102 protein-coding genes and 1 other RNA gene (2 of these 103 only partly in view) are annotated in these 115,343 nt (G+C 58.1%); 50 read left to right on the top strand and 53 right to left on the bottom strand.

What is annotated here, in order from left to right:
- Positions 1-427: the 5' portion of a type IV pilus twitching motility protein PilT gene (locus CC94_RS0105520; protein ID WP_031430077.1), read on the bottom strand. The gene continues 611 nt to the left of window position 1, outside the view; only the first 427 of its 1,038 coding nucleotides appear in the window; its start codon is at positions 425-427; its stop codon lies beyond the left edge, outside the window.
- Positions 428-555: 128 nt separating this feature from the next.
- On the opposite strand from CC94_RS0105520, the gene CC94_RS0105515 reads away from it, so the two are divergent.
- A complete protein-coding gene (locus CC94_RS0105515) occupies positions 556-1,239 on the top strand; it encodes a YggS family pyridoxal phosphate-dependent enzyme (protein ID WP_031430075.1) in 684 nt (227 codons plus the stop codon).
- A gap of 2 nt (positions 1,240-1,241) precedes the next feature.
- Here CC94_RS0105515 and CC94_RS0105510 read toward each other — a convergent pair whose 3' ends face one another.
- The 3 genes from CC94_RS0105510 to tusD form a co-directional block, all read right to left on the bottom strand.
- On the bottom strand, positions 1,242-1,928 hold the full coding sequence (locus CC94_RS0105510) for a hypothetical protein (RefSeq protein ID WP_031430073.1): 687 nt from the start codon (positions 1,926-1,928) through the stop codon (positions 1,242-1,244).
- A gap of 403 nt (positions 1,929-2,331) precedes the next feature.
- Entirely contained in the window at positions 2,332-2,688 is a 357-nt protein-coding gene (gene tusC / locus CC94_RS0105505) for a sulfurtransferase complex subunit TusC (RefSeq protein ID WP_031430071.1), read from the bottom strand.
- Between the two features lie 5 nt (positions 2,689-2,693).
- Complete coding sequence (tusD, locus tag CC94_RS0105500) at positions 2,694-3,083, bottom strand: sulfurtransferase complex subunit TusD (RefSeq protein ID WP_031430069.1); 390 nt, start codon at positions 3,081-3,083, stop codon at positions 2,694-2,696.
- Between the two features lie 601 nt (positions 3,084-3,684).
- Here tusD and CC94_RS0105495 point away from each other — a divergent pair.
- From CC94_RS0105495 to rluB, 9 genes are all read left to right on the top strand, one after another.
- Entirely contained in the window at positions 3,685-5,346 is a 1,662-nt protein-coding gene (locus tag CC94_RS0105495; protein WP_031430067.1) for a multicopper oxidase domain-containing protein, read from the top strand.
- Positions 5,343-6,011, top strand: a complete 669-nt coding sequence (locus CC94_RS0105490; RefSeq protein ID WP_031430066.1) for a multicopper oxidase — start codon at positions 5,343-5,345, stop codon at positions 6,009-6,011. Before CC94_RS0105495 ends, CC94_RS0105490 begins: the two co-directional genes overlap by 4 nt.
- A 125-nt stretch (positions 6,012-6,136) precedes the next feature.
- Positions 6,137-6,412, top strand: coding sequence for a hypothetical protein (locus CC94_RS0105485; RefSeq protein ID WP_157203378.1), 276 nt, complete (start codon positions 6,137-6,139; stop codon positions 6,410-6,412).
- Positions 6,409-7,098: a tRNA (adenosine(37)-N6)-threonylcarbamoyltransferase complex dimerization subunit type 1 TsaB gene (gene tsaB / locus CC94_RS0105480; RefSeq protein ID WP_031430063.1), complete on the top strand. Its 690-nt coding sequence runs from the start codon at positions 6,409-6,411 to the stop codon at positions 7,096-7,098. The genes CC94_RS0105485 and tsaB overlap by 4 nt, the downstream gene beginning before the upstream one ends.
- 74 nt (positions 7,099-7,172) lie before the next feature.
- Positions 7,173-7,793: an L-threonylcarbamoyladenylate synthase gene (locus CC94_RS0105475; RefSeq protein ID WP_031430062.1), complete on the top strand. Its 621-nt coding sequence runs from the start codon at positions 7,173-7,175 to the stop codon at positions 7,791-7,793.
- Positions 7,794-7,808: 15 nt separating this feature from the next.
- Positions 7,809-8,462 carry a site-2 protease family protein gene (locus CC94_RS0105470; protein ID WP_031430061.1) on the top strand — a complete coding sequence of 218 codons (654 nt, stop codon included), beginning with the start codon at positions 7,809-7,811 and terminating at the stop codon, positions 8,460-8,462.
- Positions 8,463-8,494: 32 nt separating this feature from the next.
- Positions 8,495-9,316: a segregation and condensation protein A gene (locus CC94_RS0105465; RefSeq protein ID WP_031430060.1), complete on the top strand. Its 822-nt coding sequence runs from the start codon at positions 8,495-8,497 to the stop codon at positions 9,314-9,316.
- A gap of 14 nt (positions 9,317-9,330) precedes the next feature.
- Complete coding sequence (gene scpB, locus CC94_RS0105460) at positions 9,331-10,011, top strand: SMC-Scp complex subunit ScpB (RefSeq protein ID WP_031430059.1); 681 nt, start codon at positions 9,331-9,333, stop codon at positions 10,009-10,011.
- Positions 9,956-10,849 (top strand): 23S rRNA pseudouridine(2605) synthase RluB, encoded by an 894-nt coding sequence (rluB, locus tag CC94_RS0105455; protein WP_031430058.1) that lies wholly within the window; start codon positions 9,956-9,958, stop codon positions 10,847-10,849. Before scpB ends, rluB begins: the two co-directional genes overlap by 56 nt.
- A gap of 202 nt (positions 10,850-11,051) precedes the next feature.
- On the opposite strand, the gene CC94_RS0105450 is transcribed toward rluB, so the two are convergent.
- The gene (locus CC94_RS0105450; protein ID WP_245619703.1) at positions 11,052-12,467 is read right to left on the bottom strand and encodes a L,D-transpeptidase family protein; all 1,416 of its coding nucleotides are present in this window, start codon (positions 12,465-12,467) and stop codon (positions 11,052-11,054) included.
- 426 nt (positions 12,468-12,893) lie between these two features.
- On the opposite strand from CC94_RS0105450, the gene CC94_RS0105440 reads away from it, so the two are divergent.
- Positions 12,894-14,507 (top strand): protein adenylyltransferase SelO, encoded by a 1,614-nt coding sequence (locus CC94_RS0105440; protein WP_031430054.1) that lies wholly within the window; start codon positions 12,894-12,896, stop codon positions 14,505-14,507.
- 138 nt (positions 14,508-14,645) lie between these two features.
- Here the strand turns inward: CC94_RS0105440 and CC94_RS0105435 are convergent, their stop codons facing one another.
- The 8 genes from CC94_RS0105435 to recQ form a co-directional block, all read right to left on the bottom strand.
- Positions 14,646-15,221, bottom strand: coding sequence for a CAP domain-containing protein (locus CC94_RS0105435; protein ID WP_031430052.1), 576 nt, complete (start codon positions 15,219-15,221; stop codon positions 14,646-14,648).
- A gap of 148 nt (positions 15,222-15,369) precedes the next feature.
- Positions 15,370-15,648 carry a hypothetical protein gene (locus CC94_RS0105430; protein ID WP_005374641.1) on the bottom strand — a complete coding sequence of 93 codons (279 nt, stop codon included), beginning with the start codon at positions 15,646-15,648 and terminating at the stop codon, positions 15,370-15,372.
- A gap of 607 nt (positions 15,649-16,255) precedes the next feature.
- Positions 16,256-16,525, bottom strand: a complete 270-nt coding sequence (locus tag CC94_RS0105420) for a DUF2442 domain-containing protein (protein WP_031430051.1) — start codon at positions 16,523-16,525, stop codon at positions 16,256-16,258.
- Positions 16,485-16,658 (bottom strand): DUF4160 domain-containing protein, encoded by a 174-nt coding sequence (locus CC94_RS25440; RefSeq protein WP_425357676.1) that lies wholly within the window; start codon positions 16,656-16,658, stop codon positions 16,485-16,487. The genes CC94_RS0105420 and CC94_RS25440 overlap by 41 nt, the downstream gene beginning before the upstream one ends.
- A 1,225-nt stretch (positions 16,659-17,883) precedes the next feature.
- Positions 17,884-19,581, bottom strand: coding sequence for an ATP-binding protein (locus tag CC94_RS0105410; RefSeq protein ID WP_005374638.1), 1,698 nt, complete (start codon positions 19,579-19,581; stop codon positions 17,884-17,886).
- 1,008 nt (positions 19,582-20,589) lie between these two features.
- Positions 20,590-21,000, bottom strand: coding sequence for a hypothetical protein (locus tag CC94_RS23585; RefSeq protein WP_157203377.1), 411 nt, complete (start codon positions 20,998-21,000; stop codon positions 20,590-20,592).
- Between the two features lie 243 nt (positions 21,001-21,243).
- A complete protein-coding gene (locus CC94_RS23580) occupies positions 21,244-22,110 on the bottom strand; it encodes a hypothetical protein (RefSeq protein ID WP_005374635.1) in 867 nt (288 codons plus the stop codon).
- Positions 22,111-22,282: 172 nt separating this feature from the next.
- A complete protein-coding gene (recQ, locus tag CC94_RS0105400) occupies positions 22,283-24,406 on the bottom strand; it encodes a DNA helicase RecQ (protein ID WP_005374634.1) in 2,124 nt (707 codons plus the stop codon).
- 98 nt (positions 24,407-24,504) lie between these two features.
- Here recQ and gshA point away from each other — a divergent pair, with 98 nt between their 5' ends.
- Positions 24,505-26,112, top strand: coding sequence for a glutamate--cysteine ligase (gene gshA / locus CC94_RS0105395; protein WP_005374633.1), 1,608 nt, complete (start codon positions 24,505-24,507; stop codon positions 26,110-26,112).
- Positions 26,109-26,834, top strand: a complete 726-nt coding sequence (locus tag CC94_RS0105390; RefSeq protein ID WP_005374631.1) for a phosphoadenylyl-sulfate reductase — start codon at positions 26,109-26,111, stop codon at positions 26,832-26,834. The genes gshA and CC94_RS0105390 overlap by 4 nt, the downstream gene beginning before the upstream one ends.
- A 369-nt stretch (positions 26,835-27,203) precedes the next feature.
- On the opposite strand, the gene mfd is transcribed toward CC94_RS0105390, so the two are convergent.
- Positions 27,204-30,665: a transcription-repair coupling factor gene (gene mfd / locus CC94_RS0105385; protein ID WP_005374630.1), complete on the bottom strand. Its 3,462-nt coding sequence runs from the start codon at positions 30,663-30,665 to the stop codon at positions 27,204-27,206.
- A 387-nt stretch (positions 30,666-31,052) separates the two neighbouring features.
- On the opposite strand from mfd, the gene CC94_RS24050 reads away from it, so the two are divergent.
- The gene (locus tag CC94_RS24050) at positions 31,053-31,208 is read left to right on the top strand and encodes a hypothetical protein (RefSeq protein ID WP_005374629.1); all 156 of its coding nucleotides are present in this window, start codon (positions 31,053-31,055) and stop codon (positions 31,206-31,208) included.
- Positions 31,209-31,315: 107 nt separating this feature from the next.
- Here the strand turns inward: CC94_RS24050 and CC94_RS0105375 are convergent, their stop codons facing one another.
- From CC94_RS0105375 to CC94_RS0105365, 3 genes are all read right to left on the bottom strand, one after another.
- Positions 31,316-32,449, bottom strand: a complete 1,134-nt coding sequence (locus tag CC94_RS0105375) for a methyltransferase (protein ID WP_031430047.1) — start codon at positions 32,447-32,449, stop codon at positions 31,316-31,318.
- A 14-nt stretch (positions 32,450-32,463) separates the two neighbouring features.
- Positions 32,464-33,030 (bottom strand): elongation factor P-like protein EfpL, encoded by a 567-nt coding sequence (efpL, locus tag CC94_RS0105370; RefSeq protein WP_005374627.1) that lies wholly within the window; start codon positions 33,028-33,030, stop codon positions 32,464-32,466.
- A gap of 78 nt (positions 33,031-33,108) precedes the next feature.
- Positions 33,109-33,561 carry a universal stress protein gene (locus tag CC94_RS0105365; RefSeq protein WP_005374626.1) on the bottom strand — a complete coding sequence of 151 codons (453 nt, stop codon included), beginning with the start codon at positions 33,559-33,561 and terminating at the stop codon, positions 33,109-33,111.
- Positions 33,562-33,719: 158 nt separating this feature from the next.
- Between CC94_RS0105365 and CC94_RS0105360 the strand changes: the two genes are divergently transcribed.
- Positions 33,720-37,823, top strand: a complete 4,104-nt coding sequence (locus CC94_RS0105360; RefSeq protein WP_031430046.1) for a hypothetical protein — start codon at positions 33,720-33,722, stop codon at positions 37,821-37,823.
- A 38-nt stretch (positions 37,824-37,861) separates the two neighbouring features.
- Entirely contained in the window at positions 37,862-38,599 is a 738-nt protein-coding gene (locus tag CC94_RS0105355) for a tRNA1(Val) (adenine(37)-N6)-methyltransferase (RefSeq protein WP_005374624.1), read from the top strand.
- Positions 38,600-38,649: 50 nt separating this feature from the next.
- On the opposite strand, the gene CC94_RS0105350 is transcribed toward CC94_RS0105355, so the two are convergent.
- From CC94_RS0105350 to CC94_RS0105340, 3 genes are all read right to left on the bottom strand, one after another.
- A complete protein-coding gene (locus CC94_RS0105350) occupies positions 38,650-39,045 on the bottom strand; it encodes a glycine zipper family protein (protein ID WP_005374623.1) in 396 nt (131 codons plus the stop codon).
- A 90-nt stretch (positions 39,046-39,135) separates the two neighbouring features.
- Positions 39,136-41,622: an ABC transporter permease gene (locus CC94_RS0105345; RefSeq protein ID WP_005374622.1), complete on the bottom strand. Its 2,487-nt coding sequence runs from the start codon at positions 41,620-41,622 to the stop codon at positions 39,136-39,138.
- A complete protein-coding gene (locus CC94_RS0105340) occupies positions 41,619-42,284 on the bottom strand; it encodes an ABC transporter ATP-binding protein (protein ID WP_005374621.1) in 666 nt (221 codons plus the stop codon). The genes CC94_RS0105345 and CC94_RS0105340 overlap by 4 nt, the downstream gene beginning before the upstream one ends.
- Before the next feature lie 27 nt (positions 42,285-42,311).
- Here CC94_RS0105340 and CC94_RS0105335 point away from each other — a divergent pair, with 27 nt between their 5' ends.
- Both CC94_RS0105335 and CC94_RS0105330 read left to right on the top strand, forming a co-directional pair.
- Positions 42,312-42,938, top strand: a complete 627-nt coding sequence (locus CC94_RS0105335) for an arylesterase (protein ID WP_005374620.1) — start codon at positions 42,312-42,314, stop codon at positions 42,936-42,938.
- Between the two features lie 3 nt (positions 42,939-42,941).
- Positions 42,942-43,373: a GlcG/HbpS family heme-binding protein gene (locus CC94_RS0105330; RefSeq protein WP_005374619.1), complete on the top strand. Its 432-nt coding sequence runs from the start codon at positions 42,942-42,944 to the stop codon at positions 43,371-43,373.
- Between the two features lie 229 nt (positions 43,374-43,602).
- On the opposite strand, the gene ssrS is transcribed toward CC94_RS0105330, so the two are convergent.
- The 3 genes from ssrS to CC94_RS0105320 all read right to left on the bottom strand — a co-directional run bounded on the left by ssrS (position 43,603) and on the right by CC94_RS0105320 (position 44,327).
- A non-coding RNA gene (ssrS, locus tag CC94_RS22840) (6S RNA) lies at positions 43,603-43,782 on the bottom strand.
- A gap of 21 nt (positions 43,783-43,803) precedes the next feature.
- On the bottom strand, positions 43,804-44,106 hold the full coding sequence (locus CC94_RS0105325; protein ID WP_005374618.1) for a cell division protein ZapA: 303 nt from the start codon (positions 44,104-44,106) through the stop codon (positions 43,804-43,806).
- Positions 44,103-44,327 (bottom strand): TIGR02449 family protein, encoded by a 225-nt coding sequence (locus CC94_RS0105320; RefSeq protein ID WP_005374616.1) that lies wholly within the window; start codon positions 44,325-44,327, stop codon positions 44,103-44,105. Before CC94_RS0105320 ends, CC94_RS0105325 begins: the two co-directional genes overlap by 4 nt.
- A 279-nt stretch (positions 44,328-44,606) precedes the next feature.
- On the opposite strand from CC94_RS0105320, the gene CC94_RS0105315 reads away from it, so the two are divergent.
- The 5 genes from CC94_RS0105315 (at position 44,607) to CC94_RS0105295 (ending at position 49,515) form a co-directional block, all read left to right on the top strand.
- Positions 44,607-45,128: a UPF0149 family protein gene (locus CC94_RS0105315; protein ID WP_005374611.1), complete on the top strand. Its 522-nt coding sequence runs from the start codon at positions 44,607-44,609 to the stop codon at positions 45,126-45,128.
- Between the two features lie 15 nt (positions 45,129-45,143).
- Positions 45,144-46,454 (top strand): Xaa-Pro aminopeptidase, encoded by a 1,311-nt coding sequence (gene pepP, locus CC94_RS0105310; protein ID WP_005374609.1) that lies wholly within the window; start codon positions 45,144-45,146, stop codon positions 46,452-46,454.
- Positions 46,454-47,665 (top strand): 2-octaprenyl-6-methoxyphenyl hydroxylase, encoded by a 1,212-nt coding sequence (gene ubiH, locus CC94_RS0105305; RefSeq protein ID WP_005374608.1) that lies wholly within the window; start codon positions 46,454-46,456, stop codon positions 47,663-47,665. The genes pepP and ubiH overlap by 1 nt, the downstream gene beginning before the upstream one ends.
- A 3-nt stretch (positions 47,666-47,668) precedes the next feature.
- The gene (locus CC94_RS0105300) at positions 47,669-48,889 is read left to right on the top strand and encodes a UbiH/UbiF/VisC/COQ6 family ubiquinone biosynthesis hydroxylase (protein ID WP_005374606.1); all 1,221 of its coding nucleotides are present in this window, start codon (positions 47,669-47,671) and stop codon (positions 48,887-48,889) included.
- 173 nt (positions 48,890-49,062) lie between these two features.
- Positions 49,063-49,515 carry a hypothetical protein gene (locus tag CC94_RS0105295; protein WP_005374604.1) on the top strand — a complete coding sequence of 151 codons (453 nt, stop codon included), beginning with the start codon at positions 49,063-49,065 and terminating at the stop codon, positions 49,513-49,515.
- A 548-nt stretch (positions 49,516-50,063) separates the two neighbouring features.
- Here CC94_RS0105295 and CC94_RS0105290 read toward each other — a convergent pair.
- On the bottom strand, positions 50,064-51,413 hold the full coding sequence (locus CC94_RS0105290; protein ID WP_031430044.1) for a sigma-54-dependent transcriptional regulator: 1,350 nt from the start codon (positions 51,411-51,413) through the stop codon (positions 50,064-50,066).
- 4 nt (positions 51,414-51,417) lie between these two features.
- Entirely contained in the window at positions 51,418-53,043 is a 1,626-nt protein-coding gene (locus tag CC94_RS0105285) for a two-component system sensor histidine kinase NtrB (RefSeq protein ID WP_031430042.1), read from the bottom strand.
- 125 nt (positions 53,044-53,168) lie between these two features.
- Here CC94_RS0105285 and sucC point away from each other — a divergent pair, with 125 nt between their 5' ends.
- The 3 genes from sucC to CC94_RS0105270 all read left to right on the top strand — a co-directional run bounded on the left by sucC (position 53,169) and on the right by CC94_RS0105270 (position 56,948).
- Positions 53,169-54,338: an ADP-forming succinate--CoA ligase subunit beta gene (gene sucC / locus CC94_RS0105280; RefSeq protein WP_031430041.1), complete on the top strand. Its 1,170-nt coding sequence runs from the start codon at positions 53,169-53,171 to the stop codon at positions 54,336-54,338.
- Positions 54,335-55,207 (top strand): succinate--CoA ligase subunit alpha, encoded by an 873-nt coding sequence (sucD, locus tag CC94_RS0105275; RefSeq protein ID WP_005374590.1) that lies wholly within the window; start codon positions 54,335-54,337, stop codon positions 55,205-55,207. Before sucC ends, sucD begins: the two co-directional genes overlap by 4 nt.
- Positions 55,208-55,328: 121 nt before the next feature.
- Complete coding sequence (locus CC94_RS0105270; RefSeq protein ID WP_005374588.1) at positions 55,329-56,948, top strand: NAD+ synthase; 1,620 nt, start codon at positions 55,329-55,331, stop codon at positions 56,946-56,948.
- 15 nt (positions 56,949-56,963) lie between these two features.
- On the opposite strand, the gene mgtE is transcribed toward CC94_RS0105270, so the two are convergent.
- Positions 56,964-58,406, bottom strand: coding sequence for a magnesium transporter (gene mgtE / locus CC94_RS0105265; protein WP_005374586.1), 1,443 nt, complete (start codon positions 58,404-58,406; stop codon positions 56,964-56,966).
- 257 nt (positions 58,407-58,663) lie between these two features.
- On the opposite strand from mgtE, the gene CC94_RS0105260 reads away from it, so the two are divergent.
- The 5 genes from CC94_RS0105260 to rdgB all read left to right on the top strand — a co-directional run bounded on the left by CC94_RS0105260 (position 58,664) and on the right by rdgB (position 63,741).
- Positions 58,664-59,668, top strand: coding sequence for a DUF475 domain-containing protein (locus tag CC94_RS0105260; protein ID WP_005374584.1), 1,005 nt, complete (start codon positions 58,664-58,666; stop codon positions 59,666-59,668).
- 71 nt (positions 59,669-59,739) lie between these two features.
- Complete coding sequence (locus CC94_RS0105255; protein WP_005374583.1) at positions 59,740-60,945, top strand: ABC transporter permease; 1,206 nt, start codon at positions 59,740-59,742, stop codon at positions 60,943-60,945.
- Between the two features lie 2 nt (positions 60,946-60,947).
- Complete coding sequence (locus CC94_RS0105250; RefSeq protein ID WP_005374580.1) at positions 60,948-62,144, top strand: ABC transporter permease; 1,197 nt, start codon at positions 60,948-60,950, stop codon at positions 62,142-62,144.
- A 114-nt stretch (positions 62,145-62,258) separates the two neighbouring features.
- Positions 62,259-62,981 (top strand): ribonuclease PH, encoded by a 723-nt coding sequence (gene rph / locus CC94_RS0105245; protein WP_005374579.1) that lies wholly within the window; start codon positions 62,259-62,261, stop codon positions 62,979-62,981.
- Between the two features lie 148 nt (positions 62,982-63,129).
- The gene (rdgB, locus tag CC94_RS0105240) at positions 63,130-63,741 is read left to right on the top strand and encodes an RdgB/HAM1 family non-canonical purine NTP pyrophosphatase (protein ID WP_005374578.1); all 612 of its coding nucleotides are present in this window, start codon (positions 63,130-63,132) and stop codon (positions 63,739-63,741) included.
- Between the two features lie 66 nt (positions 63,742-63,807).
- Here the strand turns inward: rdgB and CC94_RS0105235 are convergent, their stop codons facing one another.
- Both CC94_RS0105235 and CC94_RS0105230 read right to left on the bottom strand, forming a co-directional pair.
- Positions 63,808-64,122, bottom strand: a complete 315-nt coding sequence (locus CC94_RS0105235; protein ID WP_005374577.1) for a BON domain-containing protein — start codon at positions 64,120-64,122, stop codon at positions 63,808-63,810.
- Between the two features lie 62 nt (positions 64,123-64,184).
- Positions 64,185-64,505, bottom strand: coding sequence for a BON domain-containing protein (locus CC94_RS0105230; protein ID WP_005374575.1), 321 nt, complete (start codon positions 64,503-64,505; stop codon positions 64,185-64,187).
- A gap of 343 nt (positions 64,506-64,848) precedes the next feature.
- On the opposite strand from CC94_RS0105230, the gene CC94_RS22835 reads away from it, so the two are divergent.
- The 10 genes from CC94_RS22835 (at position 64,849) to CC94_RS0105180 (ending at position 76,235) form a co-directional block, all read left to right on the top strand.
- On the top strand, positions 64,849-65,025 hold the full coding sequence (locus CC94_RS22835; RefSeq protein ID WP_005374574.1) for a YezD family protein: 177 nt from the start codon (positions 64,849-64,851) through the stop codon (positions 65,023-65,025).
- A gap of 97 nt (positions 65,026-65,122) precedes the next feature.
- Positions 65,123-66,739, top strand: coding sequence for an alginate export family protein (locus CC94_RS0105220; RefSeq protein WP_005374571.1), 1,617 nt, complete (start codon positions 65,123-65,125; stop codon positions 66,737-66,739).
- Positions 66,740-66,856: 117 nt separating this feature from the next.
- Positions 66,857-67,861: a sulfate ABC transporter substrate-binding protein gene (locus CC94_RS0105215; RefSeq protein ID WP_005374569.1), complete on the top strand. Its 1,005-nt coding sequence runs from the start codon at positions 66,857-66,859 to the stop codon at positions 67,859-67,861.
- A gap of 329 nt (positions 67,862-68,190) precedes the next feature.
- Positions 68,191-69,018 (top strand): sulfate ABC transporter permease subunit CysT, encoded by an 828-nt coding sequence (gene cysT, locus CC94_RS0105210; protein ID WP_005374568.1) that lies wholly within the window; start codon positions 68,191-68,193, stop codon positions 69,016-69,018.
- 12 nt (positions 69,019-69,030) lie between these two features.
- Positions 69,031-69,888, top strand: a complete 858-nt coding sequence (gene cysW / locus CC94_RS0105205; protein WP_005374567.1) for a sulfate ABC transporter permease subunit CysW — start codon at positions 69,031-69,033, stop codon at positions 69,886-69,888.
- Positions 69,889-69,998: 110 nt separating this feature from the next.
- Positions 69,999-71,048: a sulfate/molybdate ABC transporter ATP-binding protein gene (locus CC94_RS0105200; protein WP_005374566.1), complete on the top strand. Its 1,050-nt coding sequence runs from the start codon at positions 69,999-70,001 to the stop codon at positions 71,046-71,048.
- Positions 71,049-71,329: 281 nt separating this feature from the next.
- Positions 71,330-72,229 (top strand): LysR substrate-binding domain-containing protein, encoded by a 900-nt coding sequence (locus CC94_RS0105195; RefSeq protein WP_005374565.1) that lies wholly within the window; start codon positions 71,330-71,332, stop codon positions 72,227-72,229.
- Positions 72,230-72,551: 322 nt separating this feature from the next.
- On the top strand, positions 72,552-73,481 hold the full coding sequence (gene epsC / locus CC94_RS0105190; RefSeq protein ID WP_245549411.1) for a serine O-acetyltransferase EpsC: 930 nt from the start codon (positions 72,552-72,554) through the stop codon (positions 73,479-73,481).
- A gap of 47 nt (positions 73,482-73,528) precedes the next feature.
- Positions 73,529-74,461, top strand: a complete 933-nt coding sequence (locus CC94_RS0105185; RefSeq protein ID WP_005374558.1) for a family 2A encapsulin nanocompartment shell protein — start codon at positions 73,529-73,531, stop codon at positions 74,459-74,461.
- Complete coding sequence (locus tag CC94_RS0105180) at positions 74,445-76,235, top strand: family 2A encapsulin nanocompartment cargo protein cysteine desulfurase (protein WP_031430038.1); 1,791 nt, start codon at positions 74,445-74,447, stop codon at positions 76,233-76,235. The genes CC94_RS0105185 and CC94_RS0105180 overlap by 17 nt, the downstream gene beginning before the upstream one ends.
- 278 nt (positions 76,236-76,513) lie before the next feature.
- On the opposite strand, the gene CC94_RS0105175 is transcribed toward CC94_RS0105180, so the two are convergent.
- From CC94_RS0105175 to CC94_RS0105105, 15 genes are all read right to left on the bottom strand, one after another.
- Entirely contained in the window at positions 76,514-76,981 is a 468-nt protein-coding gene (locus CC94_RS0105175) for a cytochrome c (RefSeq protein ID WP_005374555.1), read from the bottom strand.
- Between the two features lie 94 nt (positions 76,982-77,075).
- Positions 77,076-77,792, bottom strand: coding sequence for a cytochrome b/b6 domain-containing protein (locus CC94_RS0105170; RefSeq protein WP_005374554.1), 717 nt, complete (start codon positions 77,790-77,792; stop codon positions 77,076-77,078).
- 16 nt (positions 77,793-77,808) lie between these two features.
- Entirely contained in the window at positions 77,809-78,702 is an 894-nt protein-coding gene (locus tag CC94_RS0105165; RefSeq protein WP_005374553.1) for a dienelactone hydrolase family protein, read from the bottom strand.
- Between the two features lie 47 nt (positions 78,703-78,749).
- On the bottom strand, positions 78,750-79,157 hold the full coding sequence (locus tag CC94_RS0105160) for an ExbD/TolR family protein (protein WP_005374552.1): 408 nt from the start codon (positions 79,155-79,157) through the stop codon (positions 78,750-78,752).
- Complete coding sequence (locus CC94_RS0105155) at positions 79,157-79,930, bottom strand: MotA/TolQ/ExbB proton channel family protein (RefSeq protein WP_005374551.1); 774 nt, start codon at positions 79,928-79,930, stop codon at positions 79,157-79,159. Before CC94_RS0105155 ends, CC94_RS0105160 begins: the two co-directional genes overlap by 1 nt.
- Before the next feature lie 10 nt (positions 79,931-79,940).
- The gene (locus tag CC94_RS0105150; RefSeq protein ID WP_005374550.1) at positions 79,941-80,771 is read right to left on the bottom strand and encodes an energy transducer TonB; all 831 of its coding nucleotides are present in this window, start codon (positions 80,769-80,771) and stop codon (positions 79,941-79,943) included.
- 634 nt (positions 80,772-81,405) lie between these two features.
- Positions 81,406-82,980 (bottom strand): cation:proton antiporter family protein, encoded by a 1,575-nt coding sequence (locus CC94_RS0105145; RefSeq protein WP_005374549.1) that lies wholly within the window; start codon positions 82,978-82,980, stop codon positions 81,406-81,408.
- Between the two features lie 463 nt (positions 82,981-83,443).
- The gene (locus tag CC94_RS0105140) at positions 83,444-84,151 is read right to left on the bottom strand and encodes a response regulator (protein WP_005374547.1); all 708 of its coding nucleotides are present in this window, start codon (positions 84,149-84,151) and stop codon (positions 83,444-83,446) included.
- Positions 84,148-86,859: a sensor histidine kinase gene (locus tag CC94_RS0105135; protein ID WP_005374546.1), complete on the bottom strand. Its 2,712-nt coding sequence runs from the start codon at positions 86,857-86,859 to the stop codon at positions 84,148-84,150. The genes CC94_RS0105140 and CC94_RS0105135 overlap by 4 nt, the downstream gene beginning before the upstream one ends.
- A gap of 1 nt (position 86,860) precedes the next feature.
- Positions 86,861-87,037, bottom strand: coding sequence for a hypothetical protein (locus CC94_RS0105130; RefSeq protein WP_157203376.1), 177 nt, complete (start codon positions 87,035-87,037; stop codon positions 86,861-86,863).
- A 38-nt stretch (positions 87,038-87,075) separates the two neighbouring features.
- Entirely contained in the window at positions 87,076-88,197 is a 1,122-nt protein-coding gene (locus CC94_RS0105125; RefSeq protein WP_245549410.1) for a porin, read from the bottom strand.
- Between the two features lie 50 nt (positions 88,198-88,247).
- The gene (gene nhaD, locus CC94_RS0105120; protein ID WP_245619702.1) at positions 88,248-89,600 is read right to left on the bottom strand and encodes a sodium:proton antiporter NhaD; all 1,353 of its coding nucleotides are present in this window, start codon (positions 89,598-89,600) and stop codon (positions 88,248-88,250) included.
- A 679-nt stretch (positions 89,601-90,279) separates the two neighbouring features.
- A complete protein-coding gene (locus CC94_RS0105115; RefSeq protein ID WP_342633120.1) occupies positions 90,280-91,734 on the bottom strand; it encodes an efflux transporter outer membrane subunit in 1,455 nt (484 codons plus the stop codon).
- A gap of 320 nt (positions 91,735-92,054) precedes the next feature.
- Positions 92,055-92,696, bottom strand: coding sequence for a TetR/AcrR family transcriptional regulator (locus CC94_RS0105110; protein WP_005374538.1), 642 nt, complete (start codon positions 92,694-92,696; stop codon positions 92,055-92,057).
- Positions 92,697-93,103: 407 nt separating this feature from the next.
- Complete coding sequence (locus tag CC94_RS0105105; RefSeq protein WP_005374536.1) at positions 93,104-94,375, bottom strand: MBL fold metallo-hydrolase; 1,272 nt, start codon at positions 94,373-94,375, stop codon at positions 93,104-93,106.
- 116 nt (positions 94,376-94,491) lie between these two features.
- On the opposite strand from CC94_RS0105105, the gene CC94_RS0105095 reads away from it, so the two are divergent.
- Complete coding sequence (locus CC94_RS0105095; protein WP_031430032.1) at positions 94,492-94,740, top strand: hypothetical protein; 249 nt, start codon at positions 94,492-94,494, stop codon at positions 94,738-94,740.
- 93 nt (positions 94,741-94,833) lie between these two features.
- On the opposite strand, the gene CC94_RS0105090 is transcribed toward CC94_RS0105095, so the two are convergent.
- From CC94_RS0105090 to CC94_RS0105075, 3 genes are all read right to left on the bottom strand, one after another.
- The gene (locus tag CC94_RS0105090) at positions 94,834-96,162 is read right to left on the bottom strand and encodes an efflux RND transporter periplasmic adaptor subunit (protein ID WP_005374534.1); all 1,329 of its coding nucleotides are present in this window, start codon (positions 96,160-96,162) and stop codon (positions 94,834-94,836) included.
- 138 nt (positions 96,163-96,300) lie between these two features.
- On the bottom strand, positions 96,301-99,465 hold the full coding sequence (locus CC94_RS0105085) for an efflux RND transporter permease subunit (protein ID WP_031430028.1): 3,165 nt from the start codon (positions 99,463-99,465) through the stop codon (positions 96,301-96,303).
- A gap of 340 nt (positions 99,466-99,805) precedes the next feature.
- Complete coding sequence (locus CC94_RS0105075) at positions 99,806-100,237, bottom strand: hypothetical protein (RefSeq protein WP_005374532.1); 432 nt, start codon at positions 100,235-100,237, stop codon at positions 99,806-99,808.
- Positions 100,238-100,736: 499 nt separating this feature from the next.
- Here CC94_RS0105075 and CC94_RS0105070 point away from each other — a divergent pair, with 499 nt between their 5' ends.
- Positions 100,737-102,152: an FAD/NAD(P)-binding protein gene (locus tag CC94_RS0105070; protein ID WP_005374531.1), complete on the top strand. Its 1,416-nt coding sequence runs from the start codon at positions 100,737-100,739 to the stop codon at positions 102,150-102,152.
- A 114-nt stretch (positions 102,153-102,266) separates the two neighbouring features.
- On the opposite strand, the gene CC94_RS0105065 is transcribed toward CC94_RS0105070, so the two are convergent.
- A complete protein-coding gene (locus CC94_RS0105065) occupies positions 102,267-102,710 on the bottom strand; it encodes a CopD family protein (RefSeq protein ID WP_005374530.1) in 444 nt (147 codons plus the stop codon).
- Between the two features lie 64 nt (positions 102,711-102,774).
- A complete protein-coding gene (locus tag CC94_RS0105060; protein ID WP_036303747.1) occupies positions 102,775-104,367 on the bottom strand; it encodes an ABC-F family ATPase in 1,593 nt (530 codons plus the stop codon).
- A 314-nt stretch (positions 104,368-104,681) separates the two neighbouring features.
- Between CC94_RS0105060 and CC94_RS0105055 the strand changes: the two genes are divergently transcribed.
- The gene (locus tag CC94_RS0105055) at positions 104,682-105,077 is read left to right on the top strand and encodes a hypothetical protein (protein ID WP_005374528.1); all 396 of its coding nucleotides are present in this window, start codon (positions 104,682-104,684) and stop codon (positions 105,075-105,077) included.
- Positions 105,078-105,453: 376 nt separating this feature from the next.
- Here CC94_RS0105055 and CC94_RS0105050 read toward each other — a convergent pair whose 3' ends face one another.
- Positions 105,454-105,957, bottom strand: coding sequence for a hypothetical protein (locus CC94_RS0105050; protein ID WP_005374522.1), 504 nt, complete (start codon positions 105,955-105,957; stop codon positions 105,454-105,456).
- A gap of 245 nt (positions 105,958-106,202) precedes the next feature.
- Here CC94_RS0105050 and CC94_RS0105045 point away from each other — a divergent pair, with 245 nt between their 5' ends.
- Positions 106,203-106,778 carry a DUF2780 domain-containing protein gene (locus CC94_RS0105045; protein WP_005374521.1) on the top strand — a complete coding sequence of 192 codons (576 nt, stop codon included), beginning with the start codon at positions 106,203-106,205 and terminating at the stop codon, positions 106,776-106,778.
- Between the two features lie 322 nt (positions 106,779-107,100).
- On the opposite strand, the gene CC94_RS24045 is transcribed toward CC94_RS0105045, so the two are convergent.
- Positions 107,101-107,463, bottom strand: a complete 363-nt coding sequence (locus CC94_RS24045; protein ID WP_169740929.1) for a hypothetical protein — start codon at positions 107,461-107,463, stop codon at positions 107,101-107,103.
- Between CC94_RS24045 and minC the strand changes: the two genes are divergently transcribed.
- From minC to CC94_RS0105020, 5 genes are all read left to right on the top strand, one after another.
- The gene (gene minC, locus CC94_RS0105040) at positions 107,372-108,109 is read left to right on the top strand and encodes a septum site-determining protein MinC (RefSeq protein WP_005374520.1); all 738 of its coding nucleotides are present in this window, start codon (positions 107,372-107,374) and stop codon (positions 108,107-108,109) included. The genes CC94_RS24045 and minC overlap by 92 nt on opposite strands.
- Positions 108,110-108,138: 29 nt before the next feature.
- Positions 108,139-108,948 carry a septum site-determining protein MinD gene (gene minD, locus CC94_RS0105035; protein ID WP_005374519.1) on the top strand — a complete coding sequence of 270 codons (810 nt, stop codon included), beginning with the start codon at positions 108,139-108,141 and terminating at the stop codon, positions 108,946-108,948.
- Entirely contained in the window at positions 108,948-109,214 is a 267-nt protein-coding gene (gene minE / locus CC94_RS0105030; RefSeq protein WP_005374518.1) for a cell division topological specificity factor MinE, read from the top strand. The genes minD and minE overlap by 1 nt, the downstream gene beginning before the upstream one ends.
- A gap of 30 nt (positions 109,215-109,244) precedes the next feature.
- On the top strand, positions 109,245-109,442 hold the full coding sequence (locus CC94_RS0105025; RefSeq protein WP_005374516.1) for a winged helix-turn-helix domain-containing protein: 198 nt from the start codon (positions 109,245-109,247) through the stop codon (positions 109,440-109,442).
- 480 nt (positions 109,443-109,922) lie between these two features.
- Positions 109,923-110,519, top strand: a complete 597-nt coding sequence (locus tag CC94_RS0105020) for a metal-dependent hydrolase (protein ID WP_005374515.1) — start codon at positions 109,923-109,925, stop codon at positions 110,517-110,519.
- Between the two features lie 442 nt (positions 110,520-110,961).
- Here the strand turns inward: CC94_RS0105020 and CC94_RS0105015 are convergent, their stop codons facing one another.
- The 3 genes in view from CC94_RS0105015 to CC94_RS0105005 are tightly spaced (at most 26 nt apart) and all read right to left on the bottom strand, a layout consistent with a single transcriptional unit that may run on beyond the window.
- A complete protein-coding gene (locus CC94_RS0105015; RefSeq protein ID WP_005374514.1) occupies positions 110,962-112,161 on the bottom strand; it encodes an HlyD family secretion protein in 1,200 nt (399 codons plus the stop codon).
- 26 nt (positions 112,162-112,187) lie between these two features.
- Positions 112,188-113,765 (bottom strand): efflux transporter outer membrane subunit, encoded by a 1,578-nt coding sequence (locus CC94_RS0105010; protein ID WP_005374513.1) that lies wholly within the window; start codon positions 113,763-113,765, stop codon positions 112,188-112,190.
- Positions 113,762-115,343, bottom strand: the 3' portion of a protein-coding gene (locus CC94_RS0105005; protein ID WP_005374512.1) for an MFS transporter. The gene runs 14 nt beyond the window's last position; the window shows 1,582 of its 1,596 coding nt (coding positions 15-1,596); its start codon lies off the right edge, out of view — the gene reads right to left on this strand; its stop codon occupies positions 113,762-113,764. Before CC94_RS0105005 ends, CC94_RS0105010 begins: the two co-directional genes overlap by 4 nt.

Genomic DNA, 115,343 nt, shown 5'->3' with positions numbered 1-115,343 from the left:
TCGCCGCCAGCGTGGTCGATTTGCCGGAGCCGGTCGGGCCGGTGACCAAGATCAGGCCGCGTGGTTTGCGGGTGACTTCTTCGAAAAATTTCGGCGCCTTCAAGTCTTCGAGACTGAGAACTTTGGAAGGAATTGTCCGGAAAACGCCTGCCGCGCCGCGTTCCTGGTTGAACGCATTGACCCGGAACCGCGCTACGCCGGGCAGCGCGAACGAGAAGTCGGTTTCGAGAAATTCCTCGTAATCACGGCGCTGTTTGTCGTTCATGATGTCGTACATCAGCGCGTGCACCTGTTTGTGGTCGAGAGGCGGCACATTGATTCGGCGTATGTCCCCGTCGACCCGGATCATTGGCGGCAGCCCTGCCGATAAATGTAAATCGGATGCATTGTTTTTGACCGAAAAAGCGAGCAGCTCGGCAATATCCATACTTTCCTCTGAATTCAAGCGGGTAAAATTGGTTGACCTGTCCCTAAAAGTAGTTCAACTCTTTGTTTTTTTAAAGGCGTGGTGTTTAATACTTGGCTCTCCCTGTTTTACTTCGACGCCAAAACATCATGATCAGCCGGAATCTGAACCTCGTCCGCCAGCAAATTCGGGAATATTGCCGCATCGCCAAGCGCCCGGAAGATTCGGTGCTGCTGCTCGCGGTCGGCAAAACCAAGCCCGCCGAGGACATTGCCGAAGCCTACCTGGCGGGGCAGCGCCATTTCGGCGAAAGTTACTGCCAGGAAGCGCTGAAAAAACAGGCCGAGCTTGGCGCCTACGACATTACTTGGCATTTTATCGGTCCGATCCAGTCGAACAAGACCAAGCTGTTGGCGGCGCATTTCGATTGGGTGCACAGCGTCGATTCGTTCAAAAACGCCAAACGGCTGAACGACCAGCGGCCGGCGCACTTGCCGCCGTTGAATGTGTGTTTGCAGGTGAATATCAGCGGCGAACAATCCAAATCGGGCGTCGAACTCGAAGAACTGCCGGCGCTGTGCCAACAGGTGGCGGATATGCCGCGTTTGAGGCTGCGCGGGGTGATGGCGATTCCGGCGCCCGAAAGCGATTTCGAACGGCAGCGCTTGCCTTACCGAACGCTGGGTGACGCGGTAAAACGGCTGGGAAGGGCGGATCTCGATACGTTTTCGTTCGGAATGTCGGACGATTTAAAGGCCGCGATTCTGGAAGGCGCGACGATCGTCAGGATCGGGACGGCGCTGTTCGGCGCGCGCGAAGCGCGTTCCGCCTGATTTCAGGCCCAGCCTGCCTGCGCGTCGAGTACGCCGATGATTTCCTCGCAGGCGATCGTTTTCTTGCCGGCGTTCAGAATGAAATCGGCCAGCGCCGTAATGGCCTGCCAGTGCGGGCGCTGGCTGATGAAATGATGGGCCGCCAGGAACAGTTCGCCGAGCTTTTGTTCTTTTTCCAGGGTTTCCAGGGAAAGGCAGTCCATGTATTCCTTCGTCAGCGCGACATCCGCCGCGCCGCCGTAAAAATGCAGCGCGTCGAGATTCACCAGGCGCGGATTGAAGATTTCGCCGTCGCATAACGCCACGTATCTGGCTTCGGCGAGCGGGCCGGCCAGAAAATTGACGATATCGGCCTCGAACGCGGCCCGGTAAGCATCCCGTTCGGAAGGCGGCAGGCGCCGTGCGGCGTCCGTCAGCGAGGGCGGCAGCGTATGAATCAGCCGGCCGCCTTCGACCTTGGCGAAACAAGCCATCGTATCGGGAGCGGCATGGCGTGTCCGGCAGGGCCATTGTCCCACGTGCACCACGTCTTTGATGATGATTTGGAAAAAAACCGGCGGCAGTTGCTTTTGTTTGTTGCCCAGATAAATCGCGGCCGCGTGTCCCGCTTCGTGAATCGCGGTTTGTTTTCTCAGCATCTCGGGATGCGTCGGAATCTTGTTTGATTTAAGCGTGTCGTAGCGTTTCATGTCGGCTCCTTTCAAAAAAAGCGCGGACCGGAAACCGGTCCGCGCCGAGTGAGGAAGGATGATAGCTTATGCTGTCTTACAGGCCTTGCAAAAGCTGGAGAAGAGTGTATCGGCATGATATGTGTTAGGAAATGCGGCGAATTGACGCGCGGTAAAATGTCGCGGTTTTTGGCAAGGTTTTTGCTTTAATTTGGGGTTTGTCTGGAAAAAATAGGCCATTATCAATGGGTTATATTGCGCTGTCTCGGGGAATTTGTGTGATTTGACCGACCGGGTGAGGCATATGACATAGTTTCTTTATTTATGATCGGAGGTAACCGGCAAGCCGATCTTCGCCGGGGCTGCATGAAGTTTTCGGGGCTCCGCAACGACTGCGGAGGCCGTTCGTTGGCAGAGCGGCGGTTTACCCCGAAAACAGCACCTGATGGCGGCGCATCAGGCTGGCGATATCTTTCCTATAGATGGTTTGGACGGGCAGGCCGAGGTCGGCCGGCTTCAGGCCGCGTTCTTCGAGCGATTCGAGTTCCGCATAGACGTGCTTTACATCGTAAATTTCGAGCGCACGGTAAATCGACGCGGTATCCTTCATCCCGAAATCGGCCGGCTGCTGGCCGTGTTTCAACTGGAAGACCGCATCGTCGAGCAGCAATACCGAAGCCGGCTGGTCGAAGGCGGCGGTCGTCAGCACGATGTCGAGCATTTCCTGGACGAAGGCGCCGCTGTGCGGCGGCCTGCGGAGAACGAATAAAAATTGCTTCATAAAGATCAGCCGAAAACCAGGAAACGGTCCGCGTGCCGGATCGCCTCGACCAGTTGCCCGAGGCCGGCAATCCTAAAGCCCGGCGCCAGGTCGTCATCGTGCTTGCCTTGCCGTTCGGCTTCGTCGCGGCACAGAAGTCCGCGCTTTTGCGCCGCCGAAATGCACAGCACCAGATCGATCCGGTGGCGCTCGGCCAGCGCGCTCCAGCGGGCGGTGCAGTCGAATTCGTCGTCGGGCGGCGTGGCATAGCGCAAGCCGTGATAGATGCCGTCATGGTAAAAAAACACCCGCTCCACCTCGTGCCCCATCGCGAGCGCGGTTTCGGCAAATCGGTAAGCGGTATGGCCGGCGTTCGAGGCATAAGGGCCGGCATTGATTTGTAGTGCGAATTTCATGAAATCGGTCGGTTTTTACCCCGTAGATTAACACAATCCGGCAGGAGTAAAAATTACGGGCAAACTTATAGGCCGCTTTTATGGTCTGAGGTTGTGCTGTCCTATGTAGGGTACGCTGCGCGTACCTTTTCCTGAGAGGCCGCTAGAGCATTTTCATATCGCGTATAAGGGCGCAATACCGTTAAGTCAAGCCGTCATCTCGGCAGGGATTGCCGAGATCCAGATGACATGGATGTATTAGAAGTCGCCATCCTTGGCTTCTGGATTCCGGCAATCCTTGCCGGAATGACGAGTTTCCCTTAACTTAGCGGCACGTAAACCCGAAACGAAAATGCTCTAGCGACGTCCCCAAGGTTTGAAAACTCTCCGCAAACACAAAATCATCCTTCCTGTCCGTCTCTCTTTAAACGTTATGGACGAGATAAATGTCCCGTCCGACATATAGCCCCGTAGGGTACGCCGGGCGTACCGTTATGTTAAATTTTCCGGTTTTTCCAAGTGCTCAAAATTTAGAATGAGGTACGCGCAGCGTACCCTACGTTTATTTTTCCGGCATGTCCCTTGTACAATAACTCTCTTTTTTAAAGTTTTTCGTCATTCCATGACTCCCAAAAAACGTTATATCGTGATACTGCTCGCCGCGCTGGCGGCGGGTTTTGCCTGGTGGCTGGCGCCGTCGGGCCTGGAAAAAGGCGGCGCCCTGGCGCCTTCGACCGTTTATACCCGCTCGGCCGAAGCGGGCGGTACCGAAAACCCGTGCCCGGACGAGCATCCCGCATGGCGCAAGGCGCAGACGATCGACGGCGTGAGCATCGACGAAGCGCTGTCCTGCGATCCGGACAATCCTTATGACATTGCGGCGGCGGTCAAAGGCACCAATAACGTATCGATGGCGACGCTGATGCAGACCCGGCTGGCCCAGGACGCGGTCGTCAAAAGCGACGATCTCGACGGTGACGGCGATCCGGATGTGATCCGGATCAAGCTCGAAGTGGTGGAACTGAACGGGGCCAGTCCCGACGGCGAATTCCTGATCAATACATTCGACATCGCGCCCGGCCTCAAGCCGGGACTCTGGGTGTTCGCGCCCAAATCGCAAGGCATGGCGCTGAAGAACTTTTTCACGATGCAGGCGAACCCGCTGCTGCGCGCGCCGTCGCCGACGATCCGGGTCGAGCAGGGCGACAAGGTGTTCGTCACGCTCGAAAACATCCACTACCTGCCGCACACGATCCATCTGCACGGCGTCGACCATCCGTTCATGACCGCCGCGGGCGAGGACAACGACGGCATGGAGGAGCATGCGGTGTTTCCGGGCGCAAGCCATACCTACGAAATGCAGCCCCGGCATGCCGGCACGATGCTGTATCACTGCCACGTGCAGACCGCGCAGCACATGATGATGGGGCTCAGCGGCATCTTCGTGGTCGAGGAAAACAAGCCGAACAACTGGGTGCAGACCTTCAATGTCGGCGCCGGCCAGGTCCGGCATCCGTCGGTGCAGGTGAAGGAAAACTACAATCGCGAGTTCGACTTGCTGTACCAGTCGCTCGACAAGAAGCTGTCGTCGGTGATCCAGGAGGCGAACGACGTTCGCCTGATCGCGAAACGGATGAGCCGCGAATACAACATCACCGAATCCCATGAAAATTATTTCCTGTTGAACGGCCACTCCTTTCCTTATACGGTGCGCGACGGCCTGATCGCGACCGGCGAAAACGAGAAGGTCAAACTGCGCATCGCGAATGCGCAGCGTTCGCCGATCGCGCTGCACATTCACGGCCACAAGGTCACGGTGACCGCGACCGACGGCGCCGAGCGGCCCGAAGCGGCGCGCGTGACGCGCGACGTGCTGGACATTGCGCCCGCGCAGCGGCTCGACGTCGATCTCAAAACGGTCAACGACGGCCTGCACAGTTACGGGCCGGGCGTGTGGATGTTCCATGACCATGCCTCGAACGGCGAAACGACCGACGGCATGGAACCGGGCGGCAATATCTCGCTGCTCGGTTACCGGGCTTTTCTGGACGAGAAAGGCATGCCGAACATGCACGCCGAAATGCTCGATGTCGCGTTCGACAAAAATTATTATGCGAAAAAACAGCCGCCCTGGGCGGAAGGCGATTTTACCGCGATGCTCGGCGAACCAGGATTGATCGAGCCGGACGTGTTGAAGTTGGTTGCCTTCGGCCTGGCGGGCGGCTCCGCGCTCGGGTTTGCCGTCTATCTGATTTTTACCGGCTACAGGAACCGTAAATCATGAAAGTCGTGAAAAAGACAACGCTTGCCGCCGGTTTGTGGCTGCTCGGCGTTTTAGGATTACCTGCACATGCCGAAATGATGCATCACCACGGCGGCATGATGATGGATGAAACCGGCATGATCATGAACGCGAATCCGGACCGGCTGCCGCGCGATTGTCCGCAGATTTCCGAAACGGTCGAACTGACGATCCGCGCCGGCCACGAACATGCGAAAAAGTTTCCGGGCCGGATGTTCGCTTACGACCGGCAGGAGTGGAACGTCAAACCCTGCGCGAAGATCAACATCACCTTCATCAACGACGACCATGTCCGGCATCAAATGATGATCCACGGCCTGCCGGGTTACCTTTACCCCGAAGGCATGCTGCACCTGGAACTGTTCGGGCATGGGCAATTGAAAGCCTCGATGATCGTGCCGAGCCGGCAAAAGACTTACCTGGTGCACTGCGAATTGCCGCAGCATCAGGAAAAAGGCATGAAAGCGCAATTGAAGGTCGACGGCGGCGACGGCGATTTGCCGAGCATTCCCGGCCTGTCCGATCCGGTCAGGGCCGATCTGTATCCGGTCGACTGGAACCGCCAGCATATCGGCATGGTGCTGTTCAGCATCCTGATCGGCACGCTCGCACCGCTGTTATTGCGATTGCGCATCGGCAAGAAATGAGGCCGAAAATAACAAACATGGCTACCTCGTCTTGCCGGAACTGGGCACATAGATGGTGCGGCGCAATCCTCCAATCAAAAACTTTTACCGAGATAGAAACCCGGCACAAACATCAGTATACGGCGATGACATTGATGGACAGGTTAGAGAAAAACTTAAAAATTTATTCGGTGGGGCTTGAGTTTTGGGAGCCTCATGCCGGCGACACGTTTTTGCTAATCGGTCATAAGCGTTTTTTACAGGATCACTTGGACGATTTGAGCGCAGAACAAACACGCCGGTTGCGCGCGGCCGACGGCAGGGTGTTGGATTTTGCGAGCCGAGACTATGCCGAAGTTACCGGGGACGTTGACGTGCTGAGAAGGCTTGTCGAGCTGCTGACACCACAGGATAAAGAATGAAATTACTCGCGGTGGAGACCGCCACCGAAGCGTGTTCGGCCGCGCTTTACCTCGACGGGGAAGTGATCGAGCGTTATCAGGTATCGCCGCGGGATCATGCCCAATTGATTCTGCCGATGGTCGACGGATTGATGCGCGAGGCAGGATTGAAGCTTGCCGATCTCGATGCGCTGGCGTTCGGGCGCGGGCCGGGCTCCTTTACCGGCGTGCGGATCGCGACCGGCGTGATTCACGGCATCGCCCTGGGCGGTAATTTGCCGGTCGTGCCGGTTTCGACGCTGGCGGCCGTCGCGCAGGCGTTTTTCGACCGGAACGGCGATCGCTGCGGCACCGCCTTTACCGCAATGGATGCCCGGATGGGCGAAATCTATTTTGCGGTTTACCGGCGGGAGGCCGCCGGCTTTGCCGAACTGATCGGCGAGGAAACGGTGACCCCGGCCGAATCGATCGTCTTTCCGGACGTTTCGGGTGCCGGGATCGGTACCGGTTGGGGGCCTTATCGGGATGCGTTGGCGGACAGGCTGTCCGGCCGAGTCGATTTGATCGAAACGGACAACCTGCCGCGCGCGGGCGCGGTCGCCCGCCTGGGCGCGCGCGGTTACGCGCAGGGCCTGGCGGTCGATGTCGAAGACGCGCAGCCGGTTTACTTGCGCAACAAAGTCGCTAAGAAAGAATCGGAACGTTGAGGGAGGCGGCCGAAAAGCTTTCTGGATCATTAAATACGGTATAATGACGCCTTAGTTCAATGCCTTCCTAAAACATGGCCCAGTTTTTTGAGATCCACCCCGAAACCCCGCAGTTGCGTCTGATTCATCGCGCGGTGGAGATTATCCGCCAGGGCGGCGTGATCGTCTATCCGACCGATTCTTCGTACGCGCTCGCCTGCCAGATCGGCGACAAGGCGGCCCTGGACAAGATCCGCCGGATCCGCCAGCTGGACGATAAGCATAATTTCACGCTGGTCTGCAAGGACTTGGCACAAATCTCCAATTTCACGAAAATCGGCAACGATGCCTACCGGATGATCAAGGCGCTGACGCCGGGGCCGTTTACTTTCATTCTGGATGCGACCCGGGAAGTGCCGCGCCGTCTGCAGCATCCGAAAAAGAAAACGGTCGGCATCCGGATTCCGCAGCATCCGATTGCGTTGACGCTGGTCGCCGAGCTTGAAGAGCCTTTGTTTACGACCAGTCTGTTATTGCCCGGAATGAGCGAGCCGCTGACCGATCCTTTCGATATCCGGAAGCGTCTGGAGCGCGAAATCGAACTGGTGATCGATGCGGGGATTATCGAATACCGCGAAACCACGATCATTGAATTTTCGAACAACGGTCCCGAGATCGTCCGGCAGGGCATCGGTATCGCGCCGATGCTGATTTAACCGAGGATATTGAATATGATGAACGAATTGTCGCTGGTTCAGCGGATCGTGGTCTGGATTCTGCCGGTGATCTTCGCGATCACCGTGCATGAGGTCGCGCACGGCTGGGTGGCGAGAAAATGCGGCGATAACACCGCGTATATGCAGGGCCGGCTGACTCTGAACCCGATGAAGCACATCGACTGGTTCGGTACCGTGATTTTGCCGGGACTGCTGCTCCTGACCGGTACGGGCTTCATTTTCGGCTGGGCCAAACCGGTGCCGGTCGACGCGAGAAATTTCAAGAATCCGCGCAAGGACATGGCCTGGGTCGCGCTGGCGGGGCCGGTTTCCAACCTGTTGATGGCGGTCGGCTGGGCGCTATTGGCGCGGCTGGGCGTCCTGATCGGTACCGAGTCGATTTCATTGCCGCTGATCTATACCGGCATTGCCGGCATTTCGATCAATCTGGTGCTGGCCCTGATCAATCTGTTGCCGATTCCGCCGCTGGACGGCAGCCGGGTAGTCACCGGCATCTTGCCGAATTACTGGGCCTGGCAGTACAACCGCCTCGAACGCTACGGCTTCATCATCCTTTTAGTGCTGCTTTATACCCGGGTACTGAATTTGATTCTGGAATATCCCATGTATCTTGCGCAACAATTGTTTTTCTCCATCGCCGGCATCTGATGCGTATGCTTAGGCCGGACGGTGATTGAGCGATGAACGACTTGAGCCACGAGTTCGTGCCGGAACGCGCCGCGGTGATCGCGATCGTCAACGGCGAGCCGATCGAGCAATTGCCGGACGACCTTTACATTCCGCCGAACGCGCTGGAAGTATTCCTCGAACTGTTCGAGGGGCCGCTGGATTTGCTGCTGTACCTGATCCGGCGGCAGAATCTCGATATCGTCGAGGTATCGATCGCCAAGGTCACGCAGCAGTACATTTCCTACATTCAGATGATGACCGAAATCAATCTGGAACTGGCCGCCGAATACCTGGTGATGGCGGCGCTGCTCGCGGAAATCAAATCGCGGATGCTGCTGCCCCGGCCTCGGGAAACGGAAGAAGACGAGGAAGATCCCCGGGCGACGTTGATCCGCCGCCTGCAGGAATATGAAGCGATCAAAAAGGCGGCCGAAGAGATCGACAAAATGCCGAGGCTGGAGCGCGAGCTTTTCACCTGCGCGGCCGATACCTCGAACCTGACTTTCGAAAAGAAACTGCCCGACGTGACGATGAAAGAGCTGCTGTTCGCGTTGCGGCAGGTGATGAAGCGGGCCGAACAGTTCAGTCACCACCATGTGAAGCTGGAGCCGCTGTCGGTCCGCGAGCGCATGTCGGCGATCCTCGACACCCTGAAACATGTCGAAAGCCTGCGTTTTACCGAAATCTTCTTCCGCAAAGAGGGACGCCCCGGCGTATTGGTCGCCTTTTTGGCGATTCTCGAACTCGCCAAGGAAGGGTTGATCGAGATCATTCAATCCGAGCCTTTCGACGAAATCCGGGTTCGCGGCGCTGCCGCTGCGATGCCGAACTGAAACGCCGCACTCTCATGGAAATTCAATCGATTGTAGAAGCCATTCTGTTTGCCGCGAACCGGCCGATGACCTGCAAGGACATCCAGCAGGTCTTCCCCGAGATCGAGCAGCCCGAACTTGCCGAGATTCAGGCGGCGGTCGACGCGGTGGCGGAAGATTACCGGTCCCGTCCGATCGAGTTGCAGCAGGTCGCCAGCGGCTACCGTTTTCAGGTCCGGCAGGAACTGTCGCGCTGGGTTCAGCGCCTGTTCGAAGAGAAGCCGCCGCGCTATTCGCGCGCCCTGCTCGAAACGCTGGCGATCATCGCCTACCGGCAGCCGGTCACGCGCGGCGACATCGAGGACATCCGCGGCGTCAGCGTCAGTTCCGGGATCATCCAGACGCTGCTCGAACGCGAATGGATCCGGGTGGTCGCCCATAAGGAAGTGCCGGGCCGGCCGGGATTGTACGGCACGACCCAACAGTTTCTGGATTATTTCAATATCAAATCATTAAGCGAAATGCCGACGCTGGAGCAGATACAGGAGCTCGATCCGGCGCCGGAAGTCATCCCAGCCCCCGAACAGGAAGCCAGTGAAAAACAGGAAATCCGAGAAGAATCCGCCGAAAACCGGGAAGCATCCTTCGAAACCGAACCGGATGCCTCCGAAAGCGGAGCAGAAGCCGCCGAAGCCGTTCCGGAAGCCGGCGCCTGAGGTCCGGCCGAAAACCGCCGCGGCCGCGCCGGACGAGGGCGCGGGTGAGCGCATTCAAAAAGTTCTTGCGCGCGGCGGCGTCGCTTCGCGCCGGGAAATCGAACGCTGGATGCAGGAAGGCCGGGTGACGGTCAACGGCGCGGTCGCGGAATTGGGCACGCGCCTGCGTTCGGGCGACTACCTGCAAATCAACGGCCGCTATGTCGACTGGCAGAAGTTCGACCGGCAGCCGACCCGCGTGCTGCTTTACCACAAGCCGGCCGGCGAAGTCGTCACGCGCCGCGACCCGGAAGGCCGGCCGGTCATTTTTACGCAATTGCCGAAACTGGCGACCGCGCGCTGGATTGCGGTCGGGCGGCTCGACATCAATACTTCGGGGCTGCTCCTGGTCACCAACAACGGCGAACTGGCCAACCGGCTGATGCATCCGAAAACCCAGATCGAACGCGAATACGCGGTGCGCATTTTGGGCGAAGTGTCCGAGGCGACGATGGAGAAATTGAAACAGGGCGTCGAGCTCGAAGACGGTTTGGCCAAGTTCGACGAGGTTCGTTTTTACGCCGGCGAGGGCGCGAACAAATGGTACTATGTGACGGTCACCGAAGGCCGCAACCGTCTGGTCCGCCGCTTGTGGGAGTCGCAGCAGGTGGTCGTGAGCCGGCTGATCCGGGTTCGCTACGGGCCGGTCGTGCTGCCCGAGCGGTTGAAGGCGCATTCGTTTTACGAGCTGTCGGACAAAGAGCTGGATACCTTGTTTGAATTCGCCGGGCTGCCGAGAGACAGTTTTCCGGCTCAGCCGAAAGAGGCTTCCAAAAACGCCAGGGCCGGCAAAAAATAATCTTTCTGTCAGTTTTACATAGTGGGGTCTGAAGTAGGGTACGCTGCGCGTACCTTTTCAACTTCCAATGGTACGCACAGCGTACCCTACAGCGGCCGCTCCATGAGTGTACTTCCGCCACTAAAGGGGCAAGGAGGCTGAGGGTGGACGGGGCAACTGCCGATTGGTCTTCCTGAGCCTCTGCCCCGGTTCGCGTTATCTCTTAATTGACCGGGCTGTCGGAGCCGATACTGGAAACGACCGCCAAATCGGGCCGTTGTCCCGGCTCGATCGCTTTGGCCTTCAGCTCGAAATCCATCAGCACGCGTTTGGCGGCTTTATTGACTTCCTTCCTGTTTTTGTATGGGCCGGCGATTACCTGGTATTGGTCGTTCAGTTTCACCTTGCGGGCGGGAATCGGCGGCCCCTGGTGATTCAGCATGGCGGCCAGCTGTTCGGCTTCGGTTTCGGTTCTGAAGGTGGCGACCCGCATCGACCAGTCGCCGTCTTTGAGTTCGGCGATTTCGGGTTGCCCGTACAGGCGTTCGGGGTGGGCCAGTTGCACGGCCTGTTGCGTCAATACCGCCAGGTCCGGGCTGTTCTTCCGCACCGGCGCCGGGATGCCGTCCGAGCGCCGGATCACCTGCTCGACCCTCTCCCAGTCGACATCGGCCTGTTTTTCCGCAGCCAGACTTTTCAGTTTATTCAGGAATTGCTTCTTCAGCCGGGTTTTGCCGGCGGCCCATTTGTCGAGCGGTTCGTGCGCTTCGATATACAGTTGATCTTGTTGCCAGGCGGCCAGATAAGGCTGATGCACGATGCGGACCTTTTCCCCGACCGCGACTTTGCCGAACAGTGTTTCGATGTCCTCGGGATAAAGCTGGATACAGCCGTGACTGATCTGCATGCCGATGCCGTAAGGCTTGTTGGTGCCGTGGATCAGGTAGCTCGGGAACCCGAGCCGCATTGCATAATAGCCGAGCGGATTGTCGGGACCCGCACGCACGGCGGCCGGCAGTATATCGCCTTTTTCCGCATGCTCGCGTTGGATCGACGGCGGCACGTGCCATACCGGATTGGCCTGTTTTTCGACGATGCTGGTCGCGCCGATCGGCGAGCTCCAGCCTTGCCGGCCGATGCCGACCGGATAGGTATAGAGCGTGTTCGGTTCTTTCTTCGAAAAATAGAACAAACGCATATTCGCCAGATTCAGCACGATGTCCTTGCGCGGCGCATCGGGCACAATGAATTGCAGCGGCAGGATCACCCGGCTGCCGGGCTGGGGTGTCCAGGGTTTGATCCCCTGGTTCGCTATCGTGATGTCGTTGAAACCCAGGCCGTAATGGCGGGCGATATCGGATAGGGTGTCGCTTGGGTGAGCGTCGATCGCAGCCAGGGTGCCGACCATTTCCTGGCCGGGCTCCAGGTCGAACCGATGGCTGGCGATCGTGCCGATTTTCTGGCGGCCGGCTTCCGGAACGCTGGCGACGGGGGGCTCGCCGGGAAACCAGGAAGACATCGTTTGACAGCCGCTCAACAGGCTGCCGAAAACGGCAAGCAGGATAGGCGCAACGCGCCGGCATGGGGAAGGGGACGGTGGGGTCATGTCGGTTTCGATCTCTAATGGCAAGTCATTCATCTTCTTGAGTACAGGCTTGAGCATACCGCTTCATGATTAAACCGGAATTAAACCGGCATTCCCATATATCAGGGATGCCTGGAGAGCGGGTCGTTGATGGGATCGAAAGGCCGCGATACGGATGCGTTTGCGCAGGTTTTCCCCGGAGCCGGCCGATGCCGTCAAGTTTACTCCCCGAGGCGTGCAGGGCTGGCTTTGCAAATAATCAAGCCGATTGACAAAGCCGGCTTTGCCACTCCTTCAGGCGGCCTGATTCCGGTTTATCATGACGGCATTGGGGATTTGGCTTGGGGACTTTGCCGGCCGACGTTCTTCAAGAGCGGGCGAATGAATGGATCGTCCGTGCATTCGGCGAAAACTTGACATATTCCGACTAAAAAAGTCAGAATTAAAGAACATCAAATCGTAAGGGTTGTCTTACTTCCCATGAATTTATCTCCTCAGCTTGCCAGCCTCGACGACCTGGTTTTCGACAACCGCTTCATCCGCGAACTGCCCGGCGATCCCGAAACGGCCAATTTTCGCCGCCAAGTCGCCGATGCCTGTTATTCCCGGGTCAACCCGGCCAAAGTGGCGGCGCCGCAATGGGTCGCCTATTCCCGAGAAGTGGCCGATCTGCTGGACTTGTCTCGGGAACTCTGCGCTTCCGAGGATTTCACTCAGGTATTCGCGGGCAACCGGCTGGCGCGGGGCATGGAGCCTTTCGCGATGTGCTACGGCGGCCACCAGTTCGGCTTCTGGGCCGGCCAGCTCGGCGACGGGCGCGCGATCAATCTGGGCGAAGTGGTCAACCGCCACGGCGAACGCTGGGTCTTGCAGCTGAAGGGCGCAGGCCCGACGCCTTATTCGCGCAATGCGGACGGGCTGGCCGTGCTCCGCTCGTCGATTCGCGAATTTCTGTGCAGCGAGGCGATGCACCATCTCGGCGTGCCGACCACCCGCGCCTTGAGCGTGCTGCTGACCGGCGAACGGGTGATCCGCGACATGTTCTATGACGGCAATCCGCGTTCCGAGCCGGGCGCGATCGTCTGCCGGGTGTCGCCGTCGTTCATCCGCTTCGGCAATTTTCAGATTCTGGCCGCGCGCGGCGAGACCGAACTCTTGCGCCGTTTCGTCGACTATACGATCCGGGTCGATTTTCCGCACCTCGGCGAACCGTCGCCGGCCGTGTATGCCGACTGGTTTCAGGAAATCTGCCGGAAGACCGCGGAAATGATCGTGCACTGGCAGCGAGTCGGTTTCGTGCACGGGGTGATGAATACCGACAATATGTCGATCCTGGGGCTGACGATCGACTACGGTCCCTACGGCTGGCTGGACAATTACGACCCGCACTGGACGCCGAACACGACCGACGCCGAACAGCGCCGCTACCGTTTCGGCCAGCAGCCGCAAATCGCTTACTGGAACCTCGGCCAACTGGCCAATGCGTTATTCCCTGTGTTCGGCGAGGCCGAACCGCTGCAGGCGGGTATGAGCGCCTATGCCGAAACTTTCGACCGGGAATGGCAGCGGATGATGGCGGGCAAGCTCGGTATTGCGGATGATCGCCCTGCAACCGACGAGGACCTGATTATCGAACTTCTGGTGCTGCTGCAGAAGGCCGAAACGGACATGACGCTGTTTTTCCGGCGGCTCGCCTCACTGGATACGGGCGGCGATCGTCCCGATTGGAAAACCCGGATCGCCGTACTGTTGGAGGACTGTTATTATCGGCCTGAGCAATTGTCCGCGGATTACCTGGAAAGGCGGGACGCCTGGTTAGGCCGGTATCATGAGCGGCTCCGGCAGGGCGGGCTGCCCGACGTGGAGCGGCGCCGGCGCATGTATGCAGTCAACCCGAAATACGTGCTGCGCAATTATCTCTCGCAGCTGGCGATCGACAGGGCGGAACAGGGCGATTTTTCGACGGTCGACGAACTGCTCGACTTATGCCGCAGGCCCTACGACGAGCAGCCCGGGAAGGAGCATTACGCCGCGAAACGCCCGGACTGGGCGCGCAGCCGGCCGGGCTGTTCGATGCTGTCGTGCAGTTCGTAAGCAAGCATGGCAGGGCGGGTTACGACTATATGTATGCAGAAGTAAGAGCAACGCATGGAGCGGTTGCCGGGACGCGCATAACCTGCGGATTTTCCGACGCAATAGCCCTATCCCGCGCGTTGTGATCCGCGACCGAATTTAAAACAAATTCTCGGTCACGTAGACATCGTATCCCGAGATCACGACGCCGATTCCCTGACGGTCGTATTGCGATGACAGCATCACTTTCCGGTGGTGCGGACTGCCCATCCAGCCTTGGACGACCGTTCGAACCAGCCGGTCCGCGTCCGTCCACTCGTATTCTTTCCCAACGGTGATGCCATTTTCCTTGAAGGTATGGATCTTCTCGTAAAGGCGCGTCAGAAAAATGTTTTCGGCGATGCCGGTGGCCACGGTGGTCGGCGCTATCCGCTTCCGTTTGTTCCAGCCCTGGCGCCTGGCCCGGTCCGAAGGGAGTTCGCCTCGCAGGTTCACATGGTTGAAGAAATGATGCCGCGCCATGTCCAGGCTATGATTGCGCGCAATCGCAACCAGCTCCCCGTCGTCCCCCAACGGCGCCAGCCCGTGCTTTTGCCGCTCCCGATTGATCTGCCGATGGATTTGCCGCTCCAGCTCGGCTGGATCGATAGAGGGAGGCGTCACCGCCGCATTCGCCGATGAAGCGGCCGGGATCAGGCCTAGCCATAAAAGGAAAATCGGACGCAGTTTCAGCATGAAGCGGAAGGATAAAGCCGGGCACGAGGTTTAGCTCCCGCATTTTACAGGAAAAAACAAGAAGATCCTTAAGGGATTTTTTGCATGCCGGCCGGTGCCCGTTGCCCCGGCCGTTCCATTAAAACTGTTTGCCCTCGTTGCTTGGCTTCTACGGTTTCGCCTGTCTGAAATGCAAAAATTTGACGCCGGCAGCGCAGCCGGCGCCCACCAGGATATAAGCGTAATTGACGAACAGCCCGGACAGGGTGCCGGGGTTATGTTCGACCGCATCGCGCAGGCCCGGCGTTACGGCCAGGGTCCAGGCAATGCAGGGAATCAGATAGGCCAGAAAGCCGAGTCCGGCCGAAGATAAAGGATTCCTGCCGGTCGCTTCGGCGCTTTTGTAAAACCAGTAGGCGATCAGGAAAGCGGTAATGGTGCCGATCATAATGAAATTCCTTGAATGAAGTCAGTAACGGCGGCACAGTATCAAATTGTTTCCATGCACTCAAGCAGAACGACTGCATCCAGCTTTTGGGTGTCTCGGGTTCTGGGTAGGTGTAGGGCGGAAGCCGATAGGCGTTCCGCCAACCCGAGGCCAGCCAAATAAAACAAAGCCTGGTTCATCGCTCCAAGCTCACGGAAACCGGTCGGCATCCTGGCACGTTCCGAATGGCGGAACCCGGTAAACCGGTTCCACCTTACGCGGGTTACGGGTTCTACAACTACGCATTGGCTGGGTATAAAGCCGAGTAGGTCGGGCACGCTTTTTGTGCCCGACATTGTAGGGTTTCAATTGGGTAGCGGCTTCAGATTGCCGCAATAGCGAAGCAAGATTGCCACCTGACGTCGGGCAACGATGAAGCCGTTGCCCGACCTACCCGGCTGTGTTAGGTATTGACTTGACTTATCAGCCGAGTAGGTCGGGCACGCTTTTTGTGCCCGACATTGTAGGGTTTCAATTGGGTAGCGGCTTCAGATTGCCGCAATAGCGAAGCAAGATTGCCACCTGACGTCGGGCAACGATGAAGCCGTTGCCCGTCTACCCGGCTGTGTTAGGTATTGACTTGACTTATCAGTGGAAATTGTTCGGGATGGCGAATTGACTCAACGGCTAAGTCAATATCCAGTTCGGGCCAGTACAGGTGATTTGAAGATGGACGTTCGACATGCAAGATATTTCCAACAGCAGCATTTCGAAACCAAGGAAATTCAGAGAATGGTAGGAAAAGCTCTTCATCCCCCAACAGCAGCCAGAAGCCGTATTGAGATATGTTGGTAACTTCAACTGGGGAAATGCTTGTGCCAAGCGTTGCGAATGTCATGTTCATGCTCCTGTACAAGACGTAGTGCTTCATTGATTTCACGCCGGGAGAGACCCACGGATTGAGCAAGCTCAATTTTAGGTTCAAGCCAGTATTTGGCTTCGCCGTTTTGTCCTTGAACATGGACATGCATCCTCGGCTCTTCCCGAGAGAAGAAGTAAAACCGGAAGCCTGCTTCGCGGAAGACTGTTGGGCTCATAATATTTCGAATGATACACGTAACCTTTGTTCATAGGAATAGTGCGCTAACGTAGAGCTAACCGGTGCTGCGCGGCTTTATCGCGTAGCGTCCAGCGACCGAAGGGAGCGAGGTTGAGTATCATGTTAGGCATTTTGTTCAAGTACCAACTCATAATGTTCAACAATAGGAAACGGATTATAAAAATGGTGGAGCGACCGTTTCCATTCCTGATATTGGGGTGAAGTACTCAAGCAGAACGACTGCATCCAATTTTTTGGTGTCCCAAGTTCATGGCGCAATAGCCGGGTAGGTGTAGGGCGGAAGCCGATAGGCGTTCCGCCAACCCGAGGCCAACCAAAATAAAGCAAAGCCTGGTTCATCGCCCCAAGCTCACGGAAACCGGTCGGCATCCTGGCCCGTTCCGAATGGCGGAACCCGGCAAAGCCGGTTCCGCCTTAGTGTGCCCGGCATGGGCTAAAACTTGTTATCTGAAAAGAGATAACCGGAAGGAGTAACGACAACCGTAGCGAAACGCAAGGGTGAAGCCGCGAGGCCAGGCTGAAAGAAGCGCGTAGCAAAAGCACGACCGTAGGAACACGAACAAGCAGAGAGGCCGGGTGCGGGCGATGAGTGTGCTAGGGAACACGAAATCCAACCGTTACCGAAAGACGCATCAGGTAGAGCTTGACGGCACGGGCAGAAAGTTTTAGTCCCTTACCCGGGGAAATCTCCCGAATGAGAGTTTGGGAGAAGTCAGCAGAAGCCGTAGTAGCGAAGAAGCCTTGGAAACCAGGCAGAGCGAAGGGCCGAAGAACCGAGAGACAGACCATTTTGAACATCTCCAGGGAACGGCGCGCAGTATTCCGAAACGGGCGAACGTTGCCACGGCGGCAGCTATTCGCGCCGGTGGCTGAGTGAGACGGGTGGATTCCCGTCGGTAGCCAGGGCACGAGGTACGAGTCGAGACTTGGGCGAAGGAGAAAGAGCAGGTGCTGAATGAAAATCTGATGGAAAGTGTCCTGAATCGCTTATGGGTTCCATCAGATTTTGCGACAGGATAAGTCGCTAGGTTCAACCGCCGGATGCGGAAAACCGCATGTCCGGTGGTGTGGGAGGGGTAACGGGCGCAATCCCGTTACCTCCACCCGATCGGGTTACGGGTTACGGGTTGATGAATTTAATCACGATTAACATAGCTTGCAGACGAATTTTTATATTTTCCAAGAAACTCCTGAAGAAATTGGATTACGGATTGATCATCTTCTAAGAAAGTCATTAACTCTTCATCTTCCAAATCTTCGTCATAAAGATCATTCATACTGTGCTGAAGAATAAGCTGCCACTGCACGTCATCTTCTTCAGTGATATTGAAGTTTTCCAACAGCCAAGCGTACTCATCTGGTTCGCCGCCTAAACCATCTTCGCCCCAAACACGATCCATTTCTTCAAGTATAGAATCGATTAACTCAGCTTTCGTTATATCTTTTCCTGAGTTGCCGAGAATCTTGCTGCAAAGATCGCCAATTTTTTCAGTCAAAGAGTTTTCAAATGCCCTTGAGATACTATCATGTCCGGTTTTTGCGTGTATTAATTCATGAATTAGTGTGCCAGAGTAGTCAGGGAGTGACTTTAATGTTTTACGAGCCAAGATAATTGAACTCGTTTTCTGATCCCAACAGCCAAGCGTTTCTGTTTCATCAAAAAAATCTTTCCTCATCGTAGAGGATATTTTAATTTCCTTTACTTTCTTTGGTACTCTGCCGAACAAGTCAAGTATCTTTGGTGTAAATTGGTAAACAACTCTTTCCTCGTTGCTCAATTTGTCTGGGTCAACAAAATTGAACTCAAAGCTATCATTATAATTTTCAACAAATTGAGTAATATCGATAATAGGATTCCCGGATAAATCTCTTACTCCTTGAATTTTATCCTTCAAATTATCAGGTATAGTAATGATCTCATGACCACTATTTCTCGCGTGGTCGATCATGTCAGGATGTTGCATCGCCTCAAAGGAGGTAATAAAAAGATACTTCCCTGTTTGATTTAAAATTTTAACTGAGTGTTCTTGAACATCAATCCAACTTAATTCATCATGAGCAGTTCCTCTATTGATATTCGTTAAGTCTTTTGCAAGGGTTTCTGCAATTTCTTTTTGTTTTGAATTGAGCAATATTTTTTTAACAGAATCTGTGTAGGCACCACGCCCAACATTCGATCTTTCTCTATTAATAGCTTTCTTTATTGGGGCGCTCAATCTCGTGATATTATAGCTAAACAAAAAATTCTCTTCTTCTGATACTTTTACGCCATTTATATAAATATTCCCATGATTTCCATGTCGCTTGACAACTTGCCCCTGCATTGTAGTTTCTATAACCTCTTCACCAGAGAATTTCAGAAAAAGTTTCTTTGCCGTATCAACCTCATCATCTGCCACACCCTTTAACTCAAATTCTGTACCTATAAAGTGGGCGTCAACGGGATCTTCAATTATTGCATGCAATGTACTGATGTCTTGGAAGTCCTGTTTTGGCGACTTCTCAATGGATATTTGGCCATATCTTGATTTTACAGACACTATCGCTTCTCTCCTGTCAAAAGTCGCCAGGGCATCTTTCAGTCCAATACCGAACTTTCCAATTACATTTGTACTAGAAAGTTTTTCTTGGTTTTCTTTTTGTGTAAGATGTGAATACTTTAGCCCGCGACCAAAGTCCCGAATGATCCAAGAATTGCCATTCTTGGCAATTACTATATCATCAGTTTTCGTCAAAAGCTGCTCGTCTAGCGCATTTGCGATTATTTCTCTAATCGCATGATGCATTTCCCAGTCTTCAAGTATTTTTTCGATATTAAGGTCAAACTTCTTCATACGACGGTCTCCCTCAAAGCACATAACTCTAATTAGCCGAGTAGGTCGGGCACGCTTTTTGTGCCCGACATTGTAGGGTTTCAAATTTGGTAGCGGTTGCAGATTGTCGCCATAGCGAAGCAAAATTGCCACCTGACGTCGGGCAACGATGAAGCTGTTGCCCGACCTACCCGGCTTTTGCCGAATCCTCTAGGTTGGCGACATCCCGTGCGACTTGGGTATGCAACCACGACTCCATTCTTTGCGCTAACGAGGATGCTGTTGTCTTACCCTCGCGATTTGACTTGTAATGTGTTGAGTAAACAGCTTGAATTTCCTTCGGCAACGGTGGGCGGGTTTTCGGAAAGTTTTCGAACATGGGGCTTCTCTGGTTTAGCGTATAACTAGCCGAGTAGGTCGGGCACGCTTTTTGTGCCAGGCATTGCAGGGTTTCAATTTGGTATCGGCTTCAAAGTGTAGGGCGGAAGCCGATAGGCGTTCCGCCAATCCGAAGCCGATAAGCAAAGCTCGGCTCATCGCATCAAGCTTGCAGAATCCGGCCGGCATCCTGGCCCGTTACGAATGGCGGAACCCGGTAAACCGGTTCCGCCTTACGCGGATTGGTGCGGGGATGCTTCTTCTGAAGTAGAGGGCGATGCCTGACATGCGTCCGATTACGCTGCGCTAATCGGACCTACGCGGGCTATTCCGAATTATACGGGTTGCCCCTGATTGTTGAAAAGCCACGTAGGTCGGGCACGCTTTTTGTGCCGGACATTGCAGGGTTTCAATTGGGTAGCGGCTTCAGACTGTCGCAATAGCGAAGCAAGATTGCCAGCTGACGTCGGGCAACGATGAAGCTGTTGCCCGACCTACCCGGCTGTAGGGCGGATTTGCGTCAGCTCGTAGGATGGGTTGAGGTACGAAGCCCATCAATCGCGAACGATGCGCTTCACTTCGTTCAGCGCATCCTACGGTCCTATTCCAAATGGCGGAACCCGGTAAACCGGTTCCGCCTTACACGGGTTTTTATTGGAAAGAATATTTAATTACTTCGAACTCAGATATTTGAGGTATTTCTGTTATCCACATTGATCCAGCCCATACGCCGCCTTCAAACCAAATAGACATATAATAAACTCTGTTTTCTTGGAAATAACTAGAATTTATTCTATCGATAACCTGGCCTGAGGTTTTTGTATATAACTTATGTTCCCCAGGTGAAACGGTAACCGTAAGTGGTGATATGGTATTTACTGTTCCAACAACTTTGTCGTCAATAAATACTTTAGTTTTGTGTGTTTCATATATGCCAAGACCCTTATATATAAAAACTATTGTGGCTTTGTCAGGTGATGGAAGTGGGGAGGGGGCAGGGATTATTATAGTAGTGCTGCAGCCCCCAAAAAATATACTTATTAAAAGTAATAATGTTTTCATGTTGTTAATTTTCTCCAAAAGAGAAAGCCGAGTAGGGCGGATGTCGAAGGTGATCCGCCAACCCAAAGCCGACAGATAAAGCAAAGCTCGATTCATCGCCCCGAGCTCACAGAAACCGATCGGTATCCAGGCTCGTTCCAAATGGCGGAACCCGGTAAATCGGTTCCGCCTTATACGGGTTGGTGTGGTGATGCTTCTTCTGAAGTAAGAGGCGATGCCTGACATGCGTCCGATTACGCTACGCTAATCGGATCTACGCGGGCTATGAAATATCTTTGAGAAAGCATCTATCACTGGATCACCATTTGGATCGTATTTTAGAAATTTTTTACAACTGAAACTTTCAGTGATAATGGGTTTTTGCGACCTGTAGAAAACATAATTTTGGCTATAGATCATGGTGGTTTGATTTATAAAATCAACCTCGGTTTGCTCTAACTCTATGGTAATCAAGCGTGGATTTCTCTTGCAATATGATGGGTGGCTGTAAAATACGCAGATATTTGGCAAGATGGGAACGATTGCTCTAGGTTCTATAGGTGCGCCAATCGAAGAAGTGAAGTTATTATAAAAACCATCACCAAAGATAAATTCATAATCTCTCGAAAACGCGATACAGAATTTTCCATGATCTAGCAACGCCGTTTTAAATTTATGAAAAGTATCTCTTTGGTTTAGGCTTATCAGGTTTTTCCTTAATGATGTGCCAGTTATATCAATATTAAGTTTTATTTGATTGCGAAACCTTGGACTCCTCACGATTAGTGATAATACACATTCGAGCAGTTTATCTAGGTTATCTTGTTCTTCTTTTGGTGAATCAATACTACTTTCTAAGCTTTTAAGCCAAGCAATAATATACCGAAATCCTTTGTTATTATCTACGGAATCAAAAGAAGACTCGAAACATTCGTCCCAATCTGTTGGTTTATCTGCAAACTTAATTGAGTGGGCATCGGTAATATAACCCAATTTTTCATGTTTTTTATATATGTCATCGATTCCATCCGCAGATAATCTATGCACAAACCCTTGGTCATCTTTCCAATGTTTAGAAACACATTTTGGCCACCAATGATGATCTTCACTTTTTAGGGGATATTTTTTCAAGATTGGGTCCGCAGTTATAGGTGTTTGATAGAAGTAAAATTAACCCACGCTACTGGTATTTTAGAGAGCCCATCCTATGGGCCTTGACGTCGGACAACGATGACGCTGTTGCCCGACCTATCCGACTGACATGCGTCCGATTACGCTGCGCTAATCGGACCTACGCGGGCTATCATACGGTAGACCTGTCCAACCCCGCCCGCACACACCGCAATATCTCATACGAATAAACCCCGCCGAATTGCTCGTAAACCGGCTTCAACGCCCTCTTCTGTGCCTCGGGAAGATTCAATATCGCATCCTGAATCAAATCGATCTCGCGCTCCGGCAATTCGACGACCTCATTCAACGCCACCAATCCCCGCTCGATCCCTTCGGCCAGATGCCCGTAAACGGTGGTTGTTTTCAAGCCGCGTTGCGCGGCAATCCGTTCGACGCTGTAGCCGAGCCGGAACAGTTCGATCGACGCACCGACCGTATCTTCGGAAGATGCCGGATCAGGGGTTTCGGCATGCCCCCGGATCACATCCAGGAACTGCTCCCCGTATAATTCCAGCTTGCGTGCGCCGACGCCCGAGATCGCGGCCATTTGCCGGAGGTTTTGCGGCATCGCCGAGATCATTTCCATCAGCGTCGCGTCATGAAAGATCACATAAGGCGGCACGTCTTGTTCCTCGGCGATTTCCCGGCGTTTGGCGCGCAGCGCTTCCCAGAGCGGCGAGCCGGCGGCGATGCCGGTTTTCCTGGCGGCGCGTTTGGTTTTTTCCGGGCGGATGTCCTCGCGCAGCATCAGGGTTTCCTCGCCGCGCAGTACCGGCCGGCCGGCGTCGTTCAGCTTCAGGGTGCCCATGCTGTCGAAGTCGACGTCGACCAGGCCGCGCGCGATCAGTTGTCGGTACAAGGAATGCCAGCGCTGTTCGTCCAGTTGTTTGCCGATGCCGAAAGTCGAGACGCGGTCATGCCCGTTTCTCAGCACTTTTTCGGTGGCTTTGCCGAGCAGCACGTCGATCAGATGCGCAACGCCGAAGCGCTGGCCGGTCCGGTAGACGCAGGACAGGGCCTGTTGCGCGGCCAGCGTGCCGTCCCAGGTCTTGACCGGTTCCAGGCAGGTGTCGCAGTTGCCGCAGGGCCGGTCCAGTTGATCCCCGAAATAGGCAAGCAGCGCCTGCCGCCGGCAATGCACCTGTTCGCACAGCGCCAGCATCGCGTCCAGCTTGTGCAGCTCGAGCCGCTTGCGCGCCGCGTCGGCGGGCGAATCGGCGAGCATGCGCCGAAGCATGATCACGTCCTGCAGGCCGTAGGCCATCCAGGCGTCGGCGGGCAGGCCGTCGCGCCCGGCGCGGCCGGTTTCCTGATAATAGGCCTCGACGCTTTTCGGCAGGTCCAGGTGGGCGACGAAGCGCACGTTCGGTTTGTCGATGCCCATCCCGAACGCGATCGTCGCGACGACGATCAGCCCTTCCTCCATCAGGAAACGGTGCTGGTTGTGCTGGCGTGCCGGAGCCGCCATGCCGGCATGGTACGGCAGCGCCTTGAAGCCCTGCGCCGCCAGCCACACGGCGGTTTCTTCGACCTTTTTGCGCGACAGGCAATAGACGATGCCGGCATCGCCGTCGTGCTCGGCGCGGATGAAGTCGAGCAACTGCTTGCGCGCGTTCTGTTTCTGCACGATCCGGTAGCGGATGTTCGGGCGGTCGAAGCCGCGCTGGAACAGCCGGGCTTCGGCAAGGCCGAGCCGATGCCGGATCTCCTCGCGAGTTTTCGGGTCGGCGGTCGCGGTCAGCGCAATGCGGGGGATGGCGGGAAAACGTTCGTGCAGCAGCGAGAGCTGCAGATAATCGGCGCGGAAGTCGTGGCCCCACTGCGAGACGCAGTGCGCTTCGTCGATGGCGAACAGGGCGATTTTGATGCGAGAGAAAAGGGACAGCGTCCGTTCGGCGGTCAGCCGTTCCGGTGCGATGTAAAGCAGATCGAGTTTGCCGCCCACGAGTTGCTGTTCGATCCGCCGGACATCGTCCAGGCTCAGCGTCGAATTCAGAAACGCCGCGCGAATGCCGAGCTGGGTCAGCGCACTGACTTGGTCCTGCATCAGCGCGATCAAGGGCGAAATCACGATCCCGACACCGTCGCGGAGTAGGGCCGGAATCTGATAGCACAACGATTTGCCGCCGCCGGTCGGCATCAGCACCAGCGCGTCGCCGCCGGCCGCCAGATGGCCGATCACGTCGGCCTGGGGCTCGCGGAAGCGGTCGTAGCCGAATACCGATTTCAGAATGCGAAGCGCTTCTGCGCTCATCGCCTCATACTCCGTCTCGTCATTTAATTTTTCTCGAAGGGTTCCAACCTTTTATAATAGTCCGATTATACAGGACAGAAGCGCATAACGACCTTCCCATGACTCATTCCGATACGATGCTTTCGCCGCGGCTGGAGCGGCTCTTGAACAGCGGACGCCAACACCTGATTTCGGGAGGTCTGAAAGGCATCGAAAAGGAGAGTCTCCGTATCGGCAAGGACGGTTTCATCTCGCAAAAACCGCACCCGAAATCGGTCGGTTCCGCGCTGACGCATCCCTACATCACCACCGACTATTCGGAAGCGCTGATCGAGCTGATCACCCCGCCGTTCGCGGAAATCGACGACACGATCGCCTACCTGACCGACCTGCACCAGTTCGTTTACGATCATCTGGACGATGAAATGCTGCTCGGCGCGAGCATGCCGTGCGGGATCGACGGCGACGAGAGTATCCCGATCGCGACCTACGGCACCTCGAATGTCGGAAAAATGAAGCACGTCTACCGGCGCGGCCTGTGGCACCGCTACGGGCGCACGATGCAGTCGATCGCCGGGATTCATTTCAACTATTCGGTGCCGGTCGAATTATGGCCGGCGCTGCGGGAGCTCGAAAACCGCGAGGACAGCCTCGAAGCTTTCACGGCCGACGGCTATTTCGGCCTGATCCGCAACTTCCAGCGCGTCGGCTGGATCATTCTTTACCTGTTCGGCGCCTCGCCGGCGATCTGCAAAAGCTTCTTCAAGAGCCGGCCGTCGTTGATGAGCCAGTTCGAAACCTTTAACAAAGGCACGCTGTACCATCCTTACGCGACCTCGCTGCGGATGAGCGACATCGGTTACAAAAGCAAGAATCAGGCATCGCTGAACATTGATTATAATTCGTTGCCCGCCTATATCAAGAGCCTCTATCATGCGATCACGACCCCGTATCCGGAGTACGAACGGATCGGCGTAAAAGTGGACGGCGAATACCGGCAGTTGAACGGCAACATTCTGCAGATCGAGAACGAGTTTTACAGCACGATGCGTCCGAAGCAGATCGCGATGTCCGGCGAAAAGCCGACGCTGGCGCTGAAGCGGCGCGGCCTTCGGTATATCGAAATGCGTTCGCTCGATCTGGATGTGTTCGAGCCGGTCGGGATTAACCCGAGCCGGGGGCGTTTCATCGAGGCCTTGCTGCTCAACTGTCTGCTCCACGAAAGCCCGCCTAACACGCCGGAAGATTATCGAATCTACAATGCGAATCAACTGGCGGTCGCGAACAGCGGCCGGAAGCCCGGCCTGGAACTGAACAAGAACGGCGAATCGATTCCGTTGCAGGACTGGGCGAACGAGATCCTTGATGCGATGGAGCCGATTTGCCGGGTGCTCGACGAGGGCCTGGCCGATAAGCCGTACGGCGCGGCATTGGCGGAACAGCGCGAGGTGGTGCGGAATCCGGATCTGACCCCGTCGGCCCGCATGCTGAGCGCGATGTCGAAGAACGACGAGCCGTTCGCCTGTTTTGCGCTGCAGTCGTCGATCGAGCATGTGCGGTATTTCAAAAGCCGCCATCTTCCGGAAGTTCGCCAGCAGGAATTTATGCAACTCGCCGAACAATCGCTGATCAAACAGGCCGAGATCGAGAGCCGGGATACGCTGTCGTTCGACGATTTCCTGGCGTGCTATTTTGCCCAATGTGACGATATGACCCTGCCCGCATGACCGACTTCGATATTCAAGCCCTGCAGACCGAACTGCGGAACAAAAATCCGCGCGTGATCCTGAGAAAAGCGCTGGAACTGTTCGACAACATCGCGATTTCGTTCAGCGGCGCGGAAGACGTGGTATTGATCGACATGGCGGTCAAAATTCGTCCGGACATCCGGGTCTTTTCATTGGATACCGGCCGCCTGCATCCCGAAACTTACCGCCTCATCGAAAAGGTCCGGAAGCATTATGGCATTGCGGTCGAGGTGCTGAGCCCGGACCGGGAACTTTTGGACGAGCTGGTCAAAGCGAAAGGTTTGTTCAGTTTCTACGAAGACGGTCATCACGAATGCTGCGGCATCCGCAAGGTCGAGCCGCTCAAACGCAAGCTGGCGCATCTGGATGCCTGGATCACCGGGCAGCGCAAGGACCAGAGCCTGGACACCCGGCAGAACATCCCCGAAGTGCAGATCGATACCGCGTTTTCGACGCCGGCGCATACGCTGGTCAAGTTCAATCCGCTCCTGAACTGGACGTCCGCGCAGGTGTGGGATTATATCGAAGCCTACCAGGTACCGTTCAACGAACTGCACCAACGGGGCTATATCAGCATCGGCTGCGAGCCCTGCACCCGGCCGGTACTGCCCAACCAGCACGAGCGAGCCGGAAGATGGTGGTGGGAGGATGCGGCCAAGAAGGAATGCGGGCTGCATGCGTCGAATGTGGAAGGGAAATAGGCGTTTCACTCTAAAACTCGGGCCCGTAGGGTGCGCTGAACGAAGTGAAGCGCACCGAGTGCCTTTTAGGGTGTCGTTCGCGATTGATGCGCCTCCTTTGTCGGCACATCCGGCTCTTGTAGGGCGGATTCGCCGTTAGGCAATCCGCCGCGCTTTGAAGGGGATTGGCGTTTTGCTATCGCGAAAACGCCCTACGCTCTGCTCTTCATAATTCATAACGCTTGACGTGGATAACAGCGAGATAGGATGGGTACGACTGCACGGATGCAGGAGGTACGAGCCCAAGGAAGCCAAGTAGGATGGGTAGAGGCGCCAGCCGAAACCCATCAATCGAAACCCATCGATGAGGATATAAATAATTCCGCGCCCTCACCCAACCGCCAACTGCGCCAATAACCCCCGGATAAACTCCAACTTCTGCTCGACCGTCTCGAACTTTTTGACGAACCGCAGCTTGTCCGCCCCGTCGAATTTGTAAACCTGCGCCTGGGTTTGAATCAATAGAATCAATTGGTCGGTGTTGATTTTCGGTTCCTTGGTAAACACCAGCCGACCGCCGGCCGCATTCGCCTCGATCTTTTTCAGGCCCAGTTTTTGCGCCTCCTGCTTGAGTCCGGTCACGCTGAACAGGGTTTTGACCGGCTCGGGCAACAGGCCGAAGCGGTCGATCATTTCGACTTGCAAATCGCGCAGGTCTTCGCGCGTTTCGGCGTTCGCGATCCGTTTGTAAAGCACCAGCCGCGCATGGATGTCCGGCAAGTAGTCTTCCGGAATCAGGGCCGGAGCCTGCAGATCGACTTCCGGGCCGATTTCGGCCGGCAGGTCCAGTTCCGGCTGCTTGCCCGACTTCAGCGCATGCACCGCGCGGTCGAGCAGTTCGGTGTACAGGGTATAGCCGATTTCCTGAATCTGGCCGCTCTGTTCGTCGCCGAGCAGCTCGCCCGCGCCGCGGATTTCGAGGTCGTGCGAGGACAGCATGAAGCCCGCGCCGAGGTCGCCGGAAGCTTCGATCGCTTCGAGCCGTTTCAAGGCATCCTTGGTCATCAAGGTTTTCGGCGGTACGATGAAATAGGCGTAGGCGCGGTGGTGCGAGCGGCCGACGCGGCCTCGGAGCTGGTGCAACTGAGCGAGGCCGAGCTTGTCGGCGCGGTTGATCAGGATCGTGTTCGCGCTCGGAATGTCGATCCCGCTCTCGATGATGGTGGTGCTGAGCAGCAGGTTGAAGCGCTGGTGGTAAAAGTCGAGCATGATCCGTTCGAGGTCGCGCTCGGGCATCTGGCCGTGCGCGATTTCGATCCGCGCGTCGGGCACCAGCTTTTGCAGTTCGCCGGCCATTTTGCCCATCGACTTGATGTCGTTGTGCAGGAAGAAAATCTGGCCGCCGCGCTTGATTTCGCGCAGGCAAGCCTCCTGCACCAGCGCGTCCACCCACTCGCTGATGAAGGTCTTGATCGCGTGCCGGTTCGGGGGCGGGCTGGCGATGATCGAAATGTCGCGCAGGCCGGACATCGCCATGTTCAGCGTCCGCGGGATCGGCGTTGCGGTCAGGGTCAGCAGGTCCAGTTCGTTGCGCAGCTTCTTGAAATGCTCTTTCTGATGCACGCCGAAACGGTGCTCCTCGTCGATGATCACGAGGCCCAACGCCTTGTATTTGAGTTCTTTCGACAGCAGCTTGTGCGTGCCGATGATGATGTCGACATGGCCTTCCGCGAGCGCATCGCCGATCTCCTTCTGCTGTTTCGGCGTCACGAAGCGCGACATCACTTCGACGCGGACCGGCCAGTCCGCGAAACGGTCGCGGAAGTTCTGGTAATGCTGCTGCGCAAGCAGGGTGGTCGGCACCAGCACCGCGACCTGCTTGCCGTCCTGCACCGCGATGTAGGCCGCGCGCATCGCGACCTCGGTCTTGCCGAAGCCGACGTCGCCGCAGATGACCCGGTCCATCGGCTGCGGGCTGGCCATGTCTTCCAGGATCGCCTCGATCGCGGTCTGCTGGTCGGGCGTTTCCTCGAACGGAAACGCGTCGGCAAAAGCTTGATAATCGTTGTCGGCGATATGAAACTCGTGGCCTTTCTTGGCCGCGCGCTTTGCATAGATTTCCAACAGCTCCGCCGCGACGTCGCGGATTTTTTCGATCGCCTTCTTTTTCGCCTTGCTCCACTGGTCGCCGCCGAGCTTGTGCAGCGGCGCGGTTTCCGGGTCGACGCCGGTGTAGCGCCCGATCAGGTGCAGGGACGAAACCGGCACGTACAGCTTGTCGCCCTGCGCGTATTCGAGCGCCAGAAATTCGGCCGGGATGCCGCCGATCTCCAGCGTCTGCAGGCCCAGGTAGCGGCCGACGCCGTGTTCCTGATGCACCACCGGCGAGCCGATCGTCAATTCGTTCAGGTTGTTGACGATCTTTTCGAGTTCCTTCGCCGCCGCCATCCGTCGCCGGCGCCGCTGCTGGGCTTTTTCGCCGGACAGCAGGCTTTCCGGGATCACCGTGATCTTCTGCTGTTTGAGCCACAGGCCTTGATCCATCGGCGCGACCGTGATGCAGAGCTTGTCCTCGGCCGCGATGAAGTCGCGCCAGCCTTCGACCGTTTTCAGCCGGATTTTGAAGTTTTTCAGCCGGTCGATCAGGCCTTCCCGGCGGCCGGCCGATTCGGCGACGAATAGAATTTTGCCGTCGAAGCCTTCGATAAATTGGCGCAGCCGTTGCGCGGGCTCCTTCAGTTTCGCGTCGATCGTCAATTCGGGCAGCGGCGTGCAGTCGAACGCGATTTTAGCTTCCGGCGCCGCATCGCCGCTCTGCAGAGCGATTTGCGCGAAAGATGCAGTGCGCTGTTTCAGCTCGGTTGGGTTCAAAAACAACAGTTCCGGCTTCAATAACGGCCGGTCGAGATTAAACCGGCGCTGTTCGAAACGTTCGTGCGCTTCCGCGGCAAAGGCCTCGGCCTGCGCCTCGAGCTTTGCCGGCAGCACGAATACCGCGTCGGCGGGCAGGTAGTCGAACAGGGTCGCGGTGCGTTCGACGAACAAGGGCAGGTAATATTCGATGCCGCCCGGTGCCATGCCTTTGCTGATGTCGCTGTACAGGGCGTTTTTGGTCGAGGCGTCCGGAAAAAGCTCGCGGAAGGCCTGTCGGAAGTGCTTGATCGCCTCGTCGGTAAACGGGAACTCGCGCGCCGGGAACAGCTCGATCCGGCCGATCTTGTCCAGGGAGCGCTGCGTTTCGGGATCGAATGTGCGGATCGATTCGATTTCGTCGTCGAACAGTTCGATTCGGTAAGGTGCCTGGCTGCCCATCGGGAACAGGTCTACGATCGAGCCGCGCACCGCGAATTCAGCGTGCTGATACACCTGCGAGACGCACTGGTAGCCGACGCTTTCGAGTTTGATCCGGTTCAGCTCCAGGTTGAAAACCTCGCCGACGCTCAGCGAAAAGCTGTATGCCAGCACATGCTCCCTGGGCGCGAGCCGGTGCATCAGCGTCGCGACCGAGACGATCAGCGCGCCGCGCTTGACCTGGGGCAACTGGGCGAGCGTTTTCAGGCGTTCCGAGATGATCTCCGGCAGCGGCGAAAACACGTCGTAGGGCAGGGTTTCCCAGTCCGGAAAATGCAGGATCGACAGGCCGGTATCCTGCAGGAAAAATGCCAGCTCGTGTTCGAGCCGGAGCGCGGTGTGGTTGTCGGCCGTCACGATCAGAAACAGCCGGTTCTCGTTTTTGATCGCCGAGGCCAGCGCCAGTGCGTCGGCGCAGCCGTAGAGGCCGTTCCAAATCTGCACGGCGTTTTTGGACGCGGGCACGGTCGGTGAAAAAATCAAGGCGTTATCTTCAGCCATGGGGGGCAGGAGTGGTCCGATGCGCGAATCGCAACAAAAAGCGATAGTTTAACACTTTGATCGCAGCGATGCTGTGCGCGGAAGCCGCAACGGGGATAGGGCAATACTGTTCAAATTAATGAACTGTAGGGTGGATAAGTGAAGCGCATCCGCCACATGATCGCCGGATACGCTTCGCTAGCCCGGCCTACGCAATTCTTAACTTAAAAGCATGGAGATAACGGGAAGGTGAAGCCGATGCTCCGGTGTAAGGACAGTAGGCGCTATTGTCAATAAGCAGGAAACTATTAATTAACTGTTGCTAATATTGTAAATGCCGGATCTCAACCCTATACTGTAACCGTGAAATTTTCATTTACTATCAACTACATCTTAGGAGTAAGCACTATGTCGAACGTCAAACGCGACATCATCATCGGCCTTATGTTCATCAGCGGGATTGCCGGTTTCATTTCCGGCGAGTTCATTTTTTCGAACGTCTTCTTCGCGTCGGCCGCGATCTACACCAACATGTTCCTGAACCGCAGAGCTACCAACGGTTAAGGAATTTTTTCCATGTATAACTGCTTCTTCATTCTCCGCGCCGCTGTTCCAGCTTCGGCGCGGGCCTTCTTTCCCGGCTGATTCAGGCCGAATCGATCTTTACTTCTCTAGCGTCTTTTCCGGGTCTTGTGAATCACGAACTTCGGATTGGCCGCTACCCCGGAACAGCCTCCGAACAAGCGATCCAGAACGGCATGATAATTGAGATGCCGGTTGCCGATCACCCATAATTCGCCGTCCCGGCGCAATACCCGCTTCGCGTCCCTGAACATCCCGACCGCAATCTGGTCGCCCTGCAGATATTGCTGATGAAACGGCGGATTGCAGAGAATCAAATCGGCCGATTCCGATGAGAATGCTTTAAGACCGTCGCCTACCTGAAAGGTTGCCTTGCGTTCAGTGCCGAACGCGGCTTCGAAATTTTCCTTGGCGGAAGCGACCGCCATGTAGGATTCGTCGATAAAATGCAGCACGGCTTCCGGATTGCGCCGCGCCGCGATCAAGCCGACCACGCCGTTGCCGCAGCCCAGATCGACGATCTCGGACCGGCCCAAGCCTTCGGGAAGATGCCGGAGAAAAAAACGCGTGCCGATGTCCAGACTGTCCCGCGAGAACACGTTTGCGTGATTGACGATCCGAAAACCGGTATTTTCGAGCCGGTAGCGCACCGGATACGGATTCGGCGGCGGATCGTCGCGCGGAATCGGCTTCGCGAAGATCAGTTTGGCTTTTTTGCGCGCCAATGCGGTCGTGGTCGGGCCGAGCAGGCGCTCGGCCAATTGCCAGACCGAGCCGGGCAGCATCTTGACCATCCCGGCCAGAATCACTTGCGCGTCCGGCTGCAAATGGCCGTGCAGGCTGATCAGCTGGTGCTCCAAAAGGCCGAGCGTCTTCGGGATTTTGATTAGCACCAGGTCGTAAGAACCCTGCAACGGCTCCAGACTGTGCAGGAGTCGTGTGCTGTCCCGTGTCTTGCCGTTCTTTTCCAGATTGATTTCGGTGGCCCGATGCGACAGAAAAGAGTCGGACACCGCATCGGGGCGGTAATCACTCAACGCGACCGCCAGCGCGCCGAAACTGTCGTTGACGATCAGCACGCGGCTGCCGGCTTTCGGCAGGCCCTGCTCGGCCAGATGCGTCAGCAGATACTCGTCCGCCGCGTCGAAAGGCTGCAACAGTTCGTTAGGACGCAGCGGCAGACGGATCAGGTCGAAGGCGCCCTGGGGGCAATTGAACAGCATCCGGCGGCCGACGTTCAAGCCCGGGACATGAATTTTCCGGTTTCGGTATTCACCTTGATCGATTCGCCGGTTTCGATGTATTCGGGCACCTGCACTTCGAGGCCGGTATGCAGCCTCGCGGTCTTGGTCCGGCTCGATGCGGTGGCGCCCTTGATTGCGGGCGGCGTCTCGACGATCGTGAACACGACCGAGGACGGCAGTTCGATGCCGATGATCTCGTCATCGACCAGCAGCGCCACGATCCCTTCCAGGCCATCGGTCAGGTATTCGACCTTGCCTTCCAGGTCGTCGGCGTTCAGGGTGTACTGGCTATAGTCTTCCTGGTTCATGAAGATGAAATTGCCGACGTCCTGATACGAAAACTGCACCTTCGCGCGCACGCAGTCGGCGTCCTTGAAAGCATCGTCGCCTTTCAGCGTTTCGTCGAGCTTTTGCCCGGTCTTCAGGTTGTTGAAGCGCACCTTGTACAAGGTCGAAGCGCCACGCGACGACGGGCTTCTGACTTCGACCTGTTTGACTACATGCGGGGCGCCGTTGATTTCGACGACCATGCCTTTTTTTAAATCACTGGCCTTGGCCACGGTTGTTCTCCTCTATCAGGTTTTCTAACTTTGAATAGCATCGTTCCCACGCGGAGCGAAGGAACGATAATGAAGGATTCAAATCCCTTCGTCATCGGGAATCCGGACCGCGAGCAGATCACAGGGCGCATGATGCAGCACGCCGTTCGCGGTCGAGCCCAGCAGCAAGGTCAACCCGTGCCGCTCGTGCGAGCCGGTCACGATCAAGTCGGCCGCGATCTTTTCGGCATGCCGCACGATTTCGTCTTTCGGCACGCCCCAGATCAGCCAGAGATCGGCAGAAGCGACGCCGAGTTCGGCGCCCAGCGCAAGCAGCTTGCCGCGCTCTGCCTCCAGCAGGCCGTATTCGGACGGTTGATCCACCGGAATCACGGTGCCGTAAGGCGTGTCGGGCATCGGGATGTCGTCGAGTACATGCAGGATACTCAATTTTGCCCGGTACGAGGCGGCCAGGGATTGGGCGCGCACGGCAATCGACGCGCCGTCTTCCGAAAAATCCGCGGTTAGGAGAATATGGCGATAAGCCGTCATGAACATTGTCCGTTTCACTGTCAGTCGATCGGCTATTCTACCAAATTCAGCGTTTCGATCGTGTAAGCGATTGTCTTTCGGCGGCCAACAAACCCGTTAGAAATTTTGCCAAGTTCCAAGTAAGATACCGCAGCAAGTTCACTCGCTGGGGAGCCTTCATGAACCGTTTCGCCCGTCTGTGCTTTGTCTTGTTTTTGGGTTTTTCCTCGGCCCAGGCCGTGCCGCTGGCGCCGGAGCGGGCGCCCGAACCGCTCAAGCCCTGGATCGACTGGGTCCTTCACGATAGCCCGGAACACGGCTGTCCTTTCCTGTACAACCGCTTCGACGAAAAGCACTGCGGCTGGCCGACCGAACTGGCGCTGGACATCGGCGACCGGCGCGGCGCGTTTTCGCTGCGCGGCGCGGCGTTCCGGGATGGCTGGATCATGCTGCCGGGCGACGACAGGCACTGGCCGCAGGCGGTCACGCTGAACGACGGTTCGGCGGAGGTGATTAGCCGGAACGATTTGCCCGCGCTCAAATTGGATAACACTGGCCCGGAGCCGAAGGCGTACCGGATCAAGGGCGAATTTTTCTGGGACGCGATGCCCGAAACGTTGGCGGTACCGGCCGATACCGGGCTGGTGAGCCTGAACGTAAACGGCAGCCCCGTGCCTTACCCGGTATTCAGGGACGGCCAGATTTGGGTGAGAGCCCCGGAGCAGCGTCCGGGCAAGCCCGCGGGCATCGAGAACAAAGTTGTATTGCAGGTATTCAGGCGCATCGTCGACGAGGTGCCCCTGGAACTGATCACCCGGCTGGTACTCGACGTGTCCGGCGAACCGCGCGAACTGAAGCTGGCCGTGCCGGTGCCGGAAGGCTTCATTCCCTTGCATTTGAGCAGTCCGTTGCCGGCGCGGCTCGAAGACGACGGACGGCTCTTGCTCCAGCTGCGCCCCGGCCGCTGGCAGGTCGATCTGGCCTATCGGAGCGCCGGGCCGGTCGAGTCATTGCCGTTCCAGGCGCCGGCTGTCACGGACGAGCAGGAAGCGGCCTGGCCGGACTCGGAAATCTGGGTCTTCGATGCGCGCCCGGCGCTCAGGGTCGTGGAAGTCGAGCAAGTCGGCGCGGTCGATGCGAACCTGACCAATTTGCCGGACGACTGGAAAGCCTGGCCCGCTTACCGGATTGAATCCGGCCAGGCGATGCGGTTCAAGGTGATCCGGCGCGGCGATCCGGAGCCCGAACCGAGCCAGCTCAATTTGACGCGCAAACTGTGGCTCGACTTCGACGGCGGGGGCTATACCGTCAACGATACGATCAACGGGCGAATGACGCGCGGCTGGCGGCTGAATGCGCTGCCGGAGCTGAAGCTCGGCAAGGTCGCGCTGGACGGCAGCGATCAACTGATCACGCGCCTCGAAGGCTCCGGCAAGGAAGGGGTCGAAGTCCGGCGCGGGATCCTCTCGCTGGAGGCGGACAGCCGCCTGACCGGCGCGATCGGCAAGATCAGCGCGGTCGGCTGGGAGCAAAGCTTCCAGCAGGTCAGCGCCGAGCTGAACCTGCCGCCGGGCTGGCGCCTGTTTGCGGCGGGCGGCGTCGACAACGTGCCGGATTCCTGGATCGCCCGCTGGACCCTGCTTGACCTGTTTCTGGTGCTGGTCTCGGCGCTCGCGGTCTACAAGCTGTGGACGCCATTGTGGGGAGGCACCGCGGTGGTCGCGCTCGCGTTGATCTGGCACGAAGCCGGCGCGCCGCATTATGTCTGGCTGCATCTTCTGGCGGCAACCGCGTTGATCCGGGTGCTGCCGGAAGGCCGTTTCCTGCAATTCACGCGCTGGTACCGGCGCGCGAGCTGGCTCGGCCTGATCCTGATCGCGGTGCCGTTCATGATCGATCAGGTACGCATCGGACTTTATCCGCAACTGGAAAGGCCCTGGCAGAGCCTGAGCGCGCCGCCTTCTCCGGTGGCCGCGCAAATGGCCGCGCCGGAAGCGGACGCGATGAGTGAAGCAAGAGAGCCGCGGCGAATGTTCAGCAAATCGAAAATGGCCGAAGCGGTCGGCAGCGTCGCCGAAGGCATGGCATATATCGAAAACCAGCCGGCCGACGTCGAACGCGTCGACCCGAACGCGAAGATTCAGACCGGGCCGGGCCTGCCCACCTGGCAGTGGCATAGAGTGCTGCTGACCTGGAACGGTTCGGTCGACCCGGGCCAGACATTGACGCTCTGGTATTTGCCGCCCGGATTGACGCTGGCGCTGAATTTTCTGCGCGTTGCCTTGATTGCGGTGCTGGCGCTCTTGATGTTCGGGGTTGCCGAAAAATGGATTTTCCGTTTCAAAGGCTCTCCCGCGTTGATTTTCTGGTGCTTGCTGATGCCGGTGCTGTCGCTGCCGTCCGAACAAGCCCATGCGGATTTTCCGGGCCAGGCGGTGCTGGATCAATTGAAAGCCCGCCTGCTCGAAGCACCCGACTGCCTGCCGGCCTGCGCCGAAAGTTCGGCGATGCAGATCAAATTCGACGGCGAAGCGCTACAGCTTTTGCTGGAAATGCATGCGCAGCAGGACGTTGCGGTACCGCTGCCGGCGGATGACCTGCAGTGGTTTCCGAATCGGGTGACCGTCGACGGCGTGCCCGCTCCGGGGTTGTTCCGTACCGGCAACAATCTCTGGCTGCATCTCGATCCGGGCCGGCATGCGGTCGTGCTGCGCGGTATTTTGCCGGCGACCGGCCAATTTACCCTGCCGCTGCCGCTGAAACCGCATCGGGTGACGGTGGAGGGCAGCGGCTGGGAAACGGTAGGAATCGGCGAAAACGGCCTGCCGGGCGAGCAACTGCGGTTCGAACGCGTGCAAAAGGTCCAGGACAAGACTCAGGCCGAGGCATTGGCGCCCGGCGTGCTGCCGGCGTTCGTCCGGATCGAACGCACGCTGCAGTTGGGCCTGGACTGGCGGGTGACGACCCGGATCGTCCGGCTGTCCGAGCCCGGCTCGCCGGTTTTGCTGTCGGTGCCGCTGCTGTCCGGCGAAGCGGTCACCACGCCCGGCGTGCGCGTCAGGAACGGCAGGGCCGACGTAAACATGGCGGCCGGCCAGAATGAAATGGCGTGGGTGTCGACGCTCGCCAAAGCGGACAAGCTCGAACTGGCCGCTGCGCCGACCAACCCGTGGATCGAGGTTTTCAGGGCCGACGTAAGCCCGGTCTGGCACATCGAAACGTCGGGCATTCCGATGATCTACCTGAATCACGAACAGCGCTGGCTGCCCGAATGGCGGCCCTGGCCCGGCGAGAAAGTCGTGCTGGCGGTTTCGCGGCCGCAGGCGGCTGCCGGCCGGACGCTGACGATCGACAATAGCCGGCTGACGGTGACGCCCGGCAAGCGCATCCGCGATACGGAGCTTTCGCTCAGCCTGCGCAGCTCGCAAGGCGGACAGCATCCGCTCTTGTTGCCGGAGGCTGCGGAACTGCAGACGGTCGCGATCGACGGCCAGCCACAGCCTTTGCGCCTGGAAGGCCGCAAGCTGGTCCTGCCGATCAGGCCCGGCACGCAAACGGTCACGCTGCGCTGGCTCGAAGCGCAGCCGATTGCCGCCAGCGTGGCCACGCCCGAGGTCGACCTCGGCGCGCCCAGCGTGAATGCAGGCCTGAACATCCGGCTCGGCGAAGACCGCTGGGTGTTGTGGGTCGACGGTCCGAAAATGGGGCCGGCGGTGTTGTTCTGGGGCGTATTGATCGTGCTGGCGCTATTGTCGGCGGGGCTCGGCAGGATACCGCTGACGCCGCTGAAACACTGGCAGTGGTTCTTGCTGCTGGCCGGGCTCAGCCAGATTCCGCTGGCGACCGCGCTGGTCGTGATCGCCTGGCTGATGCTGCTCGGCTGGCGATGCGGAAAATCCGCCGCCGAGATCCGCTATTTCAACGCCCTGCAGGTTCTGCTCGGCGGTTTGACGATCCTGTCGCTGGGAATCTTGTTCGCCGCGGTTTCGCAAGGCCTGCTGAATACGCCCGACATGATGATCACCGGCAACCAGTCATCCCCGTATTCGTTGAACTGGTACCAGGACAGAAGCGCAGCGCCGTTGCCGAAAGCGGCCGTCGTTTCGGTGCCGCTGAAGGTTTACCGCCTGTTGATGCTGGCATGGTCGCTGTGGCTGGCCGCCGCCTTGCTGAATTGGCTGAAATGGGGATGGGGGTGCTTTTCGAGCCGCGGCTTGTGGAAAAAGAGCCCGCCGAAAGCGGCGAAACATGAGGCGCAGGCGAATGTCGGTCATCCCGAATAAGGGCCTGCGGCAGGTTTAACGGGACCTGGAGACAAGCGATGTCGATATTTCGCCTTCAGCAATTCTCGGTCAGCCAGGAACGGGCGGCGATGAAAATCTGTACGGACAGTTTGTTGTTCGGTGCGATGATGCCGGTCGGTTCGGAAGATCGCGTGCTGGACATCGGCGCCGGCTGCGGCCTGTTGTCGCTGATCGCGGCCCAACTCGGCGCCGGCCGGGTAACCGGCGTGGAGCTGATGGACGACGCGTGCCGGGAGGCGGCGGAAAATTTCCGCCGCAGTCCCTGGGCCGACCGGCTGCAGGCGGTTCGGGACAGCATTCAGCATTTCGCGGACATGGCATCCGGCCGCTACGACCTGATCGTCAGCAATCCGCCCTTTTTCGAGGACCATTTGAACGCCGACGAGCCGATGCGCAATGCCGCCCGTCATAATGTGCATCTGACGCATGCCGAACTTGCGGGGATCGCGGAGCGGCTGCTCGCGCGGGAAGGGGTGTTTTATGTATTGCTGCCCGTGCAGTCGGGGATAACGTTTACCCGCTTGGGCGCGCAGGCCGGTCTACATTTATGGCGCCAGACCGTTTTCCGAGGCTATGCGCACAGCAAAGCCAAGGTAGCCGCCTTGACGTTCGGCCGGCAGCCTGTGCCGGGACCGGTTTTCGAAACGATTACGGTTTATGACGAGCCTGGTGTCTATTCGGCAACGGCCCGGACCTGTCTGGCGAAACTTCTGATGCGCTTCGCGGAAAGCGAAAACGCCAGGGACAGTGGTTGAAAGAGCCGATGGCGCAAGCACTTCCTTGTGCCTGCCCGGGAAGATGACTTTTAGTTGACTACGCGGTGTCCGCGGTTGCGCATGCAGGTCGCATACGCGCGCTTGTAATCGGTTTCGGCTTCGTAACCTTGTTTGGCGCCGCCGCCGAAACCGCCTGCCGCCGCGCCGATCGCCGCGCCCGCGCCCGGATTGCCGGTGAAGGCGCCGACCACCGCGCCGCCCGCCGCGCCGATCAATGCGCCGGCGCCCGCGCCGATCGCGGTTTCCTTGGTCGTGCCGCCGGAGGCCTGTTTGGCGAGCTGCTGGCATTCGGCCATATCCTGATTGATTCGATAAGCATTCGGGTCATTGTAAGGGTCTACAGTCGGCTGCCAGCCGCCGTAGCTGTAGCAGCCCGTCAGCAGGACGCTGCCGATAATGACCAAGCTTAAAGCTGATTTTTTCATGGGTTTACCTTCTTTAAATTTTAGTTGGAACAAAGTGTAGCCGATCTTTGATGAATAACGGATGAACGGTCTGATCTTAATCCGATCATATTATAGCTCTCTTAAACTCCGCAATGGAGGCCTGCGGACTACCCGGCGCAACCCCCACAGGCCCGACAACCAGACGATCACGGCGTTGAGTAAAGGGACGGTCAGCCATAAGTCGCGGTGTAGCTGGAACGGGATATGCATTACTTGGCGGTACAGCGCAAAGTTCAGGGATTCGGCGATCAATACGCCGATCACTCCTGAGATAGCGCCAAGGCAGAAAAATTCAATGCTCTGCATTTTCCTTAGAAAGCCGCGCGAGGCGCCGAACGTCCTGAGCAGCGCGCTTTCGTGGATACGCTGGTCCAGCGTGCCGTACACGGACGCGAACAGGACCGTCAGCGCGGCCGACAAAGCCAGGTAGAACAAATAATTCACCGCTTCCGTCAATTGCGTGAACAGCGTCTGCAATTGCCGCAGGATCCGTTCGACTTCGAGGATGGACATGCCCGGGAATTCTTTTGCCAGCGCGTTCAATGCGCTTTTTTTCGCTTCCGGCAGATAAAAACTGGTCATCAGAGTAGAGGGAAAATCTTCCAAAGTGCCGGGCGAAAAAATCATGTAAAAATTCGGCTTCATCGATTCCCAGCGCAGCGCCCTGAAATTGGCCACAGTCGCTTCGAACTGCCGCCCTCCGGAGCTGAAGGTCAGGCGGTCTCCCACTTCGATGCCCAGACTGTCGGCAAGTTTCCGTTCGACCGATACCAGGCCGGGCGCGTCTCGATTCCACCACTCGCCGGCCGCAATCGTATTCTCTTCCGGCAGCTCGCGGCTCCAGGTCAGGCTCAATTCGCGGTGCGTGGCGTTGTCGCCCTGCGAGCCCTTGACCGCGATCCGCTGCACCGGCGTTTGGTTGATATGTGTCAGCCGACCCCGCACGATCGGATAAAACGGGCTGCTTTCGATGCCTTTGGCTTGAAGGGATTGTTTGAACGCCGCCAACTGGTCGGGGAAAATGTTCAGCGCAAAATGGTTTGGCGCATTGTCGGGTAATTGTTGACGCCAAGTATCGAGCAGCTCATTTCGAACCATTAGACTCGACAATATCGCGGCCAGCGTGACGCCGAATGCCAGAATCTGGGCAATGCTCGCGCGCGGTTCGCGGAGCAGGCCGCGCCAGCCGAAACGCCAGCTCAGTGGCAGGCGGGGCAGCAGCTTGCGGGTCGCGGACAGCATAGCCCAAATGACCAAGGCGAGCAGCAGCAATGCTGCAATCGTGACGACGGCGACGACCGCGGTCATGCGGGCGTCGCCGGTGTAGCGCCAGACCAGCGCGCAGACCAGCGTCAGCGCCAGGCCGTAAACCAGCCAGGCGCTGCTCGGCAACGGTTCCAGCTCGTGGCGCAGGATTCGGAGCGGCGGTACCCGCTTAAGGCGCAGGATCGGCGGCAATGCAAAGCCGAAGAGGATAATCAGGCCGGCGCCGGCGCCGAACAGTACCGCGAGGATGCCCGGCTGCTGCGCCAGCGAAGCGGGCAGCAAGGGGCGCAGCAAGAGGAACAGCCCTTCCTGAAACAGCCAGCCGAATCCGCAACCCAGCGCGCCGATGGCCAGTCCCAGGATCGCGAACTGCAGGCAGTAGAGCCTCAGGATTTCCCCCTGCGTGCAGCCGAAACAGCCGAGCAGGGCCGAGGCATCGAAATGGCGTTCGCTGTAGCGCCGCGCCGCCATCGAGATCGCGGCGCCGGCAATGATCACCACCACGATGCTCGACAGGCCCAGGAACTGTTCGGCGCGGGTCAGCGCCGAGCCGAGTTCGGGCCGGTCTTCGTGAACGTCCAGCAGGCGCTGCGAGGGATTCAACTGCGGTTTCACGAAGCGCCGGAAGGCGGACAGCGCTTTCGAGTCGCCGCTGAACTGGAAGAACCGGTGCACATGGCTGCCGGGCTGGATCACTTTGGTCGCTTCCAGGTCGGCTGCGTTGATCATCACGCGCGGCGAAAAACTGAAGAAGCCGCCCTGCTGATCGGGCTCGTAGGTCAGGATTTGAGTGATCCTGAGCTTTTTCTCGCCGATCGTCAACACATCGCCGAATTTCAGCTTCAGTGCGGACAGGATACGGCGTTCGACCCAGGCTGCGCCGATTTCAGGGCCGTGAGTGACGACCGTTTCGGTCCGGTGCTCGGCATCGGCGGTTTTCAAGAAGCCGCGCAACGGATAGGCGGCGTCGACCGCCTTGATGCTGGCCAGCAGCATTTCGTCGTTCTCGATCAGCATGCTCGAAAACTCGGTCGTCCGTGCCTCTTTCAGACCCAGCCGGCGGGCTTCGGCCAGCCATTCCGCCGGGATCGGGCCGGGGCTCTGGATGACCAGGTCGGCCGCCAGAAATTCGGCGGTTTGCGCGGTCATCGCCCGTTCCAGGCGGTCCGCGAACAGCGAGGCGGCGGTCAGGGCAGTGACCGCGATCAAGAGCGCCAGCATCAGCAGCGTCAACTCGCCGGACCGCGCTTCGCGGCCGAGCAGGCGCAACGCCAGTTTCATTCTGTTCATATCTGCCTCCCGAAAGCCAGTTTGACCGTGCGTCCGCAGCGTTCCGCCAGCGCGGCGTCGTGGGTCACCAGGAGCAGGGTGGTGCCGTTTTCCCGGTTCAATTCGAATAAAAGATCGATTACCGTCGCGCCGGTCCGGCTGTCGAGGTTGCCGGTCGGTTCGTCCGCGAACAGGATCCGCGGACGGGTCGCGAACGCGCGCGCCAGCGCCACGCGCTGTTGTTCGCCGCCGGAGAGCTGCTTCGGGGTATGCTTCAGGCGTTCGCGAAGGCCCACCCGGACCAGCCATTCGCGGGCCTTCGATGTGGCCTGCCGGTCGCCTTTCAGTTCGAGCGGCAGCATCACGTTTTCGAGTGCGGTCAGGCCGGACAATAACTGGAACGACTGAAACATGAAGCCGATCAGTTCGTTGCGTAGCGCCGCGCGGCCGTCTTCGTCGAGTTGGGTCAGCGAGCGGCCGTCCAGCCGGACGGAGCCGGCGCTGGGCGTGTCGAGTCCCGCCAGAAGCCCGATCAGCGTCGATTTGCCGGAGCCGGATTCGCCGGTGATCGCGACGCTCTCGCCGCGCCGGATCCGTAAATCGATCGAGTTCAGGATAGGCAAGACGCCTTCGGAAGTCGCCACCGATTTGCTGAGGTTTTCTGTTACGATAATGTCCGTCATGGATTCGTTGCGCGGGTTAGTTTAGTCATGTTGTCGAAATTAAGTTTATGGCTGGGTGCGGCCTTGTTTTCGCTCAATCTACACGCCGAAACGGTGGTGGTGCTGGGCGACAGCATCAGCGCCGCCTACGGGATCGAAGTCGAGCAGGGGTGGGTACGCTTGCTGGAGTCCAAACTGCGGCAGGCGGGCAGCAAGGCCCGGGTCCGCAACGAAAGCATCAGCGGCGAAACCAGCGCCGGCGGCCTGGCCCGCATCGACCGCATCCTGGACGAGCAAAAGCCTGCCGCCGTGATCGTCGAGCTCGGCGCGAACGATGGCTTGCGCGGACTCTCGCCGGCTGCGTTGAAGCACAATCTGGGCGAGATCATCCGCCGCAGCCGGGAGCGCGGCGCGAAGGTGCTGCTGCTCAGCATGACCATCCCTCCGAATTACGGTAAACGCTATATCGATATGATTTATAATGTGTACCACGAATTATCCCGGGAAATGGCCGTGCCTTTGGTGCCGTTCATCCTCGAAGATATTGCGCTGGCCGAGGAACTGATGCAGCCCGACGGCCTGCATCCGAATGCGAAAGCCCAGCCGCTGATCGCGGACAAGATTTGGCGGTACTTATTGCCTTTACTCAACACATCACCTGAAAAAAGAGATTGAAGGATGCACATTTTGACATTGGAAAAAGCCAATTTGATTATACAGACTGCGATTGCCAAGGCCAGAGAACTGAAAATGGCGCCGTTGACCGTGGTGGTGCTGGATGCGGCGGGGCATTTGAAAGCGATGCAGCGGGAAGACGGCGCCAGCATGATCCGCCAGGATATCGCGACCGCCAAAGCCTGGGGGGCGGTCAGCATGGGCGTGTCGTCGAGAAGCCTAGCCGGCGTTGCGGTGCAGCGGCCGGACTTCATGAATTCGTTGGTTACGCTGTCGCAGGGGAAGGTGATGCCGGTGCCGGGCGGCGTACTGATTCGCGACAAGGAAAATAATCAATTGATCGGCGCGGTCGGAATCAGCGGCGACGTATCGGACCAGGATGAGCGCTGTGCGATCGCCGGCATCGAGGCGGCCGGATTTGCGGCAGGCGTATAGGAAGCGGTGAACCGGCATCGGTTTGGGGAAAAGGGAGTTTCCAGGCTCCGGGCCGCTTGCTGGGGAAGGCGGAAGTTTTTGATTAGGCAAGGACGCTCCGGTTTGTCAGGATATACGTAATCGCCGGACCGGGCACAGGAAGTGAATGGGTAACTTGAACTTGCTTTTGCGGGGAAGAAGACTGAATCGGTTTAGGTGCGGTTTTTGGGAGCGCCGAAAAAGGAATGTTGCATCTCCCGCCTGCGCCGTAACGTACTTTCGTCCTTGAACCGTAGGTTCAAGTGGAGGCTGGATCGGTAAATCAGGCTTCCCGACAAGTACGGGCATGCTCACCATTGCCGGATGTTCGCCCCCGGGGTAAAAATAGGTTCAGGAAACACCCAATACATTTCGAACGCTGCAGGAGATACAAGGTTCTATTGTATCGCGTTTATCGATTTTCCAAAACGTTTTCTATTTTCTGGATCATGCTGGCCAGCGACGAGCCGAAATCGAAACGCAGGCTGTCGTTCTGGCTTTTGAGAAAGGAAAGCTCGTGCACAAGGTTCAGTGCCGCCATCACGGCGATCCGGTCGGCACCGTTCACTTTGCCGGAGTCGCGGATTTGCCGCATTTGCCTGTCGAGCAGTTGCGCCGATTCGATCAGGCGTTGACGCTCTTCCGGTTCGCAGGCGATTTTATATTCTTTGCCCATGATCGTCAGGGCGACCGCTTCTTTTTTGACCGTGCTCATGAACCGTGTTCCATCGCTTTCAGGCGGGAAATCATCGCTTCCACGCGAATCCGGGCCTGTGTGGTTTTTTCGATCAGTTTCGCTTTTTCCTTTACCAGGGCTTCCTGTTTGATTTTCAGCGAATGATTTTCGTTTTTGAGTGCATGGTATTGTTCGATCAGCAAGTCCAGCTTTTCTTCAAGCTCTTTCAATTCGAGTGATTGATTCGGTTGTGTGTTCATCGTCATCCGAACTTGGCGTTAAGGGTGTTAGGAGATGTTTTTCATGCCGGGCATAAACACGAAATACTTTCTGTTAAAATGACGGACATCAATGAGTTACCCCGATGCGAATGCCATTATACACATATTGGGCAAGTGCCGGTAAGAGGATTGCGCACGGAAAACAGGCTATTTTCCACTCTTCCGGAAGGCGGCGGCGAATGCGCGGGATAGCGTATTTATCGGCATGCGGCGCTTTTCGGTGATAGCATAGCGACATTCATCCCGTCTATTCGAATCATGACCTACCAGGATATAGACAGTTTTTTCAAAGGCAGCGACGAAGCCAACTCGGCTGCGGAAGCGCACGGTTTGGCGACCGGCATGTTGTGCGTGAATGGGCAGACGCAAAGCACCGCCTGGATCAAGCAGCTGTTTGACCAAGGCGACGATATCGGAGCCGAGCAGTCGCGACAGCTTGCGCAACTGTTCGAGGAAACCAGGGCGTCTCTGGAAAGCGGGGATTACGGCTTCGAGCCGTTTCTGCCTGCGGATGACGTTCCTTTAAGCGAGCAGATCGCCGCGCTTGCCGATTGGTGCCAGGGTTTTTTGTTCGGCGTCGGCGCGCTGTACCGGAACGGCGAACAATCCGGCCAGACCCGCGAAATCCTTCGCGACATTGCCGAATTTACCCGGCTGGACCCGGATGCGGAGGGTGAAGAAGACGAGGTTGCGTTCATGGAGGTCACCGAATATCTGCGTACCGCGGTCTTATTGTTGCGCGCCGAACTCGGCTCGAACCGGCGCGCCAGGATTCATTAACCGGCAATACCCATCATGAAACAAAGCGAATTCAAAAAACGCCGCAAGCAGCTGATGCAGCGCGTCGGCAAAGGCAATATCGCGCTGATCGGCAGCGCGGCGGAACGCGTCCGCAACCGCGACGTGCATTACCCCTATCGGCAGGACAGCGATTTTTATTACCTGACCGGCTTCAACGAACCCGAAGCGCTGGCCGTATTTATCCCCGGCCGGGAACAGGGCGAATATATCCTGTTCTGCCGGGAATACGACGAGACCAAGGCGCTGTGGGAAGGCGCCCATGCCGGGCTCGAAGGCGCGGTCAAGCATTATGAGGCCGACGATTCGTTTCCGATCGACGATCTCCACGAAATTCTGCCCGGCATGCTCGAAAACAAGGGCAAGGTGTTCTATCCGCTGGGGCGCGACCCCGATCTCGATCACAGCCTGCTCGAATGGATCAATCATCTGCGCGGCCAGACCCGCCGGGGCATCACCGCGCCGGGCGAACTGGTGTCGCTCGAACACATCCTGCACGAGATGCGCCTGTTCAAGAGTCCGGCCGAACTGAAACTGATGCGGCGCGCGGCCGAAGTGTCGGCCAAGGCGCACGTCAAGGCGATGCAGGCCTGCAAGCCCGGCCTGTACGAATATCAGATCGAGGCGGAGCTTTTGTACCAGTTTTACCAGGGCGGTTTGCGCCATGTCGCCTACCCAAGCATCGTCGCCGGCGGCAAGAATGCCTGCGTATTGCACTACATCGAAAACAAGGATGTGCTGAAGAGCGGCGATTTGCTGCTGATCGATGCGGGCGCGGAGTGCGACCATTACGCGGCCGACATTACCCGCACGTTTCCGGTTTCCGGCCGGTTTACGGAGCCGCAGAAACAGCTTTACCAACTGGTGCTCGACGCGCAGTCCGCGGCGCTCGAACAGATCCGGCCCGGCCTGCCCTGGAATGCGGCGCACGATGCGGCGGTCGAAATGATTACTAAAGGCCTGGTCGAGCTGGGTATCTTGAAGGGCAGGGTCAAGAAACTGATCAAGGACGAGAAATACAAGCCGTTTTTCATGCACCGGATCGGCCACTGGCTCGGAATGGACGTGCACGATGTCGGCGACTACAAGGTCGAACAGGAATGGCGCCTGCTCGAACCCGGTATGGTGGTAACCGTCGAGCCCGGCCTGTATATTCCGCACGATTACGAGAAGGTCGAGGAAAAATGGCGCGGCATCGGCATCCGGATCGAGGACGATGTGCTGGTGACCCAAGGCGGTTACGAATGCCTGACGGCTGGGGTGCCGAAAACGATCGACGAAATCGAAGCCCTGATGCAGGCCGCCTGATGCAACCGGCATACGATTTATTGATCGCCGGCGGCGGGCTGGCGGGTAATTGTCTGGCCCTGGCGCTGCGGGACTCGGGCCTGAAGCTCGCGATCATCGAAGCGAACACGCGCGCCGAGCAGCGGGTGTCTCCTGCCGGCGACCGCGCGCTGGCGCTGGCGGCCGGCACGGTCACCCTGCTGGATGCGCTGGATGTCTGGCAAGGCATCCGGCAGGCCGCTACCCCGATCGAGACGATCCACGTATCCGATCGCGGCCATTTCGGCAAGACCCGGCTGTCGGCCGAACAGGAAGGCGTCGAGGCGCTGGGTTATGTGATCACTGCGCGCGATCTGGAAGGGCACGTTGCGGACCGCGTCGAAGCGACCGGCATCGAACGGCTTTGTCCGGCGCGGGTCGCGGGCCTCTATTCCGGCGTGGACGAGATCGGCGTCAGCCTGAAACTGGGCGGCGAGTCCGTTACCTTATCCGCAAAACTGCTGGCCGGCGCCGACGGCGGCCTGTCGTCGGTGCGCAAACTGCTCGATATCGGGCAGCAGGTGACCGATTACGGGCAGACCGCGCTGGTGACTACGGTCAGCACTTCGCGCCCTAACCGGTTCACTGCGTACGAGCGCTTTACCGCCTCGGGGCCTTTAGCGTTGTTGCCGGTAGGCGAGCGGCATTCGGCGGTGGTCTGGACGCGTACCCGGGAAGATGCCGAGACGCTGCTTTCGCTCCCTGAAGTCGAATTTACCGCCGAGCTGCAGGCCTGCTTCGGCTACCGGCTCGGCGAACTGGCCCTGGCCGCGCCGCGGCGGGCGTTCCCGCTGACCTTGATTCGCGCGGAGCGAATGATCGAAGGACGCGCGGTGATTGTCGGCAATGCGGCGCATCAATTGCATCCGGTCGCGGGCCAGGGATTCAATCTCGGCCTGCGCGATGTGGCCGCGCTGGCGGAAGCGCTGCTTCAGCAGCATGCGCAAGGCGGCGATATCGGCGAACCGGCGCTCTTGAAGGCTTACGCCGAGGCGCGGCGCCGGGATCATGAGCGCACGATCCGTTTTACCGATCGGCTGATTCATATTTTCTCGAACGAATGGCTGCCGGTGGCGGCGGTCCGGAATGCCGGCTTGTGCCTGCTCGACCGGATTCCGGCGGCCAAATCGCTGCTGTCGCGGCATGCGATGGGCCTGTCCGGCCGGCTGCCGCGCCTCGGCGCCCGGAGATAAACGATGAGCGAACGTTTCGAAGTGATCGTGGCGGGCGGCGGCATGGTCGGTGCGGCGGTAGCCTGCGCGCTCGGTCATGGCGGCGTGCGCGTCGCGTTGCTCGACAAAGCGGCGCCTCCGCGGGAGTGGCCGCCGGAGCCGGTCGATATTCGCGTTTCGGCGCTGACCCGCGCCTCGCAACGGATCCTGGAGCGTTTGGAGGCATGGCCGGGCATGGTGCGCCGCGGCGTTTCCCCGTACCGCGAAATGCGCGTTTTCGATGCGCGCGGAGGCGGGGAAATGCATTTCGATTGCGCGGACACCGAATACGGCGAACTCGGCCACATCGTCGAAAACCGGGTGACGGTCGCCGCGTTGTGGGACGTACTCGATACGCTGGACAGTGTAACTTGCATCACGCCGGCGGCGGTTTCCGGGATCGAGGCCGAACCGGACGGCGTGCGCCTCAGGCTCGACGATGGACGGATTTTTGCGGCCGATCTGGCGGTCGGGGCAGACGGTCACGATTCGCTTCTGCGCAAGCTGGCCGGTATCGGCGTAACCGGCTGGGATTACGGCCAGCACGGGCTCGTTGCAACGGTGACCACCGAGCTGAGCCATCGGGCGACGGCCTGGCAGCGCTTCCTGGACGAAGGCCCCTTGGCGTTTCTGCCGCTGGCGAACGGCCGGTGCTCGATCGTCTGGACCTTGCGCTCGGATACCGCGAAGGCGCATCTGACCCTGCCGGATGCCGATTTTCTGGCCGCCTTGGCGCAGGCTTCGGATGGATTGCTCGGCAAGATGCTGGCGGTGGGACCGCGCGCGGCTTTTCCTTTACGCTTTCAATATGCCAACAGTTATACCGCGGATCATCTGGCGCTGGCCGGCGATGCGGCGCATGTGATGCACCCGTTGGCCGGGCAGGGCGCAAACGCGGGCCTTCTGGATGCGGCTGCCCTCGCGGAGGTGATCCTGGAGGCCAGGCGCGGACAACGTTCGTTGGCACGACGGGGCTTGCTGCGCCGGTACGAACGCTGGCGTAAAGGCGACAATCTGATCATGATGGGCAGCATGGATGCCTTGAACAAGGTCTTCGGAAGCCGGACTGCCGGGTTGAGCGAATTGCGGTCAGCAGGCATGGGCTGGGTCGACCGGGCTGGGTTGCTGAAGAACTATTTCAACCGCTATGCGATGGGGCTGCGCGACGATTTGCCTTCCCTGGCCAAAGGCAAGGATTGCTGGTAGCGTTTATCCCGCTAAAACCCTCATTTATTTTGATGGCGAAGGTTTACCGCCCTTGCCCGCATCTGGTATATTCGGCACATGGCTAGGCGGCTTGCCGGGGAACCGTAGGCTCTTGATGATAATAATGATCGCCGGCGTATCAATTCAATAAAATTTAGAGGGGGATTTGCGTCATGACTGAAGGGTTGTTTATTCTGACCGTTATTTTTGTGGCTTATGTCGTTTATCAGGTCGTAAACGATAAGAATGCCGGCACAAAAACCGCTGTTCATGAGGCGAAGCCGGCACCTTCGGCCGCCGCTCCCGCTCCGAAACCGCAATCCGCCGCCAAACCGGAACCCGCAACTGCCCCCAAACCTGCCGTACCGGCATCCGCTGCTGCGAGTACCGCCCCGGCTCCCGCTTCCGGCGCGTCGGCCAAGACCGGGTTGCGCAACCCCGAAACCGGTGAAGTAACCCCCGTATTTACCAACTACCGTTTCGCCAAGCGCTGGATCAAGGAAGCGCTGGTTGCCGAAGGATTGCTGGACAGAATCTACAAGAACAATGAGCTGGATGCCGCCGTCGAGGCCAAAATCAAGGACGCGGTCGCCAAGCTCGAAGCGATGCCGAAATACCGCGCCTGAACATAGAAAGCGTTTTTCCCTGCGGCGGTAAGTACAGGGGGCGGATAAAATGCAGTGAACCGCTAAAGGATGTGGTTAAAAATAATCTCCCGGCATGCCGCCTGATCGTTCCCACCGGCGCGCGTCATCAAGCACCGCGTAGGGCGGTTTTGCGAAGCAAACCGCCTCATCCTCAAAAACGGGGAATGGCCTGTGGCGAAACCCGGCGGATTGCCTTCGGCGAATCCGCCCTACAGCGGTTCGTGCTCTTTGGGGGTAACCCAAGCCGGCAAAGGGGGGCACGATAAGCGCTTGACCGGCGGGGGAATGAGAGGGGGAAGTTATTATCGACCCAATCCTAAACGCTTGTGGAGCCGCTTTGGGGCGTCACGGCCGGGGAAACGTCGGCTCTGCCTTTCTTACGAACGAGAGGACTTGCCAGGGTTAAAAAAACGGCAGGTCTTGACGTCCATCCTTTCTTCGAACATCCATCTGATCGGCGCACCCTTCAGACCGGCAGGTCGGCTTTGGCGCTTCATTCGCGCAGCCGCGTTCCCGGGTCTCCAATTTCAGTCGTCCAGTTCCAGTTTTTTCAGCCGATAGCGGAACGAGCGGAACGTCAACCCCAGTTGTTTGGCCGCTGCGGTTTTATTCCATCTGTTTTCTTCGAGCGCATGCAGAATCGCTCGTCTTTCGATCGCTTCCAGATAATCTTCGAGCGAACCCCGGCCCGGATCGTAGCGGGATTCTTCGGAAAGATGCGTCTCCGCGATTCCGACCGGCAGATTCAGGTCGTCCACGCCGATGCATTTCCCATCGTACAACGCCAGCGCCCTTTCGAGAATGTTTTCGAGCTCCCGGATATTGCCCGGAAAACGGTAGCGCTGCAATGCGTCGAGCGCCGCCGGTGAAATTTCAGGCTTGTGCGTCTGTGTCTGCCCGGTCAGTCTGACCAGAATATGTTCGGCCAGCGCCGGCACGTCGGCGGTACGTTCGCGCAGGGGCGGCACATTCAACTCGATGACATTGATCCGGTAAAACAGATCCTGGCGGAAACTGCCGTTCTGCACCATCTCGGCCAGATTCCGGTGCGTCGCGCTCAACAGCCGCACATCGACCGGAATTTCCTGTTGTTCGCCGACCGGGCGGATCTTTTTTTCCTGGATTGCCCGAAGCAGTTTGACCTGTAGCGAAGGGGGCAGGTCGGCGATTTCGTCGAGAAACAGGGTGCCGCCGTCGGCGGCCTGAAACAGGCCTTTTTTATCGCCGACCGCGCCGGTAAAGCTGCCTTTTTTATGTCCGAAGAATTCGCTTTCCATCAGTTCGTGCGGGATCGCGCCGCAGTTGATCGCGACGAAAGCTTTGTCGCTGCGGGTACTCTGCTGGTGTATCAGGCGCGCGACCAGTTCCTTGCCCGCGCCCGATTCGCCGTGAATGTGGACCGGCGCCTGGCTGCGCGCGAGCTTGGCGATTTTGGAACGGATGTCGCGCATCAACTGCGACTCGCCGAGCAAGGTATGACGCATCCGTCGGTCCTTGGCCGAGGCGTGATCCTTGAACTTCAGTGCGTTCGCGACCAGTTGCCGCAGCGCCGGCAGATCGACCGGTTTGGAAACGAAGTCGAACGCGCCTTTTTTCATCGCGGTGATCGCGGTGTCCATATTGCCGTGGGCAGTGATCACCGCGACCGGGTGCGGGGCATCGGAGGACTGAATCAGTTCGACCAGTTCGAGGCCGTCGCCGTCGGGCAATTTCAGGTCGGTCAGGCAGAGATCGAAGGTGCGCTCCTGCAATAATCGTCTGGCGCCGGAAGCCGTGCCGGCGCTCCGGGTCTCGACGCCCATCCGGTGCAGGGTGATTTCGAGTAATTCGATAATGTCGGGCTCGTCGTCGACGATCAATGCAAAAGGTGTCTTCATTTATTCAACGGAATGATTTATCGGCGTCGCTCAGATACAGCCTGAAGCTGCTGCGTTGGTTTCGGGTTAAATGATAGCCTAATTTGGCGTGGTTTAATTCGGCCAATTCCTTACAGATGAAAAGCCCCAACCCGGTGCCTTTGTTGGAGGTAGTGAAAAAGGGTTCGAACAGGCGGCTTTGATGCTCGGGGGCGATGCCGGGGCCATTGTCGATCACTTCGATGCAAGGCGAATTTTGCGCTATGAAAACGTGCACAGTGATCGGCCCTTGCTCGGGATGGCCGTAGAGCAGCGCATTCCGGCATAGATTGTCGAGGATCTGCTTCAAATGGCCTGGGTCGATGAACGCGGTTGGCCGGTCCTGGTCAATATGGAGCCTGAGCGCTTTCTGCCCGGCCAGTTGATGTTCCAGCGTAAACGTTTCTAGGTAGTGCGTCAGCCAGGGCTTGAGCTGAATTTTTTCCCGGCGCGAGGCATTGCGGCGGGAAAGCTGCAGAATGTCCTCGATGATCTTGTTGACCCGTTTTGAATGGGTCTGGATGATCTGTGCCAAACGCTGGTCCTGTGGGGTGAAATTCGGATTTTCGGAGAGCAGTTGTCCGGCATGGCTGATCGCTCCGAGCGGATTGCGGATTTCGTGCGCAATGCTCGCCGTCAGGCGTCCCAGCGAAGCCAGTTTGCTTTGCTGGACATGCTGATTGTACAGCGCGATGTCTTCCAGCATCAGCATGTAGAAAGCACGGCTGCGGGTCGGCAGCAGGATGAAGCGGACGCGGATTTCGGATTGATCGGGGAGGGTCAGTTCCGCCTGATCCAGCTCCTGGTCATAGAGCCAGTCGCTGAAGTCTTCGGAGAGGCGGGCCGAGATATCGCGCAAATGCACGGGTCTCTTCCCCAGATTCAGCATTCTCAAGGCGGCCGTATTGGTCAATTGTACGATTTGCTTCCGGTTGGTGATGAGGATGCCGGTTTCCAGATGCTGGATGATGTAGTGATTCAGTTCTTCCAGATTCGCGATCGTTTGTTCGTGCTGGGCCGCCAGTTCCAGAAGGCTTTCGCTCCGCTTCGCGAGTACGTAGGACAGCAGTGCGATCGTCAGAAAGGCGGCTCCGAGCATGCCCGCATAAGGGTAGGACGCTGCGGCGAAACTGTCCGTGAGATCGGCGTAAATCTCTTCGGCCAGCACCAGCAGACTGGCCATCGCGGCAAAAAACATGGCGCAGCGGCCGCCGATCGTGACGCCGCCCGACGCCACCGACACGGCCATGAGAATTCCGATGCCGCTTTTGAGTCCGCCGGAAGCGTGCATGATCAAGGTCAACAGGATGATGTCGGAAAACAGCAGGAATTGCGCCTGAAAACTGTAAGCGGCGAGCCGGGAACGGAGCAGAAAGCCGGAGATCAGCGTCAGCAGCAGATAAAGCAGGCTGGCGGAATGGTAAAGCTGGGCATTTAGAGAACCCAGCACCGAGGGTGCGGCGCGGGCGTAAAACAGCGCGATGAAAAAGCCGGCCAGAAACAGCCGGTAAACCAGGTAGACCTTCAAAAGCAGCCATGCCTGCGGTTCGGGAATGCCGTAACCTTTCGACAGCGGGCAGGGATGGATGATGCTTTGATTATTTTCCGGCATGCCGACTAATGTTGATGCTGTTTTTCCGGTAATTTATTAGAATATCCGCCAGCCAGTAAGCATAGCATTGCCGCGCGCGATCTTGCGAAAAATCAATACCGTCAACCCGCCTCATCGGAGCATCCATGAATATCCACGAATATCAGGCCAAACAGCTGTTTCGCAGCTACGGGATACCGGCGCCGGAGGGCCGGCCGGCGGCGTCCGCGCAGGAAGCCGATCGTGCCGCAAGGGAACTGGGCGGCGCGGGCTGGGTCGTGAAGGCGCAGGTGCATGCGGGCGGGCGCGGCAAGGCGGGCGGCGTGAAGCTGGTGAAAACGCTCGAGGACGTTGCAGCGGCGAGCCGCGACCTGCTCGGTGGCCGCCTGGTGACGCATCAGACCGGCAACGCCGGCTTGCCGGTCCGTAACTTGTTGATCGAAAGGACCTATCCGATCAAACGCGAACTCTATCTCAGCCTGATCATCGACCGGGGCAGCGAGCGGATGACGTTCATCGCTTCCGCCGCCGGCGGCATGGACATCGAAGCGGTCGCCCACGAGTCGCCCGAACAGATCCTGTCGGTCGCGATTCACCCGGCCGCCGGCCTCCAGGCCAACCAATGCCGGCGCTGCGCCTACGCATTGGGCCTCAAGGGGGAACAAATCAAGGCGCTGACCGGGATCATGCAAGGCATGTACCGGCTGTTTCTGGAAAAAGACGCCAGCCAGATCGAAATCAATCCATTGATCGAAACGGAAGCGGGCGAATTGCTCGCGCTCGATGCGAAGATCAACTTCGACGACAATGCGGTCGCCGCGCATCCGGACATTCTGGCGCTCAGGGATCACGAACAGGAAGACGCAAAAGAAAACAAGGCGCAGCAATACGGCTTGAACTATATCACGCTCGACGGCACGATCGGTTGCATGGTGAACGGCGCGGGGCTGGCGATGGCGACGATGGATCTGGTCAAATTGAAGGGCGGCAGTCCCGCCAATTTCCTGGACGTCGGCGGCGGCACCAACGTGGAGAAGGTCTGCGAAGCCTTCAAGCTGATCCTCTCCGACGGCAACGTGAAGGCAGTGCTGGTCAATATTTTCGGCGGCATCGTCCAGTGCGACATCATCGCCAGCGGGATTCTGGCCGCCATCAAGCAGGTCCATGTTGCGGTGCCGGTGGTGGTCAGGTTGGAAGGCACCAATGCCGAACAGGGCCGGGCGCTGCTGAACAGTACCGGTCTCAATTTATATGCCGCCGACGATTTGACGCATGCGGCGGAACAGGTCGTAGCGTTGGCGGAGGCCGCAGCATGAGCATCTTGATCGATAAAAATACCAAAGTGATCTGCCAGGGCTTTACCGGCAAACAGGGCACTTTCCATTCCCAGCAGGCGCTCGAATACGGCACGGAACTGGTCGGCGGCGTCACGCCGGAACGCGGCGGCAGTCGGCATCTGGGTTTGCCGGTATTCAACACGGTCGAGGAAGCGGTCAAGGCGACCGGCGCGGACGCCAGCATGATTTATGTGCCGCCGTTTTACGCGGCCGATGCGATCCTCGAAGCGGTCGATGCCGGGATCAAGCTGATCGTCTGCATCACCGAAGGCATTCCGACCTTGCACATGCTGCGCGTAAAAGCCGCGATGGCCGGTGCCGGCGCGCTGCTGGTCGGCCCGAACTGCCCCGGCGTGATCACGCCGGGACAATGCAAGATCGGCATCATGCCCGGCAAGATCCATATGCCGGGCTCGATCGGGATCGTCTCGCGCTCCGGTACGCTGACCTATGAATCGGTGCATCAGACCACCCACGAGGGCCTCGGCCAAAGCACCTGTGTAGGAATCGGCGGCGATCCGATCCACGGGATGAACTTCGTCGACGTGCTGAGCCGCTTCCAGCAAGACGATCAGACTCAAGGCATCGTGATGGTCGGCGAAATCGGCGGCGGCGAGGAAGAAGATGCGGCCGAGTATATCAAGGCGCACGTGACCAAGCCGGTGGTGGCCTATATCGCCGGACAAACCGCCCCGCCCGGCAAGCGCATGGGCCACGCCGGCGCGATCGTGACCGGCGGCAGGGGCACCGCGGCGGGCAAAATCGCGGCGCTGAAAGCGGCCGGAGTCGAAGTGGTCAGCTCGCCGACCGATATCGGCGCGGCGATCAAAGGCTGCTTGCCGCGGTAATTCAGGTTTACCGCTTTTGAAGGCTCATGCCGAAGACCTGCCGGGTTTTTAAAACCTGGCAGGTCTTTATTCAATTTCTTCTTTCCCTTAAATCCAACGTCTCGAAATTTTACGAGCCCGCATGACTTTAAAAATCGCCCTCGCTCAAACCCATTTCCTGGTCGGCGACATCGACGCCAACGTCCAAAACATCGTCCGAAATGCCAAACATGCCCATGAAACCCTCGGTGCGGACCTGATCGTTTTTCCGGAACTGACCGTGACCGGCTATCCGGCCGAAGATTTGCTCTTGAGGCCTGACTTCATCGACGCGGCCAACGAGGCCGTCGGCCGGCTGGCTTCGCTGCTGCCGAAAGATATCGCCGTGGTGGCGGGTTTTCCGGAACAGGACGGCGGCAAGCTTTACAACAGTGTGGCGGTCTTTTATCAGGGCAGGATCCTGGCCGGATACCGCAAACGGGCGTTGCCCAATTACGGCGTGTTCGACGAGCGGCGTTATTTTTCCGCCGGCGATAAGACCTGCGTATTTTCCTTCAAGGGGACGAAGATCGGCCTCACCATCTGCGAGGATGTCTGGCACGCCGGCATTATCGCCGAAAATCGGCGCGAAGGCGCGGATTTGCTGCTGACCCTGAATGCCTCGCCGTTCCATGCGGGTAAGATTCGCCAGCGCGAAGCGGTGGTTTGCGGCCAGATCAAAGCCGCGCAAATTCCGCTGGTGTATGTGAACCAGATCGGCGGCCAGGACGAATTGGTCTTCGACGGTGCCTCGTTCGTGGTCGATGCGCAGGGCGAGGTCGTGTTCCGGGCCGAAGAATTCAAGGAGCAGATCGGCGTCGTCGATTTTGCCGACGGCCGGCCGCTCAAGGGCGATTGCGCGCCGCTGTATACGCCGGTGGCGAGCGAATACCAGGCGCTGGTGCTCGGGATTCGGGATTACGTCCGCAAGAACGGCTTCAAGGGGGCGCTCTTGGGGTTGTCCGGCGGGATCGATTCCGCGCTGGTGCTGGCGCTGGCGGTCGATGCCTTGGGCGCGGACCGGGTCGAGGCGGTGCTGATGCCGTCGCGTTATACCCAGCCGATGAGCATCGAGGATGCGATCTGGGAGGCCGAGGCGCTCGGCGTCAGGCACCATACCGTACCGATCGACCCGGCCGTATCCGCCTTTGGCGGGATGCTGGCCGGGATTTTCGCCGGTACGAAACAGGATACGACCGAAGAAAACATCCAGGCGCGCTGCCGCGGGGTGATTCTGATGGCGATTTCCAACAAACAGGGCAAGCTGCTGTTGACGACCGGCAACAAGAGCGAGATGAGCGTCGGCTATGCGACGCTGTACGGCGACATGGCCGGCGGCTTCGCGCCAATCAAGGACGTGCCGAAACTGCTGGTCTATCAATTGGCGCGCTACCGGAACGGCGTGGCCTTCGTGATTCCGGAGCGGGTGCTGACCCGGCCGCCGTCGGCGGAACTGGCGCCCGGCCAGGTCGATCAGGACTCCTTGCCGCCTTACGAAGTGCTCGATCCGATCCTCGAACGCTATGTCGAGCTTGACCAGTCGGCCGATGAAATCATTGCGGCCGGCTTCAGCCCCGAGGACGTGGCCCGGGCCGTCAGCCTGGTCGACCGCAACGAATACAAGCGCCGCCAGTCGCCGCCCTGCGTCAAGATCACCGAGCGGGCGTTCGGGCGCGACCGGCGCTATCCGATCACCTCCGGTTATCGGGGGATGAAGCAGTAGGAAAGATTGTCTTTCCTATAACAGGAACAGGCTCGCCAGCCCCAAAAAGATAAAGAATCCCATCGCGTCGGTAATCGAGGTCAGCATCACGCTGGCGCCGGCGGCGGGGTCTTTGTCGAACTTGTGCCGGAGCAGCGGAATCGCGAGGCCGGCTACGACCGCGACCAGCAGGTTCAGGAGCATCGCCAGCGCCATCACGCCCGCCAGCGGCCAGTCCCGGTACAGGAAGAAGGCGACCGAACCCACGACCAGGCCGATAAAGATACCGTTGAGCAGGGCGAGGGTCAGCTCTTTCCGGATCAGCCGGCCGACATTGATCGAGGTGATCTGCCCCAAAGCCAACGAGCGAATGATCAGGATGCTGGTCTGGTTGCCGGTATTGCCGCCGGTGGCGGCGATGATCGGCATTAGCGACGCCAGCGCCACCAACTGCAGGATCGCGTCTTCGAAAAAGCCGATGATCCGGGTCGAGATAAAGGCGGTCGTGACGTTGATCAGCAGCCACGGCCAGCGGTTCTGTACGCTTTTCCAGACGCTGGAAAACAGGTCTTCCTCTTCGGTGACGCCCGCCTGAATCAGCCGTTCTTCGTCGTTTTCTTCGAGGATGTAGTCGAGCACACTGTCGATGCACAGCCGTCCCTGCAGCCGGCCTTCGCGGTCGACGACCGGGGCCGAAATCAAGTCGTAACGTTCGAATGCGTGCGAGGCCTCGGCAATTTCCTGGTCGACCTCGAACTGTACGAAATCGGTAACCATGGCGTTTTCGGCAGTCAGCGCCGGCGCATGGGTCAACAGCCGCGACAGCGGCAGTACGCCCTGCACCTTGTTGTCGTGGTCGACGACGAACAGTTTATCGGTATGCTTCGGCAATTTGCCGAGATTGCGGATGTAGTCCGAGATCGCGTTCAGCGTGAGATCGGCGCGAATCGTGATCGTGCCGAAATCCATGAACGCGCCCACTTGGTCGTCTTCATAGGCCAGCACGTCGTTCACGTGCTTGCGTTCCAGATTATTCAGCGAACGCAGGATCTTCAGCATTGCGTTCTTGGGCAGATCGTCGGCTAGGTCGGCGATTTCGTCCGCATCCAGGTTTTCCGCCACGCTGGCCAGATCCGCCGATTCCATACTCGAAATCAGGGTGTGCCGGACCGCATCGGACACTTCCACCAAAACCTGGCCGTGATGGCTGGCCTCGATCGCGTTCCAGACCAACATGCGCTGATCCATCGGCAGCGATTCGAGGATGAACGCGATATCCGCCGGATGCAGCTCCGCCAGTTTGTCTTGCAGACGGCTTTCCTGTTGTTTGCGCAGGACCGTTTCGAGAAGTTCGTGATGCTCGCCCGGCGTTCTTTCGAGCAGCGATTTTTCCAACTGCTGTTTTTCGAGCAGGTTGATCACTTCCCGGAGCTGGTGTTGTAAAAACTGGGCAGGGCTGAGCTTGTTTACGAAATCCATAACATCACAGAGTCATATGCAGCGTGCGCTGGCGGGAGTAAGCGGACTCGCCGTCGGCTCGGCGATGGGGCGGGGCGAGAATTGCGCGGTCATTATAAGCGATAAAGATAAGACTGGTACGAAATATGCATTCTCTTCGGAATCTTGCCGGCCTTAGAACCGCAGCCTTAATTTTAAGGGAAGAACTGTTGATTTTCGGTTAAATCACTTATAGTTAGGGTTTTATAATAAATGTCATTTATTACAAGGAGATTTGCATGCAGCATTTTCGTCTTTCCATGATCGTGACCGTTTTGTCCGTCGCGATCGCGTTTTATTGGGGAGGCCTGACCGGTGCGTTCATCGCGCTGATTCTGGGTGTCCTGGAAGTCAGCCTGTCGTTCGACAACGCGGTGGTGAACGCCTCCGTTCTGAAGCGCATGGATGAACGTTGGCAATTCTATTTCCTGACCTGGGGCATCCTGGTTGCGGTATTCGGGATGCGGCTGTTGTTCCCGATCCTGATCGTCTCGGTCGCGACCGGCATTGGCTTGGTCGGCGTGGCCGGCATGGCGCTGCACGAACCGATGACCTATGCGCAGCATCTGGCCGAATCGCATGTCGAGATTGCCGCGTTCGGGGGAATGTTCTTGCTGATGGTGTTCTTCGGGTTCATCTTCGACGACGCGAAGGAGCTGCACTGGCTCGGACGCATCGAAGAAAAACTGGCCGCCTGGGGCAAGCTCGAATCGATCGAACTGATCGTGGCGCTCTGCTTGCTGCTGGTGATCCAGCACTGGTTGCCTGCCGAGCTTCGCCTGCAGGTGATGGTGGCCGGCGTATCGGGGGTGATCCTGTATGTGATGGTCGATAGTCTGGACGCGCTGTTCGAAGACGAGGAGGAAGGCGCGCAGGTAGCCGGCGCCCTCAAAAAAGCCGGGTTGACCAGTTTTCTCTATCTGGAAGTGCTCGACGCTTCGTTTTCGTTCGACGGCGTGATCGGCGCCTTTGCGATTACCCAGGACGTGATCATCATCATGCTCGGACTGGCGATCGGCGCGATGTTCGTGCGGAGTCTGACCGTCTACCTGGTGCGTCAGGGGACGCTGGATGAGTACGTTTTTCTGGAGCACGGCGCGCACTACGCGATCGGCGTGCTGGCCGGCATCATGCTGATGAGCATCACCACCCACATTTCCGAAGTGGTGACCGGCCTGACCGGTGCGGTTCTGATCGGACTGTCGGTGTACTCTTCGGTCCAGTACAAGAAGGCGCAGGCATAACCCTTGTAGGGTACGTTGCGCGTACCTTTCGAAGGTATTGAATAAGGTACGCGCAGCGTACCCTACGGACCATGCTTCCGGCCGACCTTTTTTTCCAATCTCTGCTGGCGATCAAATCCCAGCCGCTTCGGACCGCCTTGATCGTTCTGGCGATGAGCATCGGAGTCGCCTCGGTTTCGGTCCTGGTCGCGTTGGGGGACAGCGCGCGCCGTTATATCGTGCACGAGTTCGAAGCGCTCGGCACGCACCTGGTGATCGTGCTGCCGGGACGCAACGAAACGACCGGCGGTCCGCCGCCGTTATTCGGCGAGACGCCGCGCGATCTGACGCTCGGCGATGCCCGGGCGCTGTCGGCCAGTCCCCATATCGCCGCGATCGCTCCGCTGATGATCGGCGCCGCGCCGGTTTCGAGCCAAGGCCTGGAGCGCGAAACGAACATTTTCGGTTCGACCCGAGAACTGTTCGGGGCCAGGCACCTGCATATGGCGCAGGGCGGTTTTTTGCCCAAAATCCCGGCCGATCAGGCGCGTTCGGTCTGCGTGATCGGCCAGACGATCCGCAAGGAACTGTTTCCAAACCGGCAGGCGATCGGCCAATGGCTGAGGATCAACGACCGACGTTTCCGGGTGATCGGTGTCCTGGCTCCCGAAGGCGAGTCGATCGGCACCGATTTCGACGAGATGGTGATCGTACCGGTCGCTTCCGGCCAAGCCTTGTTCGATACCGAGGCGCTGTTCCGGATTCTGGTCGAGGCCAAGTCCAAGCAGGCGATGCCGAAAGCGGTCGATGACATTCGCAAAATCATCAAGGCGCGCCACGAAGGCGAGGAAGACATTACGATCATTACCCAGGACAGCGTGGTCGGGACTTTCGACAAAATACTGGCGGCGCTGACCCTGACCGTGGCCAGCATCGCCGCGATCAGCCTCGCGGTCGCGGGCGTGCTGGTGATGAACGTGATGCTGGTCAGCGTGACCCAGCGCACCGCCGAAATCGGCCTGCTCAAGGCGCTGGGCGCGACCCGCCGGCAACTGCACATGCTGTTCCTGGCCGAAGCCGCCCTGCTGTCGCTGGCCGGGGCCGCGGCCGGCGCGCTGCTCGGCCAGCTCGCCCTAGCCGGTCTGCAATTGGCCTATCCGAAATTTCCGCTGGCGCTGCCGCCGTGGGCATTCCTGGCGGCGCTCGGCGTTGCGCTGCTGACCGGCCTGACCTTCGGGCTTTTGCCTGCCCGCAAGGCCGCCAGGCTGAATCCGATCACCGCTTTGGCCAAACGCTGAAGATGCGCATCCCTGACCTGCTGCACTTCTCCTACGGCTCCATCGTGAGCCACAAGCTGCGTTCGTCATTGACCGCGCTGGGCCTGGTGATCGGTATTGCCGCGGTGGTCATTCTGACTTCGATCGGACGTGGGGTTCATACCTTTGTATTGGCCGAGTTCACCCAGTTCGGCACCCATCTCCTGTCGGTCAATCCCGGCAAGAAAAGCACTTTCGGCATCTCCGGCGCGACGATCAGCACCGTGCGCCCCCTGTCGCTCGACGATGCGGCCGCGCTGCGCAAGCTGCCGCCCGTGCTGGCGGTCGTGCCGGTCGTGCAGGGCAATGCGCGCGTCGAAGCCGGCAGCAAACAGCGCCGCACCAATGTGCTGGGCGTGGGCAGCGCGGTGCCGGAAGTGTGGCGGCTGAAAGTCGCAACCGGCCGCTTTCTGCCGGACGATGAGGGGAATCCGCGCGCCCTGGCCGTCTTAGGCGACAAACTGGCGCAGGAACTGTTCGGCGCGGCCGGTCCGCAGGGTCAAAGGATACGCATCGGCACGGACCGTTACCGGGTGATCGGGGTGATGCGGAAAAAAGGCCAGATGCTCGGTTTCGACATGGACGATACGCTCTACATTCCGGCCGCGAAAGCGCTGGAACTGTTCGACCGGGAAGGCCTGATGGAAATCGACGTGCTCTATAAAAGTTCGGTTTCGGTCGCTTCGGTCCAACGCGCGGTTAAAAAATTGATGACCGCCCGGCACGGCTTCGAGGATTTTACGATCATTACCCAGAACCAGATGCTCGAAACGATGGATTCGGTCTTGAGCATCCTGACGCTGGGCGTCGCCGCGCTGGGCGGCATTTCCTTGCTGGTCGGGTCGGTCGGGATCCTGACGATCATGACGATCGCGGTTTCCGAACGGATCTCCGAGATCGGCCTGCTGCGCGCGGTGGGGGCGGAGAGGCGGGTCATTTTCCGGCTGTTTCTGAGCGAGGCGCTGGCGTTGAGCGTCGCGGGCGGCTTGGCCGGGGTGCTGGCCGGCATTCTGGTGATCGAGGCAATCGATTATGCCTTGCCCGCCTTGCCGGTCGAGCTGGCCTGGGGCTATATTCTCTCCGCTTTTGCCGTTTCGGTATTGATCGGAATCGCCGCCGGGGTTGCGCCGGCGATCAAGGCCTCCCGGCTCGAACCGCTGGAGGCGCTGAGGACCGAATAAAACCGAAAGGGAATCCGGTGCGATTCCCTATAAATATCAATGGATTGATAATTTGCTCCTTCCAGGCGGGACAGTTCGGGTATACTGTGCGGATTTAATTTTGGCATCACACCCATGAGACCGAGCGGAAGACAACCCGATCAATTGCGAGAAATCAAATTTACCTGCGGCTATACCAAACATGCGGAAGGCTCCGTGCTGGTCGAGTTCGGCGATACCCGCGTAATCTGCACCGCCAGCGTCGACAGCCAGGTGCCGCGCTTTCTCAAGGGCAAGGGCGAAGGCTGGGTCACGGCGGAATACGGCATGCTGCCGCGTTCCACGCACAGCCGGATGGGGCGCGAAGCCAGCTCCGGCAAACAGGGCGGGCGCACGATGGAAATCCAGCGCCTGATCGGCCGCTCGCTGCGCGCCGCGGTCGATCTGAAGGCGCTTGGCGAGAACACGATCACGATCGACTGCGACGTCTTGCAGGCCGACGGCGGTACCCGCACCGCCTCGATTACCGGCGGCTTCGTCGCCTTGTCGCTGGCGGTCAGGCAAATGCTCAAGAAAAGGCTGATCAAGGCCAGTCCGCTGCACGGCCAGGTCGCCTCGGTGTCGGTCGGGATCTATAACGGGGTGCCGGTGCTGGATCTGGACTACAACGAAGACAGCAACGCCGAAACCGACATGAACGTGGTGATGAACGATGCGGCGGCGTTCATCGAAATCCAGGGCACGGCCGAAGGGCATGCGTTCCGGAAGGACGAACTGGACGCCATGCTCGAACTGGCCGGTTTCGGCATCAGGCAATTGATCGAGAAGCAGCGGGAAGCCCTGGAGAAATGCGGATGAAGCCCAAGATCCGGGAGGAGAACCTACCGGCCGGGGCGTGTTGCCCCGGCCGTTTCGTTTCAGGACTGCATCCGAAGCCGTATTGTTAAAACGTTCGGAACGGGGTTGCAAACCCTGTTTCGCGCAACTTTCGTTTTTCGTCCGAGTTATGCTCTTCACTAAACACCAAAAAATCGTACTCGCCAGCGGCAATCCGGGAAAAATCCGCGAAATCCAGGCCATGCTGGCCGATCATCCGATCGTGCCGCAATCCGACTTCTCGATCGGCGACGCGGAGGAAACCGGCACGACCTTCGTCGAAAACGCGATCATCAAGGCCCGGCATGCGGCCCTGCACAGCGGGCTGCCCGCGATTGCTGACGACTCGGGGTTGGTCGTCGACGCGCTGGACGGCGCGCCGGGCGTCTATTCCGCGCGCTATGCGGGACCCGGCAGCAGCGACCTGGACAATCTGCAAAAACTGCTCAGGGAGCTCGACGGCGTACCGGAAGCGGAGCGCAGCGCGCGCTTCATCTGTGTGTTGGTGTTCATGCAGCATGCGGCCGACCCCATGCCGGTGATCGCTCAGGGCGTCTGGGAAGGCAGGATTCTGACCCGGCCGGCCGGCAGCAACGGCTTCGGTTACGATCCGGTGTTTTGGGTGCCGACGCACGCTTGCGCATCCGCCGAATTGACCCCGGAAGTCAAGAATGCGCTGAGCCACCGCGGACAGGCGCTGCGCGGCCTGACTGCAATGCTGAGCGCCAGGGAGACGGAATAGCGGGCCCGTGGCTCTTCGTGAGCCCGGAAGACCTGCCAGGTTTTTAAAAACCTGGCAGGTCTTTTTTTATTTCACGATCAGGCTGTTGTTGACCTGCTTGACGCCTCTAACCTTGCGGGCCAGATCCACGGCCCGCTCGGCGGCTTCCTGGGAGTCCACGAACCCGCTCAACTGAACGATGCCCTTGAAGGTTTCCACGTCGATCTGCAGTACCTTGAGCTTGGAGTCGCCGAGGATCGAAGTCTTGACCTTGGTGGTCAATACCGAATCGTCGATGTATTCGCCCGTGCTTTCATAGTGCTTGCTGGCCGCACAGCCGGCCAGCGAAGCGATGACCAGCAAGCCCAATAAAAAACGCAGGAATGATCTGAATTTTTTCATGATGTTTTCGTGAGGTAAAAAATGGATCGGTAAATGGCGCGGATGCGCGTCAAGAATCCGGTTTACTTGACGATCAAACTGTTGTTGACCTGCTTGACGCCGTTGACGGTCCGCGCCAGATAGATGGCCCGCTCGGCGGCAGCCTCCGAGTCGACAAAGCCGCTCAACTGGACGATGCCTTTGAAGGACTCGACATGGACCTGCAGAAATTTAACCCCGGCATCGCCGAGAATCGAGGTCTTGACCCTGGCGGTCAGCGAGACATCGTCGAAATACTCTCCTGTGCTTTCCTGCCGCCTGCTGCCGGCGCATCCCGAAACCGAGAGCGATAGAACGACCGCTAACCCTAACAGCACAACTCTGGCCGAATCGAATATTTTCATGATATTTCCAAACCACATGAAGAGTTAAAAGTAATATCTTGAAGGACCAAGAAAAGCAAGTCTGACACGGTTATATTAACATCATGTTAACGGAGATAGAAATAGCGGGGAAAAATTGCGTTGTACCGTCCCTGGCCGTGCGCCGGAGAGAGGTTGCCTTTCGGCAGGCCGGATTGCGGGGGGCGCCGATCAGTTTTTTGCCGTGCTCCATGCAGGTTATCGCTGCAAAGAATTTCACCGCTTTCAAAAAAACAGATATTTAAATCGAATAATATCGTTTTTTCAGATTCAATCGGCTATTTAAAATTCGCTCCAACAAGACTTTTTTGTACGGAGTACCGGCATGGCCAATCACGTTGAACCCAGTCCGACCAAGAATCAGCACCTTGAAATCATGCATCAGATCAGCCAGATGCTGGAAGGCATCCGTTTCGGCTCTCTCGAAATCATCGTGCACGACGGCAAGGTCGTGCAGATCGAGCGCAAAGAAAAACTGAGGCCCGACTACTCCCGTAAATAATGCGGCCGAAATCCAGCGGAACACCGCGGATGGCGAGTGAATTTTTTTGGCAGCGATTGACCGGGTAACTGGAGAAGGCTGTTTCCCCGAGAGAAGTATGAGAACGAGAAAATTTTTATTATTAACCGTAGCCGTCAACGACCTGATCGGGATATCCGGCTCGCCGCCCGCCTTTGCGGCCGGCGACGCCGATGCCGAAATGAAAGCGAAGATCGAAGCCAGAAAAAAAGAAGTCCAGGAAGAAATTGCCGCGGAGGCGGCGCAACGGAACGGCTATTACAAGGAAGCCGGCAGCTACGGTACCAAACGGATTTCCACGCCGCCGCCTTATAGCGTCACATTGAACAAAACCGGCATTGACGCATTCAGGGACATTACCTGGCTGGACGTCGGGCTGGAGCAACGGACTCGCTACGAGCACCGCGACGACGATATTCGCCGCAGCAATCCGTTGCCGAATGCGGGCCCCGCGGCCAAACGCGCCTACGCCGGCGGCGTCGACGAGCCGGTGCTGCTGAAGACGCGCGCCTACCTGGGCTTGAAGGAGATTCTGGATCCGTTCCGTTTCGCGGTCGAAGTCCAGGATTCCCGGCGCTACAACAGCCGTTTTGCCGAGGACAACCGGGATGTGAACGAGTTCGAGTTCATTCAGGCTTATGGCGAATTGTTTTTCAAGGATGCGCTGGGCAAGGACGACTTGGGCAATAACCGGCCGCTGAGCATCAAAGCGGGACGCTTGAATTTCGAATTTCTGGATCGCCGCCTGATTGCCAGCAACGAATGGCGCAACACGACCAACACCTTCCAGGGATTCCAGGTTGCGCTGGGCCAGGACAAAAACGACTGGAGCCTCGACGGGCTGGCGCTGCAGCCGCTGGACCGCCTCAAGTACAACACCGACAAGCCGATCGAGCAGCAATGGGTTTACGGCGCGATCGGGCACTGGCGCAAATGGAGCAAATGGATCACGCTGGAGCCTTACTATCTGGGCCTAAGAAAATCGGCCACCCAAAATCCCGGCGATCTGGACAATCGGGACATTATCGCACCCGCCCTGCGCGCCTACGGTTTTATTCCGGGCACCGGATTCAACTGGGACATGGACGCGATGTACCAGTTCGGCCGCAGCAACGACAGAAACACCGGGAAAGCGCTGCAGCAGGATGCTTTCGGTTTTACCTTCGAGGCCGGCTACACCTTCGACCATCCCTGGAAGCCCCGGATCAGTGCGCAGTACGGTTATGCGAGCGGCGATAAAAACCCGAACGACAACAAAAACAACCGGTTCGAGCGCTTTTTCGGTTTTGCCCGGCCCTGGAGCGCGGATGATTACGTCGTGATGGAAAACATCAGCGCGCCGAAAATCAGGCTGGAGTTTCAGCCGCGCAAAAATCTGAGTATCGACACGGGATTCGGCCTGTATTGGCTGGCCAGCGACAAAGACCGCTTCAACAACCTGTTCAGCGTCTCCGACGCCAACGATTTCAACCGCGACAAGACCGGGCAAAGCGGCGATTATCTGGGCAACTCGGTCGATATCCGCGTGCGCTACCAGCCCTTCGCGCATGTCGCGACCAATATCGGCTATTCGCACTTTACCACCGGCGACTTCGTACGCAACCGGATGGTGGCCTCGAACGGGAACATTCCGGGGATGTTTGAAAAAGACACCGACTTTTTCTACGTGGAACTGACCCTCAATGCCTTCAAATGAAAAGAGGGCGGTTATCTGAAAATCAGATAATAAATTCGGAATATATCGTTTTTTATTCAAAACGGTAGCCCCTATGATGGTTACAGATATTTTTATTCCTTTTGTGCGAGTGAACCGATGAACACCAAACACGTATTGAAAACCGGCCTGCTGGCGGCGGCCTTGCTGCTCGGCGGCAACGCGTTCGCGAACCGGAGCCTGCTGAATGTCTCTTATGACCCGACCCGCGAGTTGTATCAGGACTTCAACCAGGAATTCGTCAAATATTGGCGCGAAAAGACCGGCGAAACGGTCGACATCAAGCAGTCGCACGGCGGCGCGAGCAAGCAGGCCCGGGCCGTGATCGACGGCCTCGAGGCCGACGTGCTGACGCTGGCGATCACCTACGACATCGACAACATTGCTAGAAGAACGGGTCTCTTGCCCAAGGATTGGCAGTCCCGTTTGCCGAACAAGAACATTCCTTACACTTCGACGATCGTGTTTCTGGTGCGCAAGGGCAATCCGAAAGGCATCAAAAACTGGGACGATCTGGTCAAGGAAGGCATTTCGGTCGTGACCCCGAATCCGAAAACCTCGGGCGGCGCGCGTTACAACTATCTGGCGGCCTGGGCGTTCGCCGAAAAGAAATACGGCGGCAAGGACGCGGCGAAAGACTTCGTGAAGAAACTGTACAAGAACGTGCCGGTGCTCGATTCGGGCGCGCGAGGAGCGACCACCACCTTCCTGCAGCGGGAAATCGGCGACGTGCTCCTGACCTGGGAAAACGAGGCGTATCTGGCGATCAAGGAACTCGGCGAAGGCAAGGTCGACATCGTGGTGCCGCCGAGCAGCATTCTCGCCGAAACGCCGGTCACGATCGTGGACGGGATTGTCGACAAACACAAAACCCGCGATCTGGCGGAAGCCTATCTGCAATTCCTCTATTCGCCGACCGGGCAGAAACTGGCGGCCAAGCATTTTTACCGGCCGAGCGAACCGAAATATGCCGATCCGGCCGATATCGCGCGGTTCCCGAAACTGGAACTGTTCAAGGTGAACGACGTGTTCGGCAGTTGGGACGATGTGCAGAAAGATCATTTCGACGACAACGCCATATTCGACCAGATTTACGAACAGTAAGTAACGCGTTCGGCCTGTACGCAGGATTGGGCTAAACGAGCCGGGCGGTTTTGAAAATACCGATTCCGGCAAGGCCAGGAAGAACCTCCTCAACGATCGGTGCGGAGCCATCGATCGGGTCATCCCACGGTGAATGCCTCTCGTGGTTGGCGTTGGATAGTCAAGGGACGGACGCATTCAACGCTCTTTTTTTGTAGGGTACGCTGTGCGTACCGTTTAAAAAATTCAAGTTTTAGCCAATGTCAAGGTACGCACAGCGTACCCTACGGGACCGTAACGGCTTCTAGAGAATACCGATTTATGCTCACCACCACCAAAGCGTAAAATTCATGAGACAGAGTCACATCATGCCGGGTTTTCGTCCGGCTCTCGGCTTTACCCTGTTCTATCTGGGGCTGATCGTGCTGATTCCGCTCAGCACGCTGATCGTCAAAAGCCTCTTGCTCAGTTGGGATGAATATCTCGCCATCATCACCAACAAGCGGGTGCTGGCCTCTTTTCGCGTCAGCTTCGCGGCCTCGCTGATCGCCGCGGCCATTGCCAGCTTGTTCGGCTTCATCATCGCCTGGACCTTCGTCCGCTATCCGTTTCCGGGCAAGCGCGTGCTCGATGCGCTGATCGATCTGCCGTTCGCGCTGCCGACCGCGGTGGCCGGCATCGTGCTGGCGACGATCTACCAGCCCGGCGGCTTTCTCGGCAGACTGGCTTCCGAATCGTTCGGCATCAAGATTGCCTATACCCCGGCCGGAATCGTGGTTGCGCTGATCTTCATCGCGCTGCCGTTCGTGGTGCGCACCGTGCAGCCGGTCTTGCAGGAGTTCGATGCGACGATGGAAGAAGCCGCTTCGACGCTCGGCGCGACCCGTCTGCAGGTGTTTTTAAAAGTGATTTTCCCGAACGTGTTTCCGGCCCTGCTGACCGGCTTTGCGCTGTCATTCGCGCGCGGGATCGGCGAATACGGTTCGGTGATTTTTATCGCCGGCAATCTGCCGTATGTTTCCGAAATCGTGCCGCTGATGATCATCACCAAACTGGAGCAATACGAATACGCCGGCGCGACCGCGATCGCGCTGACCTTGCTGGTGGTTTCGTTTTTGCTGCTGTTCGTGATCAATCTGCTGCAATACTGGGTGCGCAAGCGCTCTGGCCAACTCTAGGAGAATCATGGGATGAATGCGATCACCTCTTCCGGACTGGCCGAACAGGGCGCCCGGCGACAAATTTCCCTCGGCGACCCGTCCTGGGTCAAGTGGGCTCTGATCACGGTGACGGTCGGCTTTATCTTTTTGTTTTTATGTTTGCCGCTCGCGGTCGTGCTCGTCGAAGCGTTCGCGAAAGGCTGGCAGGCCTATGGGGCCGAGCTGGCGCAACCCGACGCGCAGGCGGCAATGAAATTGACGCTGCTCACCGCGCTGGTGACGGTGCCGTTGAATACCGTATTCGGCATTGCCGCCGCCTGGGCGATTACCCGCTTCGAATTTCCGGGCAAAAGCCTGCTGACCACCTTGATCGATCTGCCGTTTTCGGTATCGCCGGTCATTTCCGGCCTGATCTTCGTCTTGCTGTTCGGCGCGCAGGGCTGGTTCGGCCAATGGCTCTCGGAGCACGACATCAAGATCATTTTTGCGGTGCCCGGAATCATTTTGGCGACGCTGTTCATCACTTTCCCGTTCGTCGCCCGCGAACTGATCCCTTTGATGCAGGAGATGGGCAGCGAAGAGGAAGAGGCGGCCCTGTCTTTGGGCGCCGGCGGCTGGAAAACCTTTTTCCTGATCACCCTGCCGAACATCAAGTGGGGGCTTCTGTACGGCATTTTGCTCTGCAATGCGCGTGCGATGGGCGAGTTCGGCGCGGTGTCGGTCGTTTCCGGACATATCCGCGGCCTGACCAATACGCTGCCGCTGCACGTCGAGGTCAGCTACAACGAATACAATTTCGTCGGTGCGTTCGCGAGCGCGTCGATCCTGGCCGGTCTTGCGATCGTGACGCTGATTTTGAAGAGCATGCTGGAATGGAAAAAGCGATAAGTCGTGTAGGTTGGGTTAGCGATAGCGTAACCCAACGTGTTGTCGATCATGCGTGTTGGGTTACGGCTAACGCCTAACCCAACCTACAAACTGAATTTTGAACCCGAATCATGAGCATCCTACTTTCCAACATCAGCAAAAAATTCGGCGATTTCGTCGCGCTGGATCATATCAACCTGGAGATCCCGGAAGGCGAACTGGTCGCTTTATTGGGGCCGTCCGGCTGCGGCAAGACCACGCTGCTGCGCATCATCGCCGGGCTGGAGCAGCCCGATTCGGGGCGCGTGCTGTTGAGCGGCGAAGACAAGACAGACTACCACGCCAGCCATCGCGGCATCGGTTTCGTGTTTCAGCATTACGCGCTATTCCGGCACATGACCGTGTTCGACAATATCGCTTTCGGGCTTCGCGTCAAACCGCGCAAGGAACGCCCCGGTGAAGCGATGATCCGCCGGAAAGTGCACGAGCTGCTGCAATTGGTGCAACTGGACTGGCTGCACGACCGCTATCCGGACCAGCTTTCCGGCGGCCAGCGGCAGCGGATCGCGCTGGCGCGCGCGCTGGCGGTCGAGCCTTCGGTCCTGCTGCTCGACGAACCGTTCGGCGCGCTCGATGCGAGCGTGCGCAAGGACCTGAGGCAATGGCTCCGCAATCTGCACCATGAATTGAACGTGACCAGCATTTTCGTCACGCACGATCAGGAGGAAGCGATGGAAGTCGCCAGCCAGGTCGTGGTGCTGAATCATGGACGGATCGAGCAGCAAGGGTCGCCGAGCGAGATTTACGACCATCCGGCCAACGCATTCGTCTCGAAATTCGTCGGTCAAACCAATGTGTTTCATTTCGACAATGAGGATAAAATCTGGCTGCAGCATGCGGGGATCGTTCTGGACGATCCGGAGGCGCTGATTGCGCACGTGCGTCCGCACGACATCGACATCGAAAAAAACGCCGATGCGTCTTCCTCGCCGTTCACCCTGAAGGACTGGCAGCATCTGGGTTCGGCGATTCGGGTCGAACTGGCGAGAGAGGTGCGGGAGCAGGGCAAGCGGGCTCCGGTCGTCTATGCGCAAATGCCGAACGAACGGTTCAAGGCGTTGCAGCTCGCGAAAGGCGACCGGGTTGCGCTCAGGATTCGGCATGCGCACTGGTTCAATTAAGGGGATGTGTGCGGTGCATACCTTTGTGCAATGCCGTCCGGGTTGATGTAAGGGGTAGGCACGGCAAAACTTCGAATCCTTGAAGAATCCGTCGCAGAACCGTAGGGTACGCTGTGCGTACCTTTATAAAAAGGCCGCAATCTCTCTGAAAAAGCTTTAAAAGGTACGCACAGCGTACCCTACATGGAGTTAACCCCCCTTTTGTGGAAGCGGGAATGAACGTTGACAAAGCCTCGCGGCTCTCTGCAAAAATCTATCGCTGAATTGACGTCAAGGAAAGCATGAACCTGAATCAGCTCGAACTCCTGCGGGTTTTGCAGGAGACCAACTTCAACCTATCGAAAGCGGCGGAGAAAATGTTCGTCGTGCAGTCGGCGGTCAGCCGCCAGTTACAGTTGCTGGAGGGCGAACTCGGCGCGCCGGTGTTCGAGCGTCAAGGCAAGAAATTGGTCGGCCTGACGCCGCTGGGCGAGCGGATCATGGAAGAAGTCACGCTGATCAATGTGTCCAAGCGCAATATCCAGACGATCGCCGAAGATTTTTTGCATAACCGCAACGGTGAATTGCATATTGCAACCACGCACACGCAGGCCAAATATTTTCTGCCGGAACCGATCCGCAAATTCCGCGAGAAATATCCGAACATCAAAATCTACATCGTGCAGTCTTCGCCGACCAATCTGATCGACCTTCTGCACCATCATCAGGCCGACATCGCGATCTGCACCGAAAAGCTGGATGAAAGCGACGACAAATTGATCATCAATCCGTGTTATGAATGGCATCATGTCGCGGTCATGCCGAAAGATCATCCTTTGTCCGAAGGCGAGATTACGCTGGAGCGTCTGGCCCGTTTTCCGATTTTGACCTACAGCAAGGGCTATACCGGCCGGTCGAATATCGAAAAAGCCGTGGCTGACGGCCATGTCGGTCTGGACATCACGCTGGAAGCGGCCGATTCGGACATCATCAAAACCTATGTCCGGATCGGTCTCGGGGTCGGCATCATCGCGGCGACCGCGATCGAGCCGCAGGCCGATGAGGATCTGATCGCGCGCGACCTCGGCCATTTGATTCCGCCGTCGGTAACCCGCTTCGCTTATTTGAAACAGTTGTATTTGCCGACTTTTTGCCGGTTTTTCATCGATGAATTGTTGCGTGCGGCGGGCCGGACATCCTAAGCGTTGGGGTGGTTCATTCTTGGCAAATCTCTGCTGACGGAAAGCACTAGATGAGATTTGTCGGAATGTGTATATCTAATTTTGGCATATATATATCTTTTTTATTGACATACTCGATGCGCTTGCATTATTGTAATGGGAAGTCAACTGCTGACCGGATAACCGGAAGCCAGTGACTCCGATGAGGAGTCACTGGCTTTTTTTTGGCCAAAATTTTGCGGGGGGTTATTCCCCAAAGTGGAGTCAGGTTTGCGGAATCTGCCGCCATCGGCCCGAATTATTTATCCATGCGAGACAAAGAAACAACATGAAGGAAAGCCATGTGAACGGAAACCGCCTGGAAATTGAAAGCCTCGTCGCGGAACTGCGCGATTTGCGTTTGCGTTCGCTCGAAAGCCGCGCCCGCCTGAATAAGCCGCCGAAGCTGCCGTCGCGCAAAGTGCTGATTACCATCATCGACGGGCTCAGCGCGGCCATGTTTCCGAATCGTCTCGGGCTGCCCGACCTGACCGACGAAGGCATCGACAGTTATGTCGGCCATACTCTGGACGTGACGCTCAGGGAGTTGCAGAAACAGATTCGCCGCGAGTTGTATTTCATGGCCCGCGACGGTGCCGATGCCGAGGAGATTCTGCTGCAAGCAACGGAGATTACTCGCACTTTCGCAGTGACGATTCCGGCGCTGCGCCGTCTGATCGACAGCGATATTCAGGCCGCCTATGAGGGCGACCCCGCCGCCGGCAGCATCGACGAGGTGCTGGTCTGTTATCCGGGCGTCACCGCGATTATTCATCAGCGTATCGCGCATGTGCTGTATGGACTCGGCGTCCGTCTGACCGCGCGCATGATCACCGAAATCGCCCACTCCGCGACCGGCATCGATATTCATCCCGGTGCCCAAATCGGCGAGAGCTTTTTCATCGACCACGGCACCGGGGTGGTTATCGGCGAAACGGCGGTGATCGGCCGTCATGTGCGCCTTTATCAGCAGGTGACGCTCGGCGCGAAACGCTTTGAAAAAGACGCGGACGGGCATTTGACCAAAGACTACCCGCGCCACCCGATCGTCGAAGACGATGTGGTGATTTATGCCGGCGCGACGATCCTCGGCCGCGTGACGATCGGCCGGGGTTCGACGATCGGCGGCAATGTCTGGCTGACCGAAAGCGTCGCGCCCGACAGCATCGTGACTCAATCACGCGCGCACTGTGAAATCCTACCTAAAAAAGAAGCCCCGGTTTACAGTGGCTAATGCGTAAACCCTTGTTCATATTCAATCACTAAAAGAGGAAAACTCCGATGTCCGATATTCATGAAGCCCATACCGCTTTAGGCGACGTAGCCGCCCGTACGCTTTCCAATGCCACCAAGACCGTCCCGATGATGGGGACGATTACGCCGCGCTGGCTGGTGCACCTGCTCCAGTGGGTGCCGGTCGAAGCGGGTATTTACCGGGTCAACAAAGTCAAGAACGAAACCAGCCTCGCGGTGGACTGTTCCAGCCTCGACGAAAAAGTGCTGCCGCAAACCTTCGTCGATTACGAGGAATGGGGCCGCGAATACCGGCTGAACGCGGTCAATACCGTGCTGGACGTCCATACCCGTATCGCCGATTTGTACAGCAGCCCGCACAACCAGATCCGCGAGCAGTTGCGCCTGACCATCGAAACGGTTAAGGAGCGCCAGGAAAGCGAATTGATCAACAATACCGAATACGGCCTGTTGAACAACGTCGCCGATTCGATGAAGGTCAAGACCCGCAACGGCTCGCCGACGCCGGACGATCTGGACGAACTGATCGCCAAAGTCTGGAAGGAGCCGGCGTTTTTCCTGGCGCATCCGCGCGCGATCGCGGCGTTCGGCCGCGAAGCGACCCGCCGCGGCACCCCGCCGCCGACCCTTTCGCTGTTCGGCTCGCAGTTTCTGACCTGGCGCGGACTGCCATTGATCCCGACCGACAAGCTTCGCATCACCAACGGCAAGACCAACATCCTGCTGCTCCGCACCGGCGAAAGCCGCCAGGGCGTAGTGGGCCTGTACCAGCCGAACCTGACCGACGAACTGAGCATGGGCCTGTCGGTGCGCTTCATGGGCATCAACCATAAGGCGATCGCGTCGTATCTGGTCTCGTTGTACTGCTCGCTGGCCGTCTTGACCGAAGATGCGCTCGGCCTGCTCGAAAACGTCGAAGTGGACAACTATTATGACTACGCGTATGACTACAAGAAGTGATCTGGATGAGTTGACCAACGCGCCGCCCCTGCCGGACGTCGAGCAGCTGAGCCGCTGGGCGAACGAATTTTTCGCGGCGCCGCCGTCCGGTGAAAGTCCTCATTTCGTGCAACCGGCGGTGAGCCAGCCGGTCACCGAGGCTATCACCGATATTCCGCCGTCTTCGGGGCATGCGAAAGTGCCTCCGTCGTTCAGCGTTCCGCACGAAAGCGGCTTGCATGAACTGGCGGCGCCGAGTCGAACCGCAGAACCCGCGGCGTCGGGCGCATCGTATTACTTTCAGCAATATGCGAATGCGGAAGGGCTGGATGCGGTGCCGCATGCGTCGGCGACGCATGGCTTGGCCGGACTGATCGGCGATTCGTCGTCGTTCGGCGTCAAGCCGGAAAATTTCGGCTTACCGGGCGTTGGCGAACTGAAAAGCCTGGCGTCGCCGAAGAGCGGCGCTCCCGGCTTGTCCGGCGTTTCTTCGTTTTATTTTCTCGAAGAAGCGACCAGCGTCGCCCGGCATACGGCCGCTCCGAGTCTCGGCTCCGCGCATCCGCCGTTCGACGTGCAGGCGATTCGCCGCGATTTTCCGATCCTGAACGAAAAGGTCAACGGCCGCCCTTTGGTATGGTTCGACAATGCGGCGACGACCCAGAAGCCGCAGGTGGTGATCGACCGGCTGAGTTATTTTTATCAGCACGAAAACTCGAACATCCACCGCGCCGCGCATGAACTGGCAGCCCGTTCGACCGACGCCTTCGAAGCCGCGCGGGAAACCGTCGCGCGCTTTATCGGCGCGAGTTCGCCGGATGAGGTGGTGTTCGCGCGCGGTTCGACCGAGGCGATCAATCTGGTCGCGCAAAGCTGGGGCCGCGCGAATGTCGGGCCGGGCGACGAGATCATCGTCAGTTGGCTTGAACATCATGCGAACATCGTACCCTGGCAGCAGTTGTGCGCTGAAAAAGGCGCGGTTTTGCGGGTGATTCCGGTCGACGAGACGGGACAGATCCTGTTGTCGGAATACCAGAAGTTGCTGAACGCAAAGACCAAGCTGGTCGCCTTCACGCAAGTTTCGAACGCGCTTGGCACGATCACTCCGGCGCAGGAAATCATCGAACTCGCTCATCGTGCCGGGGCCAGGGTCTTGCTCGACGGCGCGCAGTCGATCTCGCATATCAAGGTCGACGTACAAAAACTCGACTGCGACTGGTTCGTGTTTTCCGGACACAAAATCTATGGTCCGACCGGAATCGGCGCCTTGTACGGCAAGCCGGAGGTGCTCGAAGCGATGCCGCCCTGGCAGGGCGGCGGCAACATGATCGAGGACGTGACTTTCGAGAAGACCGTGTACCAGCCCGCGCCCGCGCGTTTCGAAGCCGGCACTGGCAACATCGCCGATGCGGTGGGGCTCGGCGCCGCGCTGGAGTATGTACAGAAGGTCGGCATCGACAACATCGCCCGCTATGAGCACGAGCTGTTGGCCTATGCGACCGAGCTGTTGTCGAGGATTCCCGGCTTGCGGCTGATCGGCACAGCGCGCGAGAAAACCAGCGTCTTGTCGTTCGTATTGAAAGGGCTCAGCACTGCCGATATCGGCGCCGCGCTGAACAAGGAAGGCATCGCGGTCCGCTCCGGCCATCACTGCGCGCAGCCGATCCTGCGCCGTTTCGGGCTCGAAAGCACGGTCCGGCCGTCGCTGGCGTTCTACAACACCTATGCCGAGATCGACTGGCTGGCGACGGTCGTGCGCAAGATACAGTGCGGAAATATTCCGCTGGGACGTTGAGGAAGCTAGAGCTGTAGGGCGTTTTCGCGATAGCAAAACGCCAATAGCCTTCAAAGCGAGGCGGATTGCCTGCCGGCGAATCCGCCTTACAAGAGCCGTAGGTTGGGTTAGGCGTTAGCCGTAACCCGACATATCAAAGCCTGAAAGTGTTGGGTTACGCTACGCTAACCCAACCTACGGGCTACGGGCTACGGGCTACGGATACCCGAAGCTCGGCGTTTCCAGAATAGGAGATACCCGCCCGGCGCCAGCCGGAGCGGGTATTTTTTTAGGGCGGATTATTGGCGGATACGGATCAAGTCGTGGCAGCTTTTGCAGGCGGCGGCGAGCTTGCCGAACTGCGCCTTGATCGCGGCGGGATCGCCGCCGGCCGCCACCTTCTGCAATTCGTTCGCCTCCTTGATGAAGGTGGCGTTGATTTCCTTGGCTTCGTCCTGCTTTTCGAAAAACTCGGGTTTCAGCCGGCTCGGCTTCCAGCCGGTGCCTTTGTCGGTGCCAGGGCCGTACAGTTTTTCGAAAACGCCCGCATTGGCGACGCCGGCGATCGCATTCGCGGCGGCGATGACTTCGTCCTTGTTGAAAGTATCCGGATGATCGGAAGCTTGCGCCTTGATCTTTGCGGTGTTCCAGCCCAGGAAAGAATAAGCAGACTGACGGAAGCGAATCTGGTCTTCGACGTCTCCGGCCGCTGCGGTGGCGGTAACGGCGCCGAATGCCAGCGCGATTGCCAGTTGGGGTTTTTTCATGAATAAAGCTCCTTGCGGTAAAGGGGTCACGGATTGAGAGTTAATGAAAGGAATGCGCCGGGTCGGCCGAAGCGTCGAGGCGCGATGGAATGAATCAGTTCGAGGTTTCCGCATCGGCGGACGCGGTTTGAACCCCGGCCAGCGGCGCCAGATAATCGACGAAGCTGCCGCCCCAAACGCCCCAGACCGTCGAGGCCGCGACTAGCAGGCTGAAGGCCAGGGGCAGAAGCCGCACGGGTTGAACCGTTCTCGGGGCCAAGGCCGCCGGCAGCTGTTTTTTGCCGGTCAGCATCGGCAGGATCAGGTTGTTTTGTTTCACGCGCTGGTAAAACGCGATGGCTACGAGGTGCAGCCCGACCAGCCCGACCAGCAGGTTCACGATCCGGATATGCCAGCCGCTGAGCTTGTCGCTGAGATCCTTGTCGATCAGGTGGAACAGCGGTCCTTCGAAAGCGATGTCGTCGTTTGCGAACAGGCCGGTGCCGGCCAGCGCGGCCAGGGTGCCGAGTAGCGCGAATACCGCCAGCGCCCCAGCCGGATTATGGCCGGCGCCTTGCCAGCGGCCTTTGAAGTAGGCGATCAGGCGCGGCAGGGTAGGGAAGAAGTTGGCGAAGCGGGCATGCCGTCCGCCGACGAAGCCCCAGAACAGGCGGAATACCAAAAGGCCCAGCACCAGGCTGCCGAAACGGCCGTGCCAGTCGGTCCATTCGCCGCCGGCCTTGCCGCTGGCATAGACGCCGACGACCGCGACGACCAGCAGCCAGTGAAACAGCCTGAGCGGCCAGTCCCAAACGTGCGTTTCGATTTTCATGGTTTCCTCCTGACGATTAGCCGGCGCGCAGATGTTTGTTGAAGAAGGCGAGGGTTCGGTCCCAGGCCAGTTTCGCGGCCGCCGCGTCGAAGCGCGGGGTGGTGTCGTTGTTGAAGCCGTGCTGCACGCCGGGATAAATGAAGGCTTCGTAGCTGACGCCGGCTTTTTTCAATGCCGCCTCGTAAGCCGGCCAGCCCGCGTTGATCCGCTCGTCGGCGCCGGCATAATGAAGCAGCAGCGGCGCCTTGATGTTGGCCGCGTCCTCGGCCGACGGTTGGGCGCCGTAGAACGGGACGCCGGCCGCCAGGTCGGGCAGTTGAGTCGCCAGGTAATTGACGATGCCGCCGCCGTAGCAGAATCCGACCGCGCCGATCTTGCCGTTGCCGTCCGGCAGTTTTTTCAAGGCCTGGGCCGCGGCCAGGAAGTCGGCCTGGGTCTTGGCTTTGCCCAGGTTTTTGAACAGTTCCCGGGCCTTGTCCTCGTCGCCCGGATAGCCGCCCAGGGTGTACAAGGCGTCCGGGGCGAAGGCGATGAAATTGTCCAGCGCCAGCCGGCGGGCGATGTCTTCGATGTGCGGGTTCAGGCCCCGGTTTTCGTGAACCACCAGCACGATCGGCAGCTTGCCTTCGATCCTGGCCGGCTGGGCCAGATAGCCGTGCACTTTGCCGTTGCCGTGCGGCGACGGGAATTCGACGATGCGGGTGATAAGGCGCGGATCGTCGTTCGAGACCTGCTGCGCCTGGGCGAAGCGCGGATTCAACGCTTCCAGCAGCGCTTCGGCGCTCAGGCCCAGGAGGGCGTATTTCGGTACGGAAGACAGGAAATCCCGGCGCGAGATTTCGCCGTGGACATATTTGTCGAAGAGTTGCAGCGCTTCCGGGTGGAAGTCTTTGGCCGTTTTGCGAGCCATAAAAAAGTCTCCTTGCGATATCGGGTGAGTTCGTAGGGTACGCGGCTTTAACTCGGCGCGGTCAGCACCGACAGTTTGGTGATGCCGGCGCGTTCGATCGCGGCCATGACTTTCGCGACGACGCCGTACTGTACGCCCTCGTCCGCATTCAGGTTCAACGCCAGTTCGGGGTCGGCGGCCTGGCGGGTCTTCAATTCATTTTCGACCGCGTCGATTGCGATTTCCCGCTTGTCGATGAACACTTTGCCTTGCGCGTCCACGCTGAGGTAAACCGGCGCTTTTTCTTCGGGCGGCGCGGTCTCGGCGGTTTTCGGAAGGTTTACGTGCACCGCGTTAGTCAACAGCGGCGCGGTCACGATAAATACGACCAGCAGCACCAGCATCACGTCGACCAGCGGGGTGACGTTGATTTCGCCCAGTACGTCGCCGTCGTCTTCTTGGGTTTTAAAGGCCATCAGGCGTGCGCCTCCTTCGCTGCGGTCAGTTCTTCATGAGGGGCGCGAGGAGCGGCTGTTTTTTTGCCGCCGCTAATTTCTGTCAAGCGTGCGGCATTCGCCGGTTTGCCGCCCGCGCGCTCGATAATGAACGAAGCTTTTAGCGCCAGATGCACGAAATCGATCGCGAAGTCGTCCAGGAAAGCCCAAACCACTTTGTTCCGGCGGATGAAAAAGTTGTAGCCGACCACGGCAGGAACTGCGACCGCGATGCCGACCGCGGTCGCGATCAATGCTTCGCCGATCGGGCCGGCCACCACTTCCAGGCTGGCCGAACCGGTTTTGCTGATATTGGTCAGTGCGCCCATGATGCCCCAGACGGTGCCGAACAGGCCCACGAACGGCGAAATGCTGCCGATGGTTGCCAGGATCGCCAGGCCGCTTTCCAGCGAGCCGCGCTCCTTCTGCATCTGTTGGCGCAGGCGGCGATCCAGCAGTTCCTGCCGGTCCCACGTATGTTCCAGGTCGTGCGTGGAGGCGCCGGACTCGGTTTCGATCAGCGTCGAAAACCCGATTCCGGCGACCCGTGCGGCAGGGCCCTTTTGATGATCGAGATGGGCGGCCGCCTGAATGTTCGGGGCGCTCCAGAACTCCTTGCTGTATCGGCGATTGTGGTAAGCGATCCGCAGATGCTGGATGCCCTTGATCAGGATCAGCGCCCAGGTGACGACTGACGCGCCGATCAAAGTGTTCAGAGTGCCGTCGACAATCAGGCTGGTAGGTATATTGGACATTGAAGTCTCCTCAGGATAAGTTGAAAGTAATCGGAACGGTGACCCAGCCGGCGATCGGCGTATCGCCGCGTTTGGCAGGGACGAAAGACCATTGGCGGACGGTTTTCACGGCCGCATCGTCCAGCACCTTCTGGCCGCTGGACTTGACTACGGTAATGCTGTCCGGCTTGCCGTTCGGCAGCACATGCACCTTCATCAGCACCTTGCCTTCCAGGCCGCGTTCCATCGCGATTTCGGGATATTTCGGCGGCGGGTTGTGCAGGTAATCCGCGCCGGCGGTCGGTGCGGTGATCTTTTCCTGCACGACCGGAGCCGGCGGTGCCGGAGGCGCCTGGACCGGCGCGGGCGGCGCGTTGGTAATCACCGGAGTGGGCTGCGGAGCCGGGGCCGGCTCGACCGTTTTCGGCGTCGGCCTGGGTTTCTGCGGTTTCAGCGGCACCACTTTTTTGACGGGCGGTTTGGGTTTGGCAACCGGCGGCTTCGGTTTCTCGACCGGCGGAGGCGGCGGGGCTACCGGTTTCGGCTGGGGCCTTGCCAGCGTGATCTGGACTTTCGGCACCAGCTTGACCGGTTCGATGATTTCCTGTTCAAGCGCGGCGCCGTCGAAATGCCGGACAAAGCCGGTGTGGATCGCGATCGACAGCATGCCCAGCAGCAGGTAATCGAGCAGCTTGCGGTCGTGGTCTTCGCCGGTGTATTTGAAATCGGCCAGTGCTTTGCCGAGCGGTGCCGGCGCGAACTCTGCGGCGGAGGATTTTAGAGAAGCCGCGCCGTCCGCCTGCCAATCCAGCGAGGGGGTGGCCGAGGCAAATGAAGAGGTAAAAGGTAAAGGACTGCTCATTGCGATGTTCCCGTTGAGTGACCGTTGCACAGGGATTCCACTCTCGCCTATTTTTGGCGGATGTCGGACGAGTGGAGCCTTGCCCGCAAGCGATTCGGCCAGGCTGAATCGCTTGCGCAAACACAAAATGAAAACGCCGTTTATCCGTTTGCCTGCCGGCCTGGACGCGTGCGTTCCGTTTAACGTATCAAGCACAAGCCGTGCCAGCTTGGTTTGATGAACGCCGCACGCTGTCGAATAATTTCTAATGACTTGTTGTTTAAGGGGTTTTTTTAGGGCGCCCCGATGAGCCGTCGGGGCCGGGAGTGGAGGGTTCGGGGGCAAGGAAAAACCGGAGGCTGCTCGTTGAGCATCAATTTTGCCTTGCTCGCTGCTGACGGGGTGTTGCTAGTTCAGCAGGCGGCTTTGGGGAGCCGTAACGGAAGGGAGGGCTTGTAAATTTCGTTTATCCTCGATGGCATACCCGATACATCAAGGCTGTTTGCGGTCCTGAACGGTGAATAGCGAGCCGGTACCTTTACGGCCCCGGCCGGTGCCCGTCCGGCCAGGATGAACGGGAACGCATCAATCCCCGCCGGACTCGCCACAAAAGCAAGCGCCGAATTCAACGGGCGGCGCAAGGCGAGGCTTCCTGTTATTCGGGAGATTCCCCTTTTTCGCCAAGTATCTGCCGGGCTAACTGGTTTCCGGCTTCGACCAGCGGATGAATCATAAAATCCGCGCCGAGCAGTCCCAATTGCTGTTTCTCTTCGGGATGATAGCAAATTGTACCTATCTGTCCTTGGTAACCTCTTTTTCTGAGCAGGCGCACCGCCGAGCAGCGCGCATCAAATTCGGGCAGGGCCAGAATGATGCCTTTCACCCGGTCCAGCGGCAGTCCCGACCAGAGCTCCGGATCTTCGGCATCCCCGTAGATGACGCGCCGCTTTTCGGCTAGCAGGCTTTCCAGAACGGTCGGATCGTCATCCAGGCCGAGGACCCGCTTTTCCCGTCGGGACAAAGCCAGATAGGCCGACAGGCCGGTACGCCCCATGCCCATGACCAGCCATTCCGCTACGCCGATGGACTCGGGCAACCGGTCCGGATGCTCGGGCAGTCGCCCCAGAAGCCGGGCTTTTTTTTCGAAACGGGCCAGCAGCGGTTCGTAGCGTGAAAACAGCTCATGCGAGTTGCGGTTCAACGGCGCCACGAGCGCCAGCGATCCGGCCACCGCCAGGGCGATGGTGGAATTCCATTCCGGCACCAGCAGATTCGCTTTCACCATCGCGTCGGTGACGATCAGCGCGAACTCGCTGTAAGTCATCAGCGCGAGTGTCGAGATAAAGGCGGTGCGGGAACGCAAGCCGGCCAGCAAAAACAACGCGAAGAATAAGAGGCCCTGCAACGGCAACAGTCCCAGCAGCCCGACCGCGTACAGGAATTGCGCAGGATTCGGTAAGTCGGCCAGGCCGATTTGCAGAAAAAAAGCGACGAGAAAGATTTCCTTGAGACTCCAGAGTTTCTCCGAAAGGTTGTTGGTTTGAGGATGGGAGGACAACATGACGCCCATCAGCAAGGCGCCGATATCGGGCGAAACGCCGACTTTTTCTGCTACCAGGCCGCCGGTTAGCGCGAAAGAAAAGCCCAGCAGCAACCTCAGCTCATCGGCCTGGCAGAAGGCGAGCAATCGATGCGCCCAGGGGCGCAGCAGCGGCAGCGGCAATAAGGCGAACGCCCAATACGAGAACGGCCTGTCGTCGGCAAAAGCGAGCAATACCATCGCCACGACATCCTGCAGAATCAGAATGCTGATGACGTCCCGGCCGTGCAATGAAGTCAGTTCGCCGTTGTCTTCCAAGACCTTGATCGCCAGTACGGTACTGGAAAAAGCGAGGCTCGCGCCCAGTATCACGTCAACGATCGCCTCATCCCCTCCGAGCAGAAAAGAAATCCCGGAAACGCCGGTGACAATCACCAAATGCAAACCGCCGACGCTCAACACTTCCTGCCGCAGCAGGGAGCGCACATTAATCTTCAGGCCTACCGTAAACAGCAAGAGCTCGATGCCGATGTCGGCCAGATGCGTCAGGGTTTCAGCAGACTCGACGCCGAATGCGTGCAGGATATAGCCGGCGGCCAAATACCCGACCAGCGGCGGGAAAGCTAAACGACTGGCGACCAGACCGGCAAGAAAAGCCGTGCCGACCCAAACTAATTCTATTTCTATCATGTGTTAATTGTCCTGTTCTATCCGAGCAATTCAAACAAATTTAAAATTTAGACTTTCGTTTACCGAGAACTTGCGGCTGATTTATGTTGACGGCCAATTACTTGGAACTTGAGCGAAGGCCGGATGCCGGTTTTTTGTTTGAGTGGGTTGAAAAGTCAATTTTGAATAAAAAATCACTTTCCGCTCAAATTTTTTGTTGTTAATACCTTAAGAATAACATATAGCTTAGGGGTCGAATCAGCCTAAATTTTGCAAAATCGCCTTTTCCAATACAAGCTGTTGTAGGCTACCCAATAGAAATATCGCGTGAAAAACGCCTCAGGCGGCAATAGCGCCCGTTCAATCGCCATAGAGCGGTAGCGGGCTAAGTTAGCGGCATTCAAGTCGTAGAAAAATTTAAAAAGAGCATGCGTATCCGAGTGCATAGGCGTATAACCGGCTCATAACCAGCGGCTTTGCCGCTTCACGGGATTTCCCCTTCATCCAGCCGGTAACCCACGCCGGCTTCGGTCAGCAGATAGCGGGGCTGGGCCGGGTCGGATTCGATCTTGTGGCGCAGTTGTCCCATATAAATGCGCAGATAGTGGCTGTGGTCGACATGGGAAGGCCCCCAGACTTTTTCGAGCAGTTGCCGGTGGGTGACCACGAATCCGGCGTTGCGGACCAGTACGTCGAGCAGGCGGAATTCGATCGGGGTCAGATGCACTTCGCGCTCGCCCACGTAAACCCGGCGTTTGGTTAGTTCGATTTTCAGTTCGCCGACCTGGAAAGATTCCTGAGCACTGCCGCCGGGCGCCCTGGCGGTACGCCGGAGCAGGGCCTTGATTCGGGACATCAGTTCGGCTGTGCCGAACGGCTTGGTCAGGTAATCGTCGGCGCCGTTGTCCAGCGCCTGGGTGATATCGCCTTCCTGGTTGCGGGCCGAGAGCACGATGATGGGTACTTCGGATAGCTTGCGCAGGCGGCGGATGACTTCCTGGCCGTCGATATCCGGCAGTCCCAGGTCGAGTATCAGCAGCGCCGGTTTCTGATGGCGTGCGGCGGTCAAGCCCTCCCGTCCGGTTGGAACGGCGAGCACCGAATAATCCTGGCTTTCCAGCGTGGTGCTCAGCAGCAGCCGAAACTGCGGATCGTCTTCGATGAGCAGAAGCAAGGGTCCGGCCGTTTTCATAAAGTTTTTTCTTCGAGGTCGATGGTGGGCGGGCGTTCCAGCATAGGCAGATGCAACTGCACCACTGTTCCGCCGCCGCTGCGCTGGCTTGCCCGGATCGTGCCGCCGTGGGCTTCGACGACGGCCCGGCAAATGGAAAGCCCCAGGCCGACGCCGCTTTGCGCGCTTTCGGCGTGGACCCGGAAAAACTTGTCGAAGATTTTTTGCTCCAGGCCCTCGGGAATGCCGGGGCCCCGGTCTGCCACGGCGATCGACACGCCGGACGGTGCGGATTCGATCGTAATATCGATGGGCAGTTCCGGGGGAGAGTATTTGTCGGCATTGTCCAGCAGGTTCACCAGAACTTGCTGCAGCAGTACGGCGTCGACATGGATCAGCGCCGGGCCGTCCGCCATCCGGACATTGATCCGCCTCGCCTTAAGTTTTTTGTCGAGCCGGCGCAAGGCGCTGCCCACGATTTCCTCGGGCGCGTACCACTGCCGGTTGAGCCGCACTTCGCCGGCTTCGAGGCGCGCCATTTCCAGAATTTTGCTGGTCAGGTCCGACATGCGCCGGGCTTCCTCGCTGATTGCGCTCACCAGTTTTCGCTTGCTGCTTTCCTCCAGGCGTGCCGCATCCGTTTCGAGCGTGCTGGCGGCGCCCACGATGGTAGCCAGCGGGGTTCTGAGATCATGGGAAATACTGCTGAGCAGCGAGTTTCGCAGGGCTTCCGCCTGCATTTTCAAGGTCGCCTCCTTGGCGTGTTCCGCCATATTCGCTCTTTCGAGCGTATGTACGATCTGGTTCACGAAGGTGTTCAGGAGCTGATAGGGTTCGGGGAGAAAGATCCGCCGCAGTTCGACGGGTTCGAGCGCGAGCACGCCGATGGTCCCGGTCGATCCGTTGAGGGGCAGGTACACCGCCGGGGCGTCGGGTAGGGTATCGGTGCCGCGGCCGGCCAGCTGGCCGTGCTCGAAGACCCAACGGGCTACATCCAGATCGGCGCCGCGCAGGGAAATGGCCAGCGGCGGTTCGTTCGGATAGTGCAGCCGGCCGTTGCGGTCGGGAAACAGGAAGGTGTTGCGGCCGCCGAACTGGGCATGGATATGGTAGACGCCGATTTCGGTGATTTCCCGTTCCGAACGGGCTTCGGCCAGGCCCTTGCTGAGCCGGTGCAGGGCCGATGCCCGCCGTTCCCTGGATTCCGCCACGCGCGCCTGGTGGCGGACGTTTTCCGCCAGATTGCCGGTCACCGCGCCAATGACCAGGGTGACCGCCAGCCCGGCCAGGTTTTCCGGCTCGGCGATGGCGAAGGAAAAAATCGGCGGTGCGAAGAAATAGGCGAAGGCGGCGGCGTTGGCCAGGGATGCCAGGATCGACGGCCAAAAGCCGAACCGTATGGCTACGAAAAAAACGCCCAGCAGATAAAACATCAGGATGTTGGCGGGCGTGAGGAGGTCGCGGAAAGGCCATTCGATCGCCGTCAGGAGCAACGGAATGGCGAGGCTCCACAGCCAATGCCCGTACTTATGTTCGACAAGTTGGCGGTCGAAGGATTTGCTCGGCGATGGGGCGCTGGATTGCAAGCGCGGCGTTTCTTCGTCGCCGAGCAGATAGAAGTTGAGGTCGTGAGCCTGGCTGATGAGGCTGTCGACCACCGATCCCAGAAACCATCGGCGCCAGCCTTTGCGGCCCGGCTTGCCGAGGACCAGCTTGTTGACATTGTGTTCGTGCGCGAATGTCAGGATCGCCTCGGCCATGTCCGGGGCCGACAGCGTGACCGTTTCCGCACCCAGCCGTTCGGCCAGGCGCAAGGCTTTCAGCACTCCATCCCGGCGCCGGGCGGAGAGGCGCTGCAATGCGGGCGTCTCGACATAAAGCGCCAGCCAGTCGGCGTGCAAACTGGCCGCCAGCCGTTTCGCCGCGCGCACCAGACGCTTGGCCCGCGCGTCGGGCGCCACGCAGACCAGTATCCGCTCGTCGACGTTCCAGACCTCGCGTATGGCGTAGGCCTGCCGATACTCCCGCAATTGCGTGCTCACCCATTCGGCGGTGCGGCGCAGCGCCAGCTCGCGCAGCGCGATCAGATTTCCTTTGCGGAAAAGATTGAGCAGGGCGCGTTCGGCCTTTTCGGGCGGGTAAATCTTGCCCTCGTGCAATCGCGCCAGAATGTCGTCCGGCGGCAGGTCCACCAGTTCCACCTCGTCGGCTTCCTCGAAAACGGTATCGGGCACCGTTTCCCACACCCGGATTCCGGCGAAGCGTCCGACATCCTCGTGCAGGCTTTCCAGATGTTGTACGTTCAGGGTGGTATAGACGTCGATGCCGCCGTCCAGCAATTCCCGAATATCCTGCCAGCGCTTGGGATGGCGCGAACCGGGCAGGTTGGTATGGGCCAGATCGTCCACCAGGATCAGATCCGGATGGCGTGCCAGCGCGGCGTCCAGGTCGAACTCCGCGCGCCTGGTCCCTTGATGGTATCTGATCTGCGGAGGGAGCAGCTCCAGCCCCTGCAATTGCGCCGCCGTATCGGCGCGGCCGCGGGTTTCCACCAGGCCCGCCACCACTTCGCAGCCCTCGGCCTGGTGGGCCCGGGCGACTTCAAGCATGGTGAAGGTTTTGCCGACGCCCGCCACCGCGCCGAAAAAAATCTTCAGGCGCCCGCGGCGCTTGCGGATCTCCGTCCGGTTCGCGTGGGCCGAGAAGAATTCGGGGTCCAGTTCACGCACGTTACGCCGCTGGAACGATAAAAATGTTTGCAGCCATAAGATTATCCGGGAAGATCACTGCCAGGTCCTCCGCATCGGCGAGGCGCGCGGCTTCCCGTTCCCCCGCGCAGAGCAGCGTGGTGTCCCAGGCGTCGGCCCAGGTCGGGGCCTCGTGCAGCAAGGACTTTCTCGTTTTCATTTTCATCGTGTCTTTAGCCACATAGCATGAGGCTCGTATCAGAATTGGATAACCGCATCCACGTTCAGCAATACTTGGTCGGCCTGCCGTCCGCCGTCGAACGGCGCGGTTTGCGCCTCGCTCCAGTCGTAGCGAAATTCCGGCCGGATCATCAGCCAATCCTTGGGTTTCCAGTTTACTCCGGCGGTCAGCGCGTAATAGTTGGCGGCGCCTGCGGCATAGCGCGCGCCGTCGTCGTCGCGGAACCATTCGCCGCGAATGCCCACCCCCCAGGTTTCGGCGACCTGATAGCTCAGGTACTGCACGATGGAATACCATTCGGCATCCTGGCCCTGAACGGCATGACGCTGGCTGCCGCCGTCATGCTGCAGCACATAGCGCCACGGCCCGAGATCCTGCTGCAGAATGGCCGAGTAATACACCAGCTCGGAGCTTTGGTTTTCATAGACATCGCCCTGCAACACCGAAAAGGAAAGCGTCGTGCCGGTTTCGGCATTGGCCCAGGTCAGTCCGCTCATGTGGCTCCAGGCGCCGAGATCGCGGTCGAAGTTATCCCCGCCGGTCACCGCGCCGAGGTTGACGCTCCATTGCTCGTTGAGCGCATAGTTGAACAGCGCGCCGGTCGTCGTAAACGGAGAGGACTTGAAGCTGTAGCTATGCGAAGCGAAGAAATTCGGCGCCGACGGGACCGATTCGTAACCGAGGAGGGTGTAAAAATGTCCGAACTTTCCGCTCAGGCCGTTACCGATGGGGGCGAAGACTTCCACATAAGCCTGCGGCAGCGCGATGTCGTAAAAACGCAGGTCGCGTTCGCTGATCAAAGCGTCGTCCCAGTGGCCGGTCGCCTGGGCATAGCGGGTGTCCGTGCCGAACATGAAGTCGAAACGTCCGCCCACGTCCCAGGCCGTCCCCTTGACAACGGCTTTTTCGACGAACAGGTCCAATTGATACAAATTGAATTCTTCGCTCCGGTCCGTCATGGACACCGGGCCGTTGCTGCGATCGCCGGGCGTGTCGGTGTTGTAGTTGATGCCGGCGGCGGCCCAGCCGCCGACAGTCACCCCATATTTCCGTAAACCCATCCAGTCGGAAGCCTCTTTTCCGGAAAGTTCGGCAATCAAGCCGGTCGGCGTATCGTCCGCGCTTGCTACGGGGTTCAATACGAAAAGACTGCAGATGCTTAATAAACAGTGACTTTTATTCATAAAAATTAAAACTTGCCGCCGTTTATTAGCCAAAGCGTAAAAATACCGGCGAAGAAGCCCAATAAAATGACCGGCATCCAGCGTAAATGCAGGGTAAAGGTATACCCTTCGCCTTCTTTCATGCGTCCTTTCATCAAGCCCAAGACATGCAGCCCCGGCGCAGAACCGATCGCCAACAGGCTGCCGCCGACACCCAGGGTAAAGGTCAATAACAGCCATTGCCCGAACTCGAAAGAAGGATGCATGTTCAACACCGCGAACATCAACGTGCCGTTGTCGATGGCCGAAGACGACAGACCGATCAGGATGTTCGCCACGGTGGCGCCGATGACCGTAAACAGGTAATGCGCCATGGCGTCCAGATAGCCCAGGAAGCTGAGCGCGCCGACGATCATCATCGCGCCGTAGAAAAACAGCAGAGTATCCCAATCGACGCCCGCAATACATTTGAAAACGTCGAAACCTTTTTGCGATTCGATATAGCTTTGTTTTTCGTGTTCTTCATATTCGGTCAGGAAATGATGGATTTTCTCGGATTTGGTCAAATAGTAAGCAAAGAATTGCAGCATCGCCAGGCCGAACATCATGCCGATGATCGCCGGCATGTCGAGGAAGACGTTCGACAGAATGGCCGTGCTGAAGGTGAGGATGAAGATGAAAATGATCCGTTTGCTGCCGCGCTTTAAAACCGGCTTTTCTTTGGAGAAATTGGGCGTTTCTTTGGTCACCGAAAACTGCATGATGAATGCGGGTACCAGAAAGTTTACTATGCAGGGGATCGTTAAAGTAAAAAATTCGGTGAACTGCAACGCATTCTGCTGCCAGACGAAGAAGGTCGAAATACCGCCTAAAGGACTCATCGTACCGCCGGCATTGGCGCCGACCACCGCATTCAAGCCAGCCAGACCGACGAATTTGGACTGGCCTTTGCCTATCTCCAATATGATGTATCCCATCAACAAACCCACCGCCAGGCTGCTGATCACGGTGGACAGCAAAAAGGCCAGCGCGCCGGTAATCCAGAATAACTGCCGATAAGTGTACTGCTTATTGGCTAATACGATGCGCAGGGAGTCGAAAATACCCCGCTCGGTCATGGCATTCAAAAAAGTCATCGACACGGTGATGAACAGAAACAATTCGGCATACGCCATCAAATTGCTTTGAAAGATGGGGACGATTTCCTTTGCCGTTCCGTATGAGGTCGAATAATAAATAAAGATCGCGAACCAAATGAGCACCGAGCCCAATACCATCGGTTTCGCCTTGCTCAGTTGATGCAGGTCTTCGGTCATGGCGATGATGTAGGCAATGACCGTGATTGCGATCGTCAAATAGCCGATGAAATGATGCTGCAAGTCGACTTGTGTTGCGGCCGCTGCCTCTTGCGCAAAACCCGGCGAGGGTAACAGAAAAGCCAGGATTGAAACGAAGAACGGGAGGCTATTGATGCAGTAGCGGGATTTTTTTATTGGAAATCCGGAGGGGATGCCCGATTCTCCATGATCTTGCGGCTTTTTGACGGGGCCAAGGCCGGGAAATGGCAAAGATAAGGTATGGTAAGTCATGTCCATCGGTTACGGGCGCCTAATGTGGTTGCAACGATGGGCGTAGATTAGAGTTTTCCAGGTAAAAATATCGTAAAGATTTGCTTGCAATTTTGAAACAGAGCATTTCTTATTTGTAAATTATTGAGGTGGATTTAGGTGTCATGGAGCGGTTCTGTCCTTGCTCTTTGATATAAATCCGCGCTGTCGGAGCGGCTCGAACCCAAACGGTCCGGTAATCAAAGAAAGCTCTGAATTAATTCCTCTTTCCTTTTTGGCTATGCCGTTAAGTTGAGCCCCGAAGAGTCGCAAAGCTTGCTTTGCGCATGACGAAACGGAGCGACAAAGCCGGTTTTGTCACGCCATTAAGCGAGCCGGTTCCGGCCTATCTTAACTGCCAAGACTCCTTCCAAACTCTGGCAGATGAAAAATGCGTAGGATGTGCCGACGCAGGAGGCGCATCGGATTTGCTTGCGTGATGAGATAGACCTTAATCCACCGGCAATATCAGATAATCCGTCCATTTGCGGTCGCCGTCGGCCTCGTCCTCCGTCGGCAGCAAGCGCTCGTTCCAGCCGCCGCCCAGGGCCTTGATCAACAGCACCGCGACGTTCAACTGTTCGCCTTTCAACTGCACGGCGATCTGCTGATTGGACAGCGCGACGGTCTGGGCGGTCATCACGTTCAGATAGCTGACGGCGCCGGCCTTGTATTGATTGAGCATCAACGCCAGCGCCTGTTCGGCGGCGGTGACTGCCTCATCCTGTACTTGGACTTCTTCCGCCAGAATGCGCAATGCGGCCAGATTGTCCTCGACTTCCTGGAACCCGGTCAGCACCGTCTGCCGGTAGGCGGCGACGGTCGCGTCGTGCGCGGCGATGGCCTGTTGGTATTGGGCGTTCTTGGCGCCGCCGTCGAACAGGGTCAGCGCCGCGCCGGCCGGGCCCAGCGCCCAATAGCGGCGCGCCATCGTGAACAAGGTATCGGCGTCGCCGGATTGATAGCCGCCGCTGACCGCCAGATTCAGGGACGGGAAATAGGCGGCCTTGGCGACGCCGATCCGGGCATTCGCCGCAGCCATCTGGCGTTCGGCGGCGGCAATGTCGGGGCGGCGTTCGAGCAGTTCGGAAGGCAGGCTGACCGGAATCGCCGGCGGCTCAACCTGTAGCGGCGCCGGCGGCAGCGAGAATTCTGCCGGCGTCTTGCCGATCAGTACCGCGATCGCGTGTTCCCGCGCGGCCCGTTCCACGCCGAGGTCCACGGCCTGGGCGCGGGCCGATTGCAGTTGCGCCTTGGCCTGCACCACCTCGGATTTGGCCGCGACGCCCACCGCATAGCGGTTTTGGGTGATGTCGAGCGTTTTCGCATAGGCGGCTACCGTATCGTCGAGCAGGGCTTTCTGCGCATCCAATATCTTCAGATGGAAATAGTGCTGCGCAAGCATTGCCTGGCTGGATAGGATCAGCGCGTGCAAAGTCGCCGCGCTGGCCTGCGCGTTGCCGGTGTTGGCTTCGATCTGGCGGCGGATTTTCCCCCACAGGTCGGGCTCCCAGACCGCGCCGACGCCGAGGCCGAACAGGTTTCGGATTCCCGTCGGCGCGAGGCTCTGCCCCGACGCGGCCTTGAATCGGTTCAGCGTGCCGGTCAGCGTCGCGACCGGCAGCAGGGACGATTGCGACGATTGCACCAGATGCTGGGCCTGGCGATACTGGGCCTCGGCTTGCGCCACCGATTGATTGGCCTGGGCGACCTGTTCTTCCAGCGCGTTCAGTTCGGGATCGTCGAAAAGCCGCCACCATTTTTGGGGCAGGGCGGTATCGCGCGGCTGTGCCTCATGCCAGCCTTTCATCTCCTTGAATTGGGCAGAAGTAGCGGCCGGCGCGCGGCTATAATCCGGTCCGATCGCGCAGGCGGTTAATTGGGCGGCGGCCAAGTGACAAATCAAAGCGGGAATGATCCTAAAGCGCATGAGAATAATCGGGGTGGTGGGCAATGTCGTTAAGTTAATGGGCCGTAGGATGGGTAGAGCGAAGCGAAACCCATCGATCGAAACTCGCCACAATCTTATGCTGGTCTTCGCTTCGCTTCGCTTCGCTTCGCTCGCGGCAACCGCTCCATGCGTTGCCCTATCTCCTGCATTCGTGCAGTCGTACCCATCCTACACTTTAGGGTGTAGGTGAAGAGTGAACCGCCGAGCGGGCGGACGGTTAAAAGTTTCGATCGGCGGAGGACAAAAGTCGGTCCGGCATGAAAGCACTTCACGGATTAAGGGAATCGGGAACGCAGCGCCTGGATGCCGGCCAACGAAAACTGCACGACATGGTCGGCATAGGCTTTGATGTCGCCGTTGGCGGCGGGAGGCTGGCGGCGGTGCCGGGCCAGTTGGATTTGCTTCAGGCGCAGCAGCTGGAAACACTGCCCCATGATGCTGTCGTGGCAAAACTGCAAATGCCGCTCCTCGGCGGCCTGGCCGAGGCATTCGCGGAGCAGTTCGAACATCTGCGAGCGTTGCGGTTCGATTTCCTTTTCCAGGATGTCCGCCAGCAAGCGGGTCGGCCGCGCCATTTCCTTGTAGAGAATCGCAAACGCATAGCCGTCCTCGTCGGCGACCCGTTCGATCAGCGAATGGATCAGCGCGGCCAGGCGCTTCTCCGGGGCGGCGTCGCGGGATATGCCTCCGTCGGGCGGATACTGCGAAAGTTCGCGGTTGAAGGCGAAACGCCAGGATTCCAGGTACAGGGTTTCCTTGTCCCGGAAATGGTAGTTGACCGAAGCGATATTGGTTTGCGCCTGTTCGCAGATTTCCGCGATCGTCGCTTCCTGAAAGCCTTTCTCGGCAAAGATGCGGCTGGCGGCAGTCAAGAGTCGGTTGCGCGTGCGCTCCGATTTTTTTTTCAGATCAGTCATGCAGGTCGAATGAAGTCGTAGGGCGTGAGCCGGATAATTGAAATTTGAAATTCAAATCGGCTTTAGAGTAAGCAGGCTTCGTGCCATCGAATAACCGTTTGTTTTGAATGGGAACTTGTACTTAGAGTCGGCGGTAGACTGCTGAATCCGCAGCAGTTTTTGCTTGTGGGGTGTTGGCTGATCAACAGTTTCGTGCGGAGAATGAAAATCGTTTGAGTGCAATGTAAAAAACGGTCTATCGCCCCCGAAGGCAATGCCGTCAAGTTTAGCCTCGGCGTTGCAAAGCGGGCTTTGCAAACAAGTTGACAAAACCCGCTTTATCACTCCTTTTAAGCGGTCTGATTCCGGTTTATCTTGACGGCATTGGCCCCGGAAGCCCAGGCGCTTCCGGGGCGTTGGAGGCGGATTTAGCGGGCGCTGGTCTGCAGGCCGATCGCGGCGCGCAAATCGTCCAGCGTCGCGACGCGCGGCCCGTGCAGGGCGGCGATCTTCTCGACGTTCAGCTTCAATTTGCGGATGTTATCGTAAAGATTGACCGAGTAAGGGTTCGGCGATCCCGGCGGCGCAACGTTGGCCGCGGCCGGGGTATAGGCATCGGCTTCGATCAGGATTTTTTCCTTGGGCAGATAGACCGCGGCGAACGCATCGTTATGGCTATTGCCGGCCAGCGTGTGGATTTCGATGGCGCGCTTGCCGTCCGAAAGTACGTGCTTGCCGGTGAAGCTTTCGAAACGGGCCGGTTTTTTCGACGCGGCCAGCCGATCGGGACGGATCGTATGAGGCGCCGCCCAGATCGCTTCGTAATAAACCGGATTCGGCTCCGGCGTCACGATTGTTGCGCCCGCGTCTACGAAGGTGCGAAGGCCGCCGGCATGGTCGAAATGGGCATGCGTATTGATCAGGTATTTGACCGGTTTGTTCGGAATGATTTCCTTCAGTTTGGCGATCAGCGCCAGCGAGCGTTCTTCGTTCTGCGGCGCTTCGATCAGCACGATATGGTCTTTCTGCGCGATCGCGACGCTGTGGTGGGTGCCGCCGGTCAGATAATAGACGCCCTTGGCGAGCTCGTTGACGGCGACCTTCATGGCGGGCGCCTTCGCGGCTTCCGGTGGAACCGCAATATTGACTGCCGGATTGGCTTTGACCGCGGTCACATCGATGTCCAGCACCGGATAACCGCCCTGGCTGCGCGCAATATGGCCGGGGAACCGAATGCCGCCGAAGTCCTGGTAATCGCTGTAGCGCGTTTCGACCAGCGTATCGCCCAGCACCGGGTTGTCTATCCAGGTCTGCACGGTCTCCAATTGGTGCTTGTCGTTCAGCAAGCCGACGTAGCGGTGCTTGCCGTCGATCGTGAACGCGATTTCGGTGCCGCCGTCGACGTCCCGCTGCTCGGCATGATGCTGAATGGCCGCTTTGACGAAGCCTCGCGGCGTGGCCAAGATTTCGGCGGTGCGTTCTTCGACGGCGGCCGGTTGCGCCGTAACGGTCGGTGCGGAATTCGGTGCGTTCGCGGCAGGCGGCGCCACGTTCCAGGCCGTATTGCCGCTGAGGAATTGTTCGACTGTTTGCAGGGTCGGCGCCGGTCGGTTGCGTCCGGGTTCGATGATTTGCTGGCGACTGATCTGCACCCTGGCGCTGGCGGTTGTGTAATCGATGTCGGCGGTATAGTTTTTCACTTCGCGGCCGCGGCCAGTGCCGCGGTCAGGGCGGCAAACGCAGGGAAGGATTTGGACATATTGTCTCCTTTGAGGGGATTAAAAGGCAGAAAAAATTGGCAATGAGATTCGCTGGCGTGCAAGACGCATACCAGCCGGTATTGATTGAGGATCTGGTGGAAAATAACTTTCCGAAATGGATGGTTATGAAAAGTGGATTATTCACTCCCCTCTTTGAAAAAGACGACTGCAGGGAGGCTGGAGGTAGATTGCGTCGGGAACACGCGATCGAGAGTAATGCAGGAGCGATTGCCGAGGGCAGGAGGCGATTTATCGAACAAATCCTCCTCGATCCCCTTTTTTCAAAGGGGGAAGTTGTTTTTTGACGAAAGCCTAAGGAGCATCTGGGCAGGACGGCCGGTACGAGGAGTGCGCGAGAAACGGTTGGTGGATGAGCAGCAGCGATTGCTGGAACCTTGTTACTCCGGAAGCAGCGGATTAAAACGATTTTCGATGCGTTGGCCGGCGTTTTGCCGACCTGCCAGGTTTTCAAACCCTGGCAGGTCTTGGGTAGCCAAGTAAGCGATGAATTTCCGTTTTTTTAAAGCGTGGCGACCGGCTTCTCTTTCGGCTTGCCCCCCGGCCTCCACCACGCTGACCGCCTCGCCCTGGGTCAGCAAGTCGGAAGGACTGGCTACCAGGATATCATTCAAGGCAATCCCTTCCAGAATTTCGACTTCGCGGCCGAAATCGCGGCCTATCCTGACCGGCTGCACAGCGATCTTGCCTTCGCCGTCGACGATCACGACGTGCGCGCCTTCCTTATCCATCACCAGCGCATTCGCCGGCACCACCAACGGGCTGGCGTCGACTGCAACGTCGATCGCGATTTCCAGATAAGCCCCCGGCAGCAGTTTGCCGTCCGGATTGGGCAGGCTGATTTCGGCCAGGCGGGAGCGGGTGAGCGGATCGAGCGCGCCGGCGACATGGTCGATATGGGCTTTTAAGGGTTTTTCCTGCCCGTCGAGCGGACGTACCGACACGGTCTGGCCGGCTTTGATCTGATCCGCGTAGGCTTGCGGCACCCAGACGCTCAGGCGCAGCGGATCGGTCTGGGTCAGCGCGAACAGCTCCTGGGCGCCGGTGCCGATCAGGCTGCCGACATCGACCGCGCGGCGCGTAATCACGCCGTCGAACGGCGCGACGACGCGGCGGTAGTTTTCGATATTTTCCAGGCGCTTCACATTCGCGGCCGCGGCGGCCAGATCGGCTTCCGCCTGCAGAAAGGCGGCATGCTTCTCGTCGACCTCCTGGCGCGGCGCGCCGTCGGTCAGGCTCAACTGGTTCCAGCGCTCCCAGGTCGAATGCGCCAGCTCCCGCCGGGCTTTCACCTGCGCCAGCGCGGCCCGGCCTTGCGCCAGTTCGTGTTCCAGTTCCGGCACGTCGATTTCAGCCAGCAGGTCGCCTTTCTTGACTTTATCGCCGATGGTCTTGTACCAGGCTTTCAGATAACCGTTGGTGCGCGCGAAAGCCTGCGTTTCGGAATAACCTTTCAGGCTGGCCGGCAACACCAGTTTGCGTGAAGTCTCGCCGGGCTTCGGATGCACCGCGATCACGCTGCGCCGGAGGCTGGCGAGCGTATTTTCGCGCAGGGTTTGCGCTTCGCTCCGGTTGACCGCATAACGCCAGCCGCCGCCGGCGAGCAGCAGCGATAGCAGAATCGACGCGGCCGCGCCGGCCCTGGCCAGCGTTCGCCGGGGACGGCCCGCGGGCGGAAAAGCGAAGGTAGGCGAGAGTTGACTGGACATAAGCTTCTTCCTATTGGGTTATTTTGATAAAACTGTAGAGGCGTAGAGCTGTAGGGCGTTTTCGCGATAGCAAAACGCCAATCCCCTTCAAAGAGGCGGATTGCCTGGCGGCGAATCCACCCTACATTCGACGCGCCATCAAACGGCTATCCGGTTTTGCCGGTGCTGCAACCATTGATGCACCGCCACGAACACGATCGGCACGAACAGCAGCGTCGAAGCGGTCGCGAAGGTGAGTCCGCCGATCACCGCCCGGCCCAAGGGCGCGTTCTGTTCGGCGCCTTCGCCCCAGCCGACCGCCATCGGCAGCATCCCGACGATCATCGCGAACGCGGTCATCAGCACCGGCCGGAGCCGGGTCGCGGCGGCTTCCAGCGCGGCGGTCGCGGGCGGCACGCCTTCCTCCAGCCGGCTGCGCGCGAACGAGACCAGCAGGATGCTGTTCGCGGTCACCACGCCCATCGCCATGATGCTGCCGGTCAGCGCCGGAATGCTGAGCGTCGTGCCGGTCAGGTACAGCATCCAGGCGATTCCGGCCAGCGCCGCGGGCAGGGCGCTGACGATGATCAAAGGGTCCAGCCAGGATTGAAAATTCACTACCAGCAGCAGATACAGCAAGACGATGGCGACCGCGAGACCCGACGCCAGCCCGACAAAGGAGCCGTTCAGCGTTTCGATCTGGCCGCGCACCGCCAGCTCGACGCCGCGGGGCAAGGCGGGGCGGGTTTCGCCGATCAGTCGGTCGATCTCGCCGCTGACCGAGCCGAGATCGCGGCCTTCGACGCTGGCGTAAACATTGAAAACGTTGTCCGCGTTGTAGTGGGTCACCGCGGCCGGCTGCTGCGACCGTTTCAGTTTGACCAGATTGCCCAGCAGTTGCGGCGGGCCGCTGTTGCCGCGGACCGGCGTGCTCAGCAGCGCGTCCAGGCTGTCGAGTTTCAGCGGATTGCCCATCACGCCGATATTGACCGTATTGCCGTTGTTCGGATTCAGCCAGTACGACGGCGCGGTCTGCATGCTGCCGCTCAAGGTCAGCAGCAGGTTTTGCGCCACGTCGCGCGCGGACAGGCCGAACTGTTGCAGTTGAGCGCGGTTCATTTCCAGGTCCAATGCCGGCCGGTTCAGGCGCTGGTAAATATGCGCATCGACGATGCCTGGAATCTGCCGCAGCCGGTTCTGAAACGCCCGGACCAGCGGCATCACTTCGTCCGGTTTGCCGCCGATGAACTGCACGTCGATCGGCGCCGGCACGCCGAAGTTCAGCGTCTGGCTGACCTGGTCGGCAGGCTGGAAAAAGAACTCCAGGTTCGGGAAGCGGCGCGGCAGTTCGGCGCGCAGGGATTGGATATAGTCGGCGCTGGGCGCATGGCGTCCCGGCGTCAGCGAAATCATGATTTCGGTGTCGGCCGCTTCGACCGTGCCGGAGTTGCCGAACAGCGTGTTCCGGGTGCTGTAAGGGCCGCCGACGATATCCAGCATGTCGCTCAGTTCTGCCGGAGGGATGCGTTGGCGGATGAAGGCTTCCACGGCGTCGATCTGCTGGGGCATCTCTTCGACCCGGGTGCCGGAGGGCGCCCGGACATGCAGCCGTATCTGGCCCGCATCGACCGCCGGGAACAGGTCGCGGCCCAATAAGGGGGTCAGGCCCAAGGATAACAGGCAGAAACCCAGGATCGTCGAACCGTAGCGCCGCCGATGGTTCAGCAGATGGGCGGTCAGCACGACATAATGGCTGCGGAAGGCCTCGAAACCGCGTTCGAAAGCCTGATGCAACTGGCTGAACGCATGCGCGAGGGCATGGCGGGGCGGCGCGTCCGTATGGCCGTGATGGCCGGCCATCACAAACATCACCAGGGTCGGCACCAGCGTGCGCGACAGCGCGTAGGAGGCCAGCATCGCGAACACCACCGCCTCGGCCATCGGCGCGAACAGGCTGCGCGCGACGCCGGTCAGAAAAAACATCGGCACGAACACGATGCAGATGCACAGGGTCGAGACGAAGGCCGGCATCGCGATCTCGGCCGCGCCGTCCAGGATCGCCTGGCGCGGATGCTTGCCGAGCAGCATCTGCCGCTCGATGTTCTCGATCTCGACGGTCGCGTCGTCGACCAGAATGCCGACCGCCAGCGCCAGGCCGCCCATCGTCATCAGGTTGATCGTTTCGCCGATCAGGTACAGCGCGATCAGCGACACCATGATCGACAGCGGGATAGAGACCGCGATGATGCAGGTGGTGCGCCAATTGCCCAGAAACAAGAGCAGCATCGCGGCGGTCAGGCCGGCCGCGATCAGCGCTTCGTGCAGCACGTTGCCGATCGCGGCTTTCACGAACAGCGACTGGTCGAACATCAGCCGCATGTTGATCCCCTCCGGCATCAGCCCGAGCATTTTCGGAATCGCCTGTCTGACGTGTTCGACCACTTCCAGGGTCGAGGTGCGCCCGACCTTGAAGACCGAGGTCAGAATGCCGAGTTCGCCGTTCTGGCGGGCGATCGTGGTGACCGGAGCCGTGCCGTCGCGGACGTTCGCGACATCGCGGATCAGCGTGGTCGCGCCGTGGTCGGTGCGCACCGGCAGGTCGGCGAGGCGCGGTATCGCCGCGACCGCCCCGTTCAGCGTCACGTCGTACTCGGTCGGGCCGATCTTGATCGTGCCGGTCGGCAGGATCAGGTTCTGCTCGGCCAGCGCATCCGACAGGTCGGTCGGCGTCATCCCGCGCGCCAGCAGCGCCGGCACGTCGGTATCGACAGTGATCTGCCGGCTTTTGCCGCCGAACGGGTAGGTCATCGCGACGCCGGGTTTGGATTGCAGCATATTCCGGACGATGTTGTTGGTCAGGTCGTTCACCTCGGTGTCAGGCACCGTGCTGCTGGAAATGCCGAGCTGCACCAGCGGCAGGTCGGAGGCCGAATACTGGATCACCTGGGGCGGCGAGACGTTGGTCGGCAGCGAGCGGTAGACCGAATTGCTGCTCGACATCACCTGCGCGATCGCGGTCCGGATGTCGGTGCCCGGATGGAAAAACACCTTGATCACCGCCGCGCCGGCATAAGACAGCGATTCGCTGTGCTCGATGCCATCGATCAGGCTCATCGAGCGTTCGACCGAACCGGTCAGCCGGTCGGCGATTTCCTTCGCGGTCATGCCGTTGTATTGCCAGAGCATCGCAACGACCGGAATGTCGATCGTCGGAAAGATGTCGGTCGGCATTTTGCGCAGTACGTAAACGGTAGACAAAAGAATCAGCAGGGCCGCCACGATAAAGGTATAGGGGCGGCGGAGAGCAATTTGAACGATCCACATGAAGAGGGCTTGAACGATCCGTTGTGATGGAGCCTGAATTGAAAACGCGGGTAACCGGATAGCGCAAGTTACATGCCAACCGGCGCATTGCGCCTGTTTGTCCGCGGTTTGGCGGTTGTTTGGCGAAGGTGAAGGTGTTTTACGGCCTGGTCTTGTTGAAAAACCAGCAGGCGAGAGGCACGGGGTGTTTGCAGATCAACAGGGGGCGGGCATGCTTTTTATTTCGAGTCAGTCCGTAGGGCGGATTCGCCGCCAGGCAATCCGCCATTGCTTTGAAGTCTGTTGGCGTTTTGCTATCGCGAAAACGCCCTACAGATTTGTTTACAGCGCCAGGCTGGCATCATGGTTTATGCTGTCTGGTCAATTCGGCACAGCCCACGGTCGCGTCGCCGCCGGCTTCCACGTAACAGGCGCTGATCTTGTCGTTACTGTGAATGTGGCCGTGGTTATAACCCTGGCTATCCTCCGCAACCCATGTAAACGTCGTGTTATCGGGATAGATGACGCCGAAGAAATGCTTTGTCCCGGCCGAATAGGTAAATTGCCCTTTGAATATGCGCCCTTTCTGTTCGAATATTTCTATCGTCTTCGTCCAGTTCAAATGGCCCTTTTTGTCGGAGTAAGTGTGGTTTTCTCCCGCCCAAATGCCGACAAGATTGGGGACCGGCTCGTCTGCCGGGGCCGCCAGGCCATCGCCGATGCTTGCAAGGGCCACGATAAAAACGGCGATGATTGGCATTGAAGGGGTAAAGTTTTTGATCACGTTGTACATGGACGGTTTCTCGTTGTTGGTTTGGAGGACGAATGTAAAGGTTCATGTTTCGCGCCGAACCCATCCGGACAGGGCTATGACGAGTGCGGGTTCCGCGGCGGAGGCGGTCAGGAACCGATCCGGCTCCGGCAGCGTCGATACTGTGACCGCAGTCGCCGATACATGCAAAAACAGGGCCGTTTTGTGGTTCGGTCGCGTAGGTTTGGGCAATGGCTTTATTGTTGCCCGGCATTTTCGTGCCGGGTAACAATATCGACGGTTGAATTCAAAAGCAAGCTCGTACTTGTAGGGCGGATTCGCCGAAGGCAATCCGCCAATGGCTTTGAAGCATATGCCGGCGTTTTGCTATCGCGAAAACGCCCTACAGATCTCTTTGGGTTGGAGCTGCTTCGTTACAGGCGAATAGCCTTGCTTGGAATAAGGCATCGGTAATACACTTAAAAGCACATTCCGCCTTTGTTTGTGTTTTTCCCGTTCACTTTTCGAGAATCCGCCCACAATGCCGACGCAAAAAGACAATAATTCCTTTCAGAAACGCACGATCGTCATTTTAGGTGCCGGTTACAGCGGCACGCTCACGGCCGTGAACATCCTTCGCCAAAACACTGGGGACCCGGTGCGCCTGGTTTTGGTGGAACGCAAGGCCCCTTTCGGGCGCGGGCTTGCCTACCGCACCTGGGACGACAATTTCGTATTGAACGTCCCGGCCGGCAATATGAGCGCATTGGCGGACGATCCCGATCATTTCGTCAATTATTGCCGGAATATCGATCCGGCTTTCAACGCCTCGTCGTTTATCGCCCGGCGCATTTACGGCGACTACCTGGAATCTACCTTGGCCGAAGCGGAAAAAGGCAGTCCCATCGCCGTTCAAAAAATCAGTGGAGAAGCGCTTTCCGTTCGCCCTCGGGAAGAGGGAGGCGGATTTTCGGTGGAACTGGAGGACAGCCGGAGCCTGTCCGCAGACCAAGTGGTGCTCGCGCTTGGACACGCTCTGCCCGGAAATTTGAGACCGGCGCCGGATGGCTTCAAACCCGGCAATTACATTGCGAATCCCTGGGATTTCGCCGGCCTTGACCGGGTGGACGCCGACAAGCCCATTCTCTTGCTGGGAAGCGGGCATACCGCGATCGACGTGTTGTTCAGGCTGACCCGGAACAGCAATTCCGGAAAAGTTTTTCTTCTCTCCCGCCGCGGTTTATTGCCGCAAGGACATCGGTTCACCGCCAGGCCGCCCGTTACGGCCGCTTTTCCCGCCTATCTGGAGGAGGCGGCAGCCTCCTGCTCGGTTCGCGCTTATATGCGCGCGCTGCGCCGGGAAGCGCGGCGCAGGGAAGCCGAGGGCGGCAACTGGCGCGATGCGATCAACGAGCTGCGTCCGCATACGCCCGAGATCTGGCGGCGTTTGCCCTTGACGGAGCGGCGACGGTTTCTGGTTCACGTCCAGGCGTACTGGGATATTCACCGCCATCGTCTGGCGCCCTGCGCGCATCAGCGTTTGCACCAAATGGCGCATTCCGGGCAGGCGGAAATCGTGGCGGGCAAGATCCTGAGCTATCGAAAAGAGGGAGACGCCGTTACCGTCGTCGTCCGGCCGCGCCATGCGGAAACGCGCCGGGAATTGACGGTGGGCGCGATGGTCAACTGCACGGGCCCCAATTACAACCTCGCCGCCTCGGACATTCCGCTGCTTGCCCAGTTGCGGGACGAGGGCCTGATCCAGCAGGACCCGGCGAGAATCGGCTTGGAAGTGGACGATCAGTATCGGGTCGTCGGCACTGACGGGCAATCGGTCCCCGACCTGTTTTACATCGGGCCGATGCTCAAAGCCCGCTATTGGGAAGCGATCGCGGTTCCCGAACTGCGTATCCATGCCCTGCGGCTGGCCAAGCTGATCCTTTCCGGAAGCCTGTAGGAAGCTTGTAGGGCGGATTCGCCGAAGGCAATCCGCCTCTTTGAAGCCTGTTGGCGTTTTGCTATCGCGAAAACGCCCTACAGAGCTGCCTCGGATATAATGGCTTATCCCGAATTAAAGTAGCCCGCTGGTTCTAAATGACACTCCCACGATGACAAAAAGAACGGAAATCACCGTCACGGGAATAATGTGATACGCCAGAGGCATCAGGTTCTCCTCAGTCAGATTCGGGATGATTCTCAGCCTTGCATCTATGGCAAACAGGAGGGTCGCCAAGAGTAAACCGAGTTTTAGTAAAATCAATCGCGATAGGGGGTTGTCGAAGCTGAACCACATGGCAATGTCCGGCATGATATTATGGGCCAACAGTAATCCGGTGACTACCTGAATCGCGAGCGCCGGGACTCCCACCTTTTCGTAACCGGCTTCGAAGCGTAATAAATCCGTGGGCGATTTCTCCTTCAGTGCTCTGGGAAGAATCGTAATGGCCAGAACCAGATGTCCGCCGGTCCAGATTGTGGCTGCCAGGAGGTGCAGGAGGAGTATGTAATCGTTCATAATTAACCCGGTGCATCGGAGAAATCAAAGTCGGATTGCGCAAAGCGCAACCCAAACAGCGATATTAGGACAGGTTTTGACTGGCCAGATAATCTTCATAATTGCCGTTGAAATCGACGATGCCGTTCGCCGTCAGCTCGATGATCCGGGTCGCCAGCGAGGACACGAACTCCCGGTCGTGGCTGACGAAAATCAGCGTGCCGGGGTAGTTTTCCAGCGCGGTATTCAGCGATTCGATCGATTCCATGTCGAGGTGGTTGGTCGGCTCGTCCAGTACCATAATGTTGTTCTTTTGCAGGATCAGTTTGCCGAACAGCATCAGCCCCTGTTCGCCGCCGGAAAGGACATTGACCGATTTTTTGATTTCGTCCTGCGAGAACAGCATCCGGCCGAGCGTGCCGCGTATCGTTTGATCGTCATCGCCTTCCTTCCGCCACTGGCCCATCCATTCGATCAGCGAGAGGTCTTCGGCAAAATCTTCGGCATGATCCTGGGCATAATAGCCCACTTCCGCGTTTTCCGACCATTTGACGAGGCCGGTGTCCGGCTCCAGGTCGCCGACCAGCGTGCGCAGCAGCGTCGATTTGCCGATGCCGTTCGGGCCGATTACCGCGACCCGCTCGCCGACCGCAATCATCAGGTTCAGGTCTTTGAATAACGGCTCCGCACCATAACCCTTGCTCAAACCTTCGGCCTCCAGCGCCAGTCGGTGCAGTTTTTTGGTCTGGTCGAAACGGATGAACGGATTGACCCGGCTGGACGGCTTCACTTCATCAAGCTTGATTTTTTCGATCTGCCGGGCGCGCGAGGTGGCCTGCTTGGCCTTGGAGGCATTGGCCGAAAAGCGGCTGACGAAGGTCTGCAGTTCCGCGATCTGGGCTTTTTTCTTCGCGTTGCTCGCCAGCAATTGTTCGCGGGCCTGGGTCGAGGCGGTCATGTAATCGTCGTAATTGCCCGGATAAACGCGCAGTTCGCCGTAGTCCATGTCCGCCATGTAAGTGCAGACGCTATTCAGAAAATGCCGGTCGTGCGAGATGATGATCATGGTGCTGTTGCGCTCGTTCAGCACGTTTTCGAGCCAGCGGATCGTGTTGATGTCGAGATTGTTGGTCGGCTCGTCGAGCAGCATGATGTCGGGGTCGGCGAACAGCGCTTGCGCCAGCAATACCCGCAGCTTCCAGCCCGGCGCGACCGCGCTCATCGGGCCGCCATGCTGCTCGCGCGGGATTTCCAGTCCCAGCAGCAGTTCGCCGGCTCTCGATTCGGCGGTGTAGCCGTCCATTTCGGCAAATTCGTTTTCCAGGTCGGCGACCTTTAAGCCGTCTTCTTCGGACATTTCCGGCAGCGAATAGATGCGGTCGCGTTCCTTTTTGACTTCCCAGAGTTCCTTGTGGCCCATGATGACGGTGTCGATCACGCTGAATTCTTCATAGGCGAACTGGTCCTGGCGCAAAATCCCGAGCCGTTCGTCCGGACCGATGCTGACGTTTCCGGACGTGGGTTCGAGCTCGCCGCTCAGGATTTTCATGAAAGTCGATTTGCCGCAGCCGTTGGCGCCGATCAGGCCGTAGCGGTTGCCGTCGCCGAATTTGACGGAGACGTTTTCAAACAGGGGCTTGGCCCCGAACTGCATGGTGATGTTTGCGGTGGTTAACAAGGTGTTGTTCCGAAAGGATAAGTAAAAGATTTAGGGGACAAGGGCGCAAGCGGTTTCGGGCTTACGCTCCGCCATTTTACCGTAATGGCTTTGCAGGCATCGGGATAAAACAGGCGTCGCGCTGATCGCGTAAGAGAAGGCGTCCAAGCAATGCGTTTTGTTCACGCGGGAGCTTACCGTAACGAAGTTCAAAATTTATGTGCTAGAATAACTGACTTATTTAGTCAGTTAATTTGAATTTGTGCGATTTTTTGTATGAAGCCTCATGTTGATGACTATATAAAAACAACAACATTATCAATTTATTAGGTTTAATGATCGTCATGAATTCTTTTAAAAATGCACTGGTTTCCTTAACGATGGCGGCAACCCTTTTTACCGCTTCAACTTCTGCATTCTCCAAGCCGGTCGGCGAAGAGGCGGTAAAGACTGCCGTTGAAAGCACGATTGCCAGCCTCGAGCAGGCTGTCGGCATGCTGGAAAAAGGTGAAGACAACGCCGCGGTCAGCAAAGTGATCGGTACGGCCCGCCAACAGCAAAAAGAGTTTCGCTTCGAGGTGACCGAACGTCAACGCCAAAGAGCGGTTAACACCATGGTCAAGGCCCAGGCCGACTTGAAGAGCGGCAACATGCAGCCGGCGGAACAAAATCTGAGAGAATCCCTGGCTTCTTTTAAAGAAATGAAAGCCATCTACGACAAGACCCACTAAAAAATAACTTCCCGACATACCGCCTGAGCGTTCCTATTTTCAGTTGTAGGGTACGCTATGCGTACCTTTTCACCCCCCCCCCAATGGTACGCACAGCGTACCCTACAGCGGTTTGCGCCCTTGGGGGGGAACCCAAGCCGGCAAAGGGGGTATCACGATAAGCGCTGGGAGAGAGTACGAGAGGAGGAAGTGATGATCGACCCAATCCTAAGCTCAATCAGGGGTTGAAGGAAAACGAAACGGTGCCAATCCGGACAGGCGGTCGACAGAAAGCCCGCAGCTTGCAAAAGACGGGTTTGATTCGGCATCGTTTTAGCTTCGGGTCTGCCCTGAAACGCTGCATTAACGGGCCTCCTATTCAATAATAGAGTAGGCATCAGGCCTGCAGCATGCCCACCGCCTCGGCCAGTTCGGCCAACAGGGTCCGTTCGTGTTCGCTGACCCGCTCGCCGCCGAAACCGAGAAATCCGCCTTCCTTGGCCGCATTGGCGACCTTGTCGCCGAGATGGATCAGGAAATCCCTGTAGACGGAGACATCTTCGGGCGATCCTTTCTTCCGCAAAATCCCGATCGCGGTCCGCGATTTATCTACGGCTTCCTGGCGCAAAACAGCCTGAATGTTGGCAAAATCGCCGCTGGCCCTGGCCAGTTCTTTAATCGATTCGATCGAGGATTTGATTTCTTCCCGCCCGCACACTTCCCGCAATAATGGATTACTGCCTTGCAAAGCCTCATTGATGATGCCGGACGGGGCCAATGCTTCCGCGATGCTGCCGAAAAAGCCGCTGGCGCCGGCTACGGTGACCGCAAGAATCACAAGATGGGGCGCATCTCTCAATACCTCCCATTCGGCAGAAGAAAAATCGGATTTTGTTGCCATGTCGGTTCTCCTTGATTCGGATCGTTAAAATTTACACTCCCTGCAATAGTGCGCGCGAGTTTTGCCGCCTACGCCGGGGACTTTTTCGGCTGACCTGCAATGCATGCAGGATACCGAAAATTAGATTTTAAAGAGTCCGTTGGGTTTTTTAAAGCCGACTAATTTGGCGGCTCGAAACATTTTTGAGCTAACGGTATTCCCTGCCGGTCTGAACAGGTTGAAAGGGTCTTTGAGGAGGCATTGCCATGAAAAATTCAGACCGTATAAAAATAACGCTGTCATTCATTTCGATTGCGCTTGCCGGTTGCGCGAGCAATGGCAGCGAACGGGTTTTCGGTACCGTCGATCGAGGTTTGGAGACTGCCGGACGAACCATGGAGACGGGAAGGGCGGTGATGCAGGCCGGCCGAACCGCCGCGACCGGCACGCCGGCCCAGCCAGCCGTTTTAACCGATGTCCTGGTCAATCGACTCGGCGTTTCCCGGCAGCAAGCCCTTGGCGGGGCAGGGGCCATATTTCAGGCCGCCCAAGCCCGAATGGCGCCGCAAGCTTTCGATCATTTATCCCAATCGGTTCCCGGCATGTCCGATATGCTGGCGGCCGCTCCGCAAGTCGGCCCGCCTCTGTCCCAAACCATGCCGGCGGTGGGCGACCTGGGCGGGTCGATCGACACGATGACGTCGCTTGCCGCTTCGTTTCAGCAACTGAACATGCCGCAGAGCATGGTCAGCCAATTTATTCCGGTCGTCGTCGATTATGTGAGAACCACTGGCGGCCCGACGACTGCAAATTTGCTGCAATCGGCGTTGGTCATGCATTGAGCGGAGACTTGGCTTTTTTCGGGTCGTGATCCCGCCGGCTGGATGTGCAGGCCGATGCGGCGATTGTTTAACGTTAGTCAGTCCTGTGTGTCGGGATTCGGGTGGCAGGGCTGCAGTGTTTTGCCGGGCGGGAACGATTTATCCGGCGTTTCTTGACTCACGCTTTGGATGTGGCTAAAGACAATCTTCCGGCATGCCGCCTTGATCGCTCCCGCGCGCGGCGCGCGTCATGAGACACCTCATAGGGTGACAATGGGGTTTAAACACAGTAGGGTACGCTGTGCGTACCTTTTCACCTCCCCAATGGTACGCACAGCGTACCCTACAGCGGTTTGTGCCCTTTGGGTGTATAACCCAAGCTGGCAAAGGGAGTACCGCGATAAGCGCTCGGCGAGAAAACGAGAGGGGAAGTGATGCTCGACCCAATCCTAAGCCGAAAACCATTCCGCGAAACCGATAGCCGCAGCGCCCGCATCCCGCGGCGCGAACCGTGCGCCAATCGGGCTTGTTCGGCGATAATACGCTGATAATGTATGCTTTTTACATAGTTAATGATAAAATCAGAACCACAACTGAATTCAGCAGATTGACGGATGTCGACAGACCCCCAAAAAACGTCTTCCAGCCCCCAGGCGCTGGAATTTAAAAGCAGTACTTTTTCAGTACCCGTTTTGGTCTTATTCAACAACAGCCTCCAGCACATCGAACAACAACTCCAAGAAAAAATCGCCCTGGCGCCGGATTTTTTCAAACATTCTCCGATCCTGCTGGATCTGCAGGAATTGAATAAGCGCAATCTGGATGTCCCGTTGGCGGTTCTGGTCAAGGCGATCAGGGAGCTGAATTTATTGCCGATCGGCCTGCGCGGCGGCAATGCCGTACAAAACCGGCAGGCCCTGGAACTGGGCATTCCGGTTCATGCCTTGCATGGCGGCGGATCGTCCCAGGAAAACGCGAAAACCAAAACGCTTGCGGCCACACCCGAGCAGCCGGCCCCGAACGAGGACGCTTCCACGCTGTTGATCACCCAGCCGGTGCGGTCGGGCCAGCGCGTTTATTCGCACGGCGACCTGATCGTGCTGGCGACGGTCAGTTCCGGCACCGAGATCATGGCCGAGGGCAATATTCACGTCTACGGTTCTCTGCGCGGCCGGGCGCTGGCCGGGGTACAGGGTAACGAAAAAGCGCGGATTTTCTGTTCCGATCTGCAGGCGGAACTGATTTCGATCGCAGGCATTTACAAAGTCAGCGAAGACCTGTCCAAGGAGTTCCGGCATAAGCCGGTACAGATTTATCTTCAGGATCATTCGCTGATCATCAAAGAAATTTAACTCATACGCTCTATTCGGAGGAAACACCATTGGCCAGAATCATTGTCGTTACATCAGGTAAAGGCGGAGTTGGCAAAACCACCACCAGCGCCGCCATTTCGATGGGACTTGCGAAACGAGGCCATAAAACCGCCGTCATCGATTTCGATGTCGGCTTGCGCAACCTGGACTTGGTGATGGGCTGCGAGCGCCGGGTCGTTTATGACCTGATCAACGTGATCAGCGGCGAGGCGTCGCTGAATCAGGCGTTGATCAAGGACAAGCATTGCAACAATCTGTACATTTTGCCGGCCTCCCAAACGCGCGATAAAGATTCTCTGACCCAGGAAGGCATCGGCAAGATTCTGGACGAATTGTCCAAAGATTTCAAATACATCGTTTGCGATTCGCCGGCGGGTATCGAAAAGGGAGCGCATCTGGCGATGTATTTCGCCGACGACGCTTTCGTGGTCACCAATCCGGAGGTGTCTTCGGTGCGCGACTCCGACCGCATGTTAGGCATTCTGGCCAGCAAATCGCGCCGCGCCGAGCAGAACCAGGAGCCGATCAAGGAATACTTGCTGTTGACCCGTTATTCGCCCGAGCGGGTGAAACTGGGCGAAATGCTCAGCGTCGACGACGTGCAGGAAATCCTGTCGCTGCATTTGCTCGGCGTGATTCCGGAATCGAAATCGGTATTGAATGCTTCGAACTCCGGCGTTCCGGTGATTCTGGACGAAAAGAGCGACGCGGGCCAGGCTTATGCCGATATCGTCGCCCGCTATCTGGGGGAAGACCGGCCCCACCGATTCATCGATGAGAAGAAAGGACTCTTCGGGAAACTCTTCGGGAGAGGATGATGAGCTTGCTGGATTACTTTAGAACTTCGCGGCCTAGTTCTGCATCCGTTGCCAAAGAAAGGCTGCAAATTCTGGTGGCGCACGAAAGAGTGTCGCGCAACCAGCCTTCCTATCTTCCGCAATTGCAGAAAGAATTGCTGGAGGTGATCCGCAGGCACGTAAACGTCAACCAGGATGCGATTTCGTTCAATTTCGAACAGGACGGCAATCAGGAAACGCTCGAGCTGAACATCGTGCTGCCGGATCAACCCCCTAAAAAATCTTAGTTTTCTCAATCAGTGCAACAGGAGGCTTTTATGGCTGATAGCATAGGCGACGTGGCGGGCAAGATTTGGCATTATCTGAATCAGAACGGACCGTCCAGCGTCAACAAAATCACCGTCGAAACCGGTGAAAACAAAAACGACGTCCAGCGCGCGATCGGCTGGCTTTTGAAAGAAGACAAGCTGAATATCGAAATGGTAGGCCGCGCGGAAACTTTGTCGTTGAAATAAAGCAGCACCCCCATTCATCCCGGCAGGCTCCGATCGATTCCGAACCTGCCGTAAAACTGACAACGCCGAGGGATCATCGCATCCTCCGGCGTTTTTTTATGCCTTCCGCACCGGTCAATAGGCACCCGGCTATTCCGTGTGCCTTTGAGTTGCCGGCCTGTAGGGTGGATAAGCGTAGCGCATCCACCACGCAATCGCTGGTTACCCATAGAGACCAGTGCGCTACACTTATTGTCCGGCCCCGGATTTCTTAACTTAACGGCATGGGGATTATTTTGCAGGTCGAGTTAGCCGTTACGACTCATGCCATTCCGGCAAATGGTGGGGCCGGCAGGCGGGTAGCCCGAATGGCTCGGCCCGGGTCTATCAAGCCGGTAAAAATCTAGCGCCGCCTAGCCCTTCAAACCGCGGAAACCGGTAACCCGGTTTCATCTTATACGGGTTATTTTGTAAAATGTCCGGTTTTGAGTGAAGGAATCCATGGCGTCGAAAAAAGCTCATCAAGCGTCCGGTATCGCTGCCGGCATACTTGCGGCTGTGATTGTGGTACATCGAGGCGCAGGAGGACCATTTCAATTGCTGGCGATGCTGGCATTGGTGGCAGGCGCGTGGGGAGGAACGGCTCCGGACTGGCTGGAAATCGCGTGGTGGCGAAAGAAACATCGTGGGAAACGCCGTTTATGGATTACGCATCGCACCTTGACCCATTGGGGCATTCCCTGGGTAACGCTGCTGTGGTACTCGTATGTCAGCCTCAATTCGGCAGGGTGGGCGCCCGTCGCCTTCGGATTTGCGGCAGGCGGACTCATGCATCTGCTTACCGATTGGCCCAATCCGATGGGCGTACCGTGGATTTTTCGGCGCCATTCGCTGTCCATGTGGCGCAGCGGCAACCTTGAATTCGTGGTGATCCTGTTATCCTGGAGCCTGTGCGCCGGGGTGGCCGATGGCCTGTTGTTCAATGGCGTCCACACGACAAGGCTGATCGCTTTGTGCCAGAGCCAATTGAAGAATTTTTCGGGCGATGCGGTCACTAAAGTGATACCCAGGCAGTTCATCCGGCAGTTTAAAACTTAAGATGTGGCTAAAAATAACCTCCCGGCGTTCCGCCTGATCGTTCCCGCGCGCGGCGCGCGTTATGAGGTCCTTCGTAGGGCGGCAACGGGTAGAGCATTCTTTAAACACAACCCCTATTTTGCAAGCTTCGTCACTCTTTTCAGCGGTAGGGTACGCTGTGCGTACCATCGGAGCGGGAACGGTACGCACAGCGTACCCTACCGCGGCTTGTGCCCTTTGGGATGTAACCCAAGCCGGCAAGGGGGTATCACGATAAGCGTTCGGCGAGGGAAACGAGAGGAGGACGTTATGATCGACCAAATCCTTAATAAGCAAACCTGGGGAACCGGCTCCGCCATATGCTGGTTAAAATCGTTGTAGGATCAGAGTTTCCTTAACTTAACGGCATTGGCGACGGGGGCAAAATAATGGATGCTGTCTCGACCGGGACCGAGTCGGCCGATCATTTTTTCAGCGCCACCCTGCCGCAATCCGAATCCAGCGTCGCGTCGGGCGTAATCAAGTTCTTGGCGACGATGGCTTTCGCCTTGGCTTCTGCCTCGGCGAGTTCATCCGCGAAAATATCCGTTTCATATTCCTGGCTGACCGCTTGCGTGAGCGAATCTTCCGGGGATTTTTCCGTGTTGTCCACATGAATGGAGGTAACGGTGGAAAGCCCCGGACGAATGGGGTGCGCCAATAATTCGTCTTCCCGCAAGGCGATGCGAACGGGTACCCGCTCGACGATATGGATGAAGTTTCCGGTTGCGTTATCGGGAGGCAACAAGGCGAAAACGCTGCCGGTCCCCGGCACCAACCCTTCAACAGTCCCTTGAAACGTGTAGTTTCCTCCGTAAAGATCCACGGCAACCTCCGCCAACTGGCCTGGTCGTACGCGTTGCAGCTCGGTTTCCCGTAAGTTCGCTTCGACCCACAGATGATTCAATGGAACCAACGTCATCAGAGAATCTCCCGGTTGCACCCGGTCGCCGACCTGAACCTTCCGTTTTGCGACATAGCCTGAAACCGGCGCATAAATACGCTGGCGGGTATATTCGATGTAAGCCTTGATAAATCGATGCTTGGACGCTTCGATGTCAGGATGATTCGCTCGGCTGGTGCCGCCGATTCTGGCTCGAATCGCCTCGAGTTCGGACCTTGCCTCCAGCATCTCGGCATCCAGCGCCGCCATTTGATCTTCGGCGTTTTGCAAAACCTGCTGCGACACCGAACCGCTGGGTACGCCTTGCCGAAACCGAACGACATCATGGCGCACCCGGGCCAGTTTTGAAGAACGCCCAATGAGTTTTTGACACATTTGCTGATGCGTGGCGAAAAGCGCGCCGATTTCCCGTACCGTTTGCCCGAGTTCGCCTTCGGTCTGCTTTAAGGCTGTTTGAGCGCGGTGTTCGTCAAGGCGGACCAAAAGATCGCCCTTTTTGACAAATTGGCTTTCCTCCACCCATACATGAGTCACAATGCCGGTCGCGTCCGCCTCGACCGGAATCAGGTTGCCGGTGACAAAGGCATTGTGGCTGACGATCCAGTCACGGCGATACAACCAATAACCGGTATAAATCAAAGCCGCCAAGACCCCTATTGAAACAATCCATTGCAGGCGCCGCTTACGGCGGGCGCGAAGACTTTGATGACGCGTTTTCATAGAACTTGTCACTGACAAAACTCGCTTCAGTTTTTGTTGAATATGGCCGGCATGGCAAGCAACCATCCGAACAAGCCGAAACCTTCGGGATGGTCCTGCGAGTGGGCGATTTTCTGTTGCACGATCCGAAGATCATTGGCGTATCCCCCGCCTAGCGCTTCGATTAAATCCACCCTGGCAATCCAATGATCGGCTTCCACTGTCTGCAAGGCAAATTCCTGGTCGAGCGCGGCGTGTGCGCGGCTCAGCATGGCTTGGCGATCGTCCACGCCGATACTGAAACGATCTTCCGCAAGCCTTTGGTTCTTGCGCGACGAAGACAGTAAGCGAACTTGAGCTTTCAATATGGCATGGGTTTCCTCCCAACTGCTGAGGCTATCGCCGACTTCCTGCACGGCATGCAGCAAGGTGTCGTTATAAAGTTCCACTGCGCCGTCGTATTCGGCGCGTTGGGCCGATAATTCTCCTCGCAGCCGCCCGCCTTCGAACAAGGGAAGGCGCAGGCCGGGCGCTACGCCATAAGAGAAACTGGAGCCTGAAAATAATAGGTTGGCTAAACTGCTTGCGCCTTTGGTCATTGCCAAAGCGTTTATGCCGGCGAATGCCGTGAGATCGATCGTCGGCAGAAAGCTGGCTTTGGCCATTTTTATGCGTTCCGAAGCGGCCTCGGCGCGGCGCAAGGCCGCCGCAAGATCGGGACGATGGGCCAGCAGTTCCAGAGGCAGCTTCGCAGGCAATTGCAGTGCTTTTGAATCATGAATCCCGGCGGTGAACAGGTTAGCCAGTGAAACCGGTCCGTCTCCTGTCAAGCGGACCAGCAGATTTTTCTGAATATCCAATTGATCCCGAATACCGGCTTCGCGCTTGTTGGCCGCCTCCAATTCGATGCCGGCCTGTTCCGCAGGGTCTTCGGAATCGATGCCTAATTCGAGCCGCGTCTCGGCCAGATGCAGCATTTCTTTCCGCAACTCGACTATTTTTCGGGATAGATCGAGCTGTCGGCGCAACGCTAGGCCGCGGATATAGGAGCGCGCGATCGCAGTCGTCAACAGCAGCCGGGTTTCGGCCAGTTCCGCGTCTTCGGAAGCCGCTTCGCCGATTGCCGCTTCAAGCGCCGCGCGGTATTTCCCCCAGAAATCGAACTCGTAGCGTAAACTCAAGGGATTCATTTTTCCGAAGACAATATTGGCGCCGGCCGCCTCTTCGCGATTGAGCGCCGCATACACGCCATGCTCCGAGATCCGTTCATTCGCAAGCTCCGCATCCGCGTCCAGAAACGGCAGCAGGCGGGCGCCTTCCACGCGAATCAGGGCTTGCGCCTGACGCAGTCTGGCGGCCGCTGCCTTCAGGTCAGGATTGCCCTGTAAAGCCTTTGCCATAAGGCTATTGAGTTCATCGCTGCCGAATTCGCGCCACCACTCCGGTTTCGGCCATTGCTTCGACGGAGCCCCTGTCTCATCGACGCGGACCTGCGATGAGATGTGTTCCGTGGACGGCATCTCGATAAACTGCGCAGGCTTTTCTCCTTCAGGTATCCAGGCGCAGCCCGAGACGACAAGCAGTAAGATCAACATCCATCGCCGCGGTTTCAATGGACTTATCATGGTTCCTCCATCAATTGTTCCGCTTGAATATCTTCTATCTCTTGGCGTCTGCCAGGATGTGGAGAAGGGTACACGGGGGACGCGAGCCAGATCAGCCCGGCAAGCCCGGCAAATAAATAACTGGCCAGTAAAAAAGTATCGTTCATGGCCAGGATGGCCGCTTGCTTCCTGATGAACAGCACGAATTCATTATTGATGGCCTCCGGCGCGACGCCGGCGGTTTTCAACCGAAGCGAAAATTCTTGCAGCAGGTTTAGCGAGGCGAAGCGTCTTCCGCCAAAATTATCCGCCAGATGCAGTTGATGGAACGGTGTTCTGCGAAAAAATAAAACGCCTTGCAAAGTAATGCCGAATGCCCCCGCCGCGATACGCAGCAGGCCGGTTTCTTCGGCGGCCCGCCGTTCTTGTCGACCCGACAAGCCGTGTACGGTTAAACGGGTCAACGGCACAAAAAACGAACCCAGACAAAATCCGAGCAGCAGCATCGGCCAAAAAATTTGATCGAACGAACCCGGATCGTCGAATAATCCGAGCCAGTACCAAACGCCTGCAAAGCTCAGAAAATTGAGACAGACCAGCAAGCGTGCATCCCATTCCAGGGTTACCACATGCATCGCAATGGCGACAGGCACGGCCAGCAGGAGCATAGGCAGAAAAACCATGCTGGCTAAAAATGAGGAATAGCCCAGCAAGACTTGCAGTTGAACAATAAACAGCGAAAGGATTCCCTGAATCAACAGAAATCCGACGGTCGAAGCGAGCACGCCGATAGTGAAATTGCAATGGCCGAAAAGACGTATTTCCAGCACCGGATGGCGCTCGCCAAGTTCCCAGACAACAAAAAGAATTAAAGCGGCGATGACCAAGGTCAGTAGTACGCTCAAAAAAGTGGAGTCCAGCCAGTCAAAATCGTTTCCCTGATTCAAAATGGTCTGAATGCCGCCCAAAACGATGGCTAAAAGCACAAAACCGATAGCATCGAAACGGATGTAACTGCGTTCGAATTCTCTGCCGGCAAGCAATGCGCCGGTGATTGCGGCAACAATGAGGGCGACGGGAATATTTAAATAAAATAAGGAACGCCAGCCAAACTCGTCGGCAATAATGCCGCCGACTGAAAAACTGATCGTGAATGGCATCATGCTGACTAGCCCCCATACCCCCAGGCCCAGCAGCTTCAGGTGATCCGGATATTCTTCGAGCAGCAGGGACTGGCCAACCGGGAGCGTGAGTCCCCCCACCAAACCAAGCAAAATGCGCGCAGGAAGGAATAGCCACAGGGTTTCGCTGATCGCGCACAGAGAAGACGCCAACGCGTAGACGACGAACGCCGTGACCCACACAGAGCAAGTACCGTATTTTCCTGAAAGCCAGCGGCTTAACGGGAAACCCAGTGCGATGGCAATCATGAAATCGGTTTGGGCCCAAGTTCCGAAACTGGGTTTTACTCCACCCAGATCACCGGCGACATGAGGCATCAACGCAATATAAGAACCCGCATTGAACAATACCGCCATGTGCCCAAAAGCCAGCATGGCATTAAACAGAACGAAGCGCCAGCCGTGTAATCGCTCATCA

Source organism: Methylomicrobium agile, assembly GCF_000733855.1.
Classification (GTDB): domain Bacteria; phylum Pseudomonadota; class Gammaproteobacteria; order Methylococcales; family Methylomonadaceae; genus Methylomicrobium; species Methylomicrobium agile.
Note: the sequence above shows the minus strand (reverse complement) of the source record. Positions and strands in the feature narration are given on the sequence as shown.

What these genes read in the sequence shown, in the direction of transcription:
- CC94_RS0105355 (WP_005374624.1), top strand. Translation starts at nt 37,862, where the DNA reads ATGTCGATATTTCGCCTTCAGCAATTCTCGGTCAGCCAGGAACGGGCG.
- CC94_RS0105045 (WP_005374521.1), top strand. Translation starts at nt 106,203, where the DNA reads ATGAAAAATTCAGACCGTATAAAAATAACGCTGTCATTCATTTCGATT.
- CC94_RS0105250 (WP_005374580.1), top strand. Translation starts at nt 60,948, where the DNA reads ATGCGCATCCCTGACCTGCTGCACTTCTCCTACGGCTCCATCGTGAGC.
- CC94_RS0105490 (WP_031430066.1), top strand. Translation starts at nt 5,343, where the DNA reads ATGAAAGTCGTGAAAAAGACAACGCTTGCCGCCGGTTTGTGGCTGCTC.
- CC94_RS0105345 (WP_005374622.1), bottom strand. Translation starts at nt 41,622, where the DNA reads ATGAACAGAATGAAACTGGCGTTGCGCCTGCTCGGCCGCGAAGCGCGG.
- recQ (WP_005374634.1), bottom strand. Translation starts at nt 24,406, where the DNA reads ATGAGCGCAGAAGCGCTTCGCATTCTGAAATCGGTATTCGGCTACGAC.
- sucD (WP_005374590.1), top strand. Translation starts at nt 54,335, where the DNA reads ATGAGCATCTTGATCGATAAAAATACCAAAGTGATCTGCCAGGGCTTT.
- minC (WP_005374520.1), top strand. Translation starts at nt 107,372, where the DNA reads ATGTCGACAGACCCCCAAAAAACGTCTTCCAGCCCCCAGGCGCTGGAA.
- CC94_RS0105340 (WP_005374621.1), bottom strand. Translation starts at nt 42,284, where the DNA reads ATGACGGACATTATCGTAACAGAAAACCTCAGCAAATCGGTGGCGACT.
- CC94_RS0105285 (WP_031430042.1), bottom strand. Translation starts at nt 53,043, where the DNA reads ATGCCGGAAAATAATCAAAGCATCATCCATCCCTGCCCGCTGTCGAAA.
- rph (WP_005374579.1), top strand. Translation starts at nt 62,259, where the DNA reads ATGAGACCGAGCGGAAGACAACCCGATCAATTGCGAGAAATCAAATTT.
- CC94_RS0105290 (WP_031430044.1), bottom strand. Translation starts at nt 51,413, where the DNA reads ATGAAGACACCTTTTGCATTGATCGTCGACGACGAGCCCGACATTATC.
- tsaB (WP_031430063.1), top strand. Translation starts at nt 6,409, where the DNA reads ATGAAATTACTCGCGGTGGAGACCGCCACCGAAGCGTGTTCGGCCGCG.
- CC94_RS24050 (WP_005374629.1), top strand. Translation starts at nt 31,053, where the DNA reads ATGTCGAACGTCAAACGCGACATCATCATCGGCCTTATGTTCATCAGC.
- CC94_RS0105315 (WP_005374611.1), top strand. Translation starts at nt 44,607, where the DNA reads ATGACCTACCAGGATATAGACAGTTTTTTCAAAGGCAGCGACGAAGCC.
- ubiH (WP_005374608.1), top strand. Translation starts at nt 46,454, where the DNA reads ATGCAACCGGCATACGATTTATTGATCGCCGGCGGCGGGCTGGCGGGT.
- CC94_RS22835 (WP_005374574.1), top strand. Translation starts at nt 64,849, where the DNA reads ATGGCCAATCACGTTGAACCCAGTCCGACCAAGAATCAGCACCTTGAA.
- CC94_RS0105325 (WP_005374618.1), bottom strand. Translation starts at nt 44,106, where the DNA reads ATGAGCACGGTCAAAAAAGAAGCGGTCGCCCTGACGATCATGGGCAAA.
- CC94_RS0105170 (WP_005374554.1), bottom strand. Translation starts at nt 77,792, where the DNA reads ATGAAAATCGAAACGCACGTTTGGGACTGGCCGCTCAGGCTGTTTCAC.
- rdgB (WP_005374578.1), top strand. Translation starts at nt 63,130, where the DNA reads ATGCTCTTCACTAAACACCAAAAAATCGTACTCGCCAGCGGCAATCCG.
- CC94_RS0105410 (WP_005374638.1), bottom strand. Translation starts at nt 19,581, where the DNA reads ATGAAGAAGTTTGACCTTAATATCGAAAAAATACTTGAAGACTGGGAA.
- CC94_RS0105350 (WP_005374623.1), bottom strand. Translation starts at nt 39,045, where the DNA reads ATGAAAAAATCAGCTTTAAGCTTGGTCATTATCGGCAGCGTCCTGCTG.
- CC94_RS0105130 (WP_157203376.1), bottom strand. Translation starts at nt 87,037, where the DNA reads ATGAAAACGAGAAAGTCCTTGCTGCACGAGGCCCCGACCTGGGCCGAC.
- CC94_RS0105335 (WP_005374620.1), top strand. Translation starts at nt 42,312, where the DNA reads ATGTTGTCGAAATTAAGTTTATGGCTGGGTGCGGCCTTGTTTTCGCTC.
- CC94_RS0105235 (WP_005374577.1), bottom strand. Translation starts at nt 64,122, where the DNA reads ATGAAAAAATTCAGATCATTCCTGCGTTTTTTATTGGGCTTGCTGGTC.
- minE (WP_005374518.1), top strand. Translation starts at nt 108,948, where the DNA reads ATGAGCTTGCTGGATTACTTTAGAACTTCGCGGCCTAGTTCTGCATCC.
- CC94_RS0105195 (WP_005374565.1), top strand. Translation starts at nt 71,330, where the DNA reads ATGAACCTGAATCAGCTCGAACTCCTGCGGGTTTTGCAGGAGACCAAC.
- CC94_RS0105435 (WP_031430052.1), bottom strand. Translation starts at nt 15,221, where the DNA reads ATGCTGAAACTGCGTCCGATTTTCCTTTTATGGCTAGGCCTGATCCCG.
- pepP (WP_005374609.1), top strand. Translation starts at nt 45,144, where the DNA reads ATGAAACAAAGCGAATTCAAAAAACGCCGCAAGCAGCTGATGCAGCGC.
- rluB (WP_031430058.1), top strand. Translation starts at nt 9,956, where the DNA reads ATGCCTCCGAAAGCGGAGCAGAAGCCGCCGAAGCCGTTCCGGAAGCCG.
- CC94_RS0105185 (WP_005374558.1), top strand. Translation starts at nt 73,529, where the DNA reads ATGTCCGATATTCATGAAGCCCATACCGCTTTAGGCGACGTAGCCGCC.
- CC94_RS0105175 (WP_005374555.1), bottom strand. Translation starts at nt 76,981, where the DNA reads ATGAAAAAACCCCAACTGGCAATCGCGCTGGCATTCGGCGCCGTTACC.
- sucC (WP_031430041.1), top strand. Translation starts at nt 53,169, where the DNA reads ATGAATATCCACGAATATCAGGCCAAACAGCTGTTTCGCAGCTACGGG.
- CC94_RS0105180 (WP_031430038.1), top strand. Translation starts at nt 74,445, where the DNA reads ATGACTACAAGAAGTGATCTGGATGAGTTGACCAACGCGCCGCCCCTG.
- CC94_RS0105390 (WP_005374631.1), top strand. Translation starts at nt 26,109, where the DNA reads ATGACCGACTTCGATATTCAAGCCCTGCAGACCGAACTGCGGAACAAA.
- CC94_RS0105470 (WP_031430061.1), top strand. Translation starts at nt 7,809, where the DNA reads ATGATGAACGAATTGTCGCTGGTTCAGCGGATCGTGGTCTGGATTCTG.
- mfd (WP_005374630.1), bottom strand. Translation starts at nt 30,665, where the DNA reads ATGGCTGAAGATAACGCCTTGATTTTTTCACCGACCGTGCCCGCGTCC.
- CC94_RS0105025 (WP_005374516.1), top strand. Translation starts at nt 109,245, where the DNA reads ATGGCTGATAGCATAGGCGACGTGGCGGGCAAGATTTGGCATTATCTG.
- CC94_RS0105420 (WP_031430051.1), bottom strand. Translation starts at nt 16,525, where the DNA reads ATGACATTCGCAACGCTTGGCACAAGCATTTCCCCAGTTGAAGTTACC.
- CC94_RS0105015 (WP_005374514.1), bottom strand. Translation starts at nt 112,161, where the DNA reads ATGAAAACGCGTCATCAAAGTCTTCGCGCCCGCCGTAAGCGGCGCCTG.
- CC94_RS0105430 (WP_005374641.1), bottom strand. Translation starts at nt 15,648, where the DNA reads ATGATCGGCACCATTACCGCTTTCCTGATCGCCTACTGGTTTTACAAA.
- CC94_RS0105160 (WP_005374552.1), bottom strand. Translation starts at nt 79,157, where the DNA reads ATGGCCTTTAAAACCCAAGAAGACGACGGCGACGTACTGGGCGAAATC.
- CC94_RS0105260 (WP_005374584.1), top strand. Translation starts at nt 58,664, where the DNA reads ATGCAGCATTTTCGTCTTTCCATGATCGTGACCGTTTTGTCCGTCGCG.
- gshA (WP_005374633.1), top strand. Translation starts at nt 24,505, where the DNA reads ATGACTCATTCCGATACGATGCTTTCGCCGCGGCTGGAGCGGCTCTTG.
- CC94_RS0105295 (WP_005374604.1), top strand. Translation starts at nt 49,063, where the DNA reads ATGACTGAAGGGTTGTTTATTCTGACCGTTATTTTTGTGGCTTATGTC.
- CC94_RS0105365 (WP_005374626.1), bottom strand. Translation starts at nt 33,561, where the DNA reads ATGACGGCTTATCGCCATATTCTCCTAACCGCGGATTTTTCGGAAGAC.
- cysW (WP_005374567.1), top strand. Translation starts at nt 69,031, where the DNA reads ATGAATGCGATCACCTCTTCCGGACTGGCCGAACAGGGCGCCCGGCGA.
- CC94_RS0105110 (WP_005374538.1), bottom strand. Translation starts at nt 92,696, where the DNA reads ATGACTGATCTGAAAAAAAAATCGGAGCGCACGCGCAACCGACTCTTG.
- CC94_RS0105055 (WP_005374528.1), top strand. Translation starts at nt 104,682, where the DNA reads ATGATCGTCATGAATTCTTTTAAAAATGCACTGGTTTCCTTAACGATG.
- CC94_RS0105050 (WP_005374522.1), bottom strand. Translation starts at nt 105,957, where the DNA reads ATGGCAACAAAATCCGATTTTTCTTCTGCCGAATGGGAGGTATTGAGA.
- CC94_RS0105010 (WP_005374513.1), bottom strand. Translation starts at nt 113,765, where the DNA reads ATGATAAGTCCATTGAAACCGCGGCGATGGATGTTGATCTTACTGCTT.
- CC94_RS25440 (WP_425357676.1), bottom strand. Translation starts at nt 16,658, where the DNA reads ATGCATGTCCATGTTCAAGGACAAAACGGCGAAGCCAAATACTGGCTT.
- CC94_RS0105270 (WP_005374588.1), top strand. Translation starts at nt 55,329, where the DNA reads ATGACTTTAAAAATCGCCCTCGCTCAAACCCATTTCCTGGTCGGCGAC.
- CC94_RS0105440 (WP_031430054.1), top strand. Translation starts at nt 12,894, where the DNA reads ATGAATTTATCTCCTCAGCTTGCCAGCCTCGACGACCTGGTTTTCGAC.
- CC94_RS23585 (WP_157203377.1), bottom strand. Translation starts at nt 21,000, where the DNA reads ATGAAAACATTATTACTTTTAATAAGTATATTTTTTGGGGGCTGCAGC.
- cysT (WP_005374568.1), top strand. Translation starts at nt 68,191, where the DNA reads ATGAGACAGAGTCACATCATGCCGGGTTTTCGTCCGGCTCTCGGCTTT.
- CC94_RS0105450 (WP_245619703.1), bottom strand. Translation starts at nt 12,467, where the DNA reads ATGAATGACTTGCCATTAGAGATCGAAACCGACATGACCCCACCGTCC.
- CC94_RS0105375 (WP_031430047.1), bottom strand. Translation starts at nt 32,449, where the DNA reads ATGCTGTTCAATTGCCCCCAGGGCGCCTTCGACCTGATCCGTCTGCCG.
- CC94_RS0105165 (WP_005374553.1), bottom strand. Translation starts at nt 78,702, where the DNA reads ATGGCTCGCAAAACGGCCAAAGACTTCCACCCGGAAGCGCTGCAACTC.
- tusC (WP_031430071.1), bottom strand. Translation starts at nt 2,688, where the DNA reads ATGAAGCAATTTTTATTCGTTCTCCGCAGGCCGCCGCACAGCGGCGCC.
- CC94_RS0105465 (WP_031430060.1), top strand. Translation starts at nt 8,495, where the DNA reads ATGAACGACTTGAGCCACGAGTTCGTGCCGGAACGCGCCGCGGTGATC.
- CC94_RS0105510 (WP_031430073.1), bottom strand. Translation starts at nt 1,928, where the DNA reads ATGAAACGCTACGACACGCTTAAATCAAACAAGATTCCGACGCATCCC.
- CC94_RS0105230 (WP_005374575.1), bottom strand. Translation starts at nt 64,505, where the DNA reads ATGAAAATATTCGATTCGGCCAGAGTTGTGCTGTTAGGGTTAGCGGTC.
- CC94_RS0105075 (WP_005374532.1), bottom strand. Translation starts at nt 100,237, where the DNA reads ATGTACAACGTGATCAAAAACTTTACCCCTTCAATGCCAATCATCGCC.
- mgtE (WP_005374586.1), bottom strand. Translation starts at nt 58,406, where the DNA reads ATGGATTTCGTAAACAAGCTCAGCCCTGCCCAGTTTTTACAACACCAG.
- CC94_RS0105090 (WP_005374534.1), bottom strand. Translation starts at nt 96,162, where the DNA reads ATGTCCAGTCAACTCTCGCCTACCTTCGCTTTTCCGCCCGCGGGCCGT.
- CC94_RS0105255 (WP_005374583.1), top strand. Translation starts at nt 59,740, where the DNA reads ATGCTTCCGGCCGACCTTTTTTTCCAATCTCTGCTGGCGATCAAATCC.
- CC94_RS0105300 (WP_005374606.1), top strand. Translation starts at nt 47,669, where the DNA reads ATGAGCGAACGTTTCGAAGTGATCGTGGCGGGCGGCGGCATGGTCGGT.
- CC94_RS0105150 (WP_005374550.1), bottom strand. Translation starts at nt 80,771, where the DNA reads ATGAGCAGTCCTTTACCTTTTACCTCTTCATTTGCCTCGGCCACCCCC.
- CC94_RS0105220 (WP_005374571.1), top strand. Translation starts at nt 65,123, where the DNA reads ATGAGAACGAGAAAATTTTTATTATTAACCGTAGCCGTCAACGACCTG.
- CC94_RS0105145 (WP_005374549.1), bottom strand. Translation starts at nt 82,980, where the DNA reads ATGATAGAAATAGAATTAGTTTGGGTCGGCACGGCTTTTCTTGCCGGT.
- CC94_RS0105070 (WP_005374531.1), top strand. Translation starts at nt 100,737, where the DNA reads ATGCCGACGCAAAAAGACAATAATTCCTTTCAGAAACGCACGATCGTC.
- CC94_RS0105140 (WP_005374547.1), bottom strand. Translation starts at nt 84,151, where the DNA reads ATGAAAACGGCCGGACCCTTGCTTCTGCTCATCGAAGACGATCCGCAG.
- CC94_RS0105360 (WP_031430046.1), top strand. Translation starts at nt 33,720, where the DNA reads ATGAACCGTTTCGCCCGTCTGTGCTTTGTCTTGTTTTTGGGTTTTTCC.
- CC94_RS0105155 (WP_005374551.1), bottom strand. Translation starts at nt 79,930, where the DNA reads ATGTCCAATATACCTACCAGCCTGATTGTCGACGGCACTCTGAACACT.
- CC94_RS0105085 (WP_031430028.1), bottom strand. Translation starts at nt 99,465, where the DNA reads ATGTGGATCGTTCAAATTGCTCTCCGCCGCCCCTATACCTTTATCGTG.
- tusD (WP_031430069.1), bottom strand. Translation starts at nt 3,083, where the DNA reads ATGAAATTCGCACTACAAATCAATGCCGGCCCTTATGCCTCGAACGCC.
- CC94_RS0105330 (WP_005374619.1), top strand. Translation starts at nt 42,942, where the DNA reads ATGCACATTTTGACATTGGAAAAAGCCAATTTGATTATACAGACTGCG.
- CC94_RS0105215 (WP_005374569.1), top strand. Translation starts at nt 66,857, where the DNA reads ATGAACACCAAACACGTATTGAAAACCGGCCTGCTGGCGGCGGCCTTG.
- CC94_RS0105320 (WP_005374616.1), bottom strand. Translation starts at nt 44,327, where the DNA reads ATGAACACACAACCGAATCAATCACTCGAATTGAAAGAGCTTGAAGAA.
- CC94_RS0105515 (WP_031430075.1), top strand. Translation starts at nt 556, where the DNA reads ATGATCAGCCGGAATCTGAACCTCGTCCGCCAGCAAATTCGGGAATAT.
- CC94_RS0105475 (WP_031430062.1), top strand. Translation starts at nt 7,173, where the DNA reads ATGGCCCAGTTTTTTGAGATCCACCCCGAAACCCCGCAGTTGCGTCTG.
- CC94_RS0105200 (WP_005374566.1), top strand. Translation starts at nt 69,999, where the DNA reads ATGAGCATCCTACTTTCCAACATCAGCAAAAAATTCGGCGATTTCGTC.
- CC94_RS0105020 (WP_005374515.1), top strand. Translation starts at nt 109,923, where the DNA reads ATGGCGTCGAAAAAAGCTCATCAAGCGTCCGGTATCGCTGCCGGCATA.
- CC94_RS0105065 (WP_005374530.1), bottom strand. Translation starts at nt 102,710, where the DNA reads ATGAACGATTACATACTCCTCCTGCACCTCCTGGCAGCCACAATCTGG.
- CC94_RS0105485 (WP_157203378.1), top strand. Translation starts at nt 6,137, where the DNA reads ATGACATTGATGGACAGGTTAGAGAAAAACTTAAAAATTTATTCGGTG.
- scpB (WP_031430059.1), top strand. Translation starts at nt 9,331, where the DNA reads ATGGAAATTCAATCGATTGTAGAAGCCATTCTGTTTGCCGCGAACCGG.
- CC94_RS0105495 (WP_031430067.1), top strand. Translation starts at nt 3,685, where the DNA reads ATGACTCCCAAAAAACGTTATATCGTGATACTGCTCGCCGCGCTGGCG.